Genomic DNA, 102329 nt, shown 5'->3' with positions numbered 1-102329 from the left:
AAGGCTTCTCCCCCCTCCTTTTCTTTTTAAAATGACCAGTATCAAACTGTTATAGAACACGAAAAAGAGCAAATGGTCATCACCATTCGTGCACATACATTGTTGAAAACAATTAATATAGTAGAAAAACGTCTTTTCGACAAATTACACAAGCTGTGGATAAACAATTCAACAGGCTGTGTAATAACTTTCCACAGGTTATCCACAAATTGTGGATAATATAAATGGGCCAGATAAGTAATTAAGAGTTAAAACACAAATATAATATCAAAATAAACAAGAAGGTGCAATGGGTGTCACAAACTTATCCACACACTTTACATCCTGTTGAAAAATAATTATCCACATCGGTTATTTGTGTGAAAAAAATGTCGATAATGGGTGTGGATAGTCTAAATATGCCGGAAAAATATCCACATTCTTGTTTTGAAGGTCTTTTAGGAGGAAAAAAAGAATAAAATGCTGGAAACTAAAAAAGAAGGTTTCTTCGTTTGATAACTTATGTTATGCTTATAAGGTTGATAATAAGAGTTTTATCATTGATATTGACAATCGATGGGTTACACAAATATAATGAGTTAGACTGTCTTAAACAGCTATTCCTCAGGGAGGTGTCATAAATGAAAAGAACGTTTCAACCAAATAACCGTAAGCGTAGTAAAGTTCATGGCTTCCGCAGCCGTATGAGTACTAAAAACGGACGTCTAGTTTTAAAGCGACGCCGCAGCAAAGGTAGAAAAAAATTATCAGCTTAGGCCACTGAATAATGTCAGTGGTCTTTTTTACATAAAATCGTAAATGAACTGTCAGTTTTTATCGGAGTGGAAGAAAACATGAAGAAGCGAAACAGGCTAAAAAAAAATGAAGAGTTTCAAAAGGTGTTCAAAAAAGGTCAATCAATGGCAAATCGCCAATTCGTTATTTACCAGCTGGATCAGCCAAATCAAGTTGAACTGCGTCTAGGATTGTCTGTCAGTAAGAAGATTGGTAATGCAGTGATTAGAAACCGAATAAAACGTCTGATCCGTCAGGTGTTTTTAGAGGAAGGCCATAAGTTAAAGCAAGAAAAAGACTACATTGTCATTGCACGAAAACCAGCGAGTGAATTGACCTTTGAAGAAACAAAGAAGTCTCTCCAACATTTATTTAGAAAATCCGCTGTTTATCAACAACAACCGAAAAAGTCTTCGTAATAGAAACTTTCGTTGAATCAATTTTTAAAAGCGCTTCCTTCATCTAGTGAATTAAAATGAAACCACCACTTTGCAAAGAAAAAATGTTACCATACTGATTAGGTGAGTCACTTTCTTAATCAATTCCAACTTAAATAAAGTTTGAAGTAATGGGAGGAATCTTGTTGAAAAGGCGATTATTACTAATATTTAGCTTGATTGGCGTATTGGTTTTATTGGCAGGATGTACACAGATCAATGAACCAATTACATCAGATAGTAAGGGATTCTGGAATTCTTATATTGTTTACCCGCTATCTCAATTAATCACGTACATGGCAAACTTAACTGGTGAAAACTATGGTGTAGCGATTATTATTGTGACACTATTAATTCGCTTGCTTATTTTACCATTAATGATTAAACAGTTAAGAAGTACAAAAGCGATGCAAGCATTACAGCCTGAATTGAAAAAGCTTCGTGAAAAGTATAGCTCTAAAGATCAAAAAACACAGCAGCAGCTTCAGCAGGAAACAATGGCCCTTTTTCAAAAAAATGGCGTCAATCCATTAGCAGGCTGTTTCCCAATTTTAATTCAAATGCCAATCCTTATTGGTTTCTATCATGCAATTATGAGAACAGCAGAAATTAAAAAGCATACATTCTTATGGTTTGACTTAGGCAGCCCAGATCCATTGTTCCTATTACCGATTATTGCGGGTGTAGCTACTTTCATTCAGCAAAAGCTGATGATGGCTGGAAATCCTTCGGACAACCCTCAAATGGCTATCATGTTATGGGTGATGCCGATTATGATCGTTGTGTTTGCAATTAGTTTCCCAGCAGCACTTTCATTGTACTGGGTTGTAGGTAACATTTTCATGATCATTCAAACATTGGTGATTAAAACACCTCAAGTAAAAGTTGATACAAAAGAAAAAGCTGGCGGGAATAAAAAATGAAGGAAATAACTGCTGTCGGTCGCACAATCGAAGAAGCAGTAGATTCCGGACTTAAACAAATTCAGCTACTACAAGAAGAAGTAGAAATCACAATAGTAGATGAAGGAAATAAAGGGTTTTTAGGATTATTTGGTAAAAGACAAGCTGTGGTCAAGTTAGTAGAAAAGATAAATGCATTTAAATTAGCTACACAGTATTTAGATAAAATTGTTAAGTCTATTGATCCTAAAGCAAAGATTATTTCCAAACAGGAACCGAAAAAGATTTCTTACCACATTGATGGAGATAAAACGTCATTAATGATTGGAAAAAGAGGCCAAACACTGTACTCTTTAGAAACGTTGGTACAGCTAGTGTTTAATCGTTATTCTGATCAGTATCATCATATAACAATTGATATTGGTGATTATAGGAAGAAACGACAAGAAGCACTTGAACAATATGCAGTCAAAACAGCAAATCGGGTTTTAAAAACGAAGAGAAAGGTTCATTTAGAACCAATGCCTTCGAATGAACGAAAAATTGTTCATGATGCGATTGCTGCATTCTCTAAAGAACTTGAAACGGCATCTGAAGATACAGGCAGCAAACGTCATGTTGTGGTGCTGTATAAAAAATAGCAGAAAGGCTAAGATTCAGCAAAGCTGGATTTTAGTCTTTTTTTATTGAAAAATTGCTTTTTATAGAGGATTCATCCTCTATTTCTAAAAAATGAGTGTGTGATATGGGTGCAAAACGCCAATTTAACAAGTAAGTATAGGGATCAGGGCGTTTAAATTTATTGGATTTAGGTGTAAGATGTGAAGACAAGTTTCAAACGTCGTTATTCACATGTGGATAAGTTAAGTGTTAAAATAGATAAGATGCAAAGCTGTGGATAATTAGATATGGGATACTTTCACTTCGCTTTCATTTATGGTATCTTTAAATTTTGGATTAAGCGTTTTTGATATAGAGATGGACAATGTCCATTTAATAGATAACAGACTGTTTATTAAGTAGAGAAAGAGGTGAATGAGTGATGGATACAATTGCAGCAATTTCTACACCGATGGGTGAAGGAGCAATTGCGATTATTCGTTTAAGCGGGCCTGATGCGGTACAGATTGCTGATCGGATGTATAAAGGGCCTAAGGAGAAAAAACTTGTATCGGTGGATTCACATACGATTCATTATGGTCATATTGTGGACTCTAGCACTGAGCAAGTCATAGAAGAGGTCATGGTGTCAGTATTACGAGCACCAAAAACATTTACGAGAGAAGACGTTATTGAGATTAACTGCCATGGCGGAATTGTAACGGTCAATAAAGTACTGCAGCTTGCTTTAAGAGAAGGAGCAAGATTAGCGGAGCCAGGTGAGTTTACAAAACGAGCTTTCTTAAATGGAAGAATTGATCTTTCACAGGCTGAAGCGGTAATGGATTTGATTCGTGCAAAGACAGATCGTGCGATGAATGTAGCGATTACTCAAATGGAGGGACGACTCTCCGGTTTGATTAAACGACTTCGCGGTGAGATATTGGAAACTCTGGCTCATGTTGAAGTCAATATTGACTATCCTGAGTATGACGATGTTGAAGAAATGACGCATCGAGTTTTAGTTGAAAAGGCAACATCAGTGAAAAAGGAAATTGAGTCACTGCTAACGACTTCTCAGCAGGGGAAAATACTTCGCGAGGGCTTATCCACTGTTATTATTGGAAGACCGAATGTTGGGAAGTCTTCCTTGTTGAATAGTCTTGTACAGGAAACAAAAGCGATTGTAACGGATATTCCTGGAACAACGAGAGATGTCATTGAGGAGTATGTAAATGTTAGAGGTGTACCGCTTCGTTTAGTCGATACTGCGGGTATACGTGAGACGGAGGACATTGTTGAGCGTATAGGGGTTGAACGATCTAGACAGGTCTTAAAAGAAGCTGACCTGATTTTACTTGTGCTCAATTATAGCGAGGAATTGTCAGAAGAGGATATCAAACTATTTGAGGCCGTCTCAGGCATGGATATCATCGTGATCGTGAATAAGACAGATCTTGAGCCTAAGCTTGATATCGAAAAGGTCAAGCAGTTAGCGAAGGATCGTCCGGTGGTTACTACATCATTATTACAAGAAAAGGGGATTGATGAGCTCGAAATTGCGATTCAATCATTATTCTTCACGGGTTCAATTGAAAGTGGAGATTTAACGTATGTAAGTAACACAAGGCATATTGCCCTTCTTCAGGCAGCAAAACAATCCATTGAGGATGCTCTTGAAGGAATTGAAATGGATGTACCGATCGACATAGTTCAAATAGATTTAACACGCTGCTGGGAACAGCTGGGTGAAATTATTGGGGATGCTGTTCATGAAAGCTTGATTGATCAGTTATTCTCTCAATTCTGTTTAGGAAAGTAAAGGGAGGAACATAAGACATGGGTTATGAAGCTGGCAATTATGACGTAATCGTCGTGGGTGCCGGTCATGCTGGAGTTGAGGCTGCTCTTGCTTCTGCAAGACAGGGCGCCAAAACACTTGTATTGACTATCAACCTCGATATGGTTGCTTTTATGCCATGTAATCCGTCCGTAGGCGGCCCCGCAAAAGGGATTGTCGTCAGAGAAATTGATGCTCTAGGCGGAGAAATGGCACGAAATATAGATAAGACGCATATTCAAATGCGCATGCTGAATACGGGGAAAGGACCTGCTGTCCGTGCGTTAAGAGCGCAAGCAGATAAGTTCCAATATCAGCATGAAATGAAAAAAACAATGGAAAATGAACCAAACCTGACAATGCTGCAAGGTATGGTAGATCATTTAATTGTAGAAGATGATGAATGTAAAGGTGTTGTTACTCAAACGGGGGCGAACTATCGTGCAAAGTCTGTTGTATTAACGACAGGGACTTTCTTAAAAGGCCGCATCATTTTAGGAGACTTATCGTATTCAAGTGGTCCAAATAACCAGCAGCCTTCCATTAAATTATCGGATCATTTAGCAGAACTAGGATTCGATTTGGTTCGCTTTAAAACAGGAACGCCTCCTCGAGTGAATAGCCACTCGATTGACTATAGTAAAACAGAAATTCAACCAGGTGATGATGTCCCGCGGGCATTCTCCTATGAAACGGTTGAATATATTACTGACCAGCTGCCATGCTGGTTAACATACACGAGTTTAGAGACTCATCAAATTATTGATGAGAATCTTCACCGTTCTCCAATGTATTCAGGTATGATTAAAGGAACTGGCCCTAGATACTGCCCGTCCATTGAAGATAAAGTGGTTCGTTTCAATGATAAACCGAGACATCAAATTTTCTTAGAGCCAGAAGGTCGTAATACACAGGAAGTTTATGTTCAAGGATTGTCTACAAGTCTTCCGGAGGATGTACAGCAGCGCATGCTTTCAACCATCCCAGGACTCGAGAATGTTCAAATGATGAGAGCGGGTTATGCCATCGAGTATGATGCGATTGTGCCTACTCAGTTGTGGCCTACACTTGAGACGAAGAAAATTTCTGGATTATATACAGCCGGCCAAATTAATGGTACGTCTGGTTATGAGGAAGCAGCAGGTCAAGGGATTATGGCAGGTATTAATGCAGGAAGAAAAGCATTAGGTAAAGAAGAAGTCATTTTAAGCCGATCTGATGCATATATCGGTGTCCTCATCGATGACCTTGTCACAAAAGGAACAAATGAACCATACCGTCTCTTGACATCACGTGCTGAGTATCGTCTACTTCTACGTCATGACAATGCTGATTTAAGATTAACTGAACTTGGCTATCAAATTGGATTAATTTCTGAAGAAAGATTCCAAGCATTCCAGCAGAAAAAAGAAGCCATTGAAGCAGAGAAAAAACGTTTATATTCTGTCATCATTAAACCTACAGCAGAGACTCAAGAATTTATTCGTTCACTCGGTGGAAGTGAGTTGAAGGACGGCATTCGTGCAAGTGATTTAATGAAGCGTCCGGAAATGAATTATGAATCTGTTGTGAAATTAGCTCCTGCTGAAACACCGCTTCCTTCTGATGTGTGTGAGCAGGTAGAGATTCAAATTAAATACGAAGGTTATATTGAAAAGTCACTCCAGCAAGTTGAAAAACTGAAAAAGATGGAGAACAAAAAGATTCCTGATCGTATTGATTATGATGCCATCAAAGGGATTGCAACTGAAGCGAAACAAAAGCTGAAAGAAGTCCGACCGCTTTCTGTTGCACAGGCTTCTCGTATTTCAGGCGTTAACCCTGCTGATATTTCTATCCTTTTAGTATATTTAGAGCAGGGGCGTATTGCGAAGATAGCAGAATAGAAAGGATGTCGGCATGAACATTGAACAATTTACAGCAGCACTAGAGGAGAAAGGGATCACTCTTTCTCCTGTGCAGCTTGAACAATTTGAAACCTACTTCCGCATGCTTGTAGAATGGAACGAGAAAATGAATTTAACGTCCATTACTGAAAAGGAAGAAGTGTATTTAAAGCATTTTTATGATTCAATATCAGCAGCATTTTTTATTGATTTTCACAAAGTGACGACGATTTGTGATATTGGAGCTGGTGCTGGTTTTCCAAGCATTCCTCTTAAAATTTGTTTCCCTCATCTACATGTGACCATTGTTGATTCTCTTCAGAAACGAATTACGTTTCTCAATGAGTTAGCAAAAGGATTAAACTTACAAGATACTACTTTTTATCATGATCGTGCGGAAACGTTTGGACAACGTAAGGAAAAGCGTGAAAGCTATGATCTTGTCACTGCTAGAGCAGTTGCACGTTTATCCGTCTTGAGCGAACTATGTCTGCCTCTAGTGAAAAAAGAAGGATTGTTTGTTGCCTTAAAAGCATCTGCCGCTGATGAAGAAATGCAAGCAGGGAAAAAAGCTGTCACAGTTCTCGGAGGAGAGGTTGTTGAAAAGCATTCCTTTGTTCTTCCTTTAGAAGAAAGCGAACGGAACATCATTGTCATTGAAAAGAAAAAGCAAACACCAAAAAAATATCCTAGAAAACCAGGAACACCTAATAAATCACCAATAGAAGGTTGATCATGTAAAAGGTCGGTTTTTCTTCAATATTTATGATTTTACAGAAGGAAAAAACATGAGAAAATAGAATTATAAAAAGGTAGTTTTTAAAGGTGGTGTAGGTTCATGAAGCATTCACTCTCACGCTTCTTCGGGCTTGGAGACAAAGAACATCCTGAGCGTGAAACCGAAATAGAAGCAGAGATTGCTGAGCATGATACATTAAAGGAAGAGATACAGGAGCTCCCGGTCGACACAATTATGCCAAACCGTTTTCAGCCACGCACCATTTTTTCAGAAGAAAAGATACAAGAGCTGGCCACGACGATTCATACCCATGGCATTATCCAACCGATTGTTGTTAGACCAACAGAAGAAGAAGGAAAATATGAACTGATCGCCGGCGAAAGACGTTGGAGGGCGGTACAGACTCTTCAATGGGAGAAAATCCCCGCTATTATAAAAGATTTTACTGATACGGAAACGGCATCTGTGGCATTGATTGAAAATTTGCAAAGAGAAGAGCTGTCTTCTATTGAAGAGGCTCATGCTTATGCACGTCTTTTAGAGCTTCATGATTTAACACAAGAGGCGCTTGCTCAGCGTTTAGGCAAGGGACAATCAACTGTTGCAAACAAATTAAGACTTTTAAAGTTGCCTGAAGAGGTACAACAAGCCATTTTAGAGAAAAAAATCTCTGAAAGGCATGCACGTTCACTTGTGCCCCTAAAGCTTCCAGAATTACAAATCGCGCTATTGCAGGAAATCATCGAAAAGCAGTTGAATGTGAAACAGACTGAAGAGCGTGTAGTGAAGATGCTTGAACAAAAAACGGATCGCAAACCGAAGCCAAAACGTAAGGCATTTAGTCGTGATACACGAATTGCGATGAATACCATTCGTCAGTCTCTCCACATGGTAGAAGACAGCGGACTTAAAATAAATACCGAGGAAGAAGAGTTTGAGGAATATATCCAATTAACGATTCGAATTCCTAAATAGAAAAAAGCTGATGAGCGCCTCTCGTCAGCTTTTTTTGTAAATCTTTTTATTATCATTTTGTTATCATTTGTTATTTACTGTTTGCTTTTGCAAATGAAATGATAAAAACATGATGAAACAAAGCGGTATGTCTAAAGAAGTGACTGTACAGCATTCGCACCAAGAGGGAACGATCCACTTGATGATTGCTGAAGCTGATCCGAAGAACTATGACTTGTGGACAAACAATAACCCAGCCTTGTGAGTAAATGCCGTACAATTGAATTCAGACATCCAAAAAGATATATCAATATACTTTTTCGATGCGTTTTCATTCTTCCTTTTATGTACGAAAAGGCACATTCACCGACGAATTTATAATAGGGAAACAAAAAAAGCAAACGTTTCATACTTTTTTTGATAGAATAGAAAGTATGAATGAATGAGAAACTTGTTAAGTTGAAAGTGGGTGACATCGTGGGGAAAATCATAGCGATTACCAACCAGAAGGGCGGCGTCGGGAAGACGACAACTTCTGTTAATTTGGGTGCGTGTTTAGCATACATAGGCAAACGAGTGTTGTTAGTTGATATTGATCCGCAGGGCAATGCCACGAGTGGTATTGGGATTGAGAAAGCCGACGTAGAAAAGTGTGTGTACGATATTTTAGTTGATGATGCAGATGTTCTTGATGTGATTAAGACGACAGAGGTCGAAAATCTTGATGTCATTCCTGCGACAATACAGCTTGCAGGGGCTGAAATAGAGCTTGTGCCTACAATCTCACGTGAAGTGAGGCTGAAGAGAGCACTTGAATCTGTTAAGCAGAATTATGATTATATGATTATTGACTGCCCGCCATCACTTGGACTGCTGACGATTAATGCGTTAACTGCATCCGATTCCGTTTTAATACCAGTTCAGTGCGAATATTATGCGCTTGAAGGATTGAGCCAATTGTTAAACACAGTTCGTCTCGTGCAGAAACATTTAAATACCGATCTTGCCATTGAAGGTGTCTTGCTGACAATGCTTGATGCCCGAACAAACCTTGGTATTCAGGTAATCGAAGAAGTGAAGAAGTACTTTAGAGATAAAGTCTATCAAACCGTCATTCCGAGAAATGTGAGGCTGAGTGAAGCGCCTAGTCATGGAAAGCCGATTATCTTGTATGATCCACGTTCAAGAGGTGCAGATGTCTATTTAGACTTAGCAAAGGAAGTGGATGCGAATGGCTAAAGGTCTTGGAAAGGGTATTAATGCACTATTTAACAATGTAGAATCAAATGAAGAAACGGTTGAAGAAATCAAATTAAAGGATTTGCGTCCGAATCCGTATCAACCAAGGAAAACGTTTGATGATGATGCATTGTCTGATCTGAAAGAATCGATTCAGCAGTACGGGGTTTTACAGCCGATCATTGTTCGTAAATCGATTAAAGGTTATGACATAGTAGCAGGAGAACGCCGTTTCCGCGCAGCACAACAAGCTGGTCTGACAACAATTCCTGCAATCGTTCGAGAGTTTTCAGAAACACTGATGAGAGAAATTGCCCTCTTAGAAAACCTACAGCGTGAGGATCTCTCTCCACTAGAGGAAGCGGAAGCATATGCTTCCTTGCTGGATCATCTAAGTGTGACGCAAGAGGAATTAGCGAAGCGATTAGGGAAAAGCAGACCGCATATTGCGAACCATCTCCGTCTGTTGACTTTACCGGATGACATCCAAAAGCTGATTGCAAATGGAACGTTATCAATGGGACATGGCCGCACATTGCTCAGCTTAAAGAACAAAAAGAAGCTGGCGCCTTTGGTAAAGAAAATCGTGGATGAGGGGTTAAACGTACGACAGGTTGAAAAACTTGTTCAGCAGTTAAACGAAAATGTTCCACGTGAAACAAAGAAAAAAGAAGCACCAAAGGATCGAGTGTTGAAAGAAAGAGAGTCTTTCTTACAAAACTACTTTGGTACTTCCGTGACGATCAAGAAACAGAAGAAAAAAGGGAAAATTGAGATTGAATTCCTCTCGAATGAAGATTTAGAAAGAATCCTTGAATTGCTTTCTACGAGGGAATCATCAGAGTGACCATCTTGATATGAGATGGTCTTTTTTATATTCTTCCAGTGATATTTTGAATAGGGGTGAAGAGAGACCGGCTTTTTTCTCTCGTCCAATCCATTTGGTCAATGTGAGATAGACTTTCAGAAAGTGTATTGGCCATAGACATGACAAGATGAAGACGTGTGTTTTGGAGGACGAAGTATTCCATGAAACCACTCACATTGACGATCCCATTAATATGAATATCTCCTACCTCTGGCAGCTCCTTTTGGACACCAGCTCCAGGCTTTAACGGACCATCACCAATTTGGAAGGAACCGACACTTTTCACTCTTCCTAAACAGGCATCAACCGCTACAATAAACGGGTGTTTATGAGCTTGTTCAATTTCAGCGAGTTTTTCTTTTAAATTGACCGCATGCACTGGGTCAGAGAGTGTTCCATATACATGAAGCTTTTTCAAATCCAGACCTGAAAGCTTTGTACCAACAAGTGGACCTAGAGAGTCGCCAGTTGAGCGGTCTGTTCCAATACAGACGATGGCAACGGGTCTTTTTCCTGCTTTCTGAAGATGCGAGAATAAAATACTTTTAAGCTGTTGAATGGCGTTTGTATCCGTATGGGACACGTATTCTTTTACCCTATTTCTAAAAAAAAGACCGTTCTTGCTATTCATAGGTCTCACTTCCTTGTCATAGTAGTTAGTAACAGTATACGGAAACAAGCTTAATTCTATACCTATGAGGTGATGATTGTGTGGAAGGCTGGTTCAAGGTGGACGCTTTTAATTTTAGGAAGCTTAATAGGAGCGGGATATGCTTCCGGCCAGGAAATTTGGCAGTTTTTTGGCATTGATAGCGGACTAGCCATTCTACTGTTTACATTGATGTTTATGCTCTCTACCTATGTGGTGTTAAAAATCAGTTATGAGGTGCGTGCCGATCACTTTGTTCCAGTGCTGGAACGGCTTGTCGGTCCATGGCTGGCTAAGGTGTATGACGTTTTAATTGTCCTATATTTATTCACGACAACGACGGTCATGATTGCCGGCGGCGGGGTGACTCTTGAGATGTATCATGTGCCTTTTTGGATTGGCATCGGCGCGTTTTGTTTGTTTTCATTTATGATTTTTTTCTGGGATGTGAAAGGGCTTTTATCTGTGAATGCTTTCATTATACCAATTTTGGTGGCGGGGCTCATCTATGCGTTTGTTTTTTATTATATGAATCATGATCATATGTGGCGTATTGATTTTGGGCAGCAGTACAATTGGCCTGCCAGCATTGTCTTTGCTTCTTTGAATATATTATCTGTCGTGGCAGTGCTGTCTTCGGTTGGGAAAGAAATGAAGGGGCTTGGGGAAGCCAAGGTGGCGAGTATATTAAGCGGTCTTATTTTTGGTGTCATCTCGTATGTGTATAACGAAATACTGGTTGATATTTCTGGAAGCCTTTCATCAGAGGGAATTCCTTTGTTTACAGTATTAGAAGGGGCGCCGACTTCTTTATTTGTGTTTATGACCGTTGTCCTTTGTCTAGCAATTTATACGACGACGGCAGCAGGTTTATTTGGATTATCAAGCCGGATGCTTTCTTTTGTACGAATGCCTCGCTGGCTGGTTGTATTGGTGATGCTTCTTTTGATGGCTCCTTTAACATCTCTTGGATTTGCTGATTTGATTGCTTTCTTGTATCCAATTTATAGTTTGTTGAATCTTTATTTGCTCGTCTGTTTAATGCTGTATCCGATTTTAAGTAAAAAGATATTTTCTCGTCCTAAAAATTATATTGATAAAACAAAATAAGCACCTCTCTTTTTTAGAGCTGTGCTTATTTGATCTGAATTGAATCAATAGCTTCTTTGATATCATCATAGACAGGCATTTGCTTGAGACGCTGGAGGCGATCCTCTAATTCTGAAATGGCCTGTCCCTTTAAATGCTGGGAAATGTGTTGTTTGACAATGGTCGTCTGGTTTATCATGTCTTCTGTTTTAGCCAATTGATACTCCAAGTGCACGCGAGTATTTGCTAATTCGTCGTGCAGCCGCATTTTGAGCAGCCGTTTTAGATCCTTTCGCTGTCCTTCTCTGCGCATGGCCTGAATGGCGGCCATTTCTTCTGGAGACTGTGTTTGTGTGTGTGGTGCCGATTGATTTTCGAATACAGACATGGAGCGGCGGGCACTCACATTTTGCAAGAAACGCTGGGCGTCACTAGGAGGCTTATTTTGATTGATCATGCGATGACTCCTTTCTTAATGAATACCCATTTGCATTGCAAGGCGTCTATCTGCCTTGGCGTAGTCATCACCCATTGTGTACATATGTCTTGAAAGAGCAGAAAGCTCTTGTTCGTAATCCCTCAGGGTGTACAAGGCATTCAGCTGTTTTTCGTGTGAATAAAAGGAGGAATGCGACTGTTCCATCCTCACTTCGTCTACCAGTGCTTCCACATCACTATGACTTAATAAATCATAGTGGCCAAAGCCTACGAGTCCTTTAAGCTCTTGTTTTACATGATGGACGGCGTCTTTTACACTTTCATCAATTCCATCGATTTTTTCAAATACAGTGTGCACTTCATGTTCAATAATGCTTTGCAGATCATAGGATGAATTTTTTAGTAAATGGGATTTTATGATAATTTCAAGTCCGCTTTGTGCATATGCACGTCCAGAATGAATTTCTTGCAGCAGCATGGCTGTAAAACTTGTATTATGATCAAGCTGTTCATCTAAAATACGGGCAGACCCATTTGGATGGAACGAATATCCATTTGCTTTGAATTCACCTGAAACGAGAGCTAAAAAAGCATTTGTATCAAAGGATTCGTTCCATTCTATATTCATAGATGCAAAAGCTGATTTTAAAAAGGTGTCAATTTCCCTTTTTTTGTATTTAACGGATTCTTGGACTGAGTCTTGCTGCCGTGGCGGTACGGTGTACTTGACTTGCCCAACTCCTTGATCATGACGATTGAGTAAACCGACGTAATGACTAGGCTGAATATATTCAGTCAACATGCGTTTATATTGACCTTGCTGCGCCTTTTGCTGAATCGAAGGCGATAGGCTGCTCCATATATTTGGGCTGTCAAAGGTAACGGCTTTTTTGACAGCTGGCTGTTCTGTTGCAATATAAGCACAAACAGCACCGGCAAGTGCTTGTCCAGTGAGGTGGATACCTGCATTCGGATGCTTCTGACAGACTTTCTCTATGTATTCCTTCCCTTTAAAAAAGACATGGTCTTGATTGCCGTCAAGGGACTTTCTTTCAATTGGATAGGCATAGTCTGTTTTGAGCAATGACTGTGCCACGTTGTGTACATCTTGCTTAGATGTCACCCTCGTTTGATGTGGCAGCGGACAGTGAAAAGCGACGATGAATTCATCTGATTGTTCCGGCTGCATCGTTAAACCATATAATTTTTGGTCGATCTTTAGAAAATCGTGGACAGTGAGTGTTTGCTGACCAATTTCTATCGTATGGTGCTGCTGGTAATTGTCGATATTTCCAGCATGATCGGATATGATTTTATATTCTTTATCAGTTAATCTATCCTTTCGATTGACCATCGTACCTGCTCCCTCACATAACATTTATGCAGATATCATAAATCAAAAAATATGGAAAAACCACCGCGTTCTACCAATAAAAACCTTTTGACCTACAGTGTTTGTGACAATATTGAAAAAAAACGGAGTTTAAGTAACTATTGGTCACAAATAAAATGATCTAAAAGAAGGGTTTTTTCTCTAAAAAAGAATAGGATGAACGATTGAAAGAGACTCTTTGTTTTGTGCATTGCCCTTCATCGCCGTTTTTTTGTACAATAGATTCAATGAAGTGAGCAAGGAGAGGTGAAGGCTGATGGCAGACAAAGCGTTTGGGTTACATGATGTTGTAGAAATGAAAAAGCCCCATCCATGTGGTGCCAATCGGTGGAAGGTCATTCGTTTGGGCATGGATATCCGTATTAAATGTGAAGGCTGCGGACACAGCGTGATGATCCCAAGAAGAGATTTTGAACGAAAAATGAAGAAAATTCTCGTCAAGCATGAGGAGCCAACTGCTTAAGTAGGCCTCATGCTTTTTTTATTAAATTTGTCTTTTCTACAGCAAAGCCAGGTGCATTATCTCGTTTTGAAGCATTGATTTATTCTTTTTAACGATGTTTCTTCTATTGAAAATGCATGATGGTTAGCTTGTCTTTTCATGTAAACCTACTTATAATTGCTCTAGGTTCATATTACGCAGTATAACGAGCACGTTTGATATAGAGGAGATGAAAGAATGGCTTTAACAGCTGGTATTGTTGGCTTACCTAACGTCGGGAAGTCAACGCTATTTAATGCAATTACACAGGCTGGAGCGGAGTCTGCTAACTATCCGTTTTGTACTATTGATCCAAACGTCGGAATTGTAGAAGTTCCTGACGAGCGTTTACAAAAGCTAACAGAATTGGTGCAGCCGAAAAAGACAGTTCCCACTGCTTTCGAATTCACTGATATTGCGGGTATTGTCAAAGGTGCATCTAAAGGTGAAGGTTTAGGGAATAAATTCCTTTCTCATATTCGACAAGTAGATGCGATTTGTCACGTGGTCAGAGCTTTTGCAGATGATAACATTACACACGTAGCTGGTAAGGTTGATCCTGTGGCAGATATTGAAACGATTAATCTCGAATTGATTTTGGCTGATTTAGAAACAGTTGAAAAACGTTTAGCTCGTGTGAGTAAGCTTGCAAAACAAAAGGACAAGGAAGCAGTAGCTGAATTTGAGATTTTGTCGAAGCTAATGAACGCATTTGAAGCTGGGAAATCGGCAAGATCTGTAGAATTTACTGATGAGCAGCAAAAGCTTGTGAAACAGCTTCATTTACTCACATCTAAACCAGTCCTTTATGTAGCAAATGTGAGTGAGGATGAAGTAGCGGATCATGAGGGCAACGAATATGTGCAGCAAATCCGTGAGTTTGCTTCTGGTGAAAACGCTGAAGTTATCGTCGTTTGTGCGAAGATCGAGTCTGAAATTGCAGAGCTTGAAGGAGAAGAGAAGCAAATGTTCCTTGAAGAGCTTGGTATTAATGAGTCAGGGCTTGATCAGCTAATTAGAGCATCTTACTCTCTTCTAGGATTAGCTACGTATTTCACAGCAGGTGAGCAAGAGGTACGCGCTTGGACATTTAAAAAAGGAATGAAAGCGCCAGAATGTGCTGGAATCATTCACACAGACTTCGAGCGTGGATTTATTCGTGCTGAAACGGTTGCGTATGAGGATTTACTAGCTGGCGGAAGCATGTCTGCTGCTAAAGAAGCAGGAAAAGTTCGTCTAGAAGGTAAAGAATATGTAGTGAAAGATGGAGACGTCATTCATTTCCGTTTTAATGTATAGGTTCTTGTCATAGGCCAAGTAATTTGTTATAATATACAATTGTGAGTAATATAATTTATTGCTCCTTGCCCGTTTAGGGCCGCTTAGACCAAAAGGAGGTGCAATCAGATGAGAAAGTACGAAGTTATGTACATCATCCGCCCAACAGTTGACGATGAGGCTAAAAAAGCAGTTATCGAGCGTTTCAATAACGTGTTAACTTCTAACGGTGCGGAGATCACTGGAACAAAGGATTGGGGTAAACGTCGTCTTGCATACGAAATCAACGATTTCCGTGACGGTTTCTACCAAATCGTAAACGTTCAATCTGACGCTGCAGCAGTTCAAGAATTTGACCGCTTAGCTAAGATCAGTGACGATATCATTCGCCACATTGTTGTTAAAGAAGAAGTATAAATCATTGAAATATATATTTAAAGGTGGTCTTTCAATATGCTAAACCGTGTTGTATTGGTCGGAAGACTAACAAAAGACCCTGAGCTTCGCTACACGCCTAATGGTGCGGCTGTAGCCACGTTTACTCTAGCTGTGAATCGTACGTTTACGAATCAATCTGGAGAGCGTGAAGCCGATTTCATTAACTGTGTTACTTGGAGAAGACAAGCCGAGAACGTGGCTAATTTCTTGAAAAAAGGAAGTCTTGCCGGTGTAGACGGTCGTTTGCAGACAAGAAACTATGAAAATCAGCAAGGACAGCGTGTCTTCGTGACAGAGGTTCAAGCTGAAAGTGTTCAATTTCTTGAGCCTAAGAGCGGCGGTGCTGGTTCAGGTGGATACAGCGGCGGTGGCAATAGCGGAGGCCAGTATTATGGCGGTAGCCAAAACGATCAGAATCCATTTGGAAATGAACCAAGTCAAAATCCATATGGCAATCAAAACAACCAAAATCGTAATCAGGGAAATAGCTTTAATGATGACCCATTTGCGAACGATGGTAAACCGATTGACATCTCCGATGATGATTTGCCATTCTAATTGATCTGAAAAAAATGACTAAAGGAAAGGTGTGAAAACAAATGGCAGGTGGACGCAGAGGCGGTCGTGCGAAACGTCGTAAAGTATGTTTCTTTACTTCTAACGGTATCACGCACATCGATTACAAAGATGTTGATCTTCTTAGAAAGTTTGTTTCTGAGCGTGGTAAAATTTTACCTCGTCGTGTAACAGGAACTAGCGCTAAGTATCAACGTAAATTGACTTTAGCGATCAAAAGATCACGTCAAATGGCATTACTTCCATACGTTACTGGTGAGTAAGTCGTTGACTTAAAAGCGGAGAGCCCCGAGCTCTTCGCTTTTTTTATTTTCCCCACTGTGAATCTCATCTATTTTTGCTAGAGTTGTTTTTGACACTCAACCGAAGGGAAGTATGTAAAAGTGACAGTTTATTCTATACAAATATGTGGTTGATCTGTCATATTGATAGTCTAGAAAATAATTGCAGTCAGGGCGTGGGAAGATGATTGAATTTAAAAAGGTATCGATGCAATTTTCTGATGAGCGCTATGCCGTTCAATCCGTTGATTTGGAGATTCAGAAAGGTGAGTTTTTTGTATTGATTGGACCTAGTGGCAGCGGGAAAACGACGACATTGAAAATGATCAATCGCCTCATTTCTTCTACAGAAGGTGAGATTTACATAAAGGGTCAAAAAATAAGTGATTATGATATGTATGAGCTGCGCTGGGATATCGGTTATGTTTTGCAGCAAATTGCGCTTTTTCCTCATATGACCATAGAAGAAAATATTGCTGTGGTGCCAGAGCTTAAACAATGGAGCCGGAATGAGACCAATCAGCGTGTCGATGAACTCATGTTGATGGTCGGGCTTGATCCTGCTATGTATCGGCATCGAAAGCCAGCAGAGCTCTCTGGTGGACAGCAGCAACGAGTCGGTGTGGCACGTGCACTTGCAGCTGATCCTGAGATCGTCCTGATGGATGAACCTTTTAGTGCGTTAGATCCACTAACGAGGGAGAAATTGCAGGATGATCTGCTTGATTTGCAGCGCCGTATACAAAAAACCATTGTTTTTGTGACGCATGATATGCAGGAAGCTATGAAGCTGGGTGATCGGATTTGTGTGATGAATGAAGGAAAAGTAGTGCAGATCGGACGTCCTGAGGAATTGGTTCAACATCCAGCCAATGCCTTTGTACAGGAGTTTGTTTCAGGGGCTGCCCGTCATGTGGGACATCAAGCTTTTGAGCTGGAAACCTTGGCACAACCGATAGCCCACGAAGCTCTTTTACCCTATGAGGCGGTCTCAGCACATGCCCCACTGGATGAAGTCTTGTCTCAATTGGCAAAGCACGAGGAATTGGCTGTTGAAAAGAATGGAGAGCGGATTGGACTAGTGAATCGTCAAGCAGTGATTCAGTATTTAGCTGATTCTCCTAAAGAGAGGGGCGAGTCACATGAATGATTGGACCCGTGTGTTATGGGAACGCAAAGAACAATTGGGACACGCCTTACTTGAGCATATTCAAATTTCTTTTATTGCTTTATTTTTAGCGATTTTGATTGCTATTCCATTAGGTATCTATTTAACGAGGGTTCCAAAGCTAGCGGAGTGGGTCATCGGGGTGACGGCCGTCTTACAAACGATTCCGTCGCTCGCACTTCTTGGCTTGTTGATTCCTCTTGTGGGGATTGGGCAAGTACCTGCGATTATTGCGCTTGTGGTCTATGCCCTACTCCCTATTTTAAGAAATACATATACAGGCATTCAGGAGGTTGATCCTTCTCTGAGAGAAGCGGCGCTTGCTATGGGGATGAATCATCGCAAACGGTTATTAAAGGTGGAGCTTCCTCTTGCCATGCCAGTCATCATGGCGGGTATTCGAACCGGGATGGTACTCATTGTGGGGACCGCCACTCTGGCAGCACTGATCGGGGCTGGGGGATTAGGAAGCTTAATCTTGCTGGGAATTGATCGAAATGATATGTCTCTCATTGTCATTGGTGCGATACCAGCTGCCTTACTGGCTCTACTATTTGATGTGGTGCTGCGTACCTTTGAGAAAATTTCCTTTAAAAAGACTGTGATCTCTGTGACTGTTTTTGCTCTGATTGCAGGAGCAGTTGTCGCTGCCCCCTCGCTGTTTCAGCAAGAAAAGAAAGAAATCACCATTGGTGGGAAGTTAGGATCAGAGCCTGAGATTTTGATCTCGATGTATAAGCTTTTAATTGAACAGGATACAGATATTCAAGTGAACCTGAAGCCCGGTCTTGGTAAGACGTCCTTTGTTTTCCAGGCTTTACGCTCTGGTGATATCGATATTTATCCTGAGTTTACGGGTACAGCGATTTCTGAATTCCTCAAAGAAACAGCAAAAAGCACAGATAAAAGAAAAGTGTATGAGCAAGCGCGGCGTGGATTGGAATCGTCCTTTCAGCTTCGCCTTCTTGAGCCCATGGCATACAACAATACGTATGCTTTAGCCGTGCCGCAGTCACTGGCTGATCAATATGAAGTGTCCAACATTTCAGATCTAGGTAAGATCAAAAACCGCATAAAAGCTGGATTCACCTTAGAGTTTTCTGATCGTCAGGATGGGTATCGAGGCATTCAAAAAGCCTATCAATTTTCCTTTGACGATGTTGTGACGATGGAGCCGAAGCTACGGTATCGAGCGATTCAAAAAGGAGATATCAATTTAGTCGATGCGTATTCGACAGACAGTGAATTGAGACAATACAAATTAAAGGTCCTTAATGATGATCAGCATGTTTTCCCGCCATATCAAGGAGCACCGCTGCTCAGGCAGGAGACATTAACTGAATTCCCTGAGATTGAGACCTCTCTCAATAAGCTTGCGGGTCAAATTACAGACGAAGAGATGAGAGAAATGAATTATGAAGTCAATGTGAAGGGGAAGGATGCTTTTCAGGTAGCGAAGGCCTATTTAAAAAAGAAAAAATTGCTGAAATAATCAAGGGAAAGCAGGGCTGTTTCATGCAAAACAGCTCTGCTTTTTTAAAAGAAAAACAAAAATCATTGACATTTACTTAAAAACATCATATCCTTAATTCGAGATAAATATATTTTTTTGATCTAATATCTCGAATTCGAGATAATATAAAGACGTCAGTAAAGACATAATGAATAGAGGCTTATTACTTCATGATTAGGAGGTCATTAGAAGTGAAAAAAACAGAAGGAATTCACCATATTACAGCTATTGTCGGTCATCCTCAGGAGAACGTTGATTTTTATGCAGGTGTTTTAGGACTTCGTCTCGTGAAGAAGACCGTGAATTTTGATGATCCGGGCACATACCATTTATATTTTGGAAATGAAGGCGGCTCTCCAGGGACCATTATTACGTTTTTCCCTTGGCCGGGGGCACAAAAAGGTCAAATTGGTGCAGGGCAAGTGGGCGTGACGACATATGTCGTACCGACAGGCGCTTTTTCTTTCTGGAAGGATCGTCTTGAGCAGTTTAATGTCTCTTATGAAATGGTTGAACGTTTTGGGGAAGCTTTTCTCTCATTTGAAGATCCACACGGCTTATTGATTGAGCTAGTAGAGCGTGCGGAAGGAAAGCAAAACGAGTGGACATTTAACGGTGTCACACCAGATGTAGCGATTAAAGGATTTGGCGGAGCTGTTTTATTAACATCACAGCCGGAGCAAACAATGCAGCTGCTAGAGCAAACGATGGGACTTGAACGAGTCGGAGAAGAAGGAGACTATGTGAGATTCCGTTCGTTTGGTGAAATAGGCAATGTGATCGATGTGAATAAGATGCCTGTTCCACGAGGACGTATGGGTGTTGGAGTTGTGCACCATATTGCATGGAGAGCAACAGATGATCAGGATCAATTAGATTGGCAAAGACATATTGCACAAAGCGGGTATCAAGTGACACCTGTGCAAGATCGAAATTATTTTAATGCTATTTATTTTAGAGAGCTTGGCGGCATATTATTTGAGATTGCTACTGATCCCCCAGGGTTTGCACACGACGAATCAGTGGAAACAATGGGTGAAGCATTGAAACTGCCACCGCAATATGAGGCACAGCGCAGTCAGATTGAACAAATTGTACTGCCAATTGAAGTGAGAGAAGTTAAAGGGAAAGGAGATTCATGATGAAGCATCTTTTTCGAAAAGGAAAGAATGAACAAAGACCTGTCCTGTTATTACTGCATGGAACTGGCGGGACAGAAGAAGATTTATTGCCGCTTGCACAGATAGTAGATCCTGATGCATCTGTTCTTAGTGTGAGAGGGAATGTATTAGAAAACGGCATGCCGCGTTTTTTCAGACGTTTGGCAGAGGGTGTATTTGATGAGCAGGATTTGATTGAGCGTACAGAGGAACTATATACATTTATCGGCGAAGCAGCTGATGAATATGGGTTTGATCGTCACAATGTGGTGGCTATCGGATATTCCAATGGGGCAAACATTGCTGGAAGCTTGTTATTCCATTATGGGGATGCTTTAAAAGGAGCTATCCTGCATCATCCAATGGTTCCAAGACGCGGGGTTTCGTTGCCTTCATTAGCGGGGAAACAAGTCTTTATAGCAGCTGGTGAAAATGACCCAATGTGCCGTCCAGAGGAATCACAGGAGCTGGAGCAATTGCTCCAGGGTGCAGGCGCATCGGTTACACTTCATTGGGAAAATCGCGGACATCAGCTAACGAGAGAAGAAGTCGATGCTGCGGCTTTATGGTATCGTCGTCAATTTTAAATAAGGTGGGGAATACAGGTGGGATTTTTACAGAAGCTTTTTGGGCAAAACAAACAAAAGGAGCTGGAACAAATGGAAAACGTAAAATTAGCGATTATTTATTATAGTTCAACAGGTACAAACTATCAGATGGCGAAATGGGCTGAAGCTGGAGCAAAAGAAGCTGGTGCAGAGGTCAAAGTATTAAAGGTTGCTGAATTGGCACCAGAAGCAGTTGTCGCTTCAAATCCAGCATGGAAAGCACATTTAGACGAAACAAAGGATGTGCCAGAGGTTCAATTAAGTGATTTAGAGTGGGCAGATGCCATCATCTTTAGCATGCCGACACGTTTCGGTAACCTGCCAGCTCAAATGAAGCAGTTCTTAGATACAACAGGCGGCTTGTGGTTCCAAGGTAAATTGGCAAACAAAGCAGTCAGCGCGATGACATCTGCTCAAAATGCAAATGGCGGACAAGAGCAGACTGTTCTCAGCCTTTATACGACGATGTTCCACTGGGGAGCCATTATTGCCGCTCCTGGATACACAGATGATTCCTTATACGGTGCAGGGGGCAACCCTTATGGCGTAAGTGTCACTGTTGACCAAAATGGAAAAATCCAAGAGGATGCAGAAGCAGCTGTGAAACATCAGGCAAAACGTACAGTCAATGTGGCTGAATGGATCAAAAAAGGTCAAAACGCTTAATAGATGTATACAAAAAGAATGCAGCCTCGCCGCTGCATTCTTTTTTCATTAATAAGGATCTGATGGTGTGCTGTTGTTGATGGCTTCGTCCACGGCCTGAGCAGCGCCTGTAGAGCCGATAGGTCCGCTTGGCTGCTCTTGTTTAAAGGCTTTTAAGCCGTCAGCAACACGCTTTCCGTAATCAGGGTCTGCTTTTGTAAAGTTTTCAATCATTTGGTCTTGAATGTCCTTTTGACATGTCGCAAGAGTATTAACTAAGTTCTTAATCAGTTCCTCACGCTCCCAATCATTAAAACGGCGATACGTTTCTCCCGCTTGTCCAAAGTTGTTTGGGCGGTCAATGGCTTCTCGTTTGACTTCACCTTCTACAAAAGGCGTATGATCCTTTCCATCCTGTTTGGCTTCTTTTAATCCTCCGAGGATCGATGGCTCATAATTCACATGAGGATTTTGGCCTTTGCCTTGATCGACATGGTATTCCATTTGCCCGTCTCTCTGATTGGTGGCGACATGCTTTTTCGGTGCATTGATCGGCAGCTGTAAATAGTTTGGCCCTACACGATATCGCTGCGTGTCAGAGTAGGAGAAGGTACGGCCTTGAAGCAATTTATCATCTGAGAAATCTAAACCGTCTACGAGTACGCCAGTCCCAAAGGCAACCTGCTCGACTTCTGCGAAATAGTTTTCTGGATTTTTGTTTAATACCATCCGTCCGATTGGTTTCCATGGATAGTCATCCTTGTACCAAAGCTTTGTCGGGTCTAGCGGGTCAAAGTCGAGGTGAGGGTGGGCATCATCTTCCATGATCTGTGCATATACCTCCCATTCAGGATAATCTCCTTGCTCAATCGCTTCATATAAATCCTGTGTGGCATGGTTAAAATTTTCTCCCTGGATCGCTTGCGCCTGTTCTTGGGTCAGGTTGCGAATGCCTTGTTTCGGTTCAAAATGATATTTAACCAGCACCGCTTTTCCTTCATGGTTGACCCATTTGTACGCATGGACACCTGAGCCTTGCATGTGCCGGTATGTAGCTGGGATGCCCCATGGTGAAAAGAGAAATGTCACCATATGCGTCGCCTCAGGTGATTGTGAGACAAAATCAAAAATACGCTCGCCGTCCTGACGATTGGTGACAGGATCAGGCTTAAAGGCATGAACCAAATCAGGGAACTTTAAAGCATCTCGAATAAAGAAAATTTTCAGGTTGTTCCCTACGAGATCCCAGTTGCCTTCCTCTGTATAAAATTTAATCGCAAACCCTCTCGGATCGCGTAATGTTTCTGGCGAATGACCGCCGTGAATCACAGAAGAAAAACGAACGAAAACAGGCGTCTTTTTCCCTTTTTCCTGAAACAATTTTGCCCTCGTATAGGTGGAGATGGGCTCATCACCGAATGTGCCGTAGGCTTCAAAGTAACCGTGAGCTCCGGCACCGCGTGCATGTACAACACGTTCAGGGATGCGTTCACGATCAAAATGACTGATTTTTTCTAGGAAATCGTAGTTTTCAAGCGTAGTGGGTCCTCTATTCCCAACAGTTCTCATATTTTGATTATCTGTTACGGGATGACCTTGCCGATTCGTTAAGGTTTCTTCTGACTCTGAAGATGATTTAGGCTGTTGATCTTCTTTCAATTAGAATCCCTCCTTTAATATCTCCCTAACAATATGGTCATGTTGCTCCCTATTTCATACAAGGATTGATATAATGATTGAAAACTTTCACGAGGAGCGAGCCTGATGATTCGATTACACTGCCTTCACGCCCATCCATCCAATCAGTCATATATAGAAGATGCTTTTGGTGATACAGATGTTGATTTGCATCACACTGTCGATTCATCATTTATAGAACGCGCGACACAAGATCCTGCATTTGATCAACACAAGCAGCAAACGTATGCTATCAACAGATTAAAACAGGAAATTGAAGCCGATCTCATTCTTCTCACGTGTACACAATACATTGCCGCTTTGGGTGATCAGCAGCACCTCTTTAAACAACCGATTGTTCCAATCGATGAACCGTTATTTGAGCTGATTTGTGAGAAACAAAGGCCTATTCAACTGGTGTTTTCCAACCCAGATACAGTGGAAGGGACGATGCATCGGCTTGAATCATATGCCACAGAGCGGGGCAAACAGCTTGAAGTAGAAATGGTTGTGATGGAGGATGTCTTTCATCTCTGCCTAAACGGTGATATGCAAGCCTATGATGAACAAATCAAGGAGCAGCTGAGAAAATGTATGAAGCAAAAAGGGAGAGACATTTGTGTGATGCAGCTTTCGATGGTTCGTGCGGCAAAGCAGGTGGAGCGGGAGACAGGCGTTCCTATTATTCATCCGCTTTCTCCACTAAAACAGTTTGTCCATCAAACACTATCTGCTTGGAAAGAGTGAACCCATCTGGTTCGCTCTTTTTGTATAGGAACGTAAATGCGATGACATGTTAAAAAAATAACCGAGCGCAAACTATTTTCAAAAGGCGCGCGTCTATCCAATGTAAGAAATAACAGATGCGCATTTAAGATAAAGGAGCTCTTTGTAAAATGAAGAAACGAAAAATAGATGATCAATTTGCGGATTACGTCATGGAGCATAAACACAGTTTTTATCGGTTGTCCTATAGTTATGTCAAAAACCCAGAAGATGCTATGGATATTGTTCAGGAGGCCATTCATAAAGCACTCAAATCTGTTCACCGATTAGAGGATGCGAGCAAGATGCATAGCTGGTTTTATAAGATCGTGGTGAACACTGCCCTAGACTTTTTACGAAAGAAGAAGCGGGAGCAGGTGACAGATGATGATACGCTTGAATTCTTATCACAGGGAGAATCAGATGTATACGAGGATCAAGACGTCAAACGGGCTATAGAGGATTTGCCTGAGATGTATCGAGTCATCATTATTTTGAGATTCTTTGAAGATTTAAAATTAGAGGACATCGCCCAGATTCTCGATGAAAATGAAAACACCATTAAAACAAGATTATATAAGGCGCTGCGGCTTTTAAAAGTAGAATTATCACAGGAGGAAATATAAATGGATAAGTATTTGGAACATTTAAAAGAAGAATATTTAGAAATCCCTATTCCACCGGAATATGATGCGATGGTTGAACGAACGTTAAAAAGAAAAAATAAAAAACCTCATTTTCAGCAATGGACCATCGGACTTGTTGCGGCTGCTGCTCTTTTTGTTACAACGGTTAATGTCAGTCCACAGGCAGCAAGAGCGATTTCAGAGGTGCCTGTCATTGGCGAGCTGGTGAAAGTCGTAACGTTTACAGAATTTAAAAAGAGCGATCAAGGAACGAATATTGATCTTAAAACACCACACGTTTCAGGACTTGGGGACGGAACATTACAAGACAGCCTGAATCAAAAATATTTAGCTGAAAACAAAAAGCTGTATCAAGATTTTGAAAAGGAAACAAAGGGTTATAAAAATGGTCATTTAAGTGTTGAGAGCGGTTATGAAGTGAGAACGAACAATGATCAAATCCTTTCACTAGGCCGATACAAGGTGACGACTCAGGCTTCTGCGGCAGAGGAAATGACATATGATACGGTTGATAAGAAAAACCATGTCCTCATTACATTACCAAGCCTGTTTAAAGATGATCGTTATATTGATGTGATTAGTGAAAATATTAAAGAACAAATGAAGAAACAGATGAAAGAGGATTCAGACAAAATATACTGGATTGGCAAGGAAGAAACAGATCCATTTAAGAAAATTAAGCCGGATCAAAACTTCTATATCAATTCAAAAGGGAAGCTTGTGATTTCCTTTAATGAATATGATGTGGCGCCTGGCTACATGGGTGTTGTTGAATTCACGATTCCAACAAGCGTGCTAAAGGATGTTCTCGTTAGTGATACGTACATTCATTAAAAAGAAGACAGACAAAAAAGACTGCTGAACAATTCAGCAGTCTTGTCGTGTTTTATTAAGAAAGTGCGTCTGTCAGTGCAGGTACGACTTGTTTCTTTCTTGATACAACACCTTTTAGTAAAGCTGTGTTGTTTTCAAGTGTGACGTTAAATGCTTTTTCTACTTTTGCTGCTTCTGCACCGAGTGCAAGAGCAAGGGAGTCATTTTCTAAAATATCTGTGATGACTAGAACAAATAGATCAAGACCTTTTGCTGCAATGACTTCATTGATTTTCGCTTCAATTTCAGCCTGTCTTGCTGTCACTTCAGCGATATCTACTGTATTGACTTGTGCAATTTCGACTTTGCTTTTGCCTAGTGCGAATTCTTTCGCATCAAGTGTAATTAATTCTTGAACCGTTTTTTGGCTTAGATCAGCGCCTGCTTTCAGCATGTCTAGGCCGTAAACTTCTGGATCTACCCCTGCGATTTTTGCAAGCTCATGCGCAGCATCAATATCTTGCTGTGTGCATGTTGGGGATTTGAATAGTAAGGAATCAGAAATGATCGCAGATAAAAGCAAACCAGCGATTTCTTTTTCAATCGTCACTTGGTTTTCTTTATACATTTTGTTTAAGATCGTTGCTGTACAGCCTACAGGCTCAGCACGATAGTAAAGAGGTTCACTTGTTTCAAAGTTGGCAATACGGTGGTGGTCAATGACCTCAGTAACTTGTACTTGATCAATGTCGCTTACACTTTGCTGGAATTCGTTATGATCGACAAGAATGACTTGCTTTGTTTCGTTTGCAGCCGTTTCAATGAAACGTGGTGCTTCTTGTTTAAAGAAATCTAATGCGTATTGTGTTTCTCCATTGATTTCTCCAAGTCTGACGGCTTCTGCCTGAACGCCGATTTTGTTTTTCAGATCAGCGTAAGCAATAGCAGAGCAAATCGTGTCTGTGTCAGGATTTTTGTGTCCGAATACGAGTGTTTTTCCCATGTGAATTCTCCTTCTTACATTTATTGATGATGTTTCTATTCTAACAGCTTTTGACCTTGAATTCAGGGTTTATAGCTAAGAATAATCTAAAAAATTGTAACATGCTGTTTGAAAACTTGCATGTGCGATTCCATATCGGCGTTCCACGTGAAACGCTCCCAGGACAGCCTGCATTTTACTTGAGATTTACCGCTATGGTAAAATAAAGGTTGGGGCAAGACATGATGGAGCTTACATCATACGTATACATAGAAGGACACATTGAGCAAGATATAGACAAAAGGATTGGATAGAGGTGAAGGTGTGAAACAAACAAAAGCGTTAGTAGAGGGCGCAATCATGATGAGTATTTTTGCGGTCATGATGCTGTTTTATTTGTATGTGCCGCTATTATCTATTATTTTCTTTCTAGCTGCTCCGATTCCGATCATCCTCTATACAATCAGACACGGCTTGAAAAAAGGAATTGCTGCTGGCGCTATTGGCATAGTGATCAGCTTTTTAATTGGGTCTATGGCTGGGCTCATGAGTGCACCTATCTTAATTGCCGTCGGATTAGGCATGGGTGTTTTCTACAGCAGAAGGCAGCCTGGAAATGCCATCATTACAGGTGCGCTGATTTATTTGTTCAGTATTCTCATCTCTTTTGTTATCAGTGTTCAGCTCTTTCAAATCGATATCATGAATATTGCGAAAGAGTCGATTGAGCAAATGATGCCGATGGTAGAGAGTGTTTTAAAGCAATCCGGGGCTTCTGAAAAGGACATAGCCAAACAGCTCAAACAGTTTAAAGAGATGCAGGATACGGCATTAAGTGCTTTACCTGTAGCGTTATTGATATTGGTCACCCTGATGGCTTTCGTGAATCACTGGTTCGTGCAGCCTCTGATCAAACGGTTTGTCAAAGACATGCCGTCCTTGAAGAAATTTAAGGATATGCGGCTGCCAAAAAGCATGGTATGGTATTATTTACTCACATTGCTTTTGATGCTGATTCAGACGGAAAAAGGCAGCTTTTTATGGCTCGTTCAATCGAGTGCGTTTAAAATTTTATTTATACTGGTGCTTATTCAGGGATTTTCTTTTCTCTTCTATTATTGCCACGAAAAAAACATCTCAAAAGCGGTACCCATTTTCGCTGTTGTGCTAACGGTTTTCTTTCCGCCGATCGGTGTGATTGTGCGAATTATAGGGATTGCTGACATAGGCTTTGATTTAAGAGAAAAAGTAAAAAACAAATAATTCACTCTGAATGTTGAGGAGTTGATATCAGTGCCAAGCTTCTATAGAAAACCTGTCATCAAGTATCCGATCTTCGCGTTAATTGTTCTTGCGGTGGTCACAGTCCTCCTCAACCTTTATTTTAATTGGATCATAGGAGCAGTTGGTCTTTTCGTCCTTGCAGGTGTGCTCTACTTCTTAAAGTGGGCAGATACGCAAGTGCAGAAAGAGATTGATTCATATATTTCAACATTATCCTATCGAGTCAAAAAGGTTGGAGAAGAAGCATTAATGGAGATGCCTATTGGTATTATGCTGTTTAATGACCAGTATTATATCGAATGGACGAATCCGTTTCTCGCTTCATGCTTTCATGAAAGCACACTTGTCGGCAGATCCTTGTACGATACATTCGAGTCCATTGTGCCTCTTATTAAACAAGAGGTCGAGACCGAAAATGTGACGCTGAATGACCGGAAATTCAAAGTCATTATTAAACGGTCAGAGCGCCTTTTATATTTCTTTGATGTCACGGAACAGGTGCAGATTGAACGACAGTACGAAAATGAACGAACGGTGTTATCTTATATCTTTTTAGACAACTACGACGATGTCACGCAGGGCCTTGATGATCAAGTGCGCAGCGCGATTAATAGTGAAGTGACGTCTCTGCTCAACAATTGGGCACAAGAATACGGTATTTTCCTGAAGAGAATTTCGTCTGAACGATTTATGGCGGTTCTAAATGAGAGTATTTTAGCTGAGCTTGAAGCGTCGAAATTCTCTATTTTAGACGAGGTCCGTGAGAAAACAGGGGCACATAGTGCGACGCTTACTCTGAGTATCGGGATCGGTGCGTCCGTTCCTTCTTTGAAAGAGCTTGGAGCACTTGCGCAGTCGAGTCTTGACCTTGCCCTCGGACGAGGCGGGGATCAGGTCGCCATTAAACAGCCGAATGGAAAAGTGAAATTCTACGGTGGAAAAACGAATCCAATGGAGAAACGGACACGCGTACGCGCACGGGTCATTTCTCATGCTTTAAAAGAAATTGTATCTGAAAGCGGTAATGTCATGATCATGGGGCATAAGTTCCCAGACATGGACTCAATCGGTGCATCCATTGGGATTTTAAAGGTTGCCCAGGCCAATGGAAAAGAAGGTTATATTGTCATTGATGCCAACCAGATTGGCGACAGTGTTCAACGCTTAATTAGTGAAATTAAGAATTATGAAGAGCTTTGGTCACGTTTTATCACACCAGAGGAAGCAATGGAGCTTGCAAAGGATGACACATTGCTTGTGGTCGTGGATACGCATAAACCTTCTCTCGTCATGGAGGAACGACTGCTGAATAAGATTGAAAATGTCGTGGTCATTGACCATCATAGACGCGGCGAGGAATTTATCCGTGATCCTTTACTTGTTTATATGGAGCCGTATGCTTCATCTACAGCAGAGCTTGTGACAGAGCTTTTAGAGTATCAGCCGAAGAAATTGCGGATTAACATGATTGAGGCGACTGCGCTTCTGGCTGGGATCATTGTTGATACGAAGAGTTTCTCTCTGAGAACGGGGTCAAGAACGTTCGATGCAGCATCCTATCTTCGTGCAAAGGGAGCAGATCCTGTCCTTGTGCAAAAGTTCTTAAAAGAAACAGTCGATCATTACATCAAACGAGCAAAACTCATTCAGCATACAGAGCTGTATCAAAATCAGGTGGCTATCGCTTCATTGCCATCTGACAGGTCGGAGTATTATGATCAAATTACAATTGCCCAGACGGCTGATTCCCTGTTGTCAATGAGTGAGGTAGAAGCGTCATTTGCTGTCGCTAGACGAGATGACGACACAGTATGCATTAGTGCCAGATCATTAGGGGATATCAACGTTCAAATTATTATGGAAGCATTAGACGGCGGCGGTCATTTGACTAACGCTGCTACCCAGATTTATGGTATAACCATTGAAGAAGCGGTAGGGAAGTTAAAGGCTGCCATAGACGAATATTTCGAAGGAGGGGTTCAAAGATGAAAGTCATCTTTCTAAAAGACGTAAAAGGCAAAGGGAAAAAAGGCGAAGTCAAGAATGTAGCTGACGGATACGCTCACAACTTTCTCATCAAACAAGGGTTAGCTGTTGAAGCAACTCCAACGAACCTAAGCGCATTGGAAGGGCAGAAAAACAAAGAGAAAAAGAATGCCATCCAAGAGCTTGAACAAGCAAAACAATTAAAAGAAACACTTGAGGCGTTAACAGTGGAACTCACTGCAAAATCAGGTGAAGGCGGCCGTTTGTTTGGCTCAATTACAAGCAAACAAATCGCTGATAAATTGCAAAAAGATCATCAAATTAAACTCGATAAGCGCAAAATCGAGCTGAATGACGCCATCCGTGCGTTAGGTTATACAAATGTACCGGTAAAGCTTCATCCAGAGGTACAAGCAACGTTAAAGGTACATGTGACAGAGCAGGCATAAGCAGAAAAGAACCCGTCTCACGAGGAGGCGGGTTCTTTTTTATGAAGGATCTGAAATATAGACGCTGCGTCCGGCACGCATACCGGATAAAAACATGAAAAATAGGATGATGATAAAGATGATAATCGCTGGTGTCCATGTATGTGTGGAATCAAATAGGATTCCAATCATGAACGGCCCAACAGCAGCTAATAAATAACCGAGAGACTGCGCCATGCCAGAGAGGGCAGCTGCTTGTTCCATATTGGTTGTTCGTAATCCGATGAATGTGAGGGCAAGACTGATACTGGCCCCTTGTCCAATGCCGATCAAAAGAACAGAGATGACAAGGATAGGCGTCGATCCTCCGAGGAGAAGTCCAATCATGCCAAGTAAATACACAAGGACAAGGCCGGCGACAAGCGGTCTTTGCGTTTTTAATTTTTCTGCAAAAACGGGTGTTAAGAAGGTGGATGGCAGCCCAACAAACTGCATAATGGACAGCATCCAGCCAGCTGTCGACAGGTTCATTCCATGTGATGTTAAAATATCAGGAAACCATGCGATGCTGCTATAGAAAAGGAATGACTGCAAACCCATAAAAAAGGTCACCTGCCATGCAACACGTGAACGCCATATTGGCTGCTCTGTAAGAGAAATACTTTTGACGGCCGCTGTATTCTGATGAAGAAGCTGCGGCGCCCAAACCATCATGGCGAGAAGGGCAAGTCCAGCCCAAACAAGGAATGATGTATTCCAGCCGCCAGGCATCGTATGACTGAGCGGAACACTGACACCTGATGCAAGTGCAGCGAAAACGGACATTGAAGTCGTATATACACTTGTCATCAAACCTGCATGTGCAGGAAATTTATGCTTCACAAGCCCCGGTAAGAGCACATTACAAATCGCAATTCCGACGCCGACTAGCGCCGTTCCAATCATTAAGAAGGTGATGGTGCCAAACGAGCGAATCACAATCCCAAAGAGAAGGACGGCAAGTCCAAGCCAGAGGGTTCGTTCATTGCCCAGTCGTTTTCCGATTTTAGGTGCAATTGGAGAAAGCAATGCGAATGAGAGCAGTGGTAATGTCGTGAGAAAACCCGCCAGTCCATTTGAAAGCAGTAAATCGGAACGAATCGCGCCGATAACAGGGCCAACGGATGTAATGGCAGGCCGAAGATTAAATGCAATGAGCAAAATCCCAGCAATCAGCAGGATGGTTTGTCCTGTACTGCGAGGATGTAATGTTGATTTTTCTAGTTGTTGTTCCATGAATGTAAACTCCTTTATTTCTTTAAGAAGAACGATCTTTCTTCTGTTCAAGCTCCGCTAATTTAGCTAATAAGATATGCTGCGGCATATGCATGATTTGTTCTAACGGTACATTGAGTGATGCAGCTAGCTTTTGTGCGGTATCGGCTGAGATTTGTAAAGGTCTCAAGCGCAAATCCCTCCTCTTTCAATCTATACGTTCCAATATATCATATCGGCTTTGTGCCATGCTGATAAAAAATTAGCGTTCTCCTTTATAAAACCACTTTAGGGCCGATAAGAAATTTTTTTGAAATTGTTTCTGATGATGGCCCTCCCCTTGTTCGATGTGATATTGCAGCTGCCTTTCTTGCATCCCTTTCTGTAATAAAAGATCATGTAGTTGTTTGTTGAATAAAGGCATGTGCTGTTGAGCAGATGTTTTTCCTTTCCCTTCTTCACTGCCTACAGACAAATAGACAAGGTGATCCACACACTGAATGCTTTGTTGTTTAGCAAACGATAGAAAATCTTGATACCAAAATGACCCGGAGATCGATGCGATGTTTTTAAAAAGATCAGGGTGCATGAATAAAGTATAAATAGCAAACAGCCCGCCTAATGAAGCACCAACGTGGCTATGTTCCTCATGGGTCTCTTTAACTGGATATTCTCTTTTGATATATGGGAGCAAGTCATTCGCTAAAAAAGACACATACGTCTGTGCCTCGCCTTTAAAGTCAGGGAACCCAGATCGCAGTGATGACGCCTTCCATGGCGTATATTCGTCAAGTCGATTGAAGGGGTGTATGCCGACGATGATGATTGGCGCGATGGTTTTGGTTTCGATCATTCTTTCGATTTCTAGCAGGTGTGTTCTAAACAAAGAAGAGCCATCTTGTACAAAGACAGCTGGAACATCAATAGAGGTGTCCTGCGGAAGGTAAATATCAAGTTGACGCCCATTAAGCTCGTCATATAGAAACGTTCCGTTCATGTGTATCCTCTCCTAAAGGTTTTCAACTACGTTGAAAAGAAGACAAAGGGCTAAACAATTTAGCCCTTTGTCAAAAATCTGATCACGCATCTTTTTAGTTGTTTTGATCTAACCATTTGACGGCCTTATCAAGGAAGGTTGTTTTGCTTAGTGCTGTTCCTCCTTGAAGCATAGGATCAACGACATTTTCATTGATGTGCCCATTTTTCACAGCTTTTAGGCTTGTCCAAATTTTATTTTTCTCTAAGTCTTTCAATGCATTTGGATTCGATGAGTTTTCCTCTTTAGAGAACTGAACGAAAATATAGTCAGGATTGAGTTCGCCTAGGCGCTCCAATGAAATCAATGCTTGTGCTTTGGCTTTTTTGATATCACTTGGTACTGTAAATCCTAAATCCCCATATAAGGTAGAGTTGAAGTATACGTCTTCTGGATATACGTACAGGTCGCCCTGTCTAATGCGCAAAATGACAGCTGTTTTGTTGCTGCTTTTGTCTTTCAGGGTTTCTTTCGCTTGTTTGAGATCTTTTTGATAATCAGAAATGATGTTTTTCGCTTCTTTACTTTTTCCAGTCAGTTCACCGAGTAATAATAGATTGCTTTCCCAGTCAGAAGAGACATGGGATACTGGGATCGTCGTTTGGACTTTATCCAATTTTTTAATTGTTGCAGGCGGGAACTTGGTTGATCCGAGTATCACATCTGGCTTTAGTTTTAAGATTTTTTCTAGGTTCGGTTCTGTTTTTTCGCCGATGCCTTCTGTTTTCGCTGTGATGTCTTTAAATAATTCAGGGAATGTGCCGCCTACAGTAGAAGCACCAATAGGCTCAATACCAAGTAATTTTGCATCTTCCATTGATTCAAGGCTTCCAGCAATGACAATTCGTTTCACTGGTGTTTTGAGTTTGTACGTTTGATCTAAGTAGTTGATATTTGTTTCTGCTGTTTCAGCTGACTTGCTTTTGGCTGTGTTTGAAGCAGGTTTATTTTCTGCAGCACCACAGGCTGCTGCGGTGATCGTCATGATACAAAGGATAAGCAATGCGAACCATTTTTTCATTTGTTTTCTCCTTTAACTGATAATTGTTCTCAATTAAAGATTGTATTAGGCTTTCGTCCTTTTATCCATAGACAAATCTCTGTCAAAGGATGGACTTTTTACGGAAAAAAAGATAAAAGGTCCTGAATGACTCGTTGATGACTGGCTGCTGTGTATTCACGCCAAGGGTCAGAAGTGAGCGGATAGACGGCTTGCTGCGTTACAGCTTTGAGATTTTGCCAAGCCTCCTGCTGCTTTAACTTTTGATAAAAAGCAATGGTTTTTGGCTCCTTATGCAGGAAGAGGAAGATGGCGTCTGGATCTAGCTGTTGTATAGAGCGAATGCTGATTTTTTTTTCTATTAGCTGACCGTCATTCTGAAAAGCCGGCAGAAGGCCAATGTCTTGAAAAATTACTTCTGACATGGTGCGATTTACAGACAAGTAGAGCTGATCTTGAAAGATACGAAGAGGCAGGACGGTTTTTGGTGGATGATCCAAAAGGCATGCTTTTTTCGCTTGAATGACGAGTTCCTCGTAATGAATCAGCCATTCTTCTGCTTCCTTCGCTTCGTTTAGGAACATAGCTGTTTGTTTGAATTGAGTGCGCCAATCTAATTGTGTGAATGGAACAAAGTGAACAGGACAGATGGTTTTTAACACTTGTTTTTCTTCCTCTGTCACATGATCATTGGCAATGATCAGCTCAGGTTTTGTTTCCTTTAATAGCTGTAAATTGGCTTCAGCGTGCTCGTTGATCCGATGTGCACTCAGGTGAATCGGAATTTCTTCTGCATGATGCTCAAAATCATGTGCTGTCCATTTAGGGTGAAGAGGGGCAGCATATGGGATGATATGAATGGGTGTGAGCTGGCCGAGTATGGAATGGCCATAGGCTGCAATTTTCCGCTGACGGCTTTTCATATAAGTAGAAGGGGTCATGCCCGTTTTTTTCTTAAAGATGCGGCTGAAGTAATACGGATCTTGATAGCCGATTTCAAGTGCAATGTCTTTGAGCTTTGCGTTGCCTTTTGCCATTAATTGTTTGGCTCTAGCCATCCTTTTCTTGGTGATATAATCAGTGACACTCACATCAAAATGCTTTTTAAATAGCTCGCTGTAATGATTGGCGCTGATGCCAGCCATATGAGATAGATTTGTCAGGCTGAGGGGTTCTTCGGAATGTTGATCGATATATTGTTTTGTTTTGAAAAGGGCATGTGCCGTGTCACAAATATCTTCCTTATGCAGTGTGAAAAGCTGCATAATAAGCTGCTGGAAAAGAGTTTGGCTTCTAAAAAAGCTAATGGATTCAGGTTTTTGCCATTCCTCTGTCATATCGGACAATAAAGAATGAATATGTTCAATCGAGCTAATATCGATAAATTGCCATTTATTCAGTAAAGAACGGGCATGTGCCGTTGATACTTCTCCTATGTTTTGATTTTGCAGCGTGTAGAGCTGAAAGCGAAACAGATAGAGCTCGTGTTTTTGATAAGGCTCTGTTTTCAACATAAATGTTTCCCCAGGCATGATCGTATAGAGTGTCAGATGTTTCAATCGCCATTTTTGATCGTTCAATGTGAGTAAACCTCTGCCGCTTATGCTGAAGAGGAGGCAGAATGTATCTGATAGCTGCTGCTCTGTATGTGGAAGCTCTGCATTATTTATTTTTTCAGTATATGTTAATCGGTAGATGAATTGTTCGGCATTTGCCAATGTACGTAATTGAGTGTTGTTTCCCATAAAACCACCTGATCTCTTATTGATTGATAAACATTCTCAATTAAATTGTAGCAGAAAGAGCTGAAAGATGGTGATGTTTATTCTGTCAAAAAAGCACCCTGATGGAGATCAGGGTGCGATGATTTATTCCGTTTTTCCATGAGCTAGCGCAGGTTCTTTTGTTAAGCTTAATGGCCGCAAGTCCTGCCAGTGTGTCTGGATATAATCGATGCAGGCATTTCTAGTGTCTTCACCAAAGGCCTTTTCCCATCCATCTGGCACTGGTGCAAATGATGGCCAAAGTGAATGCTGTCCTTGTTCATTGACAAGCACAAGAAATACACCGTCTTCACGATCAAAGGGATTTGTCATTTGTCATCTCTCCTTTATTCTTAGTGCTTTTGTTTGACCCGATGCAGTGCGTTGTCTAAGATGACACCAATTTCTGCTAAGGGTTTAGGCTGGCACATGTCTTTGTGCCGGCAATGAATGTCGTGCTGTTCAATTGTTCCGTTGATATAAGGTGCCCATGCTTCGGGATCAATTGGTGTAAACCAATCTGGGATAATGGTAGATCTAAAGAATAATATGTCCCCCTGATAAGTTTTTGGCTGATATTCTCCGAGCAATCGGACTGAATTCACATAGGTTTCTTTTAGATTTCTAATGGCATCTTCATTTAAGCTAGCTAGTGCACTGCCATCTTTTTTCAAGATGTCGATGGCACTTTTCATTGTGAGCGGTTCACCTGTTAAGGTATCTGGATCATAACCGCCGAGCGCAAGAAGAGCGATTAGTGCTTCTTCTTCATCAGGTGCTGCTTTAATCGGTAAGAAATGGTTTGGATAGGCATCCAGCATCGCAACGAGTGCGATTTCTTCACCTTGCTGCTGGAGCTGTGTAGCCATTGCCTGAACAACGTTTCCGCCTAATGACCAGCCAAGAAGATGATAAGGGCCTTTTGGCTGAATCGTTTGGATGTGCTTGATGTAATCCGCAGCCATATCATCTAGCGTATGCGGGTAGTCATCTTTTCTTGCGATTCCTCGAGCCTGTAATCCATAAATAGGGATGCCTTTTTCTAATGTATTCAAGAGACCTGCATAGCACCAGCTCAGACCACCTGCTGGATGAACACAGAAGAGAGGATATCTTTCTCCATTTGTTCGCAGCGGCAGCAGGATGTCTAGTGCGTTTTCATCGCTTCCTGTTTCTAGTTTCTCTGCCAAACTTGCCACATTTGGTGCTTCAAACAATGTTCCGATGCTTAGTTTGACACCAAGTGCATCACGAATGCGGCTGATTAAACGAACCGCAAGTAAGGAATGCCCGCCAATGTCAAAAAAGCGATCGTCTATGCTGATTTTAGGCAAATCAAGCACCTCTTCAAAGAGATGACATAGGATTTCCTCTTTCGGGTTTCTAGGGCCGCGGCCATCTGTTTGCTGCATATGAAATTGAGGTGCTGGCAGTGATTTTTGATCAAGCTTCCCGTTTGCTGTAAGCGGCATGGTGTCAATTTGTACATATGCCGCGGGCACCATGTAATCAGGAAGACTGGCTGCTGCAAAATGACGAAGGGTCTCTGTATCGAAACGGTTTTCTTCAGTTGGGACGATATATGCGACTAAACGTTTGTCGCCAGGCTGATCCTCTCGCATCATGACGGCAACTTGTGCAACTGCATCGTGGCGTGCCAGAACGGCTTCGATTTCTCCAAGTTCAATGCGGAAGCCGCGTATTTTAATTTGATGATCAGCTCTGCCAATGTAATCAAGAGCCCCTTCTTCTGTCCAGCGCGCAAGGTCGCCTGTGCGATACATCCTTGTGCCAGGTGCGCCATAAGGATCGGCAGGGAATCGATCTGATGTCAGATCAGGTCTGCCTAGATAACCTCTTGCAAGGCCAGCTCCAGCTACATACATTTCACCTGTCGTCCCAGGGGGAACAGGCTGCAGGTATTCATCTAGAACGTACACGTGTAAATCAGGAATCGGTTCGCCTATTAAACTGCTGGAGTTCTTTGTGATCATGTCTCGATTGAGTTCATTGTACGTAACGTGTACGGTAGTTTCTGTGATGCCGTACATGTTAATGAGCTTTGGCTTACAGTCTGAGTGACGACTGTACCAATCTTCTAATCTGCTAAGCTCTAATGCTTCACCGCCAAAGATGACATAGCGGAGTGATAATGCTTGACCAAGTGTTTGTTGTTCCTTGTCTATCTGCATGAGCTGATAGAAGGCAGAAGGTGTTTGATTAAGTACAGTCACGTCTTCCTCAACTAGAAGCTGCAGCATCTCTTCTGGAGAGCGAGAGATGGTATGAGGTACAATGACAAGTCGGCCGCCATATAAAAGTGGTCCCCAAATTTCCCATACTGAAAAGTCAAAGGCATATGAATGGAACATTGTCCAAACATCTTCTTCATCAAATTGGAACCAATGTTCAGTAGATGTTAGAAGACGGATGACATTTTGATGTGGGATGACCACTCCTTTTGGTTTCCCTGTAGAACCGGATGTATAAATAATATAGGCCGGATGCAGAGAAGATAGCGGCTCAATTCTGTCTATATCAGCCGGATTGTGATTTGGCATAGTCAGCAATTGATCGCTCGTTTCCTTTTCGTCTAACAAAATCAAATCGCAATCAGCAGGGAGGTGCACTGCATCTGCTTTTGTTGTGATGCTGCAAACTGGTTTGGCATCTTGTATCATGTATGCCAGCCTGTCTGCTGGATAATCAGGATCAAGCGGAACATAGGCTGCGCCTGCTTTATGAACGGCTAATAAACTTACGAGCATATCGATTGATCTAGGCAGGGCAAGTGCAACGAACTGTTCTGGTCCAACGCCTTTTTCTATTAATAAATGAGCAAGACGATTGGCTTTGTTGTTTAACTCTTCATAGGTCAGCTGCCTCTTGCCATCCGTTACTGTGACCCGATCAGGGTATTGCTCCGCCGTTTTTTCAAATAAGGCCGGGAGACTATGTGCTTGGTCTAACTGAGCAAAAGTCTTTTTGTCAGGGAGAAATGTTTGCCGCTCTTTATCTGATAAAATGTTCACTTGACCAATTGGCACGTGTGGGCGCTCAGTCACTTCAGTTAAAAAGCGCTTCATTCTGTCAGCGATTGCTCGAATGGTGCTTTCTTTAAATACATCTGTACTGAATTCAAACAAACCTGTTAATCCTGCTGCTGATCCAGTTTCCGTTCTTTGTTCTGTCAATTCGATGGTCAAATCAAATTTAGCTGACCCTACTGGTTTCACGTAAAGATCTGAGTCAAGTTGTGTCAGCTTCATTTCTGCCTTCGGTGTATTTTGGAAGGCAAGCATGACTTGGAACAATGGATTTCGTGATCTGGACCGGGTTGGATTTAGGATTTCGACTAGACGTTCAAATGGCAGATCCTGATGCTCATACGCTGCTAAGTCAACGTCTCGCACTCGCTTCAATAGCTCACTAAAGGTTGGATTACCAGCTGTATTTGTACGTAATACTAGTGTGTTCACAAACAATCCCACAATGTCGTCAAGTGCATCGTCATTCCGTCCAGCAATCGGACTGCCGATTGGGATATCTGTCCCCGCTCCAAGGCGTGTCAGTAATGCTGCAAGTGATGCTTGAAGCACCATGAACAAACTCACCTGATACTGCTTTGCAAGCTCAAGGAGGTTCTGATGTAAAGCGGGTTCAATCGTAAAGTCTATCGTCGCACCGTTGAAGCTTCCTTCCTGTGGACGCGGGAAGTCATAGGGAAGCTCAAGTTCTTCAGGCAAGTCATGTAAGGCACTTTTCCAATAGCTGAGCTGCTTGGCAAATAGACTATCCGTCTCTTCTTCACTGCCCAACAGCTTCTGCTGCCAAATAGCATAGTCAGCATATTGAACAGGTTCCGCTGGCAAGGGGATAGATTTTCCTTGTATACGGGCTTCATAAGCAGCCGCTAAGTCTCGTGTCAATGGTGCAAGTGACCAGCCGTCACCAGCGATATGATGCAGCAATAGAAGCAGGACAGACCGATTTGCATCAAGCATGAATAATTCAGCTCGAAGTGCAGGTTCTTCTTCAATCTGAAAGCTATAGCGAATGGCTTCGTTTAACTGATTCTCAATTTGTTGATCGCTTGAAGCTGTGACATGGAGTTCAGGCTGAACACTTTTGGGGTGTAAAATGACCTGTCTTGGCATGCCGTTCTTATTTGGAAAAATGGTTCTAAGGGTTTCATGTTTTTCAGTGATATCTGCTAAAGCACCAATGAGAGCTGTTTGATCTAGTGTACCTGTCAGCTGAATGACAAGTGGAATATTGTAAGTTGGACTTGGCCCTTCAAGGCAATGAAGGAACCAGAGCCGTTTCTGGGCAAAGGATAACGGAATCTCATCTGGCTTGTCTTCTACCTGAAGCGGCGGCCGAATGTCCTTCGCTTTGTCAATGTGCTGCGCAAGCTCAGCAACCCGAGGAGATTCAAAAATGGTACTCATGCTTAGGTCTGCACCAAGTGTATCGCGTATACGTCGAAGCAGACGAGCGGCGAGTAAGGAATGTCCTCCTAAGTCAAAGAAACTATCATCTATGCCGATTTGAGATAGACCCAGGGTTTCTGCAAATAAACTACATAACATGTCTTCTTGTGGTGTTCTAGGTGTACGCTCAGAACTGACTAAAGACATATTTGGTGCTGGTAATGCTTTGCGGTCGATTTTGCCGTTTGGTGTAAGTGGAAGTTCTGGCAAAACGACAACAGCAGAAGGCACCATGTAATCAGGAAGTAATGCAGCCGCAAACTGCCTGAGCTCTGAAGGGTGCAGAGAAGAGCCATCTGTCAGCACAACATACGCACAAAGCAGCTGCTGCCCAGGTTGATCCTCACGAACGATAACAGATGTATGCTTTATGGCTTTATGCTGCATCATCACTGTTTCAATTTCACCTAGTTCAATACGGAAGCCGCGGATTTTAATTTGATGATCAGCACGACTGATATAATCAATCGAACCATCTTCACGCCATCTGGCTAAATCACCAGTACGATACATTCGTGTGCCTTTTGTGCCGAATGGATCAGCAACAAAACGTTCAGCCGTTAAATCATATCGTCCAAGATATCCTCTGGATACTCCTTCACCTGCAATATAAAGCTCACCGATTGATCCTGCTGGGACTGGGTTTAGTCCTTCATCTAAAATGTAAATGCTCGTATTCCAAATGGGTTTACCAATTGCCGGCCCGCTATTCTCCCGGTGTGCTGTGACATTTTCCATCGTAGACCAGATCGTCGTTTCTGTAGGTCCGTACAAATTAGTAATGTCACATTGAAGAGATTGCAATGTGTGCAAAAGGGAGGCAGGGAGTGCTTCACCTCCAACAAGAACACGCATACCTGTGATCACATCAGGGTACTCATCTGCTAGCGCATGCCACAACGTTGGCGTTGCCTGCATGATTGTGACATGATGAGAACGAATCATGTCTGAAAGCTTTGCTGGTTCTTGTATGGTTTCTTTTTTTGCCAATAAAATAGCAGCACCATGTAAAAGAGGTAGGAACATTTCCAGCCCAGAAATATCAAAGGCAATGGTCGTTACCGCTAAAAGCTGGTCTTCTTGATCTAATAAAAATGAATCTTGCATAGACAATATAAAGTTGATCACATTTCGTTTTGTTACAACAACACCCTTTGGTTTGCCTGTCGATCCTGATGTGTAGAGGATGTAAGCTGGGTGATGTGGAGAGCCCTCGCTCCAAGTCGGATTGAGGTGCGGACTGTCTGCTATCTCCTGATGAACAGTTGCATCATCCAGCTGAACGATGTGCGGATGGTCCAAACCGTCTGCTGTCTCTTTGACTGTGAGCAAGCACGCTGGTTTGGCATCTTCTAGCATATAGGCGACACGATCGTTAGGATAATCAGGGTCTAGTGGCAGATATGCGGCTCCCGTTTTGACGACGGCTAATAGACTTACGACCATATTGATGGACCGAGGCAGAGCAATTGCGACAAATTGTTCTGGTCCAATGTCATGTTTTTTCAAATAATGAGCTAATTGATTAGCCCGCTTATTCAACTCCTCATAGGTCAAAGTAATTCCTTCAAACTGTAATGCTTTTGCTTGTGGTGTTTTGCTTACCTGTTTTTCAAATAGTTCCCGTAAAGATTCCTCTGGTAATTCTCGTTTTGTATCATTCCAGTGCTTGAGGATGTTCTCTTTCTCTTCAGACAAAAGAAGGTTGAATTGACTGATCGTCTGATCTTGCTCTAGTCCGGTTATTTCCTCCAGCAATTGAAGAAAACGCTGCTGATGAGCGTCAACTGCTTGCTCTTTGTAAACGGCAGGGTTTGCATCAAAGTCAATTTGAAATCCGTTCCCATCCGCGCGGTCGTATATGTTAATCGATATATCATCCACGGGTCCTGCTGAAAGGTTATGTGCTTGACCAACGCTCTGATCGAACATGAGATTATAATCAAATGGCATGATATTGATCTGTGGGCCAAATAATCGCTGATTTCTTCCGATGAGTTTAAAGTCTCTCCGCATGTCCTCGTGACGATATCTTTGATGAGGGCGAATGGCTTTTAGTTCATCAGATACTTGGCGAACAAGTGCTGAGAGTGTCATTTCTGGTTTGCATGTTAAACGAAGCGGTACCAGATTCATGACCATTCCAGGTATTTGTAAGGCGCACGATCCAAGGCGCATCATAACTGGTAATCCTAAAACAATATCATGTGCACCAGTCATACGATGCATATATAAAGCGGATGCTGCAAGGATCATTTCATGCCACGTACCACCGAAGGCTTGAGCATTTTTTTTCATTTTGCTTACCTTTTCGGCATCGTAGCCAGCCGTTTTTCGGATAAAATGATCCGACGTTCTTGGGGCAAGCTCAGCAAGGCTGACAATTTCAGGTTGATCAGCAAAGCGATTCTTCCAAAACGTTCGATCAGCTTCATATCGATTGGACTGTCGATAAGTGGACTCCTCTTCGACTACGTCATGTAAGGCTCCAAATGTTTGAGGAGGCACAGGTGTCCCTTGCGATAAGGCTGAATAGACCTCAGCAACACGACGTGCAATGAGCGAAAAGGCGAATCCATCAATGGCAATGTGATGAATGCGCTGATACCAGATAAATCGGTCGTCAGCAAGCTGAAAAAGTACTTCACGGAATAATACATCTTTCTCTAAAGAGACTGGTGTTGAAAGATCTGCCTTCATCCATGCTTTAGCCGCATCAAGCGGCTGTTTTTCATTTTGTAAATGAATCAATTGAAATGGAATCTCTTTCTTAGATGTCATCCATTGTTTTGGACCGTCAGTATCCTCAACGAAGCGCATATACAAGGAATCTGCTTCTAAGACAGTCTTTCTAATGGCGGCTTCAAAATGTATGGGATCAATAGGACCTTTAATATCTATATACTCAGCTGTATTGAAAATAGGATTAGCTGGATCAAGCTGCTGCGCGTACCAAATGCCTGATTGGGCACCGGTTAGTGGGAATGAATCGACTGACTGGATCGACAAGGGTCTATACCTCCTTTACAAGTAATCGATATTTGGGATAGATGGCTGTTTTTCTGGGAAAAGAAGAGTCCGCCAATGAGCGAGCGTTGGATTTACTGCAAGCTCAACGAAATTGACTGTCGCTCCTTGCTGCCTCCACTTTTCCGCTAGGCTCATCATTCTAATAGAATCAAGCCCAAGGTAGACGAGATTCTCATCAAGTGGTATTTCATTTGGCTCGATTTGGAGATACTCAGCTACTTGGTGAACGATGGCCTCAAAGGATAAATCATCACTGTTTGCTTCTTGTCCTGTTAAACGACTGATGATTTGGTTTGTCGTTGTGGTGACTGCACAGCGTTCAGCTGCATAGGTCATGGCCATTTTGTGATGTTTCAGTGAAAAGTCAGCGACGGCATCGGCGACAAAAAAGGTTTCAATATCGAGCATGAATGCTTCTGCGGCTGTCAGCATACAGCCAATATGTGCATATACGCCAGTAATGATCAGTTGATCACGCCCGCCTTCTTGAAGGATATCCAAAAAATTAGATTTCTTGAATGCGCTATAACGCCATTTTGTCAGCATTGTATCTGCTTCAGATGGAGCAAGCTGATCAATGATTTTTGTCAATGCTTCATCATCACCAAGTCCAGGTCCCCAAAAATCTGTTAATAAGGCACGATCCTTCGGGTCTTGGTCACCAGGCTGAGCCGTGTAGACGACTGGAATGCCAAGTTCATTGCATGTATCACGTAATTGTTGAATATGCTGAACTAACTCTGTGACCGGTGATGTATCTTGTTGAAATGCATTTAAAAAATATTGCTGCATGTCATGTATCAGCAGAACAGCACGTTTCGGATCAGGTATCCAGTTCACTTTATTTTCGGGTAAATCTTGTGTGCTTGGCATTGGATATGCAGGAATAGTAGGGATTGCCATGATTTTCACTCCTCATTTTTATACGTTGGCAGTATGGGTTGCAGCTAGTTCTCTTAATGCTTTTTTACTGACTTTGCCTACACCTGTTTGTGGGAACGCATCGATCCATTCAATGCGGTCAGGAATTTTATAGGCTGCGAGCCCGCGTTCTCTTAGAAATGATTTTAAGACGTGCGGTGCTGGTTTGTTGTTTCCTTTCGCGATAACAAAGGCACATGAGCGTTCGCCAAGAAATGGATCTGGCATAGACACCATGGCGGCATCATGAATGTCAGGATGGGCAAGTAAATGGTTCTCAACTTCTTCAGCGGCAACCTTTTCGCCGCCACGATTGATTTGATCCTTGTCTCTGCCTTCTACAACAACATTTCCTTCTTTGGTTAATCGCACGATGTCACCTGTTCTGTAAAAACCATCGGATGTAAATGCTTTTTTGTTTTGTTCATCGGCTTTATAGTAGCCGCGAATCGTATAAGGTCCTCTTGTTAAAAGATGTCCAGCTACTTCATGCGGGACGGGCTTGTCCTCATCATCAACCACTAGTACCTCATCATATTCAGACATCGGGCGTCCTTGTGTATGAATTATGATATGTTCAGGATCATCTAATCTGGTATAGTTGACCAGACCTTCTGCCATGCCAAAAACTTGCTGTAACTTACATCCAAGGGCAGGCTTCACTCGTTTTGCTGCTTCAGCACTGAATTTAGCGCCACCGACTTGTAAGACTTCAAGACTCGATAAGTCATCTGATCGATGAGGAGCGGCCTCTAGCCAAATCAATGCAATTGGTGGAACGACAGCGGTAATGGTCGCCCGTTCTTTTTCAATGAGTGGAAAGACGACATCAGGGCTTGATCCAGGTGCAAGAACGACTCTTCCGCCTGCGTATAACGTCCCAAGGACGCCAGGTGAGCTTAATGGATAGTTGTGCGCAACCGGAAGTGTAGCTAGATACACACTATCTTGTGTGAGCTCGCACACCTCATTGCTTTTCCAAAGACTATAAATATAGTCATCATGTGTACGAGGAATAAGCTTTGAAAGGCCTGTGCTGCCTCCAGATAACTGAAGAAACGCAATATCGCTTGCCTCTACATGAATTTGAGGATCGAGTGCTGGGTCCTTGCGAAGATCATCCAAGCCAAGGAATTCCTCAGCTTCCCCTGCAACAATGACATGAGGTAATGAGGGAAGCTTTTCTTTCACTTGACGTGCGAGTGATCGATAATCAAAGCCGCTATCGATATCTGGTATGACATATGCGTCTGCTTCGGCAAACTCAATAAAATAAGTGATTTCACTGCTTCTATGAGATGGCAGCGAGAAGATGGGTAAAGCACCGATTCGAAATAAAGCGAAAATGACTTCAAAAAAAGCAGGAATGTTAGGAAGCTGTACGACAACTCGACTTCCTTTTTGAATTCCAAGCTGATGAAAACCGGCGGCAAGACTGCTGACACGCTGATCAAGTTCTTGGTAGCTTATGTGCGTATCAGCGTATGTAATGGCTGTTTTATTTCCTAGCGATGCGGCTCGTTCACGAAGCATACCGCCAAAGGTTTCCCCACGCCAACAGCCGTTTTCACGGTAGCGTTTTGCAAATTCTTCTGGCCATGTAGGTGGTTGAACAAACATGTTTTTGTCATCTCCTATTTATTTTTATCACTGATGGATGCCCATCGCATGAAGCATCGTGTTGAATTTTGCAGATGTTTCAGCTAGCTCTTCTTCTGCCTTTGATCCTTTGACCACTCCTGCACCAGCAAAGAGACGCAGGGAGTGACCCTCAGCTTCTGCACAACGAATGGTGACAATCCAATCACCATCACCATTTGTATCTGCCCAACCGATCATTCCTGTGAAAAATCCTCGATCGAAGGGTTCAATCGCTTGAATGGCTTCACGTGCATCTGCTGTAGGTGTTCCGCATACTGCGGGTGTTGGATGAAGGCTAAGCGCCAAATCAATTGAGGACACATTGGAATCTATTAATTCACCTTTGACCACAGTAGATAAATGCCACATCGTTTCTGTTTGTATGACGGATGGTGATGCAGGCACATCTAGTGTATGACAGTATGGAGTAAGCGCTTTAGTGACAGCTTCGACAACCACTGCGTGCTCGTGTAAATCCTTCGCTGAAGTAAGGAGTTCATCACGGCGGCGCTGGTCTTCTATTGGATCTGAACTGCGCGGCCGAGAACCAGCGAGTGGATTAGAAATCACAGATGAACCAGTTTTTGAAAGAAGCAGTTCAGGGCTTGCCCCAAGAAGTGTGCGCTTTTGGGAAGCCTTCGGGTCAGCTATATTTGCAGCAAACGTATAGCCAGTCGTATTATGACGAGCCAGTCGTTCGAGTATTGTTTTCGTATGAATGTCTTGATTTGATTTGAGATGGAGAGATCGAGAGAGTACGATTTTGCTAAGCTCTCCGTTCTCAATTTTAGCTAATCCTTCGTTCACACCATTCATGTAGACCTCTGGAGAGGGGACAGGTGTCACCTCATAGGATGGCGATGCCGCTTCTGACTCCTCATCACCTTGTTGAAATTCGAGTGGATCACTAAACTGTACATGGACTGGTACATTTAAACGAACGGGCTGCGCCGGATCAAATGGGACAGCACCAGCCACAATCGGTGTTTGGATACCAGCTTGTTTGGCATCGTCAAATACGTGCGCTACCCTTGTGGATAGTTCATTTAGCTGATTGGTTTCAATATGCTGGAAAATCCCTTCGGCAAGTATTGTGCGTTTAGGTGAAGCAAGAAAAAAAGCGCCTGGCTGATAGTCTTGAAGCAACTGTATTTTTTCTTCTGACGACAATAATGAATGTTTCATGAAAAGGCCTCCTTTTAAATGAAATGCTAGATTCCGAGTGTTGCCCCGCCATCAATCGTGAGGTTCTGCATCGTAATATGACTGGATTGCTCAGATGCAAAGAAAATGACTGCATCAGCAATGTTTTGAGGATCAGCGATTTTTTGTAAAGGAATACCGGTTTTATACGTCTCTAATGAGCCTTTAATTACCTGATTTTCTCCTTGTTCATCAGACCATAAAGCCCATTGCATGGGTGTTGCGGTAGAGCCGGGAGAGACGACATTGCATCTGATTCCATAAGCAGCCAGCTCTAAACCAAGCGTTTTTGTAAATGAAGTAGCTGCTGCTTTTGAAGCAGCATAGGCAGCCATATTCATTCTAGGAATGGCACCAGCGTTAGAGCTGACGGTCACAATGACCCCATCTGATCTTTTCATCATGTATTTGGAGACAGCTTGAGATACGTAAAAGACACCATGTGTGTTGACTGCGAAAGTTTGTTGCCAGTCATCTGCACTAAGCTGGTCAATAGAACTGATTCGAAGAATGCCTGCTACATTGACCAGTAAATAAATAGGGCCAAGCTGCTTTTCAATTTGATCAACAATGTGCTGAACAGAAGTTTGATCGGTGATGTCACCTGGATAGGCAAAGGCACGTATCCCTTCATCCCTCATTTGCTGGACAGTGCTTTGCAGCTGCTCTTCATTTGCGTCAACTGCTGCAATAATCGCACCTTCCTCGGCTAGTCTTTTTGCGACTGCTTGTCCAATACCTTGTCCTGCGCCTGTGATCAGGGCAATTTTTTGAGATAGACCATTGTGTTTCATGTGTTCACTGCCTTTCCTTCATGTCTGTGGTTGTGAAAGGATCATTATGATAGAGTGCAAAACGAAAAGCGTCATTCATCAGCACCGGTAAAACGGACGTATGTCCTTCTTCAGGGAATTCATGATAGGACGTATGCAAACCATATGCGGATAAAGGCAGCATACGATTTGCTAGTGAATTTGCATGATCATTCATTTGACATGGATGATGTTTTTCTAACTCACCTACACCTACAAGCAGCCTGACATCCATAGGCACCTGACGTATATGATTGGTGAATTGGTGTTCTTTTTCTAGAAATAATTCTTTGTTCCAGTGGATAGAAGGACTGCCCGCAATATATGTCTGATAAGCATCAGGGTGCTCAAATAGTGTGTGTAATACAAAAAGACCGCCAAGAGAGTGTCCAAACAGTGTTTGACGACTCTGGTTGATCGGAAAGCGCTGCTCGATATAAGGCTTTACAATCTTTTCTAAAAAAGAAAAGAACGCAGAGGCCCCGCCATATGTATGGTTGGAGAAGTCCTTTCTTTTGCCACCAATGGAAGCGTCAGGGCCGGTAAGAGTGAGATCATAATGCCTGAGCGGATGATAGGGCGCTTCTGTCTGATAGCCAATTCCAACAATGATGGCAGGTACGACACCTGTTTTTTCAGGCCTTCTTGACTGTAAACGAAGTGCTTCGACCATTGTGCCAAAAAGTGAATTTCCATCAAGCACGTACATGACTGGAAAACCAGCCGCTGGAGGAGTAGTATTCGGTTTAAATATAAAAAGTCTGTATGGGTGTGCTGTGATATCCAGTTGCTCCGTCCCGGGTATAAAAAAAGGACGGCTTTCTCCGAAAAGAGAATTCTCAGTACCCATTCCTTCAGGGCGTTTGGACATGTGTAAAAAATCCCCTTCCTCAAATTGACTCTCATATGATGATAAAAGCAGGCTTGCGGATATAGGATGAGTGTAGAGATTGAAGAATGGTCTCTTCAAATGAAAATGATTCTCAATTATCACGCAAGCAAATCAAATGATAATGGTTATCAATTATGAAGTCAAATGTTCATTAAGTTGTGTAATTGACAATTGAATTAAAATATTCAGAAAATAAAGGACTAAATAACTACCAAATGATTGGAAATAGAGAGTGCCGGACCGTGCATGTAAAAAGAAGAGAAATGCCAAAAAGCCTTGACCTTCTCGGGATATTTACCATTTTATTCTGTTTGATTCAGGAATATATATAGGTTTTTCTTCTTGAAATCATTTTGAGGAAAAATAAGTCCATAGACCTTCTTGTATTTTTAGGAAAAAAGAGGAAGATTTTTCGAAAAGCTGGTGATCATATCTCACAACTTATTCAATATTATACGTAAATTCATATACAATTTTCTAAGGGAGACAAGAGCGAAGGGAATGTAGGCAGAATGAAAAAACCATTAGGAAAGCTGAGGCTGAAATTGCTTGAACATCAGCTCAAACTGAAAAATTCGTTTACAGTGGAAGAATATCATGAAATGAGGCAATCATTACATGAAATACGGATGACATTTGCGGCCTATGAACAATGGGATTTATACCAGCGGGCCACCGATATGATCACCATCCTCCTCTTTCAACACGCCCTCAAGCAAAACCACCATTAACACTTTCACTTTTTATGAGCAGCGTATTTCTTATGGAAGGACGGTGCTGTTTGAAGAGTGGCAAAAGATCATATAGCATCAAAAATGCGGCAATGAAAAAAGTAAGGGATGTTCCCTTACTTTTTGATCAATCGGTGTACATGTCTGTAAACACCATTCAATTAGAATCCATCTGTAACATCATATTCGTAACGAATATCGGCTTTGACATTGCTCATAGTAGATCTCGCAGTAGCCTTTGCGTTGTACTTAAAGCTCCATTTTTGAGCCACTTTTAATTCATCTTCCAGTGAAATACGATAAGACCCACTTGTTGCAGATGAAAAAAGTGATTGGTTCCAAATTTTGTTTTCATCAGCCATCAGTTTGTGTGTGACATTTCCTTGGTTAGGCGATTGGGTACTAGTTGTTGAAATCGATTTAACGATAGCATTGTTAGGAATAGAAGAATTGGTCGTTAAATCCATTGTAATGACAGAAGAATCAACACCTGCTAGATTCAAAGATGAATTCCCCAGGTTGGTAGCAGTACCGGTAAAATTGAATGTCCCATTCCCAGATTTGATACGATCTTGAATGGAGACAGTAAAATACATATTCCCTGTATATGAGCCACGGGTCACTTTCACAAAATAAGTTTCTGAAGTTGAAGTAACGTCACCAGTATTTGCAAATATAAAGGGTGTTACTGAATCAGGATTAATCACTCTTGACCCTGGTTTAGAACTCTTCGAATTATACACCTCGATTTTCATTCCCGTATATTGCTTATTATACGAACTTCGCACATAGACCCTTTCACCCTTATTGATCGTGAACTGATAATACGCTTCATTTTCACCTTCAGGTAAGATTGTTGTATCTGGGCGACTATTTTTCCAATATCCCATTGAGCTTGCTGTGTTAGGGCTGTTATTCCCCGTAATAGCCGCTTCTGCTGAATGAGTTGCAAAAAAACTAGTAACAAGCACTAATGCCAATGCAGGTAACAAAAAACGTTTGAAGATAGTATTTGTCATATTTTAACCCTCCTTGTAATAATTACTATATCGGATCAAAACTAACAAATTTTAACTGAATTGCCGATATATTTAATAATCACTATTTTTTTAAAAAGGAGAATCAAAATGAATATTAATACGTCATACACGGCAGGTGCTTCAAACAATCAGAACAGAATCGATTATAAAGGTCAATCAGCTATTAAAAGTACAAATGAGGTGATGACCGAATCTGATAGACGGATGAAAATACTAGATGAAAAATACGAAAAAATAAATGAACAAAATAAACGTTTCGAAAATCCTCATGGGCATATACACGATAAGTATCGAAATCCACGCTCTCCTTATTTCAGGAGTGATCTAACTAAAGTAGAAAGAGAAGCTGCATATACGATGGAGATTGGCTGGGCTAATTCTGGAAAAGGAGGTCAATATGACTTTAATGACGCCATCTTCCGTAACGAAAAACGGTACGATCCTACTCAAGAAAGCGTAGAGAAAAAAATATTCAATCGTCAAAAGGTCAACGAACAATTACAAGATTTATTCTCTAAAAACGGTATAACCATTCCTAAAAACACAAATCTCACTTTTACCATTGACCCGAACAATTTCAAATTAGTGGTAAGTGGTTCAAAAGACGAATCGCTGATGAAACAAATAGAAGACCTATTAAGTACAACCAACAATACAAGAGAATTATTTTTCCATATTATGAAAAGCAGAAATGATGATTCTACTCAATTCACACCGGATTCTCTAGCAAAGTTCCATCTTGTCAATCAAATCAAAACGGTGACAGGCTACAATTTAAAAGATTTAAGCATTGTAAATGGTCAATTTGTAACGGATAAAGGAATCAATATTTTTGATCTATACAAAGAAGAACTTCTTAAAAATCCATATACAGCAGAAAATGCGCGCATTGCCGCTTCACATTACGGTGCACAGCTATTTGACCTAGCGAAAAACGGGTTTGATTCCATTCCAGATTTGGTTTTATCTATTGGTTATCAAAACGGTTCTTTACAAGACATTGGGCAAAAAGTGAATTATGGGGTTAAGAAAACGATAGATTAACAAAACTTGAACGATGACAGATACAAAATCATTAGCGATAACGAAAGACTCTATAACAATTGATGTTACAGAGTCTTTTCTATTGAAATGCGCTGGTTTGCACAAAATATCAACATGGTAATTTTGACTATAGTCGATGTTTTTCACTTTTTTATTGATGAAAATGTTAAAATGATGAGTAGCGTATTTTTTTATGAAAGGACGGTGCTTGGCATGACGGAACTTCTCGATGACCGGCTGCCGCCGCAAAATATAGAAGCCGAGCAGGCCGTATTAGGTGCTGTTTTTTTAGAACCATCCGCGCTAACGCTCGCTTCTGAGGTATTAATTCCAGAGGATTTCTATAGAATGTCGCATCAAAAGATTTACAATGCGATGCTTGTACTTGGCGATAGAGGGGAACCGGTCGATCTTGTCACGGTGACATCTGAGCTTGCCAATACAGATTTACTAGAAGAGGTAGGCGGGATTTCGTATTTAACCGATATTGCGAACTCTGTCCCAACTGCTGCAAACATTGAATACTATGCAAAAATTGTAGAAGAGAAATCTATTTTAAGACGTCTGATCCGTACTGCGACGACCATTGCACAGGATGGGTACACGCGTGAGGATGAAGTAGAAGACTTATTGAGCGATGCTGAAAAGACCATTATGGAAGTGGCGCAGCGTAAAAACTCAGGAGCCTTTCAAAACATTAAGGACGTTCTTGTTCAAACATACGATAATATTGAACAGCTTCATAACCGTAAAGGCGATATTACAGGGATTCCAACAGGTTTCTCTGAGCTTGACCGGATGACAGCTGGATTCCAGCGAAATGATTTAATTATTGTAGCGGCCCGTCCATCAGTAGGGAAAACCGCCTTCGCATTGAACATTGCCCAAAATGTCGCGACCAAAACGGATGAAAGTGTCGCCATCTTTAGCTTAGAGATGGGTGCTGAGCAGCTCGTTATGCGTATGCTTTGTGCAGAGGGGAATATCAATGCACAAAACCTAAGAACCGGTAATCTGACAGAAGAGGACTGGGGCAAGCTGACAATGGCGATGGGGTCGCTGTCAAACAGCGGAATTTTCATTGACGATACACCTGGAATCAGAGTAAGTGAAATTCGCTCGAAATGCCGCCGATTGAAGCAAGAAAATGGTCTTGGCATGATCCTGATTGACTACTTGCAGCTCATTCAAGGGAGCGGGCGATCAAGCGATAACCGTCAGCAGGAGGTTTCTGAAATCTCTAGGGCATTAAAATCGCTGGCAAGGGAGCTTGAAGTTCCGGTTATTGCCTTGTCTCAGCTTTCCCGTGGGGTAGAGCAGCGTCAGGACAAACGTCCGATGATGTCTGATATTCGTGAATCAGGAAGTATCGAGCAGGATGCCGATATCGTGGCATTCCTTTATCGTGATGATTACTATGACAAAGAATCAGAGAATAAGAACATTATCGAAATCATTATTGCCAAACAGCGTAACGGTCCAGTTGGTACAGTATCACTGGCGTTCGTCAAAGAATATAACAAATTCGTCAATCTGGAAAGAAGATTTGATGATGCGGGTGTTCCGCCCGGTGCTTAAAGCCCAGCTGAAGAAGCTGGGCTTTTTTGATTGATCTACATCGAAAGAATGATTGAAAAAACAATCAAAATGAGGAGGAGATAGAAAAAGAGAGAGCGTATACTAAAAGGAGAAAAGGAGTGAAGACTGATGAAATTTCAACAGTTTGAAGCCGCTCAATTACGTATCGCACGCCCAACCGTCAACATGAAAGAGGTTGTTTCCTTTTATGAAGAAGGCTTAGGGCTCAAACGAATAGGCTCATTTGATCAGCATGAAGGGTACGATGGTGTGATGCTCGGGCTGCCTCACCAGCATGTTCATTTAGAAATCACCAAACATGAAGAAGAAGACAGCCTGCCCGTCCCGCATCCAGAACAGCTGCTTGTTTTCTATATTCCAGATGCAGAGGAATTTCAGCAAATGAAAAAGAGATTGCTCTCATTTGGCGGACGGCATGTCACCTCAACGAATCCATACTGGGACCGGGGAGGAGCAACCATTGAAGATCCAGATGGGTATCGAGTTGTGCTGATGAACACAGATGGTATTACACCTGTTTAAAAAAGACGCCCATTGTTGGGGGTCTTTTTATGTTGATGAACAGCTGGAAACGATAAAAAGTTGTTTTTGCTCGAAATCTCCATTTTTAAGCACTGGAAAAGTGATTAAAGCGCTTTTCTTTATATTTAAAACGAACAAAATTTGATTTCGATATATTAATGTTCGGATTTCGCGTTGACTTTTTCGTTGTGCATTGATAAAATAAATGTGTTTGAAAGAGATAACGTTTTGAAAGGTTAACGGAGGTGCACGATATGTCTTCAGTAGTCGTAGTAGGTACGCAGTGGGGTGACGAAGGGAAAGGGAAAATTACCGATTTCCTTTCAGAAAATGCAGAGGTGATTGCCCGTTATCAAGGGGGAAACAATGCAGGTCACACGATCAAATTTGATGGAGTGACATACAAGCTACACCTCATTCCATCCGGTATTTTTTATAAAGAGAAAACTTGTGTCATCGGTAATGGAATGGTGGTTGATCCTAAAGCGTTGGTCACTGAGCTTGCGTATCTTCACGAACGGAATGTGAGTACAGATAACCTCAGAATCAGCAATAGAGCCCATGTTATTCTGCCTTACCATTTAAAATTGGACGAGGTAGAAGAGGAGCGGAAAGGGGCTAACAAGATCGGTACGACGAAAAAAGGAATCGGACCAGCTTATATGGATAAAGCTGCCCGCGTCGGTATCCGTGTCGCAGATCTATTAGATCGTGAAGTATTTGAAGAGAAGCTTGCACGCAATCTAGAAGAGAAAAATCGTCTTTTAGAGAAAATGTACGACACAGAAGGCTTCAAGATTGAAGATATTTTAGACGAGTATTATGAATATGGCCAGCAAGTGAAAAAATATGTCGTAGACACATCTGTTGTTTTGAATGATGCACTAGATGAAGGCCGCCGCGTGCTATTTGAAGGAGCACAAGGGGTCATGCTTGATATCGATCAAGGGACATACCCATTTGTGACGTCATCTAACCCGGTAGCTGGAGGCGTGACGATTGGTTCTGGCGTAGGACCAACGAAAATTCAACATGTAGTCGGCGTGTCAAAAGCGTACACAACACGTGTTGGAGATGGCCCATTCCCAACAGAACTCCATGATGAAATTGGCGATCAAATTCGTGAGGTTGGCCGTGAATACGGTACGACAACTGGACGCCCGCGCCGTGTCGGCTGGTTTGACAGCGTTGTTGTCCGTCATGCACGCCGTGTGAGCGGAATTACAGATTTATCTCTTAACTCAATTGATGTACTAACAGGGATTGAAAAATTGAAAATCTGTGTCGCCTATAAATTGAATGGAGAAATCACTGAGGAATTCCCAGCAAGCCTAAATGAATTAGCGAAATGTGAGCCTGTCTACGAAGAAATGCCAGGATGGACAGAGGATATTACAGGCGTAAAGAACTTAAGTGAACTGCCTGCAAATGCCCGCCATTATTTAGAGCGCATTTCACAATTAACAGGTATTCCACTTTCCATTTTCTCAGTCGGACCAGATCGTTCACAAACGAACGTTGTCCGCAGCGTGTACCGTCCATAAGAATAGATTGATGAAGCACCAGTAAAATCTCGCATTTTACTGGTGTTTTTTTGTTTAAATATTCCTTAATTTCAATAGAACGGACTTCCGGTCTTTACCAAAATATGATAACTGTATAGGAGGAAGGAGCGTTCTAGTGAAAGAAAGAATACGATTATTAGATATTTTACGAGGTTTTGCCATACTAGGCACCTTGGGAACGAACGTCTGGTTTTTTGCGTATGCAGGGGATACCTTTGCGACAGATCAGATTGCGGATGAATATGAAAATGGCAGTTTTCTAGAAAGTCTTGTCTCCATGTTCGTTTATGGAAAAATGCTCTCGCTGCTCACGATCATGTTTGGTGTTGGATTGGAGCTGAAATACCAGCAGGCAAAAAGGAAGGGCACGCCTTGGCCGGGTACTTATTTATGGATTCTTTTATTTTTATTTATCGAAGGCTTTGTCCATTTTACGCTTGTGATGGAATATGATGTGCTCATGAGCTATGCCGTTACGGGGCTGCTTATGGCTTACATTGTACGGGGAGGAAGCAGGCGCATCAAAAAGGGCATGATTTTTTCAGGTGTGATTCATTTGCTCATGATGTCATGTCTGATGCTGTACTCCCTCTCTGAAATGGAGTCAGCGACCGATGATCAAAGCGGTGGACCAGCGCTGGAAGAGCAGCTGCCAGAGACATGGATCTCGCAGGTTCAAGAACGGTTACAATACTTCTTCATGTACCGAGAAGAAGCGGTCTTTATTATTCCAATGAACACATTTCTGTTTTTATTAGGTGTGCGGATGATGAGAGCCGGTGTATTTTATGCAAATGAACGCGGACAATCTCTCCGGAAAATATTGTTCCGAATCGGACTGTGGATCGGTCTGCCGCTGAATGCACTAGTTTTCGTACCGAACGATTTAGTGGAATTTGTGGTGCGCTACGCCTTTTCACCATTCCTCTCTATTTTCTATATAGCTGTCATTGCGAAGCTCCTCGCACGCACGGAGTCATGGTTCATGTGGACTTGGTTTGAATATGTAGGGAAAATGGCGCTTAGCTGCTACATCCTGCAAAATGTCATCTGCTCCATTCTTTTTTATAGCTGGGGATTGGGTCTTGGCGGTCAAATCAATGCGCCTCTTATTGTATTGGCATGGCTGTTGATTTCACTTCTGCAAATCGCGGTTTCAGCAGTTTGCCTAAAGGTTTGGAGAATTGGACCAATGGAATATATCCGTTCACGGGCACTTCGCAGGGTGACGATGAAACAAGCATCATAAAGGGGAGAGCACAATGTTTTATAAAAAAATGACGAAAAGAGAACAAGCGAATGCACATAAAGCAGCTGTGCCGGCATTTGTCTTTTATTTTCGCCACAGACTGGCTATTTAACAAAAGAAGTACCCTTTATGTTTTATCAAGAGTCAAGAAAATACAAATAAATATCTAATTATAATCTCACATTTATATATGCTATGAAGAAAAGGATAGTTGCACAGGTATTAAATCTGATTGCATCTATCCTTTTTGTACAACATTTGCTCTCGTTTACAACAACAATAAATTTTTCAGTACAAAATCACAACAAATGATCATATTCTCTTCAACAATTGCGCCCTTAAAATAAATAACTAAGATAAACCTCAGCCTTAAAATGGCTCCATTTTGTTCTTCTACTAATGCACCCAATAATAAAAAGATTTACAGGTTTCCATTAATTATGATTAAAGTTTATAATTATAATATGGAGGGAATAAAATGACTAATATTGGGACATTAAATGATCAAGATATAATCAATTTTTGCAATGATGGAAAATTAATTACAGAAAACTTTTCTTTAAAAAATGTAAAACAAGCTTGCTATGAATTAACTGCAAGTAATATTTATTATGATATTTCTAACGCTCATCAAAAACACATATTAGAAGAGAATGAATACATACTTATTAAACCCAAACAAATTGTAGTAATCCTAACAGCAGAATCTTTATACCTACCTAATGATATGTTAGGCAGAATATTAACAAAAGGAAAACTTTTTTCAGTTGGACTTTTACCAGTCAATACTTATGCAGATCCAGGTTTTCAAGGAAAATTAGGCATCGTATTTTCCAATATTTCAAATAATTACTTAAAAATTACTCAGGGAGAAGCTATCGCTAAGATTGAATTTAACAAATTAGAAATGGCTGTTACTAAACCTTATTCTGGACAACATGGATTTGAAACAGGTATTTGGCCAGTTCTAACTGAATATATTTTGAATTCAGAAGAAATTAAATCTGATAAAAGAATTAAAAATACTTCTACAGAGATTGAACTCTCATATGGTAAAAAATTTACAGGTGTAATAAAAAGAATAGAGCAATACGAGCGGAGGTTTTTACTTGCTACAATCCTTTATTTAACTATTACATTAGTATTAATAGGAGTATTTTCTGGAACGGAATGGCTTAATACGATCACAACAGTAGCAATCGGATTAGGAGTAAATATTATTTATGGTTTCTTAGCATTTTTTTTAACTCAATTTAAGGAGTGAGTAGTTTGGATATTTCTAAAATAGTAGCTTTACAAAAAGAGTTTGATGAAAATCATGGGTGGAGTCATAACAGTCCTACTACATCTGAGAAAATAGATTTTATAAATAAGGACATAATAGGTTTAGTTGGAGAAATTGGGGAGTTCTCAAACTTAATAAAAAAATTAAATTTATTAAATAATCGTTTCTCAGATGAAGAATTAAATGAAAATTTTAATGAATTTCTTCCAGACCTTCAAGAAGAATTAATAGATGCATTTATTTATGTTATTAGAATATCCTCTCATCTCAATATGGATATAAGTAAAGAATATTTACGAAAATATAATATTAATAAAGTGAGATTTGAAAAATATGAAAATAAATAATATTGATAAGCCTAAAAATATTTCTTATGACTTTAAGGGAATTAAAATCCCTTCTCGTTTCTTTTTTGCTCCTATAAATACTGGATTATCCGAAAATGGTTTATTAAGTGAAGAGTTTTTCGATTTTTATAAAGAAAGATCACACAGTTCTATCGGAATAAATTACATTGGTAATGTAGCAATTGATCCAAAGTATGTAACAAACCAAAATACGGCTTATTTTACTAATCAAACTGTTCAGTGGGAGATGCTTGTAAAATCTATACGTAAACAAGGTTCTGTTCCAGGTATACAAATCGCCTGTAGAAATTCATCTCTTATCCCTATTCGCAAAATGATTAACAATAATATAGAAGCTTATTTAAATAAAGTAAGAAAAGATATAGTCAATATACCTAAAGAAGAAATACAGGATATTATTCAGAAATTTATAGCTGCAAGCATTAAAGCGAGTGATTTAGGGTTTGATGTAATTCAGATTCATGCAGCACACGGTTATTTTTTGTCGCAACTTATTAATAAAAGCTTAAATATTAGAGTTGATGAATACAATGCTGCAGATCTATATTTTTTAAAAACAATTATTAGTGGCATACGCGATAAAAAACCGAATTTAATTATAGACTTGAGAATCTCATTTTTAGAGGGTATTAAGAATGACATACAAGAAAAAGTAGAAAAAGATGAATTAATTAATAAACTAATTGATTTAGATATTGATATTATTAGTTTTTCTAATGGTATATATGATATCAATAAACAATTAATTTATCCCCTTGAACAATGGGGACATGCTTGTTTTTTAAAAAATATATTTAAATACGCTGACAAATATCCAAATATATTATGGAACTACTCAGGTAATATATGGGATTTAGACATATTGCCATTAGATGAACTTCCGAATAATTTAAGTTTTTCTCTAGGAAGATCATTAATAGCTGATCCATTATTTGTTGAAAAAAGTTTGAATAATAAAACTGATTTAATTAATAGATGCGAATTTAAAAATAAATGCCATTACTATTCCCTTAATCTAAATCATATAGGTTGCCCAATTTATGAATTGAACAAAAATATGCATGTCTAACAAGCACTCTACTTCATTGAATTTTAAAAATTTCATTTTTGTGGAGCTGTTAATGTGGGCATTTAAGAGGCCTACAAAATAAAAAGTACATCACTTATATATAAGGGATGTACTAACTATTATAAAATGTGTGACATTAAAGATGAGAGTTTTTTCCTTACTTCAGACTTTTATATTGGCCTTTTAAATTTTTACGGATGTACTGAATGATTTTGCGTAGTTCGTTGGCATGTGGTCTGCCAAACGGACTTGTTTGTCTTTGCTGATAGAGCACTTGACCTTTTTCATTTAATAAGAAATAGGCGGGTTCACCGTGCACCCCGTGGTCTTCATATGGGGCATCTTCCCCGTGATAGTGGACTTCATATGCTTTTAATGACGTGAGGTCATGGTCATACATGATCGGGAAGGACAGTCCCTCTTTATCCGCAAATGCCTTCAAGTCATCAGGGTTATCCGTTGAAATCGCCATCAAGTGAATATCCTTGTCCTGAAAATATGATTGCTGCTGTTCGAGCTCTTTTAACTCTTCTACACATACCGGACACCAAGATCCTCTAAAGAAAACGATCAGGTGCCAGCTTTGATGCTCCTCTAAATGTTTGTCGAAATCAATGTGATCGCCCTGTATTGTTGGAAGTGAAAAGTTGGGCATTTTATCTCCTAATTTGAATGAACTCATACTGCTTCCTCCTTTTTCAATGACAATGTCACTTATTTCATGTATAGCCATTTTTGAGCGGCCTGAAACGTGCCTATGTGTTTGAGTAGGAAGAGGTCACCCGAAAAGGCGTATCTAATGAAGGCGGTTGCAGAAGTGGGGGCTTTGATAGGAGATATTTAAATCCGACACTTTTTTTAAAAAAATGTCGAAAAACGTATTGCCATATGTAATTACTCTATGATATTATAAATCTCGTTGTTGCAAAGGTCTCTGAAACTTGTTAGGATGCGATGTTCCAGCTTTTTTAAAGCGATTGGTTTGGCGCAATACAGCTTCTTCAGATTCACTTTTCACAAACCGAGAGCCATTAGCTCAGTTGGTAGAGCATCTGACTTTTAATCAGAGGGTCGAAGGTTCGAGTCCTTCATGGCTCACCATGTATTGGCCCGTTGGTCAAGCGGTTAAGACACCGCCCTTTCACGGCGGTAACACGGGTTCGAATCCCGTACGGGTCATTGATTTACTTTAGCGTTAAGCTAATTTTTTCCTCACTTGCTTGAAGGAGCACCACGATTGCTTTTTCGGGCAAGTTACTGAGGTCCGGTAGTTCAGTTGGTTAGAATGCCTGCCTGTCACGCAGGAGGTCGCGGGTTCGAGTCCCGTCCGGACCGCCATTTATACATATTCATCTTTTTGATGATGGCTCGGTAGCTCAGTTGGTAGAGCAACGGACTGAAAATCCGTGTGTCGGCGGTTCGATTCCGTCCCGAGCCACTTCCAAACGCATCTGCAATCGCAGGTGCGTTTTTATTATGAAAAGAAGGCATAAAAAGGGAGAAGCCGGACCTAGGTAGGGCCCGGCTCCATAAGAAGAAGACGTTACAACTATATAGACGGCTGGTGATTGGAAAAGTTTCAATAAAAAAGGAAAAAGTCATCAATTTTTTTCGGGCGGCACCTTCCTATCCAACGTTTACTAGAAAAGAAAGCCGTTATTATTTTTATCTTTGCCTCGTAAAACGTTATAATAGACAGTGAGCCTTTTTTTCATAAATGGAAAAGGCGTAATGATACATGCAAAATGGAATGACATAGATGCTAAAAATGCAGGAGGAAATCACAATGGAAAAAAAGATTCTTGTCGTAGATGATGAAAAACCGATTGCTGATATATTGGAATTTAATTTAAGGAAAGAGGGCTATGAGGTTCATTGTGCATATGATGGAAACGAAGCCCTTGAAATGGTAGAAGAAATCAAGCCGGACATTATTCTGCTCGACATTATGCTGCCGAATAAAGATGGTGTTGAAGTATGCCGTGAAGTGAGAAAGAAATATGACATGCCGATTATCATGCTGACAGCAAAAGACTCTGAAATTGATAAAGTCATCGGCCTTGAGCTTGGCGCAGATGATTATGTGACGAAGCCTTTCAGCACACGTGAGCTGCTTGCCCGTGTGAAAGCGAATTTGAGAAGACAAACCGCTACTCCGCAGACGGAGGAAGAATCTGAATCAAATGATATTGAGGTTGGATCACTTGTTATTTATCCAGATGCGTATGTGGTGTCTAAGCGCGAGGAAACGATAGAATTAACGCACCGTGAGTTCGAACTGCTTCATTACTTAGCGAAACATATCGGACAAGTCATGACACGTGAGCACTTGCTGCAAACGGTATGGGGCTACGATTACTTCGGAGATGTCCGTACAGTAGACGTTACAGTCCGCCGTCTTCGTGAGAAGATTGAAGACAACCCTAGCCACCCGAGCTGGATCGTAACAAGACGAGGCGTCGGCTACTATTTAAGAAACCCAGAACAGGACTAAGATTCTTATGAGTAAAGTAGGTTTTTTTCGCTCGATTCACTTTAAATTGACCTTGATTTACGTGCTGCTGATCATCGTTGCCATGCAGATCATTGGCGTGTACTTTGTGAAGCAGCTAGAGCAGTCCTTAATTAATTCATATGATAATTCCTTGAATCAGCGAATCTACTCGTTATCGTATTACCTAGAACAAGATTCATCGAAAAGCAAGGCAGAATTAAAAGAGGATGCTCAAAAGATATTAAACGATTTTAACAACAAAGATGAGTCTAATGAAATCTCTGAAGTCAGCTATATTGATGAAAGCAGAGAGGTCATTGCCTCTGTAAATAACGGCAGCCAAGAGATTGCTGGTAAGAAAATTACTGATCAAATCATTAGCCGTATTTTCGCGGTTGGCAAAGACTATGAGAAAAAATTCTATGACCCTGAGTCAAATAAAAGGGTCCGTATTTCTGCGACAGCCGTAAAAAATGAGAACCAAGAGACCGTTGGTGTGATTTATGTTGTGTCTTCAATGGAAAGTGTGTTTAACCAAATGCGAACCATTAACACCATTTTAGCGACTGGGACACTGATTGCACTTGGGACGACTGCTCTACTTGGTATCTTCATCTTTAGAACGATCACTCATCCTATTTCAGATATGAGAAAGCAGGCGATCGAGCTTGCCAAAGGGAACTTCTCCAGAAAGGTCCGGAAGTATGGGCATGACGAGATTGGCCAGCTTGCGACAACCTTTAACCATCTGACGAGAGAGCTGGAGGAAGCTCAGCTGATGACGGAAGGGGAGCGGAAAAAGCTTTCTTCTGTTATTGCCTATATGACGGACGGTGTCATCGCAACGAATCAAAACGGTGCAATTATTCTATTAAACAGCCCTGCTTTAGAGCTGTTAAATGTTTCACGTGAAACAGCACTAGAGATGCCGATCACGTCTTTACTTGGCTTAGAGGAAACTCATACATTTGAAGATTTAGTCGAAAATCAAGATTCCATGCTGATCGAAATTGAGCGCGAAGATCAGCTGTCTGTATTGCGTGTTAATTTCTCCGTCATTCAGAAAGAGCATGGGAAAATTGATGGCTTAATTGCGGTCATTTATGACGTCACAGAGCAGGAGAAAATTGATGCTGAACGCCGTGAATTCGTAGCGAACGTATCGCATGAGCTGCGCACACCGCTGACGACGATGAGAAGCTATCTTGAGGCACTGGCTGAAGGTGCGATTGGTGATAAAGAGCTTGCGCCAAGATTTCTCAGTGTCACGCAAAATGAAACGGAGCGCATGATCCGGCTTGTCAATGACCTGCTGCAGCTGTCTAAGTTCGACAGCAAGGATTATCAATTCAACCGTGAGTGGACGAACTTTATCAGGTTTATCTCGCTCGTCATTGATCGTTTTGAAATGACGAAGGAGCAGCATGTCGATTTTATCCGCAACCTGCCGCAGCGTGAAGTATATGTAGAAATCGATCAAGATAAAATTACACAGGTGCTCGATAATATCATTTCCAATGCCATGAAATACTCACCAGAGGGTGGACACATCACGTTTACCGTTGATCTGGATGAAGAGAAAGGCCTTGTGTTATTCAGCGTGAAAGATGAAGGAATCGGTATTCCGAAGAAGGATATGGATAAAATCTTTGAACGTTTTTATCGGGTAGATAAAGCAAGAACAAGAAAGCTCGGCGGAACCGGCCTCGGTCTTGCGATTGCAAAAGAAATGGTTCAAGCTCATGGCGGAGATATTTGGGCTGACAGCATTGAAGGAAAAGGGACAACGGTGACCTTTACCCTTCCGTACAATGAAGAACAAGAGGATGATTGGGATGAAGCGTGAGACCTTTAAAACCATAATATTGACAATCCTAATTGCGATCAGTCTTGTATTTACGTGGAACATCTGGATGTTCCAGCCCGTCATGCAGGATCAGGCAGATACCGGCACACAGGTCGTGGAAACGAAGAAGATTTCAAGCGACGAGCCTAGAAGTCTCATTGATGTCGTGAAGCCGCGCGAGATGTTCATTCATTCAAATGGAGAGCATTTTAAAGTGGATCAAAAGGAACTCTTTCAAAACTTTTGGAATGATGTGAGCCTTTGGGATGTCAAAGAGATTAATGATGTGTCAGATCAATATTCCGAGCAGAAATTTAAGAATTTCTTCTATGGACGCGAAGGACAAGGGAAGACATTGGATCTTGTGTTCAATGATCCGATTCCGATTGATATTTTCCAAGCGCTCTTTAAATGGCCGAACAAGTCCATTGAATACAACTCGTTTGATCGGATGATCGTGCCGTTCGCTCAGCAGGATAAGGCGAATAAAAAAGTATATTTGGTCTCATACAGCAAGGAGACGGTGCTTGAGCTGACAATTGAGTCCGCCAATTACCGTAATCTAATGAACAGTATCGCAGCCGCTCAAAACGAGATGCCGCGCTATGATCTTTATACATTCTCGACGAATTCTAAACGAGATTTCCTTCTTCCGAGAAAGCAAAAGCAGCTTGAATCGAAAATGTTCTTTATCGAAACGATTAAGACAAACAAATTCAAAGACGCTTTGTTTACGGACCCGAGCCTTGTCGGTGAGGAATCTAATTTAAACCGGACGGTGTACACAGATGGCACAAGCCGCCTTGAAGCCAATCAAAAAGACCACCGCATTCAATATCAGCACCGCAATATCAATTCCAGCACTGTTTTCCAAACGGGGGATTTGATTAAGCGAAGCGTGAAATATTTCAATGATACGGGAAGCTTTACTGATGACTATCAATATTTTGGCATCAACAGCAACCAGCAGCTGTCCTTTAATATGTTTATGGACGGTCTGCCGATCGTTAACAGTACAAAGCATCCATTTGGGATGACCTCCCTTGAAGTCCAATGGGCGAATGATGACATTTTGAATTACAAGCGCCCAAACTATATTCTTGGCAATAAAGCGAGTCAAAGTGAACAGGTCAAGCTGATGAATGGGACAGAGCTGAAGGACTTGATCATCAAGCAGACGAAATATGATGATCTGGAGAAAATTGAACAGATTTTCCCTGCATATCAAGCTGCTTCAACTGCATCAGATCAAGATCAAGCGATGTTTGTCTGGCTGGAGCCTGTATGGTGTATGAAGTATAACGGCAAAACCGTGATTCTATCGAATGATCTTTTGACAGAGGGGAGCGAGAATCATGGAGTGGAATAAGACCAAAACGATCTTTATCCTAGCCTTTCTCGTTCTCGATATCTTTCTAGGTTTTCAATACTTTGAAAAACGGTCAACCGATCATTTTGCGATTATCGAAAAAACGGATACGCTGGAAGAAATGAAGGCAGACGGGATCAAATATGGCAATCTATCAGATGAAGCGAAGATTGGATACCGCATTACAGCTGAAAAGAAGCAATATACGAAAAAGGATGTCGACGGATTAGCTGATCAAAAGGCGAAAAGCACATTCCCTAAAACGGAAAAAGATGATCCTGTCACGCTGCTTGAAATGACTTTCAATAAACCAGTTGCCTTGCCGAAAAAGGACATCAAAACAGCGGCGACGAACCTTGTGAACCAGCGTTTGCTGGATGGGAAGAATTATAAGCTGTGGAATATAGATGAAGAGACAGGAAAAATCGTCTTTTTCCAAACGTATAAAGGGAAATACATCTTCCAAGAAGGCCTTGATGACACCGAAACCATTGGGCAAATCACCTTAAATCTCAACGATCAAAACGAAGTCGTCTCATATCAGCAATCGATGGTGACATCGATTAATGAAGTGAGAAAAGAAACCCTTGTCCCAGCACTTGAAACAGTGAAGGACTTATATACGCAAAATATGCTGAGTCAAAATACGACCGTGAAAAAGGTAGAGCTTGGCTACTATACGCAATACCCTGGGGCAAGCACGCAAGTCATGGTTCCTGTATGGCGGGTGGAGCTTGAAGGCGTATCAGCAGGTTCAAAGAAAAAGACAGAGGAAGAATATTTGATCAATGCCATTGATGGCTCAACACTTGATCATATAGAGAAAGATGACAAATCTTCAATGGAGTGAGAGAACATGAGCTTGCAGTTCAGTGTACTAGCGAGCGGAAGTACGGGGAACGCTTTTTATTTAGAAACAGACGAGCATGCCTTTTTGGTGGATGCTGGTTTAAGCGGCAAACAGATGGTCGAGCTGCTTGGCCAAATCGACCGCAAGCCTGAAGACTTGGACGGCATTTTTGTGACACACGAGCACTCCGATCATATTAAAGGGCTTGGTGTCATGGCAAGAAAGTACAAGCTTCCTGTCTATGCAAATGCGAAAACATGGAAGGCAATGGAGTCTCATATCGGAAAGATTGACACAGAGCAGAAATTCCATTTTGATATGGAAACCGTTCAATCCTTTGGCGGTCTTGATGTCGAGTCATTTGGCGTCTCTCATGATGCGGCAGAGCCTATGTTTTACGTGTTCCATTATGGAGGGCGCAAACTTGCCCTCATGACGGATACAGGCTATGTGAGTGACCGCATGAAAGGCATTATTAAGTCAGCCAATACGTTTGTGTTTGAGAGCAATCATGATGTCGGGATGCTGCAAATGGGCCGATACCCATGGAGCATTAAGCGCAGAATTCTGAGCGATGTCGGACATGTATCAAATGAAGATGCTGCTCTTGCGATGACAGATGTCATAGGAGATGCCACCTCACGCATTTATTTGGCTCACTTGAGTCAAGACAACAACATGAAGGATTTAGCCCGTATGGCAGTCCAGCAGACGCTTGAAATGAAGGGCTTTGTTGTGGGGGACGGCTTTGATTTATTTGATACGGACCCGAAAAAAGCAACCCCGCTTTGCGCCGTATGATTTTTACAATCGTATGATTAAGATAAGAGCTTCTTACCAACACTATATACATCATCTATTCACTGAAAGGAAGGAAACATAGTGGATTATCGCGATGTAGAGTGGAAGCCGAGACGAAACAGAAAAGGATATTTTCTTTCTGGTTTGATCGGTGTATTGGTAGGAGCTTTTTTAATGGGATTCTTTTTCCCCTATGTATCTGGACAGAGCGGCAGTCCCTTTGGATGGCAGCAGAACGGTGATGGACAAGCATCACAGGGTCCTTTAAAGACAGTGAATGTGAACGTCAATGATGCTGTCACAAAAGTGGTGTCTAATATGTCAGATACGGTGGTCGGCGTCATTAATATCCAAAAGTCGAGCTTTTGGGAGGAAGGCGGAGAAGCAGGCAGCGGGTCAGGTGTGATTTATAAAAAAAAGGGTGACACGTTTTATATTGTCACAAACCATCACGTCATCAAAGGCGCCAACCAGCTTGAAGTGAGCCTCCATGACGGGACAAGAATTGGTGCCAATCTTGTCGGCAGCGATCAGCTTATGGATTTAGCTGTTCTCACTGTCAAAAGTGATAAAATCAAGAAAACGGCAGCCTTCGGTAACTCAGATCATGTGAAGCCGGGTGAGCCAGTCATCGCCATTGGAAATCCATTAGGGCTTGAATTCGCAGGGTCTGTCACACAAGGAGTCATTTCAGGCACAGAGCGAGCGATCCCTGTTGACTCAAATGGAGACGGACAGACGGATTGGAATGCAGAGGTACTGCAAACAGATGCCGCCATCAACCCTGGAAACAGCGGTGGTGCCTTGATCAATATGGACGGAAAGGTGATCGGCATCAACTCAATGAAGATTGCTGAATCAGAGGTAGAAGGAATCGGGCTGTCTATTCCAGCGAATCTGGTCATTCCTGTCATAGAGGATTTAGAGCGCTACGGAGAGGTAAAGCGTCCGTATCTTGGCGTCGGCATGAAATCATTAGCGGATATTGCGAGCTACCACTGGCAGGAAACGTTGAAACTGCCATCTAAGGTTACATCTGGGGTCGTTGTCATGAGTGTTGAGCCGTTATCTCCAGCAGGAAAAGCGAGACTAAAAGAGCTGGATGTCGTGACCTCCTTTGATGGCAAGAGTGTACAGAATATCGTGGATCTTCGTAAGTACTTATATCAAAGGAAGGTCGGCGACAAGGTAAAGGTGCAATTTTACCGAAGCGGGAAGAAAAAATCAGCAGAGATCAAACTTTCTCAAACCGACCGATATGGCGGCTAACCAGTTCCATCAAGGGACTGGTTTTTTTGGCATGCTCATCATATGATAAAGGAAAGGGGGCGGTACGATTGGTTACACTACAACGGATGTCACAAACCGATTACGATGTATTGATAGAGAAGGCCATTCAGCGGTACGCGGAAGAAAAGGTACTCGCAGGAACATGGAAGAAGGAAGAATCACTTGCGAACGCAGAAGAACAATTTGACAGGCTTCTTCCAGAAGGACTTCAGACAGAGCATCATGAGCTGTGGAATTTCTTAAATGGAGATGAAGCGATTGGCTGGGTTTGGCTTTGCTATGACCCGAATCACCCGCAGCACGAAGGATTTATTTATAACTTTATTTTGTTTGAAGCTTATCGAGGAAAAGGCTTTGCAAAGCAGGCCATTGCTGCATTAGAGGAGCAGGCAAAGTCATTAGGTGTGCAAAAACTCTCGCTCCATGTCTTTGCTCACAATCAAATCGCCCGTTCGCTGTACGAGAAAACAGGATTTGCAGAAACCGGTATCTATATGAGTAAACCTTTATAAAAAAAGAAGAAGTACCGTGCAGAAAGCGTACGGTACTTTTTTATGAGGACATCATGGCATCCTGAGCCGTGACTCTGTATAAATCGACTTTACACTTCACGAAAGCCCGAATGATCGCTGGAACTTGAGCTTCTGAACGAATTAACAATGAGGTCTCGTCATCACTGATCACAAGATCTGTTCCGACAGTTTGTAGGTACTGCGTGAGAACAGGTTTCACCTCATCATCAATCCATGCATGCTTGAAGGTTGCACGTATGTTTGAGGATGTGATGGTTTTCTCTTGAGGATGAGTATGTGGGGACACTAATTTTCCTTCAGAAATGAACGCCGTTTTGGTACAAATACTATTGGTGAACCTTGGGCGGTCAGCAGTTAAAAAGACGGTTTTCCCTTCATCCTTTAATGTTTCAATGACCCGCTGGATGTGCAAGATTGAATCTGCATCAATATCGGCAAAAGGTTCGTCGAGTAAAATAAATTCCGGCTGATGGGCGATGGCCTGCGCCATTCCAAGCCGCTTTTTCATACCAGGTGTGAAGGCACCGACCTTCTCCTGATGATCATGATGTAAACCGACAAATTCGAGCAGTTCTTCATAATCACTCGTTCTCTGGCGTGTTCCGGTGATTTTTGATAAATAGGCAATATGCTCAAGAGCCGTAAGACCTTCATATAAATCCGTATATTCTGGCAGAACACCGATATACTGTCTCACTTTTTTTAGCGAAGGCATATTCATCACTGTAAACGTACCAGAGGTAGGGCGTGAGATCCCGGTAATGATATTGAAAAACGTCGTCTTACCAGATCCCTTTGGTCCAATGAGGCCGAAGATATCGCCCTGATTGACATCAAGATTAATATGATCTATAGCGACTTTTGTACGATATTTTTTTGTGAGCCCTTTTGTATGAAGCATCTACACATCCCTCCTTTGAAACAGCAGTGCAGTTCCAATGAGTAAGATAACGGTCAATGCCGTGTTCATTAGGACATAGGTCAGCGGTTCACTCCAGCGCGCATAATAATAAGGCGTCATATATTGGAACCAATGAATCATTCGTTCTGAAGAAAGAACAGAAATCATACTGACGATTGGGAAAAGAAAGGAAAATAACATGCCGACAAACATTGATTTCTGCGGTGTTGGAAAGAGCATGGACAAAAATAAAGCACATGAGATACCGACACTGATAAAGGTTAGGATTTTTAAGGCATCAGAGAACAGAAAACGGTGTGAAATCACCATATTCAGGACATATGTCGTCATAATACAGCTAAGCCAAAACAGCATCAGTCCAAGATATTTCCCGATGATAATGTTCAAACGGGTTGTTTTACTGACGAGAAAACGAATGGTTTTCAAATGAATTTCGCGGCTCAAAATATCATGAGACAACAAAAAAATAAGGAAGAAACCAAATAAAGACATCACCAGTTCATTCCCAATAGAATAAGGATCCTTTGCCAGTTCCCATTTTTCCTGATGAGCAGCGATAAACGGAAGACTTGAAACAAAAGTAGATAAAATGAAAATAATAACAATTGTTAAAATAGATTTTGTGCTTTTGAAGAGCTGCTTAAACTCATTCATACAGATGGTCCACACACGCTGTACCTCCCTTCACCTTTATTATACCCCTAGAAAAGAAAGACACCATATCTCGCTCTTTAACATTTGTTTAAATTTCATAAAAAGAAGACTCTTCCAGCACCAGTTGACTCATTTTTAAAAATGTTCAGAAAAATATCTTGATTTATCAAATAACATCATGTATGATAGCTTTAATTCAAGATAGTTATACAGGCAATGACGAGAGAAAGTACAATCATCAATTTTTCCACAGAGAGCTTCGGCAGCTGAAAAGAAGCAAAAATAATGATTCGAAAAATGGTCTCTGAGCCTCGTGCTGAACATATCTATGATATTAGTAGGTGACGACGAGAGTTGGTACTCGTTATCAAAACCACAGTATATGAGCCAGATTGGAGCTTTGTACTTGTAGAGGCTGTTTAGCGCGAGCAAACAGTAAATAAAGGTGGTACCACGAGACAAATACCTCGTCCTTATGATTCAAAGATAAGGATGGGGTATTTTTTATTGTCCACTTTTTTTCATACAATTGTTCAAATGTTCCACGTGAAACACCACATCCATTTTTTCAAATGAAAGGGAGATTGACATGAGTGAACATGCATTGGTTTTACAATCAGATTTCGGCATTGATGATGGAGCTGTCAGTGCAATGTACGGAGTGGCAAATACGGTCAGCAGCAGCATCCGCATTTTTGATTTAACACACAATATTCCGCAGTATGACATTTGGGAGGCTTCTTATCGCCTGCTTCAAACCGTCACATACTGGCCGGAAGAGACGGTATTCGTTTCTGTCGTTGACCCGGGCGTTGGATCCGAGAGAAAAAGTCTTGTCGTCAAAACGACAAGCTCACATTATATCATTACCCCAGATAACGGGACACTGACGCACGTTGCCCAGGATATTGGCATTGTGGAAGCCCGTTACTTAGATGAAACCATTAACCGGCTGCCAAAGTCGGGAAAATCACATACATTCCATGGGAGAGACATTTACGCTTATACAGGGGCGAGAATTGCATCAGGTGTGATTTCTTTTGAAGAGGTTGGGCCAAAGGCAAATATTGATGATATTATCCATCTCCCAGTCGTACAGGCTTATGCCGAAGAAGATGTGATCACAGGGACGATTGATATTTTAGATGTGAGATTCGGAAACCTATGGACAAACATTCATCACACGCTATTTGAACAGCTTTCAATTAATTATGGGGATGCAATAGAAGTTACCATTGCCAACGGGCCGAAAAATGTGTATAAAAATATCATGACCTATGGACGATCTTTTGCCGACTTAAAAGTAGGCGAACCACTCGTATATGTCAATTCACTCGACCATTTAGGCGTGGCGATCAATCAAGGGTCATTTGCAAAGGCTTATAACATCGGCACAGGCACAGGCTGGCGCCTTTCGATTCGCAAAGCTCCGCGCATTATATACGAATAAGAGGAGGATACATCATGGCAGGAAAACAACTTTCAACGAAAACTGTCGTTGCCATTGGCATTGGCGCAGCCGTCTTTGTGATTCTAGGACGATTCGTCTCCATTCCAACTGGTATTCCGAATACACAAATTGAAACCTCATACGCATTCCTTGCATTAATGGCCGTGCTATTTGGTCCTGTTGCAGGCGCACTGATTGGTTTTATTGGTCATCTCATTAAAGATGCGACCACATTTGGCCCTTGGTGGAGCTGGATTATTGTATCGGGTGTCGTCGGTTTATTGATCGGCTTTATTTCTAACCGTTTAAAAGTAGTAGAGGGAGACTTCGGCTGGAAGAAAATCACGCTCTTCAACGCCGTACAAGCAGGCGCACAGGCATTAGGCTGGTTTATTATTGCTCCTGTACTCGACATTGTGATCTATGCAGAACCTGCGAACAAAGTGTTTGTTCAAGGCATCGTGGCAGGGATTTCAAACATCATCACAGTTGGTGTACTAGGAACCATCATCATTGCAGCCTATGCAAAAACGAGAAGCAAAAGCGGCAGCCTATCGAAAGAAACATCATGAAACAAGGTGGAACACATAAATGAAGAAACCGATGATTCAATTCGAACATTTCGGATTCAAGTATCGCAGTCAGGCAGAACCAACATTAAAGGATATCAACCTGACCATCTATGAAGGAGAAAAAGTTCTCATCGCAGGCCCGTCTGGATCGGGAAAAAGCACACTAGCCCATTGTATCAATGGGCTAGTTCCTGCGTCTTATAAAGGTTCTATGGAAGGAAGTCTTCACATCGGCGGGAAAAATGCAGAGAAAGAGAACATTTTCTCCCTCTCCCAGCTTGTCGGAACGGTGCTGCAGGACCCTGATGGACAATTCATCGGGCTGACCGTTGGAGAAGATATCGCGTTCACGCTTGAAAATGATCAAGTCACACGAGAAGACATGCAAACACGTGTCGAGGAAGCAGCAAGATTAACAGAGGTAGACGGCAAGCTGGCATCATCCGTGCATGAGCTGTCAGGCGGACAAAAACAACGTGTCGCCATTGCGGGTGTACTTGTCAACGATGTCGACATTTTGCTGTTTGATGAACCACTTGCAAGCCTTGATCCCGCAACAGGTAAAGAAGTCATCGACCTCATTGACCGGCTGCAAAAACAAACGAAAAAAACCATTGTGATGGTTGAGCACCGATTAGAGGACGTCCTCTTCCGTCATGTGGACCGCATTATCGTTATCAATGAAGGAACGATTGCAGCGGATATGACACCAGATGAATTGCTCGCCTCAAACGTATTAGAAGCGGCGTATTTGCGTGAGCCTCTATATGTAAAGGCGATGAAATATGCAGGCATTCAGGTTGCACCGGGAGATCAGATCGCTGATTTACAGCGTCTCACCTTAGACGATGAGGCAAAAGAGAAAATCGAACAGTGGATGGAAGCGTCTGAACCGTCAGTAGAGCAAATTGCAGCACAGGATTTACTAGAAGTGCGCGAGCTGAGCTTTGACTATCCAACAAGACCAAACACGCTGAGCAACATCTCTTTTACTGTCAAAAAAGGAGAAATGATCAGCATCGCAGGAGCCAATGGTGCAGGCAAGACGACATTATCTAAGGTGCTCTGTGCATTTGAAAAGCCAACGAAAGGGTCCATTCTTTTAAATGGTGATGACATCACAGAAGATACGATCAAACAGCGCTCTGAACGAATCGGCGTCGTCATGCAAAACCCAAATCAAATGATTTCAAAACAAATGATCTTTGATGAGGTGGCACTCGGTCTCGTTTTAAGAGGCGTAAAGGAAGACGAGATCAAGGAACGTGTGGAGCGGGTCCTGAAAGTGTGTGGACTGTATCCATTTCGGAACTGGCCGGTCTCAGCCCTTAGCTTTGGACAGAAAAAACGCGTCACCATCGCGTCAATTCTTGTATTAGAACCAGAAATCCTCATCCTAGACGAACCAACCGCAGGACAGGACTTTAAACATTACACAGAGATGATGACGTTTTTAGAGCAATTAAATCAGCAGGGAGTCACGATCTTCATGATCACCCATGATATGCACTTGATGCTCGAATACACAACAAGAACCATTGTCATTTCAGATGGAGAAAAAATCGCAGATGATACACCTGCCAAAGTGCTGACAGATCAGCTGCTTGTCCAAAAGGCGAGTTTAAAGGAAACGTCGTTGTATGAACTGGCGCTGAAAGCAGATTGGCCGAATCCAAATGAACTCGTGGAACGCTTCATTGAGGTTGACAGAAAGGAACGAATGACATGGCTGTAGACATGCTGTCCTATATCGATCGCCCGTCACCGATTCACCGGCTGACAGGTGCAACCAAACTCATTTGCTTTATCCTCTGGTCATCCGCAGCGATGCTCACGTATGATACAGGCGTTTTAGTCTTTATGTTAGCCGCCAGTATCGTATTCTTTCAGATGTCGAACGTACGATTTCGTGATATTTCCTTCGTGGTGATCGTCCTGGCGATTTTCCTAGTGATCAATAACATCGCCATTTATATCTTTGCGCCCCAGCAAGGTGTCGCCATCTACGGAGCAAAGCACGAGCTGTTTCATATTGCTGGCTGGTACAATGTCACACTTGAACAGCTTTTCTATCAATTGAATATTACACTCAAATATGTGACCGTGATGCCAGCAGCGCTTTTATTTATTGTGACAACAAATCCAAGTGAATTCGCCTCATCTCTCAGCCGAATCGGTGTCAGCTACCGGATTTCGTATGCTGTAGCGATTGCTCTGCGCTATATTCCGGACATTCAGCGGGATTTTCGAACGATCGCCATTTCTCAGCAAGCAAGAGGGATTGATTTATCGAAGAATGAAAAATTGGGGAAACGAATCAAAAATGCGCTGTCGATTGTCATGCCGCTGATATTTTCTAGCCTAGAGCGGATTGAAACGATCAGCAATGCGATGGAGCTGCGCGGATTTGGAAAGCATAAAAAGCGCACATGGTTTACGGCGAAAGACTTTCAAAAAGCAGATTATGCGGCGTTATTGTTTGTTGGTGTGGTGCTGATCGTGTCGCTAGTGATTACATTTGTTAGAGGAACGAGATTTTATAATCCGTTTTGATAGAAGGAAGCCTTCACAGGAGTGGGGGCTTTTTTTGGTTTGTGGATAAAAGGTGGAGGAAATGGTAAAAGACTATTAACATGTGAATAAATCAGTTATATTGGACAATGAGCGAAACACTTGTGAATAACTAGAGAATCTATTGGAGGAAGAATAAACTTATGAACAGAACATTTTATGCGTGTGCAGAACACATAGAAACCGTATTAGACATGTACATAGATGATCACGAAACGCCGCCGGAATTCAGAAAAATCGAACATACACACAGTTTATCCACAACCTGTGAATTGTGCGATGAACCTGCAATATATATAGTGGGGAACGAATGATCGGACACAAAATACACAAATTTTATCCACAATTGTTGATAACTTATATGAATAACTTGTTCTTAAGGTGGGGATGACCTGTGAATATATCAATTATCACAGTAGGAAAATTAAAAGAGAAATATTTAAAGCAAGGCATAGCCGAATACACAAAACGATTACAAGCTTACGCAAAAATCGAGATCATTGAGCTCGCGGACGAAAAAGCACCCGAGAATCTCAGTGATCAAGACATGAAAATCATCAAAGACAAAGAAGGCGAACGCATCCTAAGCAAAATCAACCCAGACGCCCACGTCATCGCCCTCGCCATCGAAGGAAAAATGAAAACTTCCGAAGAATTAGCCGATACAATAGATAAGCTGGCAACATACGGAAAAAGCAAAGTATGTTTCGTCATAGGCGGATCCCTTGGCTTAAGCGACGCTGTCATGCAGCGCGCGAATGAGAAGCTGTCGTTTTCGAAAATGACGTTTCCGCATCAGTTGATGAGGCTGGTGTTGGTGGAACAGATTTATCGTGCGTTTCGGATTGTGCGGGGGGAGCCTTATCATAAGTGAGATTTATCAGGGCGATAGAATTTACCATTAAAATGGTAAGAGAATAGTTTGATTTTTTAGAGGAGAACTTAAATAAAATCACCAAATATTATACATGACTTAATTATCAAATGGTATACTAATTTGAAGAGCCTTTATAGTTGGAAAGAAGTGAAAATAGATGTTTAACCCTTCCCCTTTAAGATACCCTGGAGGAAAATATAAAATTTATAATTTTGTAAGTAGGTTAGTAAAACATAATAATTGTTATACTTATATTGAGCCCTTTGCAGGTGGTTCAGCAATTTCACTTGCTTTATTATTTAATGGAGTAGTTAATCGAATAATGATAAATGATTACGACTATTCAATTTATTGCTTTTGGAAAAGTATCTTGAATAATACAGAGTCATTTATCAAGTTAGTTGAAGATACTTCAGTAACCATAGACGAATGGTATAATCAAAAAAGGATTAGGGAAAATATATATGAATATGATCCCTTAAAAGTAGGTTTTTCAACCTTTTATTTAAATAGGGTTAATAGATCTGGGATAATAGATAAAGCTGGACCAATTGGTGGCATGAATCAAAATGGAAATTATTTAATAGATTGTAGATTTAATAAAAATGATCTTATTGGTAAAATATATAAAATATCAAAATATAGAAATGCTATTAAATTATCAAATATGGATGCTATGGACTTTATAGAATCTGAGATAATTAAGACTAGAAATTCTTTTACATTTTTTGATCCTCCATACTACAACAAAGGGAAAGGACTTTATACCAATTTCTATACTCATGGCGATCATGAAAATTTAGCAAAAACAATTTCCCAATTTATGAAAAATAGAAAATGGATTGTTACTTATGATACAGCAGAGGAAATTAGAGGATTTTATTCAAATTTTAATTATATTACTTTCAATCTTTCTTATACTCTTCAGGAAAAAAAGAATGGATCAGAATTTATGTTTTTCTCTAAGAAAGTCCAACGTTTTAATAATGAAAATGATGTACTTAATATCCAATAAATGAAGTCTAGTCAATGAAATCAGGGGTGTTTAGTATGAGTACGAATAAGGAATATAAAATAGTGAATGTATCTGAGATTTTAAATTATTCAGAGAATCCTAGACATGATATAGGAACAAATGAGCTTGATACTCTAAAAAAGTTGATTAATAAAGTAGGTTCTCAGTATATGTATAATCTTGCTGATGATATCTATAAAAATGGATTACTAGGTGCTAACTTACCCACACTTGTATATAATTCAAAGAAAGAAAAATATATTGTATATGAAGGAAATAGAAGGGTGGCTTGCATTAAATTCTTAAAAGATCCTACTATCTTAGAATCTATAGACAAAGCTTTAAAGCAGAGAATTGAAAGATTAATAAAAACAGAGAAACCAAAATACTCCAGTGATATCTTTTGCTTAATAACTAGCGAAGAGGAAGCCTATACTATTATGGAGAGGATACACTCAGGCGAAGATAAAGGGAGAGGACTTAAAGCATGGACACCTAAAGAAAAAGGTGTTTTTGATAGTAGGTTGAAGAATAAAGTTACTATTGAATTAGTTATAGCTGAACTTTTTAATAAATATTTCAAGGAAGATATCACCAACAAAATAGGATATACTACAATTCGGAGGTTCTTTAACAATAGAGAAGTGAAAAAAGCACTAAATATCAATTCGGATTTTTCTAATATTACTAAAGATAAAATAATACTTATCAATTTTTTAATAGATAAGGCTATTAATAAGAGTACAATGGAAAATGTGGCTGTAACTCGTTTATTTAATAGAGCAAGAGAAATTGAGGATTTTTTTGTACCCCTTATTAAGAGATATTACCAGGAAGATTTGGATAACAAAAATCTTCCTGAAAGCATTACTAAGAATATTGGCGAAAACATTAGTAATATAAATGAAAAACAGATGACAAACAATAAAATTTTAGAGAAAGACGGAACCAATGATACAAAAGAAGAAGATGCAATTAGGTTTAATTTAATTAAAGATGCTACAAATGTTACTTATTATACTGACCAAACTATAAACCTTTTAGATAAATTGGAAATTAATTCCGATTACGATTCTAACTTATTGGAAATGGATTGTAAGGGATTGAAGGCAGTGGAGGGTATAATTCAACCGAATAACTTGCCGGGTGATTATAAAGTAGTCTATAAATATTATAAGGATTCTTCTAAAACTACAATCCTTTGGCAAGATAGTTTGTCTTTTAATATAAAGGCAAAAAAAGTTTCCTATTCAGTCCAAAAACAACAAACCGTCCTAAATAATACATTTTCCATCAAGTACATAGAAAAACTACAAATCGAACATGGTGAAAAGCTTAAATCACTGATGCTCTTTTTGAGTAACGAAAGTAAATATGGTAAATACTCATATCTACTTAATATTGTGAGTCGCATGTTCCTAGAATATACATTTCGAATGTATGCATCAAAAGTTTTAAAAGAAGATAACCAATCTATTGACAATAAAAGCAAATCTTTACAAGGATTTATTGATTATTGTTGCAATAAGATTGAACAAGTAGAACCTAAAAAATTCATAAAACATATCCAGCGTGGTCGTAGAGATGCAACAAGTAAAATTGAACTTTTACAAAAGAGTATCCATTATTTTGATGTATCAATATCTAATGAAGATATACAAATTATGTTTACCAACCTTAATATTTATTTAGAATATGTTTTTGATAAAATTATTGAAGAATCAATTCAATCAGTTGGAAATTAATTTAAATCCATATCAAACACGAAAGAAGAAGTATCGTGCTAAAGAGTATTTATCAATATCTTATTCAGGTGTTTCATCGTTTACTAAGTATTTTGAAGATGTAAAGGGTAAAGAGCCGATATTAGACTATAAATAAAATTCGAAGCTTATTAAGAGATTTTTGTTTATTGAAGTGGTGTGTCTAGGAGTTTTTAAATATGAGGAGATGAATTTATTCATCTCCTCTAGCACATCCCATAAGGTTCCTATTGTTTCTCTTTTACCAGCTTGATGGTAAGAAAGAAAAGAATGAATAAGATAAAATAATTCATTGGATTTTTAAATATGCTCATCTCTAGTGAAATCTGTAATAGAATCCAGAGAAAAAAAATGATTAGTATAGATGGAATGATGATTTTATACACCATGATCACCTTCCCTTTAGGATAAAAAGAGAGTACCCTTTTTGCTCTTCATTAAAAACAAGAAGCAGCAGCTCCTGTCATTGCTCCACCAACAGTACCTGTGATTGCACCAACTGCACCAGCGCCTACAGTTCCGATACCAGGTATCGTGACAGTTCCTACAGCAGCACCAGCAAGACCAAGTGTACCACCTCCGGTTACTGCCCCACCACTAGTACCAAGAATACATTTTCCAACAGATTGAGTACTGATTTTCCCGCTTGTTTTTTCACTCACAACTTTAATTAAAATCCCATTTTTAATTTTTTCATAATGCAAAGTAACAGGATGATCGTTTTTATCGGTCGATGTTTTAGGAAGAACTTGTTTTTCATTCGTTATTTGATCTTCCAATATCGCATTTCCTTTAGAATCGATATGAACATCAGCATGATCGAACGTCATCTTTAATTCACTATCATTAAGGTTCTCCAATTTATATGTGGCTTGTGACTTTGTGGCATTTGCATCTTTAGGTGAAATTGGTAAAGCCACGGCGCTCATCAGAAATAGAGAGGCTGCCAATTTGATTAGGGTGCTTCTTAATTTAATATTCATCACTTATCATCCTCCTTTGGATGCCATACTAACATAGCTATACACGTTGTTAAATGATGAAAAGATAAAATAAGTAAATAATAATGTTTTAAATGAAATTTAATAATGACTTTTTTCTTATTTTTATAAGTTTATTATTTAAAGATTTTCTTTATTAAATATCGTATTATATAAAATGAAAGCAAATATTAAAAACATAGTAGTAACAACATTTACTGATCATATTCTTAGCAATAAATTACTTAAGGAGACATTCATGGGTTTTAAAGCTGACTTTAAACGTGAAATGTGTAACGTAGTAAAAGACGTAGAAAAGGAAATACATAAAACGTGGAAAATTGATTACAAAGGGCATTCTATAGAAATTACAAACCAAATAAAAGAAGAGCAACTAATCATTGATGGCGTGACAGTTGATAAAAAGCAACGAAAAAGTGTATTGTCTCATATAATTCCATATTCAAAATTATCAGGAATATTGGAAATTAAAGATGGTACAAAACACAAAGTGTCCGTTAAAATTGGTGGGTATGTACGATTTCGTTGTATTGTGAAGGTAGATCATGAAACGGTTTTAGATGATTCAATGAAGATAGAATTTCTACCATGGGATCATTAAGAGAAAATCGTTCCCTTTATTCAACAACAAATTCAAACACATCATAAAATAGTAGATGATCGTTTACCCGATGAAGATTATTTAATTGACGAAAATGAACCACGATTGGTTCCCGGTTTATCTGATTATTATGTAGATGAACGACCTGCCCCTTTTTATGTGAAGAAATTATTGAAGCTTTTTGCAAAACAACTAAATCATCCTACAAATGAAACAAGAAAGAGAACATATGAAAAAATCATTTCTAACAATATGGCGAGTCGCAACAGTGAGTTAATTGACCGATTTCAACAAACACAATGGGATGAGTCTCTTGTACAGCAAGAAGCGTTATGGCTTCTTGAACATGCGGCACATCGGGAGGTAGTCAAATTTGCAGTTATGATACTGGGATGTACGAACTGTGAAAAATACAAAGAGCTTTTATTCACAATCGGTATGCATGAAGAATTTACTTCTTATGTCGTGTTTGCATTGAAGAATGGCACAATTCAAGGAAACGAACATGTTTGGCGTCTTGCAAAGTCCGTTGATGGATGGGGGAAGATTTCGGCTGTTGAGCAATTGGAAGCATCGACGCCAGAAATAAAACGATGGTTACTAATAAAGGGCTGCGAAAATACAATCATGAATGAATACTTAGCCTATACTTGCGCTCTTAATGGTGATCTGGAATCAGCTTTATCCAAAGATGAAATTACCAAAGAAATATATGATGGAGCGAGCCTCATCATTCAAGCGCTATTAGAAGATGAGGTTTCTATCTACGGAATAGAAGATTATCTAAATGCAAGCGTAGTTCTCTGCCGTTTTATTCACCATGCTCATAAGCAATGTCAAACAATTGAGGACTTTTACCCAATGATGAAAATAAGTGAGTTTTTAAGTGATGATCAAGAGATTTGGGAAGACCGATTGAATGACTCATGGACACAGGACGATTATAAGGCTGTCCAGGAAGCGGTTCAACCGTTTATCAATGACAGTAGATGGCCAAAGCTTGCAATCGATACGTTAAAACAGGGTTTTAGCTCTCAAGCACTTAAAATCGCTCTCTTTTATCGTTTAGATGTGAATGAGCTTCTATTTGCTTTACTTGAGAAAGACCCGGCAAATAGTGAAATATACTTTGCTGTGATGGATACAAATCATCATCAACATATTAGAGAGCTTTGCACATTTGCAGAAACACATTTATCGTTATCAAACCTCTCAGATGATGACGTGGCTTGTTTACAATATATTGTGCAAGATTTATATGAACACGAAGGTGTAGGATTGCCGTTGATTCAAGCTGCACTTAGATCAGATGATGAAAATTTACAGTATCATGCTTTAAGTGTATTAAAAGAATGGTCTCCTTCTTATTCGCAGCAAGCGGCCACAAGGGAATTGATTGAAATGCTTTTCTTGAAGACGAAAGATAAAGAAGATCGAAAGTTAGCCAAACACTTATTAAAGAAATAAGATTTGATTTGTCATCAAACAACGACTTAATGATAAAATCTAAAAATATAGAAAGCAGGCACACCATGCACACAATCAAAAAAATAGGCCAAACCTTCTCCTACATCACACCAGTATCACTCACCGACCGCCCCATCCTAGGCATGGTCGAAGGCACTAACAAAACATTAATGATCGATGCTGGCAACTCAGAAGATCATGCCAAATAATTTATCAAAGAAACTTAAAAACACGAGAACACCAAGCCTGATCTCGTTCTCCTCGCGCATTGGGATTGGGATCATATTTTTGGTCTGCCTGCGCTGCCTGATACGGTTTCAATTGCTTCTGCAAAGACCAGAAAGGAAATGGAGAAGCTTGTTCCGTTTTCGTGGTCAGATGAGGCGATCACGCTATCCAACATAAAATAATATTTTAAGAACCTTGGTAGATAATAACCTCATTTAAAGACATCAAGGTGAGCTTATCATAAGTTAGTGAGGGGTGAGAAGGCTAAATTTAGCTGTACAAGCAGCAAAAAAGTACTCTAATCCTTTTCCATCAAACATCTCCATTGCACTGAAATGGAAGATATAACCACTCTGCAAAAAACCGATTAAGTCTAAAGCGGCAGGAGTGATCTAGTAAAATAGAAAGTTTTATGGGCTCTCAAACAACACATGTTGACATATCGTTATTTATCGATATAATGGGGTGTATGGAGCCAATAGAAGTTTTCAAAGCCTTATCCAATGAATCCAGATTGCAAATTTTACAATGGCTAAAGGAACCTGATCGTCATTTTACACCCCATGAAGGGATTGATATGAATACTACAGGGGTATGTGTTAGTCAAATAACAGATAAATTGAAAATGACGCAATCAACAGCATCTCAATACCTTTCAATTTTATTACGAGCTGGATTAATTACGACAGAGCGTATAGGTAAATACACGTATTATAAAAGAGATGAAAATGCCATAAAACAAATTGCTGAGATTCTAGAAAAAAATATTTAATAAATGAACTGAATTCATACATCAGAATTCAGTTTCATTTATTAAATACAAATCGACTTATCGTAATATGTTTTTTTGTCCATACATATTAACAATTCTAGATATGTAAATGTATAATATATAAGGAGTGATCTACATTGTCAAACACTGTAAAGATTTACATTTTAGCTATTGTAAGTTTTTTAGTTGGTACATCAGAGTATATCATCTCTGGTATTTTGGATAATATTTCTGAATCATTAGGGATTACGATAGCTGCAGCAGGCCAGTTAATTACGATTTTTTCTCTTGTGTATGCCATCTTCACCCCAGTATTAATGGCTTTAACATCGGGAATGAATAAACGCAAGTTAATGTTATTTTCACTTAGCGTTTTTATTCTAGGTAATATTCTTGCATTCGTCCTCCCTGGGTATCAATTATTTATTGTGTCAAGAATTATTATGGCTCTTGGAGCGGGGATGGTCGTAGTTACTGCATTAACAATTGCTGAAAAAATTGCACCAAAAGGTAAGCAAGGTACCGCTATTGCTACAGTAGTAATGGGATTTACAGCATCATTGATTATTGGAGTCCCACTGGGCAGAATGACTAGTGATTTCTTTGGTTGGAAGGCTGTATTTGGAGGAATAGCCTTACTCGGATTATTAGCTATGGTGATAATTTCTCTTACGATTCCAAAAATCCAAGGGGATAAACCTGTACCTCTAATTCAACAACTTGCTCTTTTTAAAAAACCAAAAGTAGTGTTGGGATTAGCCATCACCTTTTTCTGGCTTGGTGGTTATTCAATTGCCTATACCTACCTATCCCCTTACCTTTTAAATATATCAGGTGTAAGCAGCAAATTGCTGAGTGGAGTTCTCCTCGTATTCGGGATTGCTAGTCTAGTTGGGTCAAAGTTTGGTGGATTTAGTACCGATCGATGGGGTGTGAATTTTACTCTGATTAGTGGAATGATATTACATGTCATCATGCTCATATTGCTCTCACTAGTTACGCATTCTTATGTTGGAGTATTGCTCATTTTAATATTATGGTCATTTGCTGCATGGTCTTCTGGCCCGACTCAACAATATCACTTAGCTACAATGGAGCCAGAGTCATCAGGTATACTATTAGGTCTCAATCAGTCAATGATGCAATTGGCGATGGCTGCAGGTGCAGCTATTGGAGGTATCTTTGTAGAGAGGGTTTCTCTATCTTCTGTTACTTGGGCAGGTGCTTTAGGCGTTGCAATCGCGATCATTGTCACAATATTGGCTTCGCGTGCTACTTCGAGTAATGAAATTCGATATACTTAAACAGTAGAACGATGGGAAAAAACGTGATTCAATTTAAAAAATAATGACAGAAAGTAGGAAGCACCTTTGCACTCAATTAAAAAAATAGGTCAGAGTTTTTGGTACATCACACCGGTATCACTTACCGACCGCCCCATCCTAGGCATGGTCGCAGGCACTAACAAAACCTTAATGATCGATGCTGGTAACTCGGAAGATCATGCGAACTATTTCATCCACAAAACCTTAGAACACAAGAGCGCCACGCCTGATATGGTTGTCCTCACGCATTGGCATTGGGATCATATTTTTGGTCTGCCTGCGCTGCCTGATACGGTTTCAATTGCTTCTGCACAGACAAGAAAGGAAATGGAGAAGCTTGTTCCGTTTTCGTGGTCAGATGAGGCGATTGATGAGCGGGTGAGGGAAGGAACGGAGATTGAGTTCTGCGCGAAGGCCATTAAGGAAGAATATCAGGGTCATCGAGATATTCAGGTGGTTTTACCGGATGTCACATTTGACCGTCGGGTGGAAATTGATCTTGGCGGCGTCACTTGCATCGTGCAGCATGTTGGAGGCGATCATGCGGCTGATTCAGCGATCGTGTATGTGAAAGAAGAGAAAATCCTGTTTCTTGGTGATTGCATTTATCCGAAAATGTATGCTGAGAGAGTACATTATACAGTGAAAGAAATATTGCGTCTTTTAGATGAGTTAGAAGCTTTTGATGCCGATACGTATATTCCTTCACACCAAAGACCGTGGAGAAAAGAGGAGTTTCGTCAGGAAACAGACAAACTTCGGGTGATAGCGAAATTCACTGATCAATGTGGTGGAGATAAGCAGAAAATCACGAAAGAATATCAACATTACGTGAACAGAGAACTGAAAGAAGATGAATTAGAAACCATTGATTACTTTGTAAATGGGTATTAAATAATCACTAAAAAAAGTCTCATTTGAGTGATTTCCCTCAAACGGGACTTTTTTTGCATTGATCATAAAAACAATCCCCAAGTAGGCTTGAGTTTTCCTTATTAGGAGGTAAAAAACAGATGGACAAAATAACTGACCCTTACGACACTTTCAAAACCAAAATATCCAAGTATCCAATCGAACAAAATCATTGGCAAGCCTTCAAAGATGGAACAACGATTAAACAATTAAAAGCAGGTACATGCATGATCAAGGCTGGCGATCCGGTGAAGCATGCTTATTTCTGCATAACGGGGCTCTTCCGTCTGTTCTATTTGTTACCGGATGGAAGGGAGTACAACGTGGCTTTTACGTTGGAAGATGATTTTGCTACTTCTTATGCAAGTATGATCAACGAGCAGCCTTCTCCTTATTCGATTGAAGCGATGGAGGATTCGATCGTGATTGAAATTCCGTATGATCTGCTTCAAATGTTGATGGATAGAAGTCATATGTGGGAGCGGTTTGTTCGGGTTAGTGTAGAAAGGCTGTATACGAGAAAGGAAGAGCGTGAGAGGGAACTGCTATATTTGCCAGCCATTGAGCGATATCAGGCGTTTTTATTGAAATATCCCGGGTTACATCAACGTATCGCTCAATATCATATTGCCTCATATATTGGCATTTCTCCGGTTTCGCTGAGCAGGCTGCTCCATACAGCTGAACATTAACTTATGTTAATGCATACTCCCTAGATCTGACGTACAATCACACATCATAGAAGAATCGGGGGTATGATGATGAAATATATGATGGTTGTTTTATTAGAGTTCTATCCATCTTGGCTTGCTTTGCCGCGAGAGGAGCGAAGAACCCATGCGGCTTCGCTGCGAGAGTTGATGCAGAAATATGAGGAACATGTGACGGTGCGCTTTTTTGATGCTGAAGCTCTTCCAGGTAAGGATTACACAGATTTTGTGATGTGTGAAACGGATGACCTTAAGTTTTATCATTTTATGTGGGAAGAGATTAGAGATTCTATTCCTTATACAAGAGGTTATCTAAAAATTAAAGAAGTCATCATGGGAATGGAAAATGCTTTTCAAACATATGAAAAGGAATCTCTGAAAATGAATCAGTAATCGAAAACCACCTGCTATCAGGTGGTTTTTTGTACATTCTATTTTTTGGTATAATCAGAGGTAATGTTAGAACGGATAAATTTTTGAACTGAATCGGAGGTACATATGAAACAGCTTTACATGAAGCAGAAAGTATTTAGCCTGAGCGGCAGGTTTACGGTAAAGGATCAACAGGAGAATGATGTATATGTGGTCGAAGGCAGCTTTATGAAGATGCCGAAGACGTTTACCATTTTGAATACAGAACGACATGAAATCGCTGTGATTACGAAGAAAATGTTTACCTTTTTACCGAAGTTTTTAGTAGAAGTTGGTGGTCAAGAGGTATTGACGATTAAAAAAGAGTTTACGTTCTTTAAAGCAAAATATTCAATTGATGCTGCTGGGATCGAAGTGCAAGGTAACTGGTGGGATATGAATTTCCAGGTGCTCCAGAACGGCGAAGTGATTGGTCAGGTGAAGAAGGAATGGTTTACTTGGGGTGACAGCTATAAGGTTGATATTTTGAAAGAAGAAATGGAGCCTGTGATGATTGCATTGGTTGTTGCAATTGATTGTGTGAAAGCTGATGAAGCAGCGTCTAGGTCTTCGTCGTCGGCGACGACGAATTAGTTAAATATATTCTTAAAGTATAATGAAATGAAGAAGAGTGATAGGACATTACTCTTCTTCATTAAAAAGACGAATCATGTTTCTTTACTTTTCAATGGGATATTTCTGTCCATTTTTTATTAATTTTTCTTCAATTATTTCTTTCACATCTAGATGAAGATCTGAACAAAGCATTAGTGAATATATTAAGATATCGGCTATTTCCTCTCGGATATTTTCTTCGTTCGCCTCAAGAGCTTCTTCATTACTTTTCCATTGGAAGTCTTCAAGCAGTTCAGCTGCTTCTATCGAGATTGAGATGGCCAAGTCTTTTGGGTTATGATATTGTCTCCAGTTCCGATTATCTCTAAATTGGTTAATTGAATGTATTAAATCTTTGATCTCAGTCATATTTTCCTCCCTCTTTTATCTCTTGTAATTTTCTTCTCAATTTTTCATCTGTTGCATAAATATAAAGCCCGTGAATGCCTCGCTTCATCAAAACGTTAATCGAGTTTAGTATAATCTTTTCTTTTGCCTGTTTGATTTCCTCTGGAGACATGTCACTTCTTGATGTGAATGCACCTGTGTCTTTATAATTTGATGTGTCTATGAGAAGTTCATCCTTTTCTTCATCATAGCTGATAGAAGGGCCAAGTATGACGCCGACATAATTTAAATCAAATCCTTGAACTGTATAGATTGAGCCCACTTCTCTAACTGAATCTGCATGTTCAGCCCATGTCCATTTATCATTTGTAAAATTCCATGGCATATTGATACCAGCTTCATCTACGATATAGGCAGCTCCATCTTTTTTATGTAAAAAGTCAAAGGTAGATACAATGCGGGATAGGCCTACCTCTTCATCTTTCTGCTGAATGGCCGTTTTAAATTTGTCAGGCTCCTCAAAAATTTTAAGTTCGAAAGAATCCTGTTTTATAGGCAGAGGTAATAATTGTTTTGACACAAATTGGTCAATCCATTTCAACGTATCAGTATCAGCATGCATACGCATCTGTTCTGTGAGTTTTACAGTCTTAGCATGATATCTATTTGTAATTTCCTCGAGTAATTTTTCATTCCAGTAGCTTTTAATTTTGAGTACCTGCTTTGGATCAAAAATGACAATGGTTATTTTACTTCGTTTGATAATTTCTTCTAGTTGGTTTTGGTAATGGAAGTTATTGTACTTATCATCTTTTGTTAATAAAAGATGGGCTTCATCAATTAACACGATGTCAGCCATTTCACCTGACTTTGTCATCTGATTGATAAACGAGGTTGGTCTCATAATTTGTTTCTTTTTCAGATTTGGCAGACTCTTTGCGATGTTTTGATATGTTTTAAGCATTTCCGCGTGATTTACAAGTAAATAATTGTTCTTATTGTTTAAGACAGAGTCCATATCATTTGATAAATCTTGAATCGTATTAAAAAGAGAACTCAGTAAAACACTCTTCCCAGTTCCTGCATCACCTTCTATCGAAATCACATGGTGACCTGACTGTTTGATATGCTCTTTGCAAAAAGATAAGATTTCATACTTAATTTCTACTTGTTGAGGTGATAATTCTTTATAGGGAGAAAGTTTATAAATATCTCTATTTTTTAAGGTTTCAATTGAATTACTAACGATCTTATCTTTTTGCAGTTGCTCCCATATCTCTTTAAAAACAGTTTCATTGTAAAAATCTTTTTGATAATAATGATGCATTTCCCTCGATCGTGTCTGACTAACATTTTTTAATTGGAAACGATTTTCTGCAATAAAGTAGTTTATGAGATTTGTCTCAATATTGTAAGAGGCAGATTGATGAAATCGTTCATGTCCGATCAGAATTGTTTTAGTTAATTTGTTCTTTTTTGGGTCTTTCAAATGATCCTTCAATCGTCTGCTAGCTTGGACTGACTGACCAATATAAGCAGATGGCTTCTTCTTTTCATCATAAAGAATGTAGACAATAGGTTGATTATGAAATAAGGTTGTTCGTAAAGAAAGAATATGATTTGTATTAAAATCGCGTTTTTCAATAAAAAGTTCACTCATTTAGCTAGCCCCTGTAGTCTTTTTGCCTATTATCGTATCATAAATTTAGCAAAATATCTCAGTGCTTATAGGTGGATATTGATTCTCGACAAATTAGACATGTTGAGTTATTTTCCATAGAGAGATAGGTGTCTTTGATTTACTGGTAATGGGTGGAAGTCGCTAAACCCAAATGAACTATATAACTAGCATTATTTTTCGATTTAACATATGAACATACGAGGTGAGCACACTGATCACATTCCAATACAAAGTATTTCTAACAGTCGTCGAATGCGGCAGTTTTACAAAAGCCGGGGAGAAGCTTGGGCTGACGCAGTCTGGGGTGAGTCATAATATTGCGAAGCTTGAGTCGGAATTAGGGATTGTGCTGCTTCGGAGGAATCGAAACGGGCTTTCGTTAACGGACGCAGGTGAGCGGGTGATGCCGCATATCCGGCAAATCATGCACCATGCGGCATTGCTTGAGCAAGAGGCAGCGCTGATTCAAGGGATGGAAGTGGGGAGCATCAAGATTGGGACATTCCCCAGTTTTTCTTCAAATGTCCTTCCACGCCTTATTCATCTTTTTACGCAAAGCTATCCGCATATCAAGCTGGAGTTATATGAAGGCGGTTATGAGGAGATTGAGGAATGGATTGCTTCAAGCACGGTTGATGTTGGTTTTTTAACGCAGTCATCGAGGGAATTCGAGACCGTTCCACTTTTTCAGGATGAGTTGGTGGTGCTCATACAAGAGAATCATCGCTTTCATACGAAGAAAGTGATTGAAGTGGACTCGCTACATGATGAAGCCTTTATCATGCCGAAAGCGGGCTGTGACATACTCGTTAAGAAGCTGTTAAAAGAAAGAGGCGGCGTGAAGCCTCATGTTCTGTTTGAAATTGAAGACAACAATACGCTCATTTCTATGGTGCAAGAAGGGCTTGGGGTCACGATCATTCCCAAATTAGTGTTGCCGCCGCACATACCTCATACGAAAATCATTCCACTGGAGACGAGCGTCTTTCGTGAGGTCAACTTGGCGCTCAAATCATTCAAAGCAGCTTCCCCATCGGCCAAGAGGTGGATCGAAACGGTCAAAAATCATTTTAAATAGAATCAGCTTGAACAGGAAGTCCCCATTCAAGCTGATGTTTTATAAGGTTAACACGCCGCGGATCGTGATGACAGCTGCGCCTGCCACTTTGATCACCGGCTCTGATTCATTTGGAATGACTGTGATACGAAGCAAGCCAGGTCTGCCGATGGCATCCCCTTGGGCAATGTTCAGGTGAGTGATTTCTTGCTGAGAAATGATACCCTCCAAATAAAGATATCCAGCCAATGCTCCGTTTGCTGCCCCTGTCACAGGATCTTCGGGTATACCAATCCCAGGTGCAAAATCCCTCGTATAAAGATCGCATTCTTTTGAGGGGTGAAACGTATAAAGGTGGGTTGTCGAGATGCTATGCTCTTTATTCATTTTAGCTAAAGCCGCTAAGTTCGGTGCCGCTTGATCAATGTCCTGTTGGTCCTTCATCGGAACAAGAAGATGCCAGTTACCGGTGTTTGCTAATTTGATAGGATAGGAAGGATCAAGGCGGTCACTGCTCACACCAAGCATGTCACTAAGCACTTCTAAATCGATGACAAAATCCCGCGTCTTCGGTGTCACCTGCGTCATTTCCACATCAACGACCTTGCCGTTTTCTTCATGCCATACAACAGGAACATTGCCGATCTTTGTTTCTAACACAACTCCTGATCTCTCTTTAGCCAGTCCTAGCTCCGTCGCCAGAAGCCAAGTCAATCCAACAGTCGCATGCCCGCAGAAATTGACCTCTTCCGTCGGGGTGAAGTATTTGACACGATAATCGGCTTCCTGATCATGGGCGGGCAGTAAGAAAACGGATTCTGGTAAATTCAACTCCTTGGCGATGCTCTGCATGTCATCCTCTGTCAAAAACTCACCATCCAACACCACCCCAGCGGCATTTCCTCCAAATTTCTCAGTTGTAAACGCATCGACATGATACACTCTAATATCTCTCATCTGACGAACCCTCCTACACATTTTTGTTATGTTTATCATAAGTTTGTTTGATGCATTCGTAAAATGAATCTTTTTGATGGTTTAAATCGGAAGTGTTCATGTAAGGGAGTGAGCTTTCGCTGAATAATGGTTTGAGTAAAGTATAATGAAAGAAAAAATGAAACGAGGGATGCATGATAGCTATAGGTGGATACATTAATGTCGGGATCGTTTTTTATGAGGCCATTCATATACCAAATACTTTTCGCCAACTGATTGATTATCTAGCTCAAAAAGACATGTCTATTACGAAAGTAAAGTTTAGTCAGGACCCTGACGGAGAAACATGGATTGAACACAGTGTTAAAGAAAATATCATCAAAGACGATGATTTTTCAGGTTATTATACAGAGTTTGAATTGTCAGGTATAAGTTCAGATCGAAAAGGGATGACAATCAACATACAAAAAGAAACGGGTTTCGTAGGGTTCGTTCTCAGTTTAAATTGGACAGAGGTTGTTTCTCATGATGTTATTCATCTTCAACAAGAGATCATACGCTGTCTTGTAGATCTTTATCATACGTTTACATTTGAATATGCCTTCATTGGACATGAAATTGAAGTCGAGATTCATCCAAATGAGTTTGAAAAGTGCCTGCTAGAACAGCATGCTTTTCCAGTTGCTCTAATTGGTAAAGGAGATCACATAGACATTTATTATGGTGATGTGGCGATTGATGGCCTTTCTTCTCAAGAAAGAAGGATAGAATATTTAAAGGTCAAAAGCTAATAGTAAAAAAGCCTCCTGATACTCTCAGAAGGCTTTTTCCATCCATCATCCATAATAATTATTCGCTTGAATAAAAAATTGGGATTGCATGTAGTTATATGTGATTTTCGAGAAGTCGAAGGGCTGGCCGTTTGTGAGATGAAAGACGGTCTCGACGCGGAGGGCGGGATCGTCTTGTTTGAGGCCGAGGTGCGTCGCTTCGGTTTCATTCAATTTGCCTACTTGTAAGTACATATCGGAAAAACCGACTTTGAGCCCCAAACCTTCACTGACGAATTTAAAAACAGAGTCGGCGGCAATTTCTGTATTGAGATAAGGAATGATCGTTTTTCGGTAATAGGATTCTTCTAAACATAAGGTTTGTCCATTGATGTAACGAATTCGTTTTAGATAAAAAACATCCTCTTCTTGTTCAATGTTCAAATTAAGTGCAGCTTCTTCGGACGGCTTGATGGTGTCTAGCATTAAAACCTCTGATGTCAGTTGAAATTCCTCTAAATCTTTTTTAAACCCTTGGTTGGATAAAAGGCTGATGTAGCCCTTGCGCCGGTGTCTTCGAACAAAGATGCCGCTGCCCCTCACTTGATAGATAATTCCTTTTTTTTCGAGTAATTCTAACGATTTGATAATGGTACTTTTGCTCACAGCAAATTGGCTCATGAGTGTTTCGAGTACAGGGAGCTTATCCCCTTGCTGCATCTCATGGGTGACAATATATTTTTCAATATCGCTCGCAATTTGTTGATACTTTAACATGGCTATTCCTCTTTGTTTTCACGATTTATTGTCTTTGTATTATAGCACATACCAAATTTCCTTTGATATGCTATTTGAAATTATATACGTATTGATAAATTGTACCGGTATAATTATAATGTACATATACTAGCAGTGATAAAGGGGGGGTTTATATGTCAAAAGTGAGGGATTATCAAAAGCTTGCAGAAGACATCTTAGAGGCAGTTGGCGGAGAAGAAAATGTGGTGAGTGCTGCAAGATGCGCCACACGGCTGCGTTTGGTCTTGAAACGTTCGAATCCAAAGGCAAAGGAAGCAGTTAATGCAATGCCTGGGGTCATTACCGTGGTGGAAAACGGCGGTCAATTTCAGGTCGTCATCGGTCAGCATGTTGGTGAGGTATATGAGCATTTTTCCACCCTTGTTCAGCTGCAGCCATCTGATGATGATCAGGTAAATGAAAACAAGGGAACGGTGCTGAATCGTGTCATCGCGACCATGTCTGCTGTGTTTGCGCCATTTGTGTATATTTTGGCAGCAGCAGGTATTTTACAAGGTGCACTTATCCTCATTAATTTATTATTTCCAAGCTTCTCGAAAACCGGAACGTATGAAGTCTTTAGCTTTATTTCCTGGGCGCCGTTTACGTTCTTGCCTATCTTTATTGCCATCACAGCTGCCAAGCATTTTAAAACGAATATGTATATCGCCGTAGCGTGTACAGCAGCGCTTGTCAGTCCAGCTTGGACGGAGATTGCTGGACGCGTGGCATCAGGGGAAGGCGTTACTTTTTTAGGCATAGCGTTATCTGAAACGGTTTATACGTCATCTGTTTTGCCGCCGTTATTCTTGGTATGGATCCTTTCATATGTAGAGAGATTTTTAAACAAACGTATTCACGAGGTGGTCAAACCGTTATTTGTCCCATTTATCTGTATGGTCGTCATGGTTCCGTTAACCATTCTATTAATTGGTCCACTTTCGACAGCGGGTGCAAATGGGATTGCAAACGGATACAATTTCTTAGCAGAACATGTCCCAGCTTTAGCAGGCGCCATTATCGGAGGTTTCTGGCAAGTGCTTGTCATTTTCGGTGTTCACTGGGGCATCACGCCAATGGTGCTCGCCAACTTTGAACAATATGGACGTGACTCCTTCCAGGCATATCAAACCATCGCTGTTATCGCTCAGGTCGGCGCAGTGTTAGGGGTTATTTTAAAAGCAAGAAACCGCGAAACACGAAAAGTCGGGGTTTCAGCGGGAATTACAGGTCTCTTTGGAATTACTGAGCCTGCGATTTATGGGGTCACCCTCCGTTTCAAGAAACCATTTATTTTCGGATGTATATCTGGAGCGGTCGGTGCCATTGCTGCCAGCTTCTTTACGCCTTATTACTTTGCGTATGCAGGGTTGCCTGGTCCACTGACGATTGTAAACGGAATTAGTTCAGATTATCCAACATCGATCATCGGCATATTGATTGGTGTCGCAATTGCGCTGATCTTACCAGTTGTGCTCATTCAAATGTTTGGTTATGGGGAAGATACAGTGGAACAGACAGCTGGTGAAACGTCTGATAAAGATCAAGTTGGAGAAAAAATGAATGCTTCGATGAATAATGAAGAAACAATCCCTGCACCTCTTGCAGGGAAAGTGATCCCGTTATCTGAAGTGCCTGATGCCGTATTTAGCTCGGGAGCGATGGGCAAAGGGTTTGCGATTGAACCGACAGACAACAAGCTGTATGCACCGTTTGACGGCAGTGTCGTCATGCTTGCGCCGACAAAGCATGCAATTGGACTGCGTTCAGAATTCGGGGTGGAGTTACTAGTTCATGTAGGAATTGATACGGTTTCCCTAGATGGCTCAGCATTTACTCTTCATATCAAAGAAGGCAGCAAGGTGAAGAAGGGTGACTTGTTGATGACATTTGATCAAGAAGCCATTGAAAGCAAGGGATTAAAAACAATCACACCCGTCATCATCACCAATACACAAGCGTATGAAGATGTGATTGTAGAAGAACAATCAACATGTCAGCCAACAGACGTCATGATCACAATTGTGAAATAGGAGGAATGAATAATGACATTACCAAAAGATTTTCTATGGGGCGGAGCATTAGCTGCACATCAATTTGAAGGTGGATGGAATGAAGCAGGAAAAGGCCCAAGTGTTGTAGATGTGATGACAGCAGGTGCTCACGGAGTACCGAGACAAATAACTGAGACGATAGAAGAAGGAACATTTTATCCGAATCATGAAGCGATTGATTTCTACCATCGTTATAAGGAAGATATCGCGATGTTTGCCGAAATGGGTTTGAAATGCTTACGTACATCGATCGGCTGGAGCCGGATTTTCCCTAAGGGAGATGAAGCGGAACCGAATGAAGCAGGTTTACAGTTCTATGATGATGTTTTTGATGAATTGCTCAAGCATGGCATCGAGCCTGTAATTACGCTGTCTCACTTTGAGATGCCGCTCCATTTAGCAAGAGAGTACGGCGGGTTCCGCAGCCGAAAAGTCGCTGAGTATTTCGCGAAATTCGCAGAAGTGTGCTTCAATCGATACAAAGACAAGGTCACATACTGGATGACATTTAATGAAATCAATAACAAAATGGATGTCAACAACCCACTATTCCTTTGGACAAATTCAGGGGTATCAGTCAAAGAAGGCGAAAATGCCAAAGAAGTCATGTATCAAGCAGGACACCATGAATTACTTGCAAGTGCATGGGCAGTAGCCAAAGGAAAAGAGATCAATCCTGCTTTCCAAATTGGAGCGATGGTTTCTCACGTGCCAATCTATCCGTATTCCTCAAATCCAGAGGATGTCATGCTCGCAGAGGAATATATGAGACAGCGCTATTTCTTCCCAGATGTACAGGTGCGCGGTTACTATCCGAGCTATGCATTAAAAGAATTCGAACGCGAAGGCTATCACATTCCATTTGAAAAAGGCGATGAAGAAAGCTTAAGAAAAGGGAAAGTGGATTATCTAGGCTTTAGCTACTACATGTCGACAACGGTTAAAAGTGATACGGTGTCTGATCACAACGGAGACATTGTCAACGGAGCCCTGCCGCATGGTGTAGATAACCCTTATATCAAATCAAGTGACTGGGGCTGGTCCATTGACCCGACAGGCTTAAGATATACATTGAATCGTTTTTACGATCGCTATCAAATCCCGTTATTCATCGTAGAGAATGGATTTGGTGCAATAGATCAAGTGGAAGAAGACGGTTCTATTCACGATCCAGAAAGAATTCAATATCTCGCTTCTCATATCGAAGCACTGAAAAAATCCATTGAATACGACGGTGTCGACCTTATCGGCTACACACCTTGGGGCATCATTGATATCGTGTCATTCACAACAGGCGAAATGAAAAAACGCTACGGCATGATCTACGTTGACCGCGACAACGAAGGAAACGGCTCAATGAAGCGCCTTAAAAAAGATTCGTTTACTTGGTATCAAAACGTCATTGCAACGAATGGTGAAGAAGTGTAATAAAGGAAAATAGAAGCCCGGTTGAGCGTGTATTCGCTTGTCCGGGTTCTTCTGTTTCTTTTGACAAAAATGGTGAGTATATCCTTTTGTTCACAAGAAATAAGTCTTATAATTTAGTAAGAATATTTATGGGATGGAATAGGAGAGATCGTAAATGACGAAATGGTGGATGGTTCGTGCAGGTGACCAAAATGAGTTAATTTCAATATGGGAAAAGGAAGGTATTGCATCGATTGGGTGGCCAAAATTAGGTAATCCAAAACAATATCAAACAAAGCAAGAGATGAATGATCGAGCTGATGTCATATTCGCCGAGAACAAACCTTTTACAAGGAGAAGCTGGGTTAGTCAGATATGGAGGTTCAGTAGAGAAATTAAAAAGGGAGATCGAATCATTACATATTTAAAAGAGAGTCGTGAATATCGAGTAGGTACTGTGACTGCTCCGCATTTTTTTGATGAAGCAATTGGAGATAAAATGTATCCAAATCATATTAAGGTGAATTGGGAGCCAATCGCCGTTAAACGAGATTCCCTCAGTCAACCAGCTAAGAACAGCCTCGGTTCTATATCAACTGTTTTTCGTGTAGATGATTGGGGGCAAGAGATTGAACATTTACTCAAGAACCCTACTTCTATTGCAGCATACGAAGATGAAACAGAAGAAGATGAAATTATTGAAGATTTAGTCAGCAAAGCAACTGTTATGATTGCAGATAAGGTAGATAAACTGGATCCGTGGCAGATGCAAGATCTAGTCGGGGGCTTACTGCAAGCCATGTCATACAATGTTCGCGTAAGCCCAAAAGGGCCTGATGGCGGTGTTGATGTATTAGCTTATAAAGATGCATTTGGATTTGAAAAACCTATTATAAAAGTACAAGTTAAGCATCGGCAAACCTCAGCTAGTTCCCCAGAAGTACAACAATTATTAGGGGCTAATCCCATGAATGCAAACAGTTTATTCGTTTCTACTGGTGGATTCACTTCAAATGCCAAAGCTGTTGCGAAACATAATGAAGTTCACCTAGTGGATTTAGAAGAACTCGTAAATCTTATTGTACATTGGTATGAGCATATGCCAGCTGAGACAAGATCTTTATTACCTCTGAAAAAAGTGTATGTACCTGAGTGATTTTTTATTGTCTACGCTTCAATAACGCCTGAATACAAAGGAAAAAGAGGATAATAACAATAAAATAGTTCATTGGGTTTTGAAAGATATTGATGTTCAAGGATAATTGTAGAAAAATCCAAAAGCCGAATATCACGATAATTGCATAAATGATTCCTTTATACAATTTGATTCTCCTTTCGTTTTAGTTGGCATTATCTCATATCACTGAAAAGATTGAACAGGGATTAATGTTCTAATAGTTCTATCACATAGTCTGGTATAAAGGGCCAACTAATGTTTATAAATAGCATAAAGGTAAGGCTAGACAGAGCAAAGTGCGTTGTCTGGCTTATTTTATTTGACCGTTAAATAGAGAGTCTATTCCATTTTTTATGTCATTTAGCCTATTTTTCCGTTTTGAAGGTCACGGTAAAATAGACTTTATGATCAATAATGGAGGGAGTGACTTCTTCTGGGCAAGATACTTGATGCAAAAGCACTAACAAGTGCCATGGACACAAGGGCAAAACACTATCAGGAACTCCGCGAACAAATGGTAGATTTAAAAAAGTCATTACAAGGTGTGGCCAATCTCGGTGATGATTTCACTGGGAAAGGAGCCGATAACATTAAAAGCTTTTATAAAGAGCTTGCTGGAAATGTAGACATGTTTATCAGCTTCATTGATAAGCAAAAAGCCTTTCATGAAGGTGTTTCTGGGACACTGGATGATACGAGCTTTGGCGGCGATACCTTTGTAGAAGAACACTTTTTAGACAACGCAGTACATATGGGCATCAAAAACGCCAAAAGCATTGTAAAGGATCAAAAAAAGGCACTCAAAACGATTTTTCAAGACATTGATGACCTCATTTCCCTAGAGGTATTTGATAGCCAAACCTTTGATGAAAAAATAGAAGATGCGGAAGATGAACGAAAAAAGACGGTCAAAGACCTGAGAGAGCTTGATCAAAATTTAAAAGATGAATATGCTTTGTCAGAGACGGAACAGCAAGCTACAATGGCATTGTACGCTGAAATGATGAATGCGACAAATGACGGAAAAGCGATTTCGCCTATGAATTTTGACAAAAAAGCGTATCAAAATAGCGAAATCTACAAGGCAAAGAGCGATATTGAGAAGCAAACTTCTGAATATCTGAAAATCAAAAAAGAACAAGAAGAAGCCCGTGAGATCGCAAAAGAACAAGAAGCGCTCGCCAACCGCCCTTGGTATGAAAAAGCGCTCGATTATGGTGGAAACATCGTCAATGAACTGACTGGTGTGAACGATGCAAAACGTGCCGCAACAGGCGTTGATCCAATCACAGGCGAGGAACTCACCGCAGGACAGCGAGTCGCGGCAGGTGGCATGGCAGCAGCCGGCTACATTCCTATCGTGGGTTGGGCAGGCCGCATTTTTAAAGGCGGAAAAGCAGTCTATAAAACCACCCAAGCCACATCAGCCGCGGTCAGGGCAGTCGACATTTACAAGACATCACAAAAATCCTTTGACGCCCTAAAGACATCCCAAAAAGGTTTATACGGCCTCACCGCCACCAACGGCTTCAGCGAAGCGATCACAGGCCGAGACATGTTTGGAAATAAGATTTCGAAAGAACAGCAGGAAGCTAGTATGAACGCGGCGCTGGGAATGCTTTTGCCGTTCGGGGCTAAAGGGTTTCATGGAAAGATGGGGATTAAAGGGAATAAAATTGAACATCCGGTATTAGATAATAAAAGAGTCGGAAGTGCGTTGAAAAAGCCAGATGGCCAACATGGTTTCAATGATATAATTGACAATTACACACCATTAGCTAAAGAGTTTGATTTGGTTGGTGGTGATAAAACAAAGGTTAAGCTATACCAAATAGAAGGTGGAATGAAATACTATAGTTACAAGGATGTCTATAATAAAGATTTGCGAATAATTGAAAGAGTTTTTTCAGTTAAAGATCAAAATGGTATTTTTGAGTGGATTGTCGATCCAAATAAGGGAGTTACTCATAGAAGGTTTATTCCAGAAGGTGAAATTACAGGATTACCTAATCAAAATCCTAAGAGATAGGAATGAAGAAAAATGAAATGTTCTATAGAGGTCTTAAAAACATATAATATTCACTATGATTGGAAAACTATATATGTAGGAATTAGGCTAGATTTGATTTCATACAAAGAAATAAGCAAGTATGCTGTGGAATATTTATCTAATCATACTGATTGTGAAAATTCTTTAATCCTAGAATTAGCTTGGGGAGATGGCGACCCAGATGAGGATTATAGAAAACTTCAAATGGTTTTGGTAGAATTATATAATGATTTGGTAGAAGAAGAATCTAGTCAATGGGAAGTTGAAAAAAGGAAATGGAGATATGGTATAACTTCTCACTTAAAAGAAAAAAATAAGAATTCACCTGAAGAGTTGTTGGATAAGCTTTCTGAAGTATACGCAGATTTTGACTATCCTGAGGATATGGAACCGTTTATTCATTATATGCCTTCTTCAGATGGCTATAATCCATTACTGTATTCAAAAGAAGAGAATATAAATAGATTAGTCTCTCTTTTTGAGGAGTTTTTACAAAAAGAAAAAGCAGTTGTTCAATTCGAGCAATTTTAATTACTGATTAAAAGGTGCCTAATGAAAATAGAACTTGAATTCGAACAAGAAGTGACAAACTACTATAAGTGGTTAGATCAAAAAATAAATGAACTTAAACAGTTAAGTGTATATAGTATTAATGGATATTACTTTTTAGATGATGATGGGATCAAGACTTTTCAAAGTTATTGTCAAAATGAACTAATAGAAATTTTTAGCGATCATTTGACTAATTACCATTTTTATATCTTTCTGAGTAAGAAAGTAAGTGATGTACATTCGCGAATAGAGAGATTCCGAAAAGTATGGAAATCTATTGATTCAGACATAAATACTTCAGGTTTTGAAAAGGGGCCAGAATTACTTTTAGATGAACATGAAAATCAGTTTTATGTCAGTATAACCAAGGTTCCTCATTGCGAATAATGGATCAGTATCAATCTAGTTTCATGATTGCTAGAAGAAAGGATTCTATGCACTCAGAGGAATCTATAAAAGATTTGTTTTACTCAGGATTGGATAAGAATAGTCATGAAGTAGATTATCAAGCGCTTTTTTTGAAGTATGGTTTGAATAGTGAAATTATCTTTAGATGGGGATCTGTTCTAAATGAGGCCGAATTGGCAATGATTTTAAATAAAGATCATACCCAGAAAATACGGGAGCGAATACAAAGTCATTCATAGTATCTTCAAAATGATCCCGTATATTTTAAACAATCACTATATTCGGGACTGATCCCCCGTTTTTGAGAGACTGGGATCAAAACACTGTATGAAACCAGCCAGTTGTCGAAACTCTTTCGATGACTGGTTGTTTCATTTCTATAGAATTCGAATAGTGGTATATGGATTTTATAAAATCGCTGAGTAGTGTTTGTCAGAAGGTGTTTGCTTTCCTTCAATCGAGAGAACATAAAATCCAAATACATGGAGAACACTATCGAGAGCATGAAATTGCAGCACTTTAATTGAATGTGAAAAAAGCCTTTATTCATTTAAATCGCCTACTTGAGCAAACAAAATTTTTAAGTGGGTATGGGGATTTTATTTTAGTGGCAGAGGATTTCCGTTTTGGATTATGCATCGAGAGAACGGAATATTTTTATGAGCTAAGTATTTGGGGGCTGCGATGAACAGAATTGAGACATCATTTAAGGAGTGGCAGTTAACCACTCCTTTTTTTATCGATGGTGTCATACGCTTGATCAATGAATTCCCTTCAAATTTAAGCAATTCACTATCTTTACCTTTCGCATTCGTATAAAATAAGAGCAGTGAAAAATTGAAGAAATGCTTGATACATGAAGGGCGTGTAAGCTGTGAGCTGCATGACATGATGAGATGTATGAACGTGAAGGCTGCAAAGCTGTTCTTCCTCACATATGAGATCTTGTAAGCGTAACCATTATTTGTCACTTCATTGCGATGGTGTTGAGGGGTGTGTCAGGATGAGGAATCCGTATGTGAGAACGGCTTCTAGTCTGTATATTAATTATTTTTTATTAGGTATGGTCAATATTATTTTAGCTTCAAATATGCCATTTTTAATCAAACAATTAGATACCAATAGTGCGGGAATTAGTTATATGATTTCGGCGCTTGGCATTGGCAGGGTGCTCACGTATGGTTTATCAGGCGTACTGTCAGATCGTTTTGGGCGAAAACCGGTCATTTTGGTTTCTGGTGTGCTGATGGCGGTGTTCCTCATTGGTATCCCATTGTCTCCGAATTATCAAATCGCGTTTGCGTTTGCGATTTTAGCAGGAGTTGCGAATTCGGCAATGGATGCAGGAACGTATCCTGCGTTAATGGAGGCTTTTCCGCAAAACTCGGGATCTGCGAATGTGATGGTGAAGGCCTTTATCTCCATTGGGGCAACCATTTTGCCACTGGCGATTTTCTTTTTAGCAGAGCATGATTTGTTTTATGGTATTTCATTTTTTGTTCCTGCTCTGATCTATCTTGTGAATGTCTTGATGCTGTGGACCTTGCCATTTCCGAATCATCGCAAGGTGGAGCAAGTCCAGGTAAAGGAGCATGACGGACTTCCGCGCTTCTCGACAGAGCCTACATTTTGGAGAGAAGGGATCGCACTCATTGTGATCAGCTTTACGTCAAATGGACTGTATGCGCTGCCGCAAATTTGGCTTCCTACGTATGGTGAGGCCATCTTGGGGATGACATCGGGCAGTGCTGTGAAACTGCTCAGTTACTATAGCATGGGCGGGCTGCTGTCTGTCGTCATGCTCGCGTTTCTGCTGCGCCGCTTTGTCCGTCCGGTCACTGTACTGCTGATCTACCCAATCATTACACTTGTTTCCATTTGTGTGCTCTTGGTCGTGAAATCACCAGTTATAGGAACCGTCAATGCGTTTGTATTGGGATTCTCAACGGCAGGAGTTTTTCAGCTGACGTTAACTGTGATGGCTGAATTCTTCTGGAAAAACAAAGGGACGATGACAGGGATTATCTCTACAGCGGGCGGCGTGTCGGCTATCGTCATCCCGGTCGTAACAGGTTTAATTCAGAGTCACGCGTCCATTTTACAAATCTTTATGTTCGATGCAGTGGTGGCTGTTGCGGCCATTATCGGCGCACTGTATATCCTGTATCGATACCGTCAAATCATGATACATGATTAAAAAAAGACGACCTCCGCAGGAAGTCATCGCAGCGTGTAGACAAACCCTCACGCTGAAAAGAAAACAAAGGGCTAAAATGATCATCATTTTAGCCCTTTGTCTTTTTTATTTTAGAAACGGTCATTTTCAAAAAGAATTTGTTTTACTTGATCAACTGGCATATCTTCACCAGTAAAGAGTTTGTAAGCAAGTGCACCTTGCCACAGCATCATTCCAAGACCGTTAATGGTTTTGGCGCCAGCTTCCTGTGCTTGTGCAAGAAGCTTTGTTTTTTGCGGGTTGTATACCACATCTGTCACGATCAAATCTTCACGAAGTACATCAAGTGTATCATCGATAATGCTGAGTTGATCTAGTGGTTTCATGCCAAGGCTTGTCCCGTTTGCCAGGATCGCACTTTCTGCTACTTCACGGCGGAACGCGTCTTTGTCTTCAAGTGGGAAAATGTTTGCTTTGACACCGAAAGATTTCATTTCGTTGTTGATGTAATTTACATTTTCTTCTGCTTGAACAAAGTATTGGTCATTACGAGCAAAAATGCTAATTTCACGAATGCCGGACTGTGCAAGCTGAATCGCAATCGGAGTTGCTGCGCCGCCAGAGCCAACGAGTGTGACCTTTTTGCCGGCTAATTCAACGCCATGTTCAATTAAGTTTCTCACATATCCAAGACCATCTGTGTTGTAGCCGATGAGCTTACCATCTTTGTTTACTACAGTGTTACTTGCACGTGTATATCTTGCAGAATCATCTAGTTCGTCTAAGTAATCTAGTACTTTCATTTTGTTCG

General features: G+C 40.6%; 98 protein-coding genes, 4 tRNA genes, 1 pseudogene and 1 other annotated feature (1 of these 104 only partly in view). Of the genes and pseudogenes, 74 read left to right on the top strand and 29 right to left on the bottom strand.

Translation table 11 applies throughout. The features are described from left to right. The first annotated feature begins 620 nt into the window (after positions 1–620). The 11 genes from rpmH to MHI23_RS19030 all read left to right on the top strand — a co-directional run bounded on the left by rpmH (position 621) and on the right by MHI23_RS19030 (position 10218). Positions 621–755, top strand: coding sequence for a 50S ribosomal protein L34 (rpmH, locus tag MHI23_RS19080; RefSeq protein ID WP_073208224.1), 135 nt, complete (start codon positions 621–623; stop codon positions 753–755). Positions 756–833: 78 nt separating this feature from the next. Then, complete coding sequence (gene rnpA, locus MHI23_RS19075; RefSeq protein ID WP_024427652.1) at positions 834–1193, top strand: ribonuclease P protein component; 360 nt, start codon at positions 834–836, stop codon at positions 1191–1193. Between the two features lie 158 nt (positions 1194–1351). Further along, on the top strand, positions 1352–2134 hold the full coding sequence (gene spoIIIJ / locus MHI23_RS19070; protein ID WP_087976621.1) for a YidC family membrane integrase SpoIIIJ: 783 nt from the start codon (positions 1352–1354) through the stop codon (positions 2132–2134). Then, entirely contained in the window at positions 2131–2754 is a 624-nt protein-coding gene (jag, locus tag MHI23_RS19065; RefSeq protein WP_163114520.1) for an RNA-binding cell elongation regulator Jag/EloR, read from the top strand. Before spoIIIJ ends, jag begins: the two co-directional genes overlap by 4 nt. A 401-nt stretch (positions 2755–3155) precedes the next feature. Further along, positions 3156–4535 (top strand): tRNA uridine-5-carboxymethylaminomethyl(34) synthesis GTPase MnmE, encoded by a 1380-nt coding sequence (gene mnmE / locus MHI23_RS19060; RefSeq protein WP_024424070.1) that lies wholly within the window; start codon positions 3156–3158, stop codon positions 4533–4535. A gap of 17 nt (positions 4536–4552) precedes the next feature. Beyond that, a complete protein-coding gene (mnmG, locus tag MHI23_RS19055; protein ID WP_024427650.1) occupies positions 4553–6439 on the top strand; it encodes a tRNA uridine-5-carboxymethylaminomethyl(34) synthesis enzyme MnmG in 1887 nt (628 codons plus the stop codon). 13 nt (positions 6440–6452) lie between these two features. Next, positions 6453–7172: a 16S rRNA (guanine(527)-N(7))-methyltransferase RsmG gene (rsmG, locus tag MHI23_RS19050; RefSeq protein WP_024424068.1), complete on the top strand. Its 720-nt coding sequence runs from the start codon at positions 6453–6455 to the stop codon at positions 7170–7172. Positions 7173–7277: 105 nt separating this feature from the next. Continuing rightward, complete coding sequence (gene noc / locus MHI23_RS19045) at positions 7278–8153, top strand: nucleoid occlusion protein (RefSeq protein WP_024424067.1); 876 nt, start codon at positions 7278–7280, stop codon at positions 8151–8153. Positions 8154–8262: 109 nt separating this feature from the next. Then, positions 8263–8397: a hypothetical protein gene (locus tag MHI23_RS19040; RefSeq protein WP_254964772.1), complete on the top strand. Its 135-nt coding sequence runs from the start codon at positions 8263–8265 to the stop codon at positions 8395–8397. 212 nt (positions 8398–8609) lie between these two features. Beyond that, positions 8610–9371, top strand: a complete 762-nt coding sequence (soj, locus tag MHI23_RS19035; protein WP_008360890.1) for a sporulation initiation inhibitor protein Soj — start codon at positions 8610–8612, stop codon at positions 9369–9371. Then, on the top strand, positions 9364–10218 hold the full coding sequence (locus MHI23_RS19030) for a ParB/RepB/Spo0J family partition protein (protein WP_342492184.1): 855 nt from the start codon (positions 9364–9366) through the stop codon (positions 10216–10218). Before soj ends, MHI23_RS19030 begins: the two co-directional genes overlap by 8 nt. Before the next feature lie 25 nt (positions 10219–10243). On the opposite strand, the gene yyaC is transcribed toward MHI23_RS19030, so the two are convergent. After that, entirely contained in the window at positions 10244–10870 is a 627-nt protein-coding gene (gene yyaC / locus MHI23_RS19025; RefSeq protein WP_024424063.1) for a spore protease YyaC, read from the bottom strand. Between the two features lie 72 nt (positions 10871–10942). Here yyaC and MHI23_RS19020 point away from each other — a divergent pair, with 72 nt between their 5' ends. Continuing rightward, on the top strand, positions 10943–11998 hold the full coding sequence (locus MHI23_RS19020; RefSeq protein WP_080652961.1) for a hypothetical protein: 1056 nt from the start codon (positions 10943–10945) through the stop codon (positions 11996–11998). Between the two features lie 25 nt (positions 11999–12023). Here MHI23_RS19020 and MHI23_RS19015 read toward each other — a convergent pair whose 3' ends face one another. Together MHI23_RS19015 and MHI23_RS19010 are read right to left on the bottom strand one after the other, a co-directional pair. After that, positions 12024–12434 carry a hypothetical protein gene (locus tag MHI23_RS19015; RefSeq protein ID WP_024424061.1) on the bottom strand — a complete coding sequence of 137 codons (411 nt, stop codon included), beginning with the start codon at positions 12432–12434 and terminating at the stop codon, positions 12024–12026. 15 nt (positions 12435–12449) lie between these two features. After that, positions 12450–13769, bottom strand: coding sequence for a hypothetical protein (locus MHI23_RS19010; RefSeq protein ID WP_041118454.1), 1320 nt, complete (start codon positions 13767–13769; stop codon positions 12450–12452). Positions 13770–14064: 295 nt separating this feature from the next. Between MHI23_RS19010 and MHI23_RS19005 the strand changes: the two genes are divergently transcribed. The 10 genes from MHI23_RS19005 (at position 14065) to wrbA (ending at position 21977) form a co-directional block, all read left to right on the top strand. Further along, positions 14065–14271, top strand: a complete 207-nt coding sequence (locus MHI23_RS19005; RefSeq protein ID WP_008347561.1) for a DUF951 domain-containing protein — start codon at positions 14065–14067, stop codon at positions 14269–14271. Positions 14272–14487: 216 nt separating this feature from the next. Continuing rightward, the gene (ychF, locus tag MHI23_RS19000; protein ID WP_024424059.1) at positions 14488–15588 is read left to right on the top strand and encodes a redox-regulated ATPase YchF; all 1101 of its coding nucleotides are present in this window, start codon (positions 14488–14490) and stop codon (positions 15586–15588) included. Between the two features lie 108 nt (positions 15589–15696). Next, positions 15697–15984 carry a 30S ribosomal protein S6 gene (gene rpsF, locus MHI23_RS18995; protein ID WP_024424058.1) on the top strand — a complete coding sequence of 96 codons (288 nt, stop codon included), beginning with the start codon at positions 15697–15699 and terminating at the stop codon, positions 15982–15984. Positions 15985–16020: 36 nt separating this feature from the next. After that, positions 16021–16563 (top strand): single-stranded DNA-binding protein SsbA, encoded by a 543-nt coding sequence (gene ssbA / locus MHI23_RS18990; RefSeq protein WP_007497456.1) that lies wholly within the window; start codon positions 16021–16023, stop codon positions 16561–16563. Positions 16564–16604: 41 nt separating this feature from the next. After that, positions 16605–16844 (top strand): 30S ribosomal protein S18, encoded by a 240-nt coding sequence (gene rpsR, locus MHI23_RS18985; protein ID WP_008359105.1) that lies wholly within the window; start codon positions 16605–16607, stop codon positions 16842–16844. A 202-nt stretch (positions 16845–17046) separates the two neighbouring features. Further along, entirely contained in the window at positions 17047–18012 is a 966-nt protein-coding gene (locus tag MHI23_RS18980) for an ABC transporter ATP-binding protein (RefSeq protein WP_125587576.1), read from the top strand. After that, a complete protein-coding gene (gene opuFB / locus MHI23_RS18975; RefSeq protein ID WP_327827997.1) occupies positions 18005–19522 on the top strand; it encodes an osmoprotectant update ABC transporter permease/substrate-binding subunit OpuFB in 1518 nt (505 codons plus the stop codon). The genes MHI23_RS18980 and opuFB overlap by 8 nt, the downstream gene beginning before the upstream one ends. Before the next feature lie 191 nt (positions 19523–19713). Beyond that, positions 19714–20685 carry a ring-cleaving dioxygenase gene (locus MHI23_RS18970; RefSeq protein WP_245207199.1) on the top strand — a complete coding sequence of 324 codons (972 nt, stop codon included), beginning with the start codon at positions 19714–19716 and terminating at the stop codon, positions 20683–20685. After that, positions 20682–21290 carry an alpha/beta hydrolase gene (locus MHI23_RS18965; RefSeq protein ID WP_034622294.1) on the top strand — a complete coding sequence of 203 codons (609 nt, stop codon included), beginning with the start codon at positions 20682–20684 and terminating at the stop codon, positions 21288–21290. Before MHI23_RS18970 ends, MHI23_RS18965 begins: the two co-directional genes overlap by 4 nt. Positions 21291–21362: 72 nt before the next feature. Further along, positions 21363–21977 carry an NAD(P)H:quinone oxidoreductase gene (wrbA, locus tag MHI23_RS18960; RefSeq protein WP_034283654.1) on the top strand — a complete coding sequence of 205 codons (615 nt, stop codon included), beginning with the start codon at positions 21363–21365 and terminating at the stop codon, positions 21975–21977. A 48-nt stretch (positions 21978–22025) separates the two neighbouring features. Here wrbA and katX read toward each other — a convergent pair whose 3' ends face one another. Next, on the bottom strand, positions 22026–23615 hold the full coding sequence (gene katX, locus MHI23_RS18955) for a catalase KatX (RefSeq protein WP_024424052.1): 1590 nt from the start codon (positions 23613–23615) through the stop codon (positions 22026–22028). A gap of 105 nt (positions 23616–23720) precedes the next feature. On the opposite strand from katX, the gene MHI23_RS18950 reads away from it, so the two are divergent. The 3 genes from MHI23_RS18950 (at position 23721) to MHI23_RS18940 (ending at position 25879) form a co-directional block, all read left to right on the top strand. Next, a complete protein-coding gene (locus MHI23_RS18950) occupies positions 23721–24380 on the top strand; it encodes a hypothetical protein (RefSeq protein WP_135033149.1) in 660 nt (219 codons plus the stop codon). Between the two features lie 149 nt (positions 24381–24529). Next, positions 24530–25024 carry an RNA polymerase sigma factor gene (locus MHI23_RS18945; protein WP_342492183.1) on the top strand — a complete coding sequence of 165 codons (495 nt, stop codon included), beginning with the start codon at positions 24530–24532 and terminating at the stop codon, positions 25022–25024. Further along, positions 25025–25879: a DUF3298 and DUF4163 domain-containing protein gene (locus tag MHI23_RS18940; protein ID WP_135033148.1), complete on the top strand. Its 855-nt coding sequence runs from the start codon at positions 25025–25027 to the stop codon at positions 25877–25879. It begins immediately after the preceding gene. 55 nt (positions 25880–25934) lie between these two features. Here the strand turns inward: MHI23_RS18940 and MHI23_RS18935 are convergent, their stop codons facing one another. Beyond that, positions 25935–26861: a manganese-dependent inorganic pyrophosphatase gene (locus MHI23_RS18935; RefSeq protein WP_041105850.1), complete on the bottom strand. Its 927-nt coding sequence runs from the start codon at positions 26859–26861 to the stop codon at positions 25935–25937. Positions 26862–27164: 303 nt separating this feature from the next. Here MHI23_RS18935 and MHI23_RS18930 point away from each other — a divergent pair, with 303 nt between their 5' ends. The 3 genes from MHI23_RS18930 to rplI are packed head-to-tail and all read left to right on the top strand — an operon-like array spanning position 27165 to position 30559. Continuing rightward, a complete protein-coding gene (locus MHI23_RS18930; RefSeq protein ID WP_156403022.1) occupies positions 27165–28103 on the top strand; it encodes a YybS family protein in 939 nt (312 codons plus the stop codon). Positions 28104–28133: 30 nt separating this feature from the next. Continuing rightward, positions 28134–30113 carry a DHH family phosphoesterase gene (locus tag MHI23_RS18925; protein WP_024427639.1) on the top strand — a complete coding sequence of 660 codons (1980 nt, stop codon included), beginning with the start codon at positions 28134–28136 and terminating at the stop codon, positions 30111–30113. Next, positions 30110–30559: a 50S ribosomal protein L9 gene (gene rplI / locus MHI23_RS18920; RefSeq protein ID WP_008359128.1), complete on the top strand. Its 450-nt coding sequence runs from the start codon at positions 30110–30112 to the stop codon at positions 30557–30559. Before MHI23_RS18925 ends, rplI begins: the two co-directional genes overlap by 4 nt. Before the next feature lie 39 nt (positions 30560–30598). Here the strand turns inward: rplI and MHI23_RS18915 are convergent, their stop codons facing one another. The 12 genes from MHI23_RS18915 to MHI23_RS18860 form a co-directional block, all read right to left on the bottom strand. Next, positions 30599–31813, bottom strand: a complete 1215-nt coding sequence (locus MHI23_RS18915; RefSeq protein ID WP_041105848.1) for an MFS transporter — start codon at positions 31811–31813, stop codon at positions 30599–30601. A gap of 22 nt (positions 31814–31835) precedes the next feature. Continuing rightward, entirely contained in the window at positions 31836–31982 is a 147-nt protein-coding gene (locus tag MHI23_RS18910) for a YycC family protein (protein WP_064498621.1), read from the bottom strand. Positions 31983–32054: 72 nt separating this feature from the next. Then, on the bottom strand, positions 32055–32789 hold the full coding sequence (locus MHI23_RS18905) for an alpha/beta hydrolase-fold protein (RefSeq protein ID WP_056766756.1): 735 nt from the start codon (positions 32787–32789) through the stop codon (positions 32055–32057). Between the two features lie 94 nt (positions 32790–32883). Next, entirely contained in the window at positions 32884–33849 is a 966-nt protein-coding gene (locus MHI23_RS18900) for an iron-hydroxamate ABC transporter substrate-binding protein (RefSeq protein ID WP_056766754.1), read from the bottom strand. Positions 33850–33947: 98 nt separating this feature from the next. Further along, positions 33948–35573 carry a helix-turn-helix domain-containing protein gene (locus MHI23_RS18895; RefSeq protein WP_056766752.1) on the bottom strand — a complete coding sequence of 542 codons (1626 nt, stop codon included), beginning with the start codon at positions 35571–35573 and terminating at the stop codon, positions 33948–33950. A gap of 123 nt (positions 35574–35696) precedes the next feature. Beyond that, positions 35697–35924: an MbtH family protein gene (locus MHI23_RS18890; RefSeq protein ID WP_056766750.1), complete on the bottom strand. Its 228-nt coding sequence runs from the start codon at positions 35922–35924 to the stop codon at positions 35697–35699. A 20-nt stretch (positions 35925–35944) separates the two neighbouring features. Beyond that, complete coding sequence (locus MHI23_RS18885; RefSeq protein WP_056766747.1) at positions 35945–43093, bottom strand: non-ribosomal peptide synthetase; 7149 nt, start codon at positions 43091–43093, stop codon at positions 35945–35947. A 15-nt stretch (positions 43094–43108) separates the two neighbouring features. Further along, positions 43109–44017, bottom strand: a complete 909-nt coding sequence (locus MHI23_RS18880; protein ID WP_248351669.1) for an isochorismatase family protein — start codon at positions 44015–44017, stop codon at positions 43109–43111. A gap of 18 nt (positions 44018–44035) precedes the next feature. Further along, entirely contained in the window at positions 44036–45655 is a 1620-nt protein-coding gene (locus MHI23_RS18875; RefSeq protein ID WP_342492182.1) for a (2,3-dihydroxybenzoyl)adenylate synthase, read from the bottom strand. Between the two features lie 27 nt (positions 45656–45682). Continuing rightward, positions 45683–46861: an isochorismate synthase DhbC gene (dhbC, locus tag MHI23_RS18870; protein WP_342492181.1), complete on the bottom strand. Its 1179-nt coding sequence runs from the start codon at positions 46859–46861 to the stop codon at positions 45683–45685. A gap of 26 nt (positions 46862–46887) precedes the next feature. After that, on the bottom strand, positions 46888–47673 hold the full coding sequence (locus MHI23_RS18865; protein ID WP_041105831.1) for a 2,3-dihydro-2,3-dihydroxybenzoate dehydrogenase: 786 nt from the start codon (positions 47671–47673) through the stop codon (positions 46888–46890). 4 nt (positions 47674–47677) lie between these two features. Beyond that, positions 47678–48562 (bottom strand): alpha/beta hydrolase-fold protein, encoded by an 885-nt coding sequence (locus MHI23_RS18860; RefSeq protein ID WP_342492180.1) that lies wholly within the window; start codon positions 48560–48562, stop codon positions 47678–47680. Between the two features lie 533 nt (positions 48563–49095). Here MHI23_RS18860 and MHI23_RS18855 point away from each other — a divergent pair. After that, positions 49096–49314 (top strand): hypothetical protein, encoded by a 219-nt coding sequence (locus MHI23_RS18855; RefSeq protein ID WP_342492179.1) that lies wholly within the window; start codon positions 49096–49098, stop codon positions 49312–49314. 161 nt (positions 49315–49475) lie between these two features. Here the strand turns inward: MHI23_RS18855 and MHI23_RS18850 are convergent, their stop codons facing one another. Continuing rightward, complete coding sequence (locus MHI23_RS18850; RefSeq protein ID WP_087976588.1) at positions 49476–50333, bottom strand: hypothetical protein; 858 nt, start codon at positions 50331–50333, stop codon at positions 49476–49478. Positions 50334–50441: 108 nt separating this feature from the next. Between MHI23_RS18850 and MHI23_RS18845 the strand changes: the two genes are divergently transcribed. From MHI23_RS18845 to MHI23_RS18810, 8 genes are all read left to right on the top strand, one after another. Then, positions 50442–51398, top strand: coding sequence for a DUF4885 family protein (locus MHI23_RS18845; RefSeq protein ID WP_342492178.1), 957 nt, complete (start codon positions 50442–50444; stop codon positions 51396–51398). Positions 51399–51611: 213 nt separating this feature from the next. Beyond that, positions 51612–52976 (top strand): replicative DNA helicase, encoded by a 1365-nt coding sequence (dnaB, locus tag MHI23_RS18840; protein WP_003214779.1) that lies wholly within the window; start codon positions 51612–51614, stop codon positions 52974–52976. 129 nt (positions 52977–53105) lie between these two features. Next, positions 53106–53519: a VOC family protein gene (locus tag MHI23_RS18835; RefSeq protein WP_087978696.1), complete on the top strand. Its 414-nt coding sequence runs from the start codon at positions 53106–53108 to the stop codon at positions 53517–53519. A gap of 254 nt (positions 53520–53773) precedes the next feature. Beyond that, positions 53774–55063: an adenylosuccinate synthase gene (locus MHI23_RS18830; protein ID WP_024424032.1), complete on the top strand. Its 1290-nt coding sequence runs from the start codon at positions 53774–53776 to the stop codon at positions 55061–55063. Positions 55064–55199: 136 nt separating this feature from the next. Next, positions 55200–56333: a DUF418 domain-containing protein gene (locus MHI23_RS18825; RefSeq protein ID WP_342492177.1), complete on the top strand. Its 1134-nt coding sequence runs from the start codon at positions 55200–55202 to the stop codon at positions 56331–56333. 478 nt (positions 56334–56811) lie between these two features. After that, positions 56812–57597, top strand: a complete 786-nt coding sequence (locus tag MHI23_RS18820) for a hypothetical protein (protein ID WP_342492176.1) — start codon at positions 56812–56814, stop codon at positions 57595–57597. Between the two features lie 5 nt (positions 57598–57602). After that, on the top strand, positions 57603–57965 hold the full coding sequence (locus MHI23_RS18815) for a hypothetical protein (protein ID WP_342492175.1): 363 nt from the start codon (positions 57603–57605) through the stop codon (positions 57963–57965). Next, on the top strand, positions 57952–59055 hold the full coding sequence (locus MHI23_RS18810) for a hypothetical protein (RefSeq protein ID WP_342492174.1): 1104 nt from the start codon (positions 57952–57954) through the stop codon (positions 59053–59055). Before MHI23_RS18815 ends, MHI23_RS18810 begins: the two co-directional genes overlap by 14 nt. Positions 59056–59212: 157 nt before the next feature. Here MHI23_RS18810 and MHI23_RS18805 read toward each other — a convergent pair whose 3' ends face one another. Next, on the bottom strand, positions 59213–59737 hold the full coding sequence (locus MHI23_RS18805; RefSeq protein ID WP_024424031.1) for a peroxiredoxin family protein: 525 nt from the start codon (positions 59735–59737) through the stop codon (positions 59213–59215). 343 nt (positions 59738–60080) lie between these two features. Here MHI23_RS18805 and MHI23_RS18800 point away from each other — a divergent pair. The 11 genes from MHI23_RS18800 to MHI23_RS18750 all read left to right on the top strand — a co-directional run bounded on the left by MHI23_RS18800 (position 60081) and on the right by MHI23_RS18750 (position 68217). After that, positions 60081–60156 (top strand) — tRNA-Lys (locus tag MHI23_RS18800). A gap of 6 nt (positions 60157–60162) precedes the next feature. Beyond that, a tRNA-Glu gene (locus MHI23_RS18795) sits at positions 60163–60234 on the top strand. A gap of 82 nt (positions 60235–60316) precedes the next feature. Beyond that, positions 60317–60393: transfer RNA gene (locus tag MHI23_RS18790), tRNA-Asp, on the top strand. A 27-nt stretch (positions 60394–60420) separates the two neighbouring features. Next, positions 60421–60493 (top strand) — tRNA-Phe (locus MHI23_RS18785). Between the two features lie 348 nt (positions 60494–60841). Next, positions 60842–61549 carry a response regulator YycF gene (gene yycF, locus MHI23_RS18780; RefSeq protein WP_060698917.1) on the top strand — a complete coding sequence of 236 codons (708 nt, stop codon included), beginning with the start codon at positions 60842–60844 and terminating at the stop codon, positions 61547–61549. A 7-nt stretch (positions 61550–61556) separates the two neighbouring features. Further along, the gene (gene walK / locus MHI23_RS18775) at positions 61557–63395 is read left to right on the top strand and encodes a cell wall metabolism sensor histidine kinase WalK (protein WP_024424029.1); all 1839 of its coding nucleotides are present in this window, start codon (positions 61557–61559) and stop codon (positions 63393–63395) included. Then, a complete protein-coding gene (yycH, locus tag MHI23_RS18770) occupies positions 63385–64764 on the top strand; it encodes a two-component system activity regulator YycH (RefSeq protein ID WP_076840605.1) in 1380 nt (459 codons plus the stop codon). The genes walK and yycH overlap by 11 nt, the downstream gene beginning before the upstream one ends. Then, positions 64751–65614 carry a two-component system regulatory protein YycI gene (gene yycI / locus MHI23_RS18765; RefSeq protein WP_024427621.1) on the top strand — a complete coding sequence of 288 codons (864 nt, stop codon included), beginning with the start codon at positions 64751–64753 and terminating at the stop codon, positions 65612–65614. The genes yycH and yycI overlap by 14 nt, the downstream gene beginning before the upstream one ends. Positions 65615–65620: 6 nt before the next feature. Continuing rightward, complete coding sequence (locus MHI23_RS18760) at positions 65621–66415, top strand: MBL fold metallo-hydrolase (RefSeq protein ID WP_024424026.1); 795 nt, start codon at positions 65621–65623, stop codon at positions 66413–66415. 81 nt (positions 66416–66496) lie between these two features. Further along, positions 66497–67684, top strand: coding sequence for a trypsin-like peptidase domain-containing protein (locus MHI23_RS18755; protein WP_342492173.1), 1188 nt, complete (start codon positions 66497–66499; stop codon positions 67682–67684). 68 nt (positions 67685–67752) lie between these two features. Further along, positions 67753–68217 carry a GNAT family N-acetyltransferase gene (locus MHI23_RS18750; RefSeq protein ID WP_041106743.1) on the top strand — a complete coding sequence of 155 codons (465 nt, stop codon included), beginning with the start codon at positions 67753–67755 and terminating at the stop codon, positions 68215–68217. A 40-nt stretch (positions 68218–68257) separates the two neighbouring features. Here the strand turns inward: MHI23_RS18750 and MHI23_RS18745 are convergent, their stop codons facing one another. Both MHI23_RS18745 and MHI23_RS18740 read right to left on the bottom strand, forming a co-directional pair. Beyond that, positions 68258–69139, bottom strand: coding sequence for an ABC transporter ATP-binding protein (locus MHI23_RS18745; RefSeq protein ID WP_065215014.1), 882 nt, complete (start codon positions 69137–69139; stop codon positions 68258–68260). Beyond that, positions 69140–69829, bottom strand: coding sequence for an ABC transporter permease subunit (locus MHI23_RS18740; protein WP_025093692.1), 690 nt, complete (start codon positions 69827–69829; stop codon positions 69140–69142). Between the two features lie 192 nt (positions 69830–70021). Beyond that, positions 70022–70292 (top strand) — a binding site (T-box leader). Positions 70293–70403: 111 nt separating this feature from the next. Between MHI23_RS18740 and MHI23_RS18735 the strand changes: the two genes are divergently transcribed. The 8 genes from MHI23_RS18735 (at position 70404) to MHI23_RS18700 (ending at position 78044) form a co-directional block, all read left to right on the top strand. Continuing rightward, the gene (locus tag MHI23_RS18735; protein WP_024427616.1) at positions 70404–71264 is read left to right on the top strand and encodes an S-adenosyl-l-methionine hydroxide adenosyltransferase family protein; all 861 of its coding nucleotides are present in this window, start codon (positions 70404–70406) and stop codon (positions 71262–71264) included. Between the two features lie 14 nt (positions 71265–71278). Then, positions 71279–71836, top strand: coding sequence for an ECF-type riboflavin transporter substrate-binding protein (locus MHI23_RS18730; RefSeq protein ID WP_342492172.1), 558 nt, complete (start codon positions 71279–71281; stop codon positions 71834–71836). Positions 71837–71855: 19 nt separating this feature from the next. Next, on the top strand, positions 71856–73571 hold the full coding sequence (locus MHI23_RS18725; RefSeq protein ID WP_342492171.1) for an ABC transporter ATP-binding protein: 1716 nt from the start codon (positions 71856–71858) through the stop codon (positions 73569–73571). Then, entirely contained in the window at positions 73562–74389 is an 828-nt protein-coding gene (locus tag MHI23_RS18720; protein ID WP_075621389.1) for an energy-coupling factor transporter transmembrane component T, read from the top strand. The genes MHI23_RS18725 and MHI23_RS18720 overlap by 10 nt, the downstream gene beginning before the upstream one ends. A 161-nt stretch (positions 74390–74550) precedes the next feature. Further along, a complete protein-coding gene (locus MHI23_RS18715) occupies positions 74551–74721 on the top strand; it encodes a CxxH/CxxC protein (RefSeq protein ID WP_342492170.1) in 171 nt (56 codons plus the stop codon). A gap of 80 nt (positions 74722–74801) precedes the next feature. Beyond that, on the top strand, positions 74802–75281 hold the full coding sequence (gene rlmH, locus MHI23_RS18710; protein WP_025093694.1) for a 23S rRNA (pseudouridine(1915)-N(3))-methyltransferase RlmH: 480 nt from the start codon (positions 74802–74804) through the stop codon (positions 75279–75281). Between the two features lie 160 nt (positions 75282–75441). After that, a complete protein-coding gene (locus tag MHI23_RS18705; RefSeq protein ID WP_342492169.1) occupies positions 75442–76299 on the top strand; it encodes a DNA adenine methylase in 858 nt (285 codons plus the stop codon). 35 nt (positions 76300–76334) lie between these two features. Continuing rightward, a complete protein-coding gene (locus MHI23_RS18700; protein WP_103132541.1) occupies positions 76335–78044 on the top strand; it encodes a hypothetical protein in 1710 nt (569 codons plus the stop codon). Between the two features lie 245 nt (positions 78045–78289). On the opposite strand, the gene MHI23_RS18695 is transcribed toward MHI23_RS18700, so the two are convergent. Both MHI23_RS18695 and MHI23_RS18690 read right to left on the bottom strand, forming a co-directional pair. After that, the gene (locus tag MHI23_RS18695; RefSeq protein ID WP_025093698.1) at positions 78290–78448 is read right to left on the bottom strand and encodes a hypothetical protein; all 159 of its coding nucleotides are present in this window, start codon (positions 78446–78448) and stop codon (positions 78290–78292) included. A 51-nt stretch (positions 78449–78499) separates the two neighbouring features. Beyond that, the gene (locus MHI23_RS18690) at positions 78500–79045 is read right to left on the bottom strand and encodes a Pathogenicity island protein (RefSeq protein WP_342492168.1); all 546 of its coding nucleotides are present in this window, start codon (positions 79043–79045) and stop codon (positions 78500–78502) included. A 256-nt stretch (positions 79046–79301) separates the two neighbouring features. Between MHI23_RS18690 and MHI23_RS18685 the strand changes: the two genes are divergently transcribed. The 9 genes and pseudogenes from MHI23_RS18685 (at position 79302) to MHI23_RS18645 (ending at position 86083) form a co-directional block, all read left to right on the top strand. Next, on the top strand, positions 79302–79664 hold the full coding sequence (locus tag MHI23_RS18685; RefSeq protein WP_268501132.1) for a hypothetical protein: 363 nt from the start codon (positions 79302–79304) through the stop codon (positions 79662–79664). Between the two features lie 171 nt (positions 79665–79835). Continuing rightward, on the top strand, positions 79836–81131 hold the full coding sequence (locus MHI23_RS18680) for a hypothetical protein (RefSeq protein WP_268501133.1): 1296 nt from the start codon (positions 79836–79838) through the stop codon (positions 81129–81131). A 65-nt stretch (positions 81132–81196) separates the two neighbouring features. Further along, a pseudogene (locus MHI23_RS18675) lies at positions 81197–81520 on the top strand (MBL fold metallo-hydrolase); the annotation flags it as partial. A 308-nt stretch (positions 81521–81828) separates the two neighbouring features. Then, on the top strand, positions 81829–82131 hold the full coding sequence (locus tag MHI23_RS18670; RefSeq protein WP_039182804.1) for a metalloregulator ArsR/SmtB family transcription factor: 303 nt from the start codon (positions 81829–81831) through the stop codon (positions 82129–82131). Between the two features lie 137 nt (positions 82132–82268). Beyond that, positions 82269–83435: an MFS transporter gene (locus MHI23_RS18665; protein WP_135033114.1), complete on the top strand. Its 1167-nt coding sequence runs from the start codon at positions 82269–82271 to the stop codon at positions 83433–83435. A gap of 66 nt (positions 83436–83501) precedes the next feature. Beyond that, positions 83502–84350, top strand: a complete 849-nt coding sequence (locus MHI23_RS18660; protein WP_268423053.1) for an MBL fold metallo-hydrolase — start codon at positions 83502–83504, stop codon at positions 84348–84350. Between the two features lie 119 nt (positions 84351–84469). Next, positions 84470–85060 (top strand): Crp/Fnr family transcriptional regulator, encoded by a 591-nt coding sequence (locus MHI23_RS18655; protein WP_342492167.1) that lies wholly within the window; start codon positions 84470–84472, stop codon positions 85058–85060. Positions 85061–85129: 69 nt separating this feature from the next. Next, positions 85130–85471: a darcynin family protein gene (locus MHI23_RS18650; RefSeq protein WP_234107492.1), complete on the top strand. Its 342-nt coding sequence runs from the start codon at positions 85130–85132 to the stop codon at positions 85469–85471. A 105-nt stretch (positions 85472–85576) separates the two neighbouring features. Further along, positions 85577–86083 carry an LURP-one-related family protein gene (locus tag MHI23_RS18645; protein ID WP_044335723.1) on the top strand — a complete coding sequence of 169 codons (507 nt, stop codon included), beginning with the start codon at positions 85577–85579 and terminating at the stop codon, positions 86081–86083. 84 nt (positions 86084–86167) lie between these two features. Here MHI23_RS18645 and MHI23_RS18640 read toward each other — a convergent pair whose 3' ends face one another. Then, the gene (locus tag MHI23_RS18640) at positions 86168–86473 is read right to left on the bottom strand and encodes a nucleotide pyrophosphohydrolase (RefSeq protein WP_025093707.1); all 306 of its coding nucleotides are present in this window, start codon (positions 86471–86473) and stop codon (positions 86168–86170) included. After that, on the bottom strand, positions 86466–88112 hold the full coding sequence (locus MHI23_RS18635; protein ID WP_025093708.1) for a DUF2075 domain-containing protein: 1647 nt from the start codon (positions 88110–88112) through the stop codon (positions 86466–86468). Before MHI23_RS18635 ends, MHI23_RS18640 begins: the two co-directional genes overlap by 8 nt. A 223-nt stretch (positions 88113–88335) precedes the next feature. Here MHI23_RS18635 and MHI23_RS18630 point away from each other — a divergent pair, with 223 nt between their 5' ends. Beyond that, the gene (locus tag MHI23_RS18630; protein WP_342492166.1) at positions 88336–89211 is read left to right on the top strand and encodes a LysR family transcriptional regulator; all 876 of its coding nucleotides are present in this window, start codon (positions 88336–88338) and stop codon (positions 89209–89211) included. A 39-nt stretch (positions 89212–89250) separates the two neighbouring features. Here the strand turns inward: MHI23_RS18630 and MHI23_RS18625 are convergent, their stop codons facing one another. Further along, positions 89251–90147 carry a PhzF family phenazine biosynthesis protein gene (locus MHI23_RS18625; RefSeq protein ID WP_342492165.1) on the bottom strand — a complete coding sequence of 299 codons (897 nt, stop codon included), beginning with the start codon at positions 90145–90147 and terminating at the stop codon, positions 89251–89253. A gap of 173 nt (positions 90148–90320) precedes the next feature. On the opposite strand from MHI23_RS18625, the gene MHI23_RS18620 reads away from it, so the two are divergent. Further along, positions 90321–90917, top strand: coding sequence for an Imm64 family immunity protein (locus MHI23_RS18620; RefSeq protein ID WP_197173041.1), 597 nt, complete (start codon positions 90321–90323; stop codon positions 90915–90917). A 45-nt stretch (positions 90918–90962) separates the two neighbouring features. On the opposite strand, the gene MHI23_RS18615 is transcribed toward MHI23_RS18620, so the two are convergent. After that, entirely contained in the window at positions 90963–91673 is a 711-nt protein-coding gene (locus MHI23_RS18615) for a GntR family transcriptional regulator (RefSeq protein ID WP_120208967.1), read from the bottom strand. Between the two features lie 155 nt (positions 91674–91828). Here MHI23_RS18615 and MHI23_RS18610 point away from each other — a divergent pair, with 155 nt between their 5' ends. The 3 genes from MHI23_RS18610 to MHI23_RS18600 all read left to right on the top strand — a co-directional run bounded on the left by MHI23_RS18610 (position 91829) and on the right by MHI23_RS18600 (position 96311). Continuing rightward, on the top strand, positions 91829–93727 hold the full coding sequence (locus tag MHI23_RS18610; RefSeq protein WP_197173040.1) for a beta-glucoside-specific PTS transporter subunit IIABC: 1899 nt from the start codon (positions 91829–91831) through the stop codon (positions 93725–93727). A gap of 9 nt (positions 93728–93736) precedes the next feature. Continuing rightward, on the top strand, positions 93737–95176 hold the full coding sequence (gene bglA / locus MHI23_RS18605) for a 6-phospho-beta-glucosidase BglA (protein WP_197173066.1): 1440 nt from the start codon (positions 93737–93739) through the stop codon (positions 95174–95176). Positions 95177–95330: 154 nt separating this feature from the next. Continuing rightward, entirely contained in the window at positions 95331–96311 is a 981-nt protein-coding gene (locus MHI23_RS18600; protein ID WP_025093715.1) for a restriction endonuclease, read from the top strand. Between the two features lie 4 nt (positions 96312–96315). Here MHI23_RS18600 and MHI23_RS18595 read toward each other — a convergent pair whose 3' ends face one another. Next, on the bottom strand, positions 96316–96477 hold the full coding sequence (locus MHI23_RS18595; protein WP_025093716.1) for a hypothetical protein: 162 nt from the start codon (positions 96475–96477) through the stop codon (positions 96316–96318). Positions 96478–96765: 288 nt separating this feature from the next. Between MHI23_RS18595 and MHI23_RS18590 the strand changes: the two genes are divergently transcribed. From MHI23_RS18590 to MHI23_RS18575, 4 genes are all read left to right on the top strand, one after another. Next, positions 96766–98361 (top strand): T7SS effector LXG polymorphic toxin, encoded by a 1596-nt coding sequence (locus MHI23_RS18590; protein ID WP_342492480.1) that lies wholly within the window; start codon positions 96766–96768, stop codon positions 98359–98361. Between the two features lie 12 nt (positions 98362–98373). After that, positions 98374–98913: a DUF2247 family protein gene (locus MHI23_RS18585; protein WP_342492164.1), complete on the top strand. Its 540-nt coding sequence runs from the start codon at positions 98374–98376 to the stop codon at positions 98911–98913. A 21-nt stretch (positions 98914–98934) separates the two neighbouring features. Next, positions 98935–99321: a hypothetical protein gene (locus MHI23_RS18580; protein ID WP_342492163.1), complete on the top strand. Its 387-nt coding sequence runs from the start codon at positions 98935–98937 to the stop codon at positions 99319–99321. Positions 99322–100345: 1024 nt separating this feature from the next. After that, a complete protein-coding gene (locus tag MHI23_RS18575; protein WP_342492162.1) occupies positions 100346–101539 on the top strand; it encodes an MFS transporter in 1194 nt (397 codons plus the stop codon). Between the two features lie 110 nt (positions 101540–101649). Here MHI23_RS18575 and MHI23_RS18570 read toward each other — a convergent pair whose 3' ends face one another. After that, positions 101650–102329 carry the 3' portion of a shikimate dehydrogenase gene (locus tag MHI23_RS18570; protein WP_024423990.1) on the bottom strand. It continues 223 nt past the right edge of the window, so the window shows 680 of its 903 coding nt (coding positions 224–903); the start codon falls outside the window, past its right edge; its stop codon occupies positions 101650–101652.

It is taken from the genome of Bacillus sp. FSL M7-0003, from assembly GCF_038628485.1.
GTDB classification, from domain to species: Bacteria; Bacillota; Bacilli; order Bacillales; family Bacillaceae; genus Bacillus; species Bacillus safensis.
This window is presented reverse-complemented; position numbering and strand designations above follow the sequence as displayed.

Excerpts from the sequence above, each read along its gene's own strand:
- MHI23_RS18965 (WP_034622294.1), top strand. The coding sequence starts at position 20,682 with ATGATGAAGCATCTTTTTCGAAAAGGAAAGAATGAACAAAGACCTGTC.
- MHI23_RS18575 (WP_342492162.1), top strand. The coding sequence starts at position 100,346 with ATGAGGAATCCGTATGTGAGAACGGCTTCTAGTCTGTATATTAATTAT.
- MHI23_RS18895 (WP_056766752.1), bottom strand. The coding sequence starts at position 35,573 with ATGGGAAACAACACTCAATTACGTACATTGGCAAATGCCGAACAATTC.
- MHI23_RS18690 (WP_342492168.1), bottom strand. The coding sequence starts at position 79,045 with ATGAATATTAAATTAAGAAGCACCCTAATCAAATTGGCAGCCTCTCTA.
- yycI (WP_024427621.1), top strand. The coding sequence starts at position 64,751 with ATGGAGTGGAATAAGACCAAAACGATCTTTATCCTAGCCTTTCTCGTT.
- MHI23_RS18850 (WP_087976588.1), bottom strand. The coding sequence starts at position 50,333 with ATGACAAATACTATCTTCAAACGTTTTTTGTTACCTGCATTGGCATTA.
- MHI23_RS19020 (WP_080652961.1), top strand. The coding sequence starts at position 10,943 with ATGATTGTGTGGAAGGCTGGTTCAAGGTGGACGCTTTTAATTTTAGGA.
- MHI23_RS19030 (WP_342492184.1), top strand. The coding sequence starts at position 9,364 with ATGGCTAAAGGTCTTGGAAAGGGTATTAATGCACTATTTAACAATGTA.
- MHI23_RS18735 (WP_024427616.1), top strand. The coding sequence starts at position 70,404 with ATGAGTGAACATGCATTGGTTTTACAATCAGATTTCGGCATTGATGAT.
- MHI23_RS18610 (WP_197173040.1), top strand. The coding sequence starts at position 91,829 with ATGTCAAAAGTGAGGGATTATCAAAAGCTTGCAGAAGACATCTTAGAG.
- MHI23_RS18580 (WP_342492163.1), top strand. The coding sequence starts at position 98,935 with ATGAAAATAGAACTTGAATTCGAACAAGAAGTGACAAACTACTATAAG.
- MHI23_RS18700 (WP_103132541.1), top strand. The coding sequence starts at position 76,335 with ATGAGTACGAATAAGGAATATAAAATAGTGAATGTATCTGAGATTTTA.
- yycF (WP_060698917.1), top strand. The coding sequence starts at position 60,842 with ATGGAAAAAAAGATTCTTGTCGTAGATGATGAAAAACCGATTGCTGAT.
- wrbA (WP_034283654.1), top strand. The coding sequence starts at position 21,363 with ATGGAAAACGTAAAATTAGCGATTATTTATTATAGTTCAACAGGTACA.
- MHI23_RS18810 (WP_342492174.1), top strand. The coding sequence starts at position 57,952 with ATGAAAATAAATAATATTGATAAGCCTAAAAATATTTCTTATGACTTT.
- dhbC (WP_342492181.1), bottom strand. The coding sequence starts at position 46,861 with ATGAAACATTCATTATTGTCGTCAGAAGAAAAAATACAGTTGCTTCAA.
- MHI23_RS19010 (WP_041118454.1), bottom strand. The coding sequence starts at position 13,769 with ATGGTCAATCGAAAGGATAGATTAACTGATAAAGAATATAAAATCATA.
- MHI23_RS18980 (WP_125587576.1), top strand. The coding sequence starts at position 17,047 with ATGATTGAATTTAAAAAGGTATCGATGCAATTTTCTGATGAGCGCTAT.
- MHI23_RS19005 (WP_008347561.1), top strand. The coding sequence starts at position 14,065 with ATGGCAGACAAAGCGTTTGGGTTACATGATGTTGTAGAAATGAAAAAG.
- MHI23_RS19040 (WP_254964772.1), top strand. The coding sequence starts at position 8,263 with ATGATGAAACAAAGCGGTATGTCTAAAGAAGTGACTGTACAGCATTCG.
- MHI23_RS18945 (WP_342492183.1), top strand. The coding sequence starts at position 24,530 with ATGAAGAAACGAAAAATAGATGATCAATTTGCGGATTACGTCATGGAG.
- MHI23_RS18900 (WP_056766754.1), bottom strand. The coding sequence starts at position 33,849 with ATGAAAAAATGGTTCGCATTGCTTATCCTTTGTATCATGACGATCACC.
- MHI23_RS18880 (WP_248351669.1), bottom strand. The coding sequence starts at position 44,017 with ATGGCAATCCCTACTATTCCTGCATATCCAATGCCAAGCACACAAGAT.
- MHI23_RS18615 (WP_120208967.1), bottom strand. The coding sequence starts at position 91,673 with ATGTTAAAGTATCAACAAATTGCGAGCGATATTGAAAAATATATTGTC.
- MHI23_RS18835 (WP_087978696.1), top strand. The coding sequence starts at position 53,106 with ATGAAATTTCAACAGTTTGAAGCCGCTCAATTACGTATCGCACGCCCA.
- ychF (WP_024424059.1), top strand. The coding sequence starts at position 14,488 with ATGGCTTTAACAGCTGGTATTGTTGGCTTACCTAACGTCGGGAAGTCA.
- walK (WP_024424029.1), top strand. The coding sequence starts at position 61,557 with ATGAGTAAAGTAGGTTTTTTTCGCTCGATTCACTTTAAATTGACCTTG.
- MHI23_RS18685 (WP_268501132.1), top strand. The coding sequence starts at position 79,302 with ATGGGTTTTAAAGCTGACTTTAAACGTGAAATGTGTAACGTAGTAAAA.
- MHI23_RS18620 (WP_197173041.1), top strand. The coding sequence starts at position 90,321 with ATGATAGCTATAGGTGGATACATTAATGTCGGGATCGTTTTTTATGAG.
- MHI23_RS18855 (WP_342492179.1), top strand. The coding sequence starts at position 49,096 with ATGAAAAAACCATTAGGAAAGCTGAGGCTGAAATTGCTTGAACATCAG.
- mnmE (WP_024424070.1), top strand. The coding sequence starts at position 3,156 with ATGGATACAATTGCAGCAATTTCTACACCGATGGGTGAAGGAGCAATT.
- MHI23_RS18640 (WP_025093707.1), bottom strand. The coding sequence starts at position 86,473 with ATGACTGAGATCAAAGATTTAATACATTCAATTAACCAATTTAGAGAT.
- rpsR (WP_008359105.1), top strand. The coding sequence starts at position 16,605 with ATGGCAGGTGGACGCAGAGGCGGTCGTGCGAAACGTCGTAAAGTATGT.
- MHI23_RS18585 (WP_342492164.1), top strand. The coding sequence starts at position 98,374 with ATGAAATGTTCTATAGAGGTCTTAAAAACATATAATATTCACTATGAT.
- rpsF (WP_024424058.1), top strand. The coding sequence starts at position 15,697 with ATGAGAAAGTACGAAGTTATGTACATCATCCGCCCAACAGTTGACGAT.
- MHI23_RS18905 (WP_056766756.1), bottom strand. The coding sequence starts at position 32,789 with ATGAACGGAACGTTTCTATATGACGAGCTTAATGGGCGTCAACTTGAT.
- MHI23_RS19015 (WP_024424061.1), bottom strand. The coding sequence starts at position 12,434 with ATGATCAATCAAAATAAGCCTCCTAGTGACGCCCAGCGTTTCTTGCAA.
- MHI23_RS18705 (WP_342492169.1), top strand. The coding sequence starts at position 75,442 with ATGTTTAACCCTTCCCCTTTAAGATACCCTGGAGGAAAATATAAAATT.
- MHI23_RS18625 (WP_342492165.1), bottom strand. The coding sequence starts at position 90,147 with ATGAGAGATATTAGAGTGTATCATGTCGATGCGTTTACAACTGAGAAA.
- yyaC (WP_024424063.1), bottom strand. The coding sequence starts at position 10,870 with ATGAATAGCAAGAACGGTCTTTTTTTTAGAAATAGGGTAAAAGAATAC.
- MHI23_RS18715 (WP_342492170.1), top strand. The coding sequence starts at position 74,551 with ATGAACAGAACATTTTATGCGTGTGCAGAACACATAGAAACCGTATTA.
- rpmH (WP_073208224.1), top strand. The coding sequence starts at position 621 with ATGAAAAGAACGTTTCAACCAAATAACCGTAAGCGTAGTAAAGTTCAT.
- MHI23_RS18940 (WP_135033148.1), top strand. The coding sequence starts at position 25,025 with ATGGATAAGTATTTGGAACATTTAAAAGAAGAATATTTAGAAATCCCT.
- rplI (WP_008359128.1), top strand. The coding sequence starts at position 30,110 with ATGAAAGTCATCTTTCTAAAAGACGTAAAAGGCAAAGGGAAAAAAGGC.
- MHI23_RS18845 (WP_342492178.1), top strand. The coding sequence starts at position 50,442 with ATGAATATTAATACGTCATACACGGCAGGTGCTTCAAACAATCAGAAC.
- MHI23_RS18760 (WP_024424026.1), top strand. The coding sequence starts at position 65,621 with ATGAGCTTGCAGTTCAGTGTACTAGCGAGCGGAAGTACGGGGAACGCT.
- dnaB (WP_003214779.1), top strand. The coding sequence starts at position 51,612 with ATGACGGAACTTCTCGATGACCGGCTGCCGCCGCAAAATATAGAAGCC.
- MHI23_RS18860 (WP_342492180.1), bottom strand. The coding sequence starts at position 48,562 with ATGTCCAAACGCCCTGAAGGAATGGGTACTGAGAATTCTCTTTTCGGA.
- noc (WP_024424067.1), top strand. The coding sequence starts at position 7,278 with ATGAAGCATTCACTCTCACGCTTCTTCGGGCTTGGAGACAAAGAACAT.
- MHI23_RS18970 (WP_245207199.1), top strand. The coding sequence starts at position 19,714 with ATGATTAGGAGGTCATTAGAAGTGAAAAAAACAGAAGGAATTCACCAT.
- MHI23_RS18670 (WP_039182804.1), top strand. The coding sequence starts at position 81,829 with ATGGAGCCAATAGAAGTTTTCAAAGCCTTATCCAATGAATCCAGATTG.
- jag (WP_163114520.1), top strand. The coding sequence starts at position 2,131 with ATGAAGGAAATAACTGCTGTCGGTCGCACAATCGAAGAAGCAGTAGAT.
- yycH (WP_076840605.1), top strand. The coding sequence starts at position 63,385 with ATGAAGCGTGAGACCTTTAAAACCATAATATTGACAATCCTAATTGCG.
- MHI23_RS18890 (WP_056766750.1), bottom strand. The coding sequence starts at position 35,924 with ATGACAAATCCCTTTGATCGTGAAGACGGTGTATTTCTTGTGCTTGTC.
- mnmG (WP_024427650.1), top strand. The coding sequence starts at position 4,553 with ATGGGTTATGAAGCTGGCAATTATGACGTAATCGTCGTGGGTGCCGGT.
- MHI23_RS18830 (WP_024424032.1), top strand. The coding sequence starts at position 53,774 with ATGTCTTCAGTAGTCGTAGTAGGTACGCAGTGGGGTGACGAAGGGAAA.
- MHI23_RS18725 (WP_342492171.1), top strand. The coding sequence starts at position 71,856 with ATGAAGAAACCGATGATTCAATTCGAACATTTCGGATTCAAGTATCGC.
- MHI23_RS18635 (WP_025093708.1), bottom strand. The coding sequence starts at position 88,112 with ATGAGTGAACTTTTTATTGAAAAACGCGATTTTAATACAAATCATATT.
- MHI23_RS18820 (WP_342492176.1), top strand. The coding sequence starts at position 56,812 with ATGACTAATATTGGGACATTAAATGATCAAGATATAATCAATTTTTGC.
- MHI23_RS18935 (WP_041105850.1), bottom strand. The coding sequence starts at position 26,861 with ATGGGAAAAACACTCGTATTCGGACACAAAAATCCTGACACAGACACG.
- MHI23_RS18655 (WP_342492167.1), top strand. The coding sequence starts at position 84,470 with ATGGACAAAATAACTGACCCTTACGACACTTTCAAAACCAAAATATCC.
- MHI23_RS18745 (WP_065215014.1), bottom strand. The coding sequence starts at position 69,139 with ATGCTTCATACAAAAGGGCTCACAAAAAAATATCGTACAAAAGTCGCT.
- rnpA (WP_024427652.1), top strand. The coding sequence starts at position 834 with ATGAAGAAGCGAAACAGGCTAAAAAAAAATGAAGAGTTTCAAAAGGTG.
- MHI23_RS18720 (WP_075621389.1), top strand. The coding sequence starts at position 73,562 with ATGGCTGTAGACATGCTGTCCTATATCGATCGCCCGTCACCGATTCAC.
- MHI23_RS18650 (WP_234107492.1), top strand. The coding sequence starts at position 85,130 with ATGAAATATATGATGGTTGTTTTATTAGAGTTCTATCCATCTTGGCTT.
- MHI23_RS18875 (WP_342492182.1), bottom strand. The coding sequence starts at position 45,655 with ATGTTTGTTCAACCACCTACATGGCCAGAAGAATTTGCAAAACGCTAC.
- ssbA (WP_007497456.1), top strand. The coding sequence starts at position 16,021 with ATGCTAAACCGTGTTGTATTGGTCGGAAGACTAACAAAAGACCCTGAG.
- MHI23_RS18645 (WP_044335723.1), top strand. The coding sequence starts at position 85,577 with ATGAAACAGCTTTACATGAAGCAGAAAGTATTTAGCCTGAGCGGCAGG.
- MHI23_RS18600 (WP_025093715.1), top strand. The coding sequence starts at position 95,331 with ATGACGAAATGGTGGATGGTTCGTGCAGGTGACCAAAATGAGTTAATT.
- opuFB (WP_327827997.1), top strand. The coding sequence starts at position 18,005 with ATGAATGATTGGACCCGTGTGTTATGGGAACGCAAAGAACAATTGGGA.
- MHI23_RS18865 (WP_041105831.1), bottom strand. The coding sequence starts at position 47,673 with ATGAAACACAATGGTCTATCTCAAAAAATTGCCCTGATCACAGGCGCA.
- MHI23_RS18730 (WP_342492172.1), top strand. The coding sequence starts at position 71,279 with ATGGCAGGAAAACAACTTTCAACGAAAACTGTCGTTGCCATTGGCATT.
- rsmG (WP_024424068.1), top strand. The coding sequence starts at position 6,453 with ATGAACATTGAACAATTTACAGCAGCACTAGAGGAGAAAGGGATCACT.
- MHI23_RS18950 (WP_135033149.1), top strand. The coding sequence starts at position 23,721 with ATGATTCGATTACACTGCCTTCACGCCCATCCATCCAATCAGTCATAT.
- MHI23_RS18915 (WP_041105848.1), bottom strand. The coding sequence starts at position 31,813 with ATGGAACAACAACTAGAAAAATCAACATTACATCCTCGCAGTACAGGA.
- MHI23_RS18805 (WP_024424031.1), bottom strand. The coding sequence starts at position 59,737 with ATGAGTTCATTCAAATTAGGAGATAAAATGCCCAACTTTTCACTTCCA.